Annotated in this window: 112 protein-coding genes, 2 rRNA genes and 2 pseudogenes (1 of these 116 running past the window's edge); 57 read left to right on the top strand and 59 right to left on the bottom strand. The window is 58.8% G+C overall.

Going from position 1 to position 114,647, the window contains the following annotated elements:
- Positions 1-210: the 3' end of a hybrid sensor histidine kinase/response regulator gene (locus NMAG_RS18030; protein ID WP_004214207.1), read on the top strand. Its footprint begins 1,602 nt before the window's first position; the window shows 210 of its 1,812 coding nt (coding positions 1,603-1,812); its start codon lies beyond the left edge, outside the window; the stop codon is at positions 208-210.
- Positions 211-414: 204 nt separating this feature from the next.
- On the opposite strand, the gene rrf is transcribed toward NMAG_RS18030, so the two are convergent.
- From rrf to NMAG_RS18015, 3 genes are all read right to left on the bottom strand, one after another.
- Positions 415-536 (bottom strand): 5S ribosomal RNA (rrf, locus tag NMAG_RS18025).
- A 131-nt stretch (positions 537-667) separates the two neighbouring features.
- A 23S ribosomal RNA gene (locus NMAG_RS18020) occupies positions 668-3,586 on the bottom strand.
- A gap of 437 nt (positions 3,587-4,023) precedes the next feature.
- Positions 4,024-4,338: a hypothetical protein gene (locus tag NMAG_RS18015; protein ID WP_004267014.1), complete on the bottom strand. Its 315-nt coding sequence runs from the start codon at positions 4,336-4,338 to the stop codon at positions 4,024-4,026.
- Between the two features lie 118 nt (positions 4,339-4,456).
- Here NMAG_RS18015 and NMAG_RS18010 point away from each other — a divergent pair, with 118 nt between their 5' ends.
- The 3 genes from NMAG_RS18010 to NMAG_RS18000 all read left to right on the top strand — a co-directional run bounded on the left by NMAG_RS18010 (position 4,457) and on the right by NMAG_RS18000 (position 6,735).
- Entirely contained in the window at positions 4,457-5,428 is a 972-nt protein-coding gene (locus NMAG_RS18010; protein ID WP_004267013.1) for a deoxyhypusine synthase, read from the top strand.
- A gap of 69 nt (positions 5,429-5,497) precedes the next feature.
- Entirely contained in the window at positions 5,498-5,947 is a 450-nt protein-coding gene (locus tag NMAG_RS18005; RefSeq protein WP_004267012.1) for a pyridoxamine 5'-phosphate oxidase family protein, read from the top strand.
- Positions 5,948-6,087: 140 nt separating this feature from the next.
- A complete protein-coding gene (locus NMAG_RS18000; protein WP_004267011.1) occupies positions 6,088-6,735 on the top strand; it encodes a helix-turn-helix domain-containing protein in 648 nt (215 codons plus the stop codon).
- A gap of 346 nt (positions 6,736-7,081) precedes the next feature.
- Here NMAG_RS18000 and NMAG_RS17995 read toward each other — a convergent pair whose 3' ends face one another.
- The 3 genes from NMAG_RS17995 to NMAG_RS17985 form a co-directional block, all read right to left on the bottom strand.
- Positions 7,082-7,819, bottom strand: a complete 738-nt coding sequence (locus NMAG_RS17995) for a class I SAM-dependent methyltransferase (protein WP_004267010.1) — start codon at positions 7,817-7,819, stop codon at positions 7,082-7,084.
- A 174-nt stretch (positions 7,820-7,993) separates the two neighbouring features.
- Positions 7,994-8,410: a universal stress protein gene (locus NMAG_RS17990; RefSeq protein WP_004267009.1), complete on the bottom strand. Its 417-nt coding sequence runs from the start codon at positions 8,408-8,410 to the stop codon at positions 7,994-7,996.
- 54 nt (positions 8,411-8,464) lie between these two features.
- Positions 8,465-8,920: a universal stress protein gene (locus tag NMAG_RS17985; protein ID WP_004267008.1), complete on the bottom strand. Its 456-nt coding sequence runs from the start codon at positions 8,918-8,920 to the stop codon at positions 8,465-8,467.
- A 251-nt stretch (positions 8,921-9,171) separates the two neighbouring features.
- On the opposite strand from NMAG_RS17985, the gene NMAG_RS17980 reads away from it, so the two are divergent.
- Positions 9,172-9,630, top strand: a complete 459-nt coding sequence (locus NMAG_RS17980) for a universal stress protein (protein WP_004267007.1) — start codon at positions 9,172-9,174, stop codon at positions 9,628-9,630.
- Between the two features lie 121 nt (positions 9,631-9,751).
- Here NMAG_RS17980 and NMAG_RS17975 read toward each other — a convergent pair whose 3' ends face one another.
- Positions 9,752-10,201: a hypothetical protein gene (locus NMAG_RS17975; RefSeq protein WP_004267006.1), complete on the bottom strand. Its 450-nt coding sequence runs from the start codon at positions 10,199-10,201 to the stop codon at positions 9,752-9,754.
- A 144-nt stretch (positions 10,202-10,345) separates the two neighbouring features.
- Between NMAG_RS17975 and NMAG_RS17970 the strand changes: the two genes are divergently transcribed.
- The 5 genes from NMAG_RS17970 (at position 10,346) to NMAG_RS17950 (ending at position 14,641) form a co-directional block, all read left to right on the top strand.
- A complete protein-coding gene (locus tag NMAG_RS17970) occupies positions 10,346-11,227 on the top strand; it encodes a universal stress protein (RefSeq protein ID WP_004267005.1) in 882 nt (293 codons plus the stop codon).
- Positions 11,228-11,359: 132 nt separating this feature from the next.
- Positions 11,360-11,803 (top strand): thioredoxin, encoded by a 444-nt coding sequence (trxA, locus tag NMAG_RS17965; RefSeq protein WP_004267004.1) that lies wholly within the window; start codon positions 11,360-11,362, stop codon positions 11,801-11,803.
- A gap of 374 nt (positions 11,804-12,177) precedes the next feature.
- Positions 12,178-12,423: a sulfurtransferase TusA family protein gene (locus NMAG_RS17960; RefSeq protein ID WP_004267003.1), complete on the top strand. Its 246-nt coding sequence runs from the start codon at positions 12,178-12,180 to the stop codon at positions 12,421-12,423.
- Between the two features lies 1 nt (position 12,424).
- On the top strand, positions 12,425-13,057 hold the full coding sequence (locus NMAG_RS17955) for a DsrE/DsrF/DrsH-like family protein (protein ID WP_012996891.1): 633 nt from the start codon (positions 12,425-12,427) through the stop codon (positions 13,055-13,057).
- Positions 13,058-13,285: 228 nt separating this feature from the next.
- On the top strand, positions 13,286-14,641 hold the full coding sequence (locus NMAG_RS17950; protein WP_004267001.1) for an FAD-dependent oxidoreductase: 1,356 nt from the start codon (positions 13,286-13,288) through the stop codon (positions 14,639-14,641).
- 18 nt (positions 14,642-14,659) lie between these two features.
- Here the strand turns inward: NMAG_RS17950 and NMAG_RS17945 are convergent, their stop codons facing one another.
- The 6 genes from NMAG_RS17945 to NMAG_RS22245 all read right to left on the bottom strand — a co-directional run bounded on the left by NMAG_RS17945 (position 14,660) and on the right by NMAG_RS22245 (position 20,017).
- The gene (locus NMAG_RS17945) at positions 14,660-15,145 is read right to left on the bottom strand and encodes a cupredoxin domain-containing protein (protein ID WP_004267000.1); all 486 of its coding nucleotides are present in this window, start codon (positions 15,143-15,145) and stop codon (positions 14,660-14,662) included.
- An 83-nt stretch (positions 15,146-15,228) separates the two neighbouring features.
- On the bottom strand, positions 15,229-15,480 hold the full coding sequence (locus tag NMAG_RS17940) for a hypothetical protein (RefSeq protein ID WP_004266999.1): 252 nt from the start codon (positions 15,478-15,480) through the stop codon (positions 15,229-15,231).
- A gap of 173 nt (positions 15,481-15,653) precedes the next feature.
- A complete protein-coding gene (locus NMAG_RS17935; RefSeq protein ID WP_004266998.1) occupies positions 15,654-16,772 on the bottom strand; it encodes an aminotransferase class V-fold PLP-dependent enzyme in 1,119 nt (372 codons plus the stop codon).
- A 127-nt stretch (positions 16,773-16,899) separates the two neighbouring features.
- On the bottom strand, positions 16,900-18,753 hold the full coding sequence (locus NMAG_RS17930; RefSeq protein WP_004266997.1) for a cation:proton antiporter domain-containing protein: 1,854 nt from the start codon (positions 18,751-18,753) through the stop codon (positions 16,900-16,902).
- A 73-nt stretch (positions 18,754-18,826) separates the two neighbouring features.
- Entirely contained in the window at positions 18,827-19,867 is a 1,041-nt protein-coding gene (locus NMAG_RS17925; RefSeq protein ID WP_004266996.1) for a sulfite exporter TauE/SafE family protein, read from the bottom strand.
- Positions 19,868-19,870: 3 nt separating this feature from the next.
- Positions 19,871-20,017, bottom strand: coding sequence for a DUF7512 family protein (locus tag NMAG_RS22245; RefSeq protein ID WP_004266995.1), 147 nt, complete (start codon positions 20,015-20,017; stop codon positions 19,871-19,873).
- Positions 20,018-20,441: 424 nt separating this feature from the next.
- Here NMAG_RS22245 and NMAG_RS17920 point away from each other — a divergent pair, with 424 nt between their 5' ends.
- Positions 20,442-21,278, top strand: a complete 837-nt coding sequence (locus tag NMAG_RS17920) for a universal stress protein (RefSeq protein ID WP_004266994.1) — start codon at positions 20,442-20,444, stop codon at positions 21,276-21,278.
- Between the two features lie 200 nt (positions 21,279-21,478).
- Here the strand turns inward: NMAG_RS17920 and NMAG_RS17915 are convergent, their stop codons facing one another.
- Positions 21,479-22,207: a DsbA family protein gene (locus tag NMAG_RS17915; protein WP_004266993.1), complete on the bottom strand. Its 729-nt coding sequence runs from the start codon at positions 22,205-22,207 to the stop codon at positions 21,479-21,481.
- Between the two features lie 320 nt (positions 22,208-22,527).
- Here NMAG_RS17915 and NMAG_RS17910 point away from each other — a divergent pair, with 320 nt between their 5' ends.
- The 3 genes from NMAG_RS17910 to NMAG_RS17900 all read left to right on the top strand — a co-directional run bounded on the left by NMAG_RS17910 (position 22,528) and on the right by NMAG_RS17900 (position 24,209).
- Entirely contained in the window at positions 22,528-23,022 is a 495-nt protein-coding gene (locus NMAG_RS17910) for a hypothetical protein (RefSeq protein WP_148221945.1), read from the top strand.
- Entirely contained in the window at positions 23,019-23,630 is a 612-nt protein-coding gene (locus NMAG_RS17905) for a hypothetical protein (protein WP_004266991.1), read from the top strand. The genes NMAG_RS17910 and NMAG_RS17905 overlap by 4 nt, the downstream gene beginning before the upstream one ends.
- Positions 23,631-23,777: 147 nt before the next feature.
- Positions 23,778-24,209 (top strand): thioredoxin family protein, encoded by a 432-nt coding sequence (locus tag NMAG_RS17900; RefSeq protein ID WP_004266990.1) that lies wholly within the window; start codon positions 23,778-23,780, stop codon positions 24,207-24,209.
- Between the two features lie 167 nt (positions 24,210-24,376).
- Here NMAG_RS17900 and NMAG_RS17895 read toward each other — a convergent pair whose 3' ends face one another.
- Positions 24,377-24,598 carry a hypothetical protein gene (locus NMAG_RS17895; protein WP_012996888.1) on the bottom strand — a complete coding sequence of 74 codons (222 nt, stop codon included), beginning with the start codon at positions 24,596-24,598 and terminating at the stop codon, positions 24,377-24,379.
- A 245-nt stretch (positions 24,599-24,843) separates the two neighbouring features.
- On the opposite strand from NMAG_RS17895, the gene NMAG_RS17890 reads away from it, so the two are divergent.
- The 5 genes from NMAG_RS17890 (at position 24,844) to NMAG_RS17870 (ending at position 27,515) form a co-directional block, all read left to right on the top strand.
- Positions 24,844-25,203: an ArsR/SmtB family transcription factor gene (locus tag NMAG_RS17890; RefSeq protein WP_049916044.1), complete on the top strand. Its 360-nt coding sequence runs from the start codon at positions 24,844-24,846 to the stop codon at positions 25,201-25,203.
- Positions 25,203-25,469 carry a DUF7521 family protein gene (locus NMAG_RS17885; protein ID WP_004266987.1) on the top strand — a complete coding sequence of 89 codons (267 nt, stop codon included), beginning with the start codon at positions 25,203-25,205 and terminating at the stop codon, positions 25,467-25,469. The genes NMAG_RS17890 and NMAG_RS17885 overlap by 1 nt, the downstream gene beginning before the upstream one ends.
- Positions 25,470-25,569: 100 nt before the next feature.
- The gene (locus tag NMAG_RS17880; RefSeq protein WP_004266986.1) at positions 25,570-26,277 is read left to right on the top strand and encodes an SCO family protein; all 708 of its coding nucleotides are present in this window, start codon (positions 25,570-25,572) and stop codon (positions 26,275-26,277) included.
- Complete coding sequence (locus NMAG_RS17875) at positions 26,278-26,853, top strand: TlpA family protein disulfide reductase (protein WP_004266985.1); 576 nt, start codon at positions 26,278-26,280, stop codon at positions 26,851-26,853.
- Positions 26,850-27,515, top strand: a complete 666-nt coding sequence (locus tag NMAG_RS17870; RefSeq protein WP_004266984.1) for a cytochrome c biogenesis protein CcdA — start codon at positions 26,850-26,852, stop codon at positions 27,513-27,515. Before NMAG_RS17875 ends, NMAG_RS17870 begins: the two co-directional genes overlap by 4 nt.
- A gap of 50 nt (positions 27,516-27,565) precedes the next feature.
- On the opposite strand, the gene NMAG_RS17865 is transcribed toward NMAG_RS17870, so the two are convergent.
- The 5 genes from NMAG_RS17865 to NMAG_RS17845 form a co-directional block, all read right to left on the bottom strand.
- Positions 27,566-28,120: a class I SAM-dependent methyltransferase gene (locus tag NMAG_RS17865; protein WP_004266983.1), complete on the bottom strand. Its 555-nt coding sequence runs from the start codon at positions 28,118-28,120 to the stop codon at positions 27,566-27,568.
- A gap of 282 nt (positions 28,121-28,402) precedes the next feature.
- Positions 28,403-30,430: a heavy metal translocating P-type ATPase gene (locus NMAG_RS17860; RefSeq protein ID WP_004266982.1), complete on the bottom strand. Its 2,028-nt coding sequence runs from the start codon at positions 30,428-30,430 to the stop codon at positions 28,403-28,405.
- A gap of 538 nt (positions 30,431-30,968) precedes the next feature.
- A complete protein-coding gene (locus NMAG_RS17855; RefSeq protein ID WP_012996885.1) occupies positions 30,969-31,430 on the bottom strand; it encodes a YeeE/YedE family protein in 462 nt (153 codons plus the stop codon).
- Position 31,431: 1 nt separating this feature from the next.
- Positions 31,432-31,989: a YeeE/YedE family protein gene (locus tag NMAG_RS17850; RefSeq protein ID WP_004266980.1), complete on the bottom strand. Its 558-nt coding sequence runs from the start codon at positions 31,987-31,989 to the stop codon at positions 31,432-31,434.
- A 20-nt stretch (positions 31,990-32,009) separates the two neighbouring features.
- Positions 32,010-33,203 carry an MBL fold metallo-hydrolase gene (locus NMAG_RS17845; RefSeq protein ID WP_004266979.1) on the bottom strand — a complete coding sequence of 398 codons (1,194 nt, stop codon included), beginning with the start codon at positions 33,201-33,203 and terminating at the stop codon, positions 32,010-32,012.
- Between the two features lie 245 nt (positions 33,204-33,448).
- On the opposite strand from NMAG_RS17845, the gene NMAG_RS17840 reads away from it, so the two are divergent.
- From NMAG_RS17840 to NMAG_RS17830, 3 genes are all read left to right on the top strand, one after another.
- Positions 33,449-33,694 (top strand): sulfurtransferase TusA family protein, encoded by a 246-nt coding sequence (locus NMAG_RS17840; RefSeq protein WP_004266978.1) that lies wholly within the window; start codon positions 33,449-33,451, stop codon positions 33,692-33,694.
- 1 nt (position 33,695) lies between these two features.
- Positions 33,696-34,289 (top strand): DsrE/DsrF/DrsH-like family protein, encoded by a 594-nt coding sequence (locus NMAG_RS17835; RefSeq protein WP_012996884.1) that lies wholly within the window; start codon positions 33,696-33,698, stop codon positions 34,287-34,289.
- A 205-nt stretch (positions 34,290-34,494) separates the two neighbouring features.
- On the top strand, positions 34,495-34,734 hold the full coding sequence (locus tag NMAG_RS17830; protein ID WP_004266976.1) for a HalOD1 output domain-containing protein: 240 nt from the start codon (positions 34,495-34,497) through the stop codon (positions 34,732-34,734).
- Between the two features lie 191 nt (positions 34,735-34,925).
- Here the strand turns inward: NMAG_RS17830 and NMAG_RS17825 are convergent, their stop codons facing one another.
- Positions 34,926-35,843: a VOC family protein gene (locus NMAG_RS17825; protein ID WP_004266975.1), complete on the bottom strand. Its 918-nt coding sequence runs from the start codon at positions 35,841-35,843 to the stop codon at positions 34,926-34,928.
- Positions 35,844-36,216: 373 nt separating this feature from the next.
- Between NMAG_RS17825 and NMAG_RS17820 the strand changes: the two genes are divergently transcribed.
- Positions 36,217-36,633, top strand: a complete 417-nt coding sequence (locus NMAG_RS17820) for a CBS domain-containing protein (protein WP_004266974.1) — start codon at positions 36,217-36,219, stop codon at positions 36,631-36,633.
- Positions 36,634-36,777: 144 nt separating this feature from the next.
- Here the strand turns inward: NMAG_RS17820 and NMAG_RS22785 are convergent.
- The 4 genes and pseudogenes from NMAG_RS22785 to NMAG_RS17800 all read right to left on the bottom strand — a co-directional run.
- A pseudogene (locus tag NMAG_RS22785) lies at positions 36,778-36,986 on the bottom strand (ATP-binding cassette domain-containing protein); the annotation flags it as partial.
- A 393-nt stretch (positions 36,987-37,379) separates the two neighbouring features.
- Positions 37,380-37,631 (bottom strand): hypothetical protein, encoded by a 252-nt coding sequence (locus NMAG_RS17815; RefSeq protein WP_004266973.1) that lies wholly within the window; start codon positions 37,629-37,631, stop codon positions 37,380-37,382.
- A 476-nt stretch (positions 37,632-38,107) separates the two neighbouring features.
- Positions 38,108-39,079 carry a hypothetical protein gene (locus NMAG_RS17805; RefSeq protein ID WP_004266972.1) on the bottom strand — a complete coding sequence of 324 codons (972 nt, stop codon included), beginning with the start codon at positions 39,077-39,079 and terminating at the stop codon, positions 38,108-38,110.
- A gap of 200 nt (positions 39,080-39,279) precedes the next feature.
- Positions 39,280-40,002 (bottom strand): zinc ribbon domain-containing protein, encoded by a 723-nt coding sequence (locus NMAG_RS17800; RefSeq protein WP_049916041.1) that lies wholly within the window; start codon positions 40,000-40,002, stop codon positions 39,280-39,282.
- 333 nt (positions 40,003-40,335) lie between these two features.
- Here NMAG_RS17800 and NMAG_RS17795 point away from each other — a divergent pair, with 333 nt between their 5' ends.
- The 3 genes from NMAG_RS17795 (at position 40,336) to NMAG_RS21780 (ending at position 42,149) form a co-directional block, all read left to right on the top strand.
- Positions 40,336-40,605: an IclR family transcriptional regulator gene (locus tag NMAG_RS17795; protein ID WP_191219388.1), complete on the top strand. Its 270-nt coding sequence runs from the start codon at positions 40,336-40,338 to the stop codon at positions 40,603-40,605.
- A gap of 735 nt (positions 40,606-41,340) precedes the next feature.
- Positions 41,341-41,802, top strand: coding sequence for a winged helix-turn-helix domain-containing protein (locus NMAG_RS21145; protein WP_004266967.1), 462 nt, complete (start codon positions 41,341-41,343; stop codon positions 41,800-41,802).
- A complete protein-coding gene (locus NMAG_RS21780; RefSeq protein ID WP_148221940.1) occupies positions 41,799-42,149 on the top strand; it encodes a hypothetical protein in 351 nt (116 codons plus the stop codon). Before NMAG_RS21145 ends, NMAG_RS21780 begins: the two co-directional genes overlap by 4 nt.
- A 666-nt stretch (positions 42,150-42,815) precedes the next feature.
- Here the strand turns inward: NMAG_RS21780 and NMAG_RS22505 are convergent.
- The gene (locus NMAG_RS22505; protein WP_237076854.1) at positions 42,816-43,295 is read right to left on the bottom strand and encodes a hypothetical protein; all 480 of its coding nucleotides are present in this window, start codon (positions 43,293-43,295) and stop codon (positions 42,816-42,818) included.
- Positions 43,296-44,376: 1,081 nt separating this feature from the next.
- On the opposite strand from NMAG_RS22505, the gene NMAG_RS17780 reads away from it, so the two are divergent.
- The 4 genes from NMAG_RS17780 (at position 44,377) to NMAG_RS17765 (ending at position 48,832) form a co-directional block, all read left to right on the top strand.
- Positions 44,377-44,886, top strand: a complete 510-nt coding sequence (locus NMAG_RS17780) for a winged helix-turn-helix domain-containing protein (protein WP_004266965.1) — start codon at positions 44,377-44,379, stop codon at positions 44,884-44,886.
- Positions 44,887-45,360 carry a hypothetical protein gene (locus NMAG_RS17775; RefSeq protein WP_004266964.1) on the top strand — a complete coding sequence of 158 codons (474 nt, stop codon included), beginning with the start codon at positions 44,887-44,889 and terminating at the stop codon, positions 45,358-45,360.
- Positions 45,361-47,074: 1,714 nt separating this feature from the next.
- Complete coding sequence (locus tag NMAG_RS17770) at positions 47,075-47,950, top strand: universal stress protein (protein WP_004266963.1); 876 nt, start codon at positions 47,075-47,077, stop codon at positions 47,948-47,950.
- A gap of 234 nt (positions 47,951-48,184) precedes the next feature.
- Positions 48,185-48,832: a dienelactone hydrolase family protein gene (locus NMAG_RS17765; RefSeq protein ID WP_012996879.1), complete on the top strand. Its 648-nt coding sequence runs from the start codon at positions 48,185-48,187 to the stop codon at positions 48,830-48,832.
- A gap of 224 nt (positions 48,833-49,056) precedes the next feature.
- Here NMAG_RS17765 and NMAG_RS17760 read toward each other — a convergent pair whose 3' ends face one another.
- Positions 49,057-49,464 carry a response regulator gene (locus NMAG_RS17760; RefSeq protein WP_004266961.1) on the bottom strand — a complete coding sequence of 136 codons (408 nt, stop codon included), beginning with the start codon at positions 49,462-49,464 and terminating at the stop codon, positions 49,057-49,059.
- Between the two features lie 200 nt (positions 49,465-49,664).
- Here NMAG_RS17760 and NMAG_RS17755 point away from each other — a divergent pair, with 200 nt between their 5' ends.
- On the top strand, positions 49,665-50,318 hold the full coding sequence (locus tag NMAG_RS17755) for a ribonuclease HI family protein (RefSeq protein WP_004266960.1): 654 nt from the start codon (positions 49,665-49,667) through the stop codon (positions 50,316-50,318).
- Between the two features lie 72 nt (positions 50,319-50,390).
- On the opposite strand, the gene NMAG_RS17750 is transcribed toward NMAG_RS17755, so the two are convergent.
- Together NMAG_RS17750 and NMAG_RS17745 are read right to left on the bottom strand one after the other, a co-directional pair.
- Entirely contained in the window at positions 50,391-51,893 is a 1,503-nt protein-coding gene (locus NMAG_RS17750; protein WP_004266959.1) for an MATE family efflux transporter, read from the bottom strand.
- On the bottom strand, positions 51,893-52,207 hold the full coding sequence (locus NMAG_RS17745; protein WP_004266958.1) for a hypothetical protein: 315 nt from the start codon (positions 52,205-52,207) through the stop codon (positions 51,893-51,895). Before NMAG_RS17745 ends, NMAG_RS17750 begins: the two co-directional genes overlap by 1 nt.
- Before the next feature lie 266 nt (positions 52,208-52,473).
- Between NMAG_RS17745 and NMAG_RS17740 the strand changes: the two are divergent.
- Positions 52,474-53,900: pseudogene (locus tag NMAG_RS17740) on the top strand (M28 family peptidase).
- Positions 53,901-54,120: 220 nt separating this feature from the next.
- Entirely contained in the window at positions 54,121-55,542 is a 1,422-nt protein-coding gene (locus NMAG_RS17735; protein ID WP_012996878.1) for an MATE family efflux transporter, read from the top strand.
- 603 nt (positions 55,543-56,145) lie between these two features.
- Here NMAG_RS17735 and trkA read toward each other — a convergent pair.
- Positions 56,146-57,480 carry a Trk system potassium transporter TrkA gene (trkA, locus tag NMAG_RS17730; RefSeq protein WP_004266955.1) on the bottom strand — a complete coding sequence of 445 codons (1,335 nt, stop codon included), beginning with the start codon at positions 57,478-57,480 and terminating at the stop codon, positions 56,146-56,148.
- Positions 57,481-57,688: 208 nt separating this feature from the next.
- Here trkA and NMAG_RS17725 point away from each other — a divergent pair, with 208 nt between their 5' ends.
- On the top strand, positions 57,689-58,210 hold the full coding sequence (locus tag NMAG_RS17725; RefSeq protein ID WP_004266954.1) for an Rrf2 family transcriptional regulator: 522 nt from the start codon (positions 57,689-57,691) through the stop codon (positions 58,208-58,210).
- 63 nt (positions 58,211-58,273) lie between these two features.
- On the opposite strand, the gene gdhB is transcribed toward NMAG_RS17725, so the two are convergent.
- Both gdhB and NMAG_RS22235 read right to left on the bottom strand, forming a co-directional pair.
- A complete protein-coding gene (gdhB, locus tag NMAG_RS17720) occupies positions 58,274-59,554 on the bottom strand; it encodes a glutamate dehydrogenase GdhB (RefSeq protein WP_004266953.1) in 1,281 nt (426 codons plus the stop codon).
- 691 nt (positions 59,555-60,245) lie between these two features.
- Positions 60,246-60,419 (bottom strand): DUF5786 family protein, encoded by a 174-nt coding sequence (locus NMAG_RS22235; protein WP_012996876.1) that lies wholly within the window; start codon positions 60,417-60,419, stop codon positions 60,246-60,248.
- 1,026 nt (positions 60,420-61,445) lie between these two features.
- On the opposite strand from NMAG_RS22235, the gene NMAG_RS17715 reads away from it, so the two are divergent.
- Complete coding sequence (locus NMAG_RS17715; protein ID WP_004266950.1) at positions 61,446-62,249, top strand: IclR family transcriptional regulator; 804 nt, start codon at positions 61,446-61,448, stop codon at positions 62,247-62,249.
- Between the two features lie 63 nt (positions 62,250-62,312).
- Here the strand turns inward: NMAG_RS17715 and NMAG_RS17710 are convergent, their stop codons facing one another.
- A complete protein-coding gene (locus NMAG_RS17710; protein ID WP_004266949.1) occupies positions 62,313-62,594 on the bottom strand; it encodes a hypothetical protein in 282 nt (93 codons plus the stop codon).
- A gap of 825 nt (positions 62,595-63,419) precedes the next feature.
- Here NMAG_RS17710 and NMAG_RS17705 point away from each other — a divergent pair.
- Together NMAG_RS17705 and NMAG_RS17700 are read left to right on the top strand one after the other, a co-directional pair.
- Positions 63,420-65,285: a S9 family peptidase gene (locus tag NMAG_RS17705; RefSeq protein ID WP_004266948.1), complete on the top strand. Its 1,866-nt coding sequence runs from the start codon at positions 63,420-63,422 to the stop codon at positions 65,283-65,285.
- 129 nt (positions 65,286-65,414) lie between these two features.
- Complete coding sequence (locus NMAG_RS17700; protein ID WP_004266947.1) at positions 65,415-65,768, top strand: hypothetical protein; 354 nt, start codon at positions 65,415-65,417, stop codon at positions 65,766-65,768.
- Positions 65,769-65,824: 56 nt separating this feature from the next.
- On the opposite strand, the gene NMAG_RS17695 is transcribed toward NMAG_RS17700, so the two are convergent.
- From NMAG_RS17695 to lysA, 5 genes are all read right to left on the bottom strand, one after another.
- Entirely contained in the window at positions 65,825-67,423 is a 1,599-nt protein-coding gene (locus NMAG_RS17695) for an N-acyl-D-amino-acid deacylase family protein (protein WP_004213484.1), read from the bottom strand.
- A 224-nt stretch (positions 67,424-67,647) separates the two neighbouring features.
- Complete coding sequence (locus NMAG_RS17690; RefSeq protein WP_004213483.1) at positions 67,648-68,772, bottom strand: serine hydrolase domain-containing protein; 1,125 nt, start codon at positions 68,770-68,772, stop codon at positions 67,648-67,650.
- A complete protein-coding gene (locus NMAG_RS17685; protein ID WP_004213482.1) occupies positions 68,769-69,851 on the bottom strand; it encodes a dipeptide epimerase in 1,083 nt (360 codons plus the stop codon). Before NMAG_RS17685 ends, NMAG_RS17690 begins: the two co-directional genes overlap by 4 nt.
- Positions 69,848-71,005, bottom strand: a complete 1,158-nt coding sequence (locus NMAG_RS17680; RefSeq protein ID WP_004213480.1) for a C40 family peptidase — start codon at positions 71,003-71,005, stop codon at positions 69,848-69,850. The genes NMAG_RS17685 and NMAG_RS17680 overlap by 4 nt, the downstream gene beginning before the upstream one ends.
- On the bottom strand, positions 71,005-72,297 hold the full coding sequence (lysA, locus tag NMAG_RS17675) for a diaminopimelate decarboxylase (RefSeq protein ID WP_004213479.1): 1,293 nt from the start codon (positions 72,295-72,297) through the stop codon (positions 71,005-71,007). Before lysA ends, NMAG_RS17680 begins: the two co-directional genes overlap by 1 nt.
- A gap of 157 nt (positions 72,298-72,454) precedes the next feature.
- Here lysA and NMAG_RS17670 point away from each other — a divergent pair, with 157 nt between their 5' ends.
- Positions 72,455-73,165 carry a helix-turn-helix domain-containing protein gene (locus NMAG_RS17670; RefSeq protein ID WP_012996871.1) on the top strand — a complete coding sequence of 237 codons (711 nt, stop codon included), beginning with the start codon at positions 72,455-72,457 and terminating at the stop codon, positions 73,163-73,165.
- 149 nt (positions 73,166-73,314) lie between these two features.
- Here the strand turns inward: NMAG_RS17670 and NMAG_RS17665 are convergent, their stop codons facing one another.
- From NMAG_RS17665 to NMAG_RS17630, 8 genes are all read right to left on the bottom strand, one after another.
- Entirely contained in the window at positions 73,315-73,713 is a 399-nt protein-coding gene (locus NMAG_RS17665) for a hypothetical protein (RefSeq protein WP_004213476.1), read from the bottom strand.
- A 628-nt stretch (positions 73,714-74,341) separates the two neighbouring features.
- Positions 74,342-75,715, bottom strand: coding sequence for a D-alanyl-D-alanine carboxypeptidase/D-alanyl-D-alanine endopeptidase (gene dacB / locus NMAG_RS17660; protein ID WP_004213474.1), 1,374 nt, complete (start codon positions 75,713-75,715; stop codon positions 74,342-74,344).
- Positions 75,705-77,390, bottom strand: a complete 1,686-nt coding sequence (locus NMAG_RS17655; protein WP_004213473.1) for an ABC transporter ATP-binding protein — start codon at positions 77,388-77,390, stop codon at positions 75,705-75,707. The genes dacB and NMAG_RS17655 overlap by 11 nt, the downstream gene beginning before the upstream one ends.
- Before the next feature lie 84 nt (positions 77,391-77,474).
- Positions 77,475-78,524, bottom strand: coding sequence for an ABC transporter ATP-binding protein (locus NMAG_RS17650; RefSeq protein ID WP_004213471.1), 1,050 nt, complete (start codon positions 78,522-78,524; stop codon positions 77,475-77,477).
- Complete coding sequence (locus NMAG_RS17645; protein ID WP_004213470.1) at positions 78,521-79,600, bottom strand: ABC transporter permease; 1,080 nt, start codon at positions 79,598-79,600, stop codon at positions 78,521-78,523. Before NMAG_RS17645 ends, NMAG_RS17650 begins: the two co-directional genes overlap by 4 nt.
- A 129-nt stretch (positions 79,601-79,729) precedes the next feature.
- Positions 79,730-80,680 carry an ABC transporter permease gene (locus NMAG_RS17640; RefSeq protein WP_004213468.1) on the bottom strand — a complete coding sequence of 317 codons (951 nt, stop codon included), beginning with the start codon at positions 80,678-80,680 and terminating at the stop codon, positions 79,730-79,732.
- A 42-nt stretch (positions 80,681-80,722) separates the two neighbouring features.
- Positions 80,723-82,393 (bottom strand): ABC transporter substrate-binding protein, encoded by a 1,671-nt coding sequence (locus tag NMAG_RS17635; RefSeq protein ID WP_012996870.1) that lies wholly within the window; start codon positions 82,391-82,393, stop codon positions 80,723-80,725.
- A gap of 221 nt (positions 82,394-82,614) precedes the next feature.
- Positions 82,615-84,285 (bottom strand): ABC transporter substrate-binding protein, encoded by a 1,671-nt coding sequence (locus tag NMAG_RS17630; protein WP_004213464.1) that lies wholly within the window; start codon positions 84,283-84,285, stop codon positions 82,615-82,617.
- A 136-nt stretch (positions 84,286-84,421) separates the two neighbouring features.
- Between NMAG_RS17630 and NMAG_RS17625 the strand changes: the two genes are divergently transcribed.
- Positions 84,422-85,567, top strand: coding sequence for a M42 family metallopeptidase (locus NMAG_RS17625; protein WP_004213463.1), 1,146 nt, complete (start codon positions 84,422-84,424; stop codon positions 85,565-85,567).
- Between the two features lie 27 nt (positions 85,568-85,594).
- Here the strand turns inward: NMAG_RS17625 and NMAG_RS17620 are convergent, their stop codons facing one another.
- The 3 genes from NMAG_RS17620 to NMAG_RS17610 all read right to left on the bottom strand — a co-directional run bounded on the left by NMAG_RS17620 (position 85,595) and on the right by NMAG_RS17610 (position 87,241).
- The gene (locus NMAG_RS17620) at positions 85,595-86,065 is read right to left on the bottom strand and encodes a nucleoside deaminase (RefSeq protein WP_004213461.1); all 471 of its coding nucleotides are present in this window, start codon (positions 86,063-86,065) and stop codon (positions 85,595-85,597) included.
- Positions 86,066-86,195: 130 nt separating this feature from the next.
- Entirely contained in the window at positions 86,196-86,630 is a 435-nt protein-coding gene (locus tag NMAG_RS17615) for a VOC family protein (RefSeq protein ID WP_004213459.1), read from the bottom strand.
- 185 nt (positions 86,631-86,815) lie between these two features.
- Positions 86,816-87,241, bottom strand: a complete 426-nt coding sequence (locus NMAG_RS17610) for a universal stress protein (protein WP_004213458.1) — start codon at positions 87,239-87,241, stop codon at positions 86,816-86,818.
- A 181-nt stretch (positions 87,242-87,422) separates the two neighbouring features.
- Between NMAG_RS17610 and NMAG_RS17605 the strand changes: the two genes are divergently transcribed.
- Complete coding sequence (locus NMAG_RS17605; protein WP_148221939.1) at positions 87,423-88,055, top strand: hypothetical protein; 633 nt, start codon at positions 87,423-87,425, stop codon at positions 88,053-88,055.
- Between the two features lie 16 nt (positions 88,056-88,071).
- Here the strand turns inward: NMAG_RS17605 and NMAG_RS17600 are convergent, their stop codons facing one another.
- Both NMAG_RS17600 and trxA (NMAG_RS17595) read right to left on the bottom strand, forming a co-directional pair.
- Entirely contained in the window at positions 88,072-89,145 is a 1,074-nt protein-coding gene (locus NMAG_RS17600; RefSeq protein WP_004266946.1) for an NAD(P)/FAD-dependent oxidoreductase, read from the bottom strand.
- Entirely contained in the window at positions 89,142-89,501 is a 360-nt protein-coding gene (gene trxA, locus NMAG_RS17595) for a thioredoxin (protein WP_004266945.1), read from the bottom strand. The genes NMAG_RS17600 and trxA (NMAG_RS17595) overlap by 4 nt, the downstream gene beginning before the upstream one ends.
- A gap of 205 nt (positions 89,502-89,706) precedes the next feature.
- Here trxA (NMAG_RS17595) and NMAG_RS17590 point away from each other — a divergent pair, with 205 nt between their 5' ends.
- From NMAG_RS17590 to NMAG_RS21125, 5 genes are all read left to right on the top strand, one after another.
- Positions 89,707-90,342, top strand: coding sequence for a vitamin K epoxide reductase family protein (locus tag NMAG_RS17590; RefSeq protein ID WP_012996867.1), 636 nt, complete (start codon positions 89,707-89,709; stop codon positions 90,340-90,342).
- Between the two features lie 225 nt (positions 90,343-90,567).
- Entirely contained in the window at positions 90,568-92,298 is a 1,731-nt protein-coding gene (locus NMAG_RS17585) for a methyl-accepting chemotaxis protein (protein WP_004266943.1), read from the top strand.
- A gap of 287 nt (positions 92,299-92,585) precedes the next feature.
- Positions 92,586-93,443: a pirin family protein gene (locus NMAG_RS17580; protein WP_004266942.1), complete on the top strand. Its 858-nt coding sequence runs from the start codon at positions 92,586-92,588 to the stop codon at positions 93,441-93,443.
- A gap of 385 nt (positions 93,444-93,828) precedes the next feature.
- Positions 93,829-95,118 carry an MFS transporter gene (locus NMAG_RS17575; RefSeq protein ID WP_191219387.1) on the top strand — a complete coding sequence of 430 codons (1,290 nt, stop codon included), beginning with the start codon at positions 93,829-93,831 and terminating at the stop codon, positions 95,116-95,118.
- Positions 95,119-95,307: 189 nt separating this feature from the next.
- Positions 95,308-95,460, top strand: coding sequence for a zinc-ribbon domain-containing protein (locus NMAG_RS21125; protein ID WP_012996866.1), 153 nt, complete (start codon positions 95,308-95,310; stop codon positions 95,458-95,460).
- A 249-nt stretch (positions 95,461-95,709) separates the two neighbouring features.
- Here the strand turns inward: NMAG_RS21125 and NMAG_RS17570 are convergent, their stop codons facing one another.
- A complete protein-coding gene (locus tag NMAG_RS17570) occupies positions 95,710-96,954 on the bottom strand; it encodes a S8 family peptidase (RefSeq protein ID WP_012996865.1) in 1,245 nt (414 codons plus the stop codon).
- A gap of 407 nt (positions 96,955-97,361) precedes the next feature.
- Between NMAG_RS17570 and NMAG_RS17560 the strand changes: the two genes are divergently transcribed.
- The 4 genes from NMAG_RS17560 (at position 97,362) to NMAG_RS17545 (ending at position 101,578) form a co-directional block, all read left to right on the top strand.
- The gene (locus NMAG_RS17560; protein ID WP_004266937.1) at positions 97,362-97,763 is read left to right on the top strand and encodes a helix-turn-helix domain-containing protein; all 402 of its coding nucleotides are present in this window, start codon (positions 97,362-97,364) and stop codon (positions 97,761-97,763) included.
- A gap of 235 nt (positions 97,764-97,998) precedes the next feature.
- Positions 97,999-99,123: an MBL fold metallo-hydrolase gene (locus NMAG_RS17555; RefSeq protein ID WP_004266936.1), complete on the top strand. Its 1,125-nt coding sequence runs from the start codon at positions 97,999-98,001 to the stop codon at positions 99,121-99,123.
- A 330-nt stretch (positions 99,124-99,453) separates the two neighbouring features.
- Positions 99,454-101,064 (top strand): dihydrolipoyl dehydrogenase, encoded by a 1,611-nt coding sequence (locus NMAG_RS17550; protein WP_004266935.1) that lies wholly within the window; start codon positions 99,454-99,456, stop codon positions 101,062-101,064.
- A 73-nt stretch (positions 101,065-101,137) separates the two neighbouring features.
- Positions 101,138-101,578, top strand: a complete 441-nt coding sequence (locus NMAG_RS17545) for a universal stress protein (RefSeq protein ID WP_004266934.1) — start codon at positions 101,138-101,140, stop codon at positions 101,576-101,578.
- Between the two features lie 45 nt (positions 101,579-101,623).
- Here NMAG_RS17545 and NMAG_RS17540 read toward each other — a convergent pair whose 3' ends face one another.
- The 3 genes from NMAG_RS17540 to NMAG_RS17530 all read right to left on the bottom strand — a co-directional run bounded on the left by NMAG_RS17540 (position 101,624) and on the right by NMAG_RS17530 (position 103,811).
- The gene (locus NMAG_RS17540) at positions 101,624-102,109 is read right to left on the bottom strand and encodes a hypothetical protein (RefSeq protein ID WP_148221938.1); all 486 of its coding nucleotides are present in this window, start codon (positions 102,107-102,109) and stop codon (positions 101,624-101,626) included.
- 510 nt (positions 102,110-102,619) lie between these two features.
- Positions 102,620-103,066 (bottom strand): DUF4145 domain-containing protein, encoded by a 447-nt coding sequence (locus NMAG_RS20670; protein ID WP_160165652.1) that lies wholly within the window; start codon positions 103,064-103,066, stop codon positions 102,620-102,622.
- Positions 103,067-103,544: 478 nt separating this feature from the next.
- On the bottom strand, positions 103,545-103,811 hold the full coding sequence (locus tag NMAG_RS17530; protein WP_004266931.1) for a hypothetical protein: 267 nt from the start codon (positions 103,809-103,811) through the stop codon (positions 103,545-103,547).
- 228 nt (positions 103,812-104,039) lie between these two features.
- On the opposite strand from NMAG_RS17530, the gene NMAG_RS17525 reads away from it, so the two are divergent.
- From NMAG_RS17525 to NMAG_RS17500, 6 genes are all read left to right on the top strand, one after another.
- Entirely contained in the window at positions 104,040-104,267 is a 228-nt protein-coding gene (locus NMAG_RS17525; protein ID WP_012996860.1) for a hypothetical protein, read from the top strand.
- Entirely contained in the window at positions 104,260-105,012 is a 753-nt protein-coding gene (locus NMAG_RS17520) for a zinc ribbon domain-containing protein (RefSeq protein WP_004266930.1), read from the top strand. Before NMAG_RS17525 ends, NMAG_RS17520 begins: the two co-directional genes overlap by 8 nt.
- 287 nt (positions 105,013-105,299) lie before the next feature.
- Positions 105,300-106,277 (top strand): hypothetical protein, encoded by a 978-nt coding sequence (locus NMAG_RS17515; protein ID WP_004266929.1) that lies wholly within the window; start codon positions 105,300-105,302, stop codon positions 106,275-106,277.
- A 682-nt stretch (positions 106,278-106,959) separates the two neighbouring features.
- Positions 106,960-107,235 (top strand): hypothetical protein, encoded by a 276-nt coding sequence (locus NMAG_RS17510; RefSeq protein ID WP_004266928.1) that lies wholly within the window; start codon positions 106,960-106,962, stop codon positions 107,233-107,235.
- A gap of 555 nt (positions 107,236-107,790) precedes the next feature.
- Positions 107,791-108,039 carry a hypothetical protein gene (locus NMAG_RS17505; protein WP_004266927.1) on the top strand — a complete coding sequence of 83 codons (249 nt, stop codon included), beginning with the start codon at positions 107,791-107,793 and terminating at the stop codon, positions 108,037-108,039.
- Positions 108,040-108,144: 105 nt separating this feature from the next.
- On the top strand, positions 108,145-108,777 hold the full coding sequence (locus NMAG_RS17500; protein ID WP_004266926.1) for a phosphoribosyltransferase: 633 nt from the start codon (positions 108,145-108,147) through the stop codon (positions 108,775-108,777).
- A gap of 28 nt (positions 108,778-108,805) precedes the next feature.
- Here the strand turns inward: NMAG_RS17500 and NMAG_RS17495 are convergent, their stop codons facing one another.
- From NMAG_RS17495 to NMAG_RS17485, 3 genes are all read right to left on the bottom strand, one after another.
- Positions 108,806-109,711, bottom strand: a complete 906-nt coding sequence (locus tag NMAG_RS17495; protein ID WP_004266925.1) for a formyltransferase family protein — start codon at positions 109,709-109,711, stop codon at positions 108,806-108,808.
- Positions 109,712-110,008: 297 nt separating this feature from the next.
- Complete coding sequence (locus NMAG_RS17490; protein ID WP_004266924.1) at positions 110,009-110,539, bottom strand: universal stress protein; 531 nt, start codon at positions 110,537-110,539, stop codon at positions 110,009-110,011.
- 224 nt (positions 110,540-110,763) lie between these two features.
- Positions 110,764-111,045: a PadR family transcriptional regulator gene (locus NMAG_RS17485; protein WP_004266923.1), complete on the bottom strand. Its 282-nt coding sequence runs from the start codon at positions 111,043-111,045 to the stop codon at positions 110,764-110,766.
- A gap of 297 nt (positions 111,046-111,342) precedes the next feature.
- Between NMAG_RS17485 and NMAG_RS17480 the strand changes: the two genes are divergently transcribed.
- Both NMAG_RS17480 and NMAG_RS17475 read left to right on the top strand, forming a co-directional pair.
- Positions 111,343-111,702 carry a hypothetical protein gene (locus tag NMAG_RS17480; protein ID WP_012996857.1) on the top strand — a complete coding sequence of 120 codons (360 nt, stop codon included), beginning with the start codon at positions 111,343-111,345 and terminating at the stop codon, positions 111,700-111,702.
- A gap of 170 nt (positions 111,703-111,872) precedes the next feature.
- Positions 111,873-112,118 carry a DUF7127 family protein gene (locus tag NMAG_RS17475; RefSeq protein ID WP_004266921.1) on the top strand — a complete coding sequence of 82 codons (246 nt, stop codon included), beginning with the start codon at positions 111,873-111,875 and terminating at the stop codon, positions 112,116-112,118.
- A 737-nt stretch (positions 112,119-112,855) separates the two neighbouring features.
- On the opposite strand, the gene NMAG_RS17470 is transcribed toward NMAG_RS17475, so the two are convergent.
- Entirely contained in the window at positions 112,856-114,082 is a 1,227-nt protein-coding gene (locus NMAG_RS17470) for a Cdc6/Cdc18 family protein (RefSeq protein ID WP_004266920.1), read from the bottom strand.
- Positions 114,083-114,647 lie beyond the last annotated feature (565 nt).

Raw genomic sequence — 114,647 nt, 5'->3', positions numbered from 1 at the left:
GACAATGGCCCCGGCATTCCAACGCACGAACGAACAGCGGTCCTCGACGGCACCGTTTCGGCGACAACCCACAGCAGTGGCCTTGGCCTCTGGCTCATCAAATGGGGCATCGACAGACTCGGTGGCACCTTCACCATCGAACAGTGTGACGACCCAGGATGCGGTACTCGAGTACGGATTCGATTGCGAACGGAACTCGAACAGGAGTGACTACTCCCAGTACTGAAGTCGTGGGCTTTCTCCTCGAAGCTGTGTAAGCAGGAGGGAACAGTGACGTCGATCCCAATTGTACGAAGATCGGTTTTCTTCAAGCAACAGCGGTACTAGTAGTGTTGGCAATAACGACTTCACGTCCAGAAATGCAAAACGCCCCGCAGAGTTGGCACTCTGCAGGGCGTAAGTATGGAGTATGAGTAGGGGCGGCGAATCGGCTCTCCCAGAGGGTCTCCCACTCCAGTACTCACCAATACGCAGGCAGGCTTATCTTCCGTGTTCGGGATGGGTACGGGAGGAACCCCGCCGCGATGGCCGCCTTAACGCTGATCCACGGAATCGAACCGTGACTATCTGACACCAGTCTCAGTGGTCTCTTCAGACCGTGTTGTACGTGTAGTCCAGTTTGCGTCCGGACCCGTTCTCGCGTCACGGATCCAATGCGATATGTATGAATGTGTGGCTTGGCCGATTAGTGCTCGCGGGCTCAACGCCTCGTTGCCTTGGCGCGTACACCCCGAGTCTATCGATCTCGTCTTCTACGAGTGGCCTCGGTGGCTCCTCTTTTCCAGGTGGGTTTCGAGCTTAGATGCGTTCAGCTCTTACCCCGTGGTGCGTGGCTGCCCGGCACGTGCTCTTTCGAACAGCCGGTACACCAGTGGCACCCATTCGTAGTTCCTCTCGTACTATACGAACGTTCCCGTCAGGAACCATAACACCCCCAATAGATAGCAGCCGACCTGTCTCACGACGGTCTAAACCCAGCTCACGACCTCCTTTAATAGGCGAACAACCTCACCCTTGCCCGCTTCTGCACGGGCAGGATGGAGGGAACCGACATCGAGGTAGCAAGCCACCCGGTCGATATGTGCTCTTGCGGGTGACGACTCTGTTATCCCTAAGGTAGCTTTTTTGTCAGCAATTGGCCGCATCAAGCAGCCTAATTGGTTCGCTAGACCACGCTTTCGCGTCAGCGTCCGTCGTTGTGCCGGACACTGTCAGACTTCCGTATGCTCTTGCGCTCTTTCCCGCGTCTCCGACGCGGGTGAGGAAATCTTGGGGCGCGCCCGATATCTTTTCAGGCGCGTACCGCCCCAGTCAAACTGCCCGGCTACCAGTGTCCTCCGCCAGGAGTGAGAGTCGCAGTCACCATCGGGTAGTATTTCAATGCTGGCTCGGTGGCCCGCTAGCGCGGGTACCTGTGTAATGCCTCCTACCTATGCTGCACAATGGCGACCACGTCTCAGTGACAGCCTGCAGTAAAGCTCTATAGGGTCTTCGCTTCCCCTTGGGGGTCTCCAGACTCCGCACTGGAACGTACAGTTCACCGGGCCCAACGTTGGGACAGTGGCGCTCTCGTTGATCCATTCATGCAAGCCGCTACTGAAGCGGCAAGGTACTACGCTACCTTAAGAGGGTCATAGTTACCCCCGCCGTTAACGGGTCCTTCGTCCCCTTGTAAGGGGTGTTCAGATACCCGCACTGGGCAGGATTCAGTGACCGTACGAGTCCTTGCGGATTTGCGGTCACCTATGTTGTTACTAGACAGTCGGAGCGCCCGAGTCACTGCGACCTGCCTCTTTCCGAGGCAGGCATCCCTTATTGCGAACGTACGGGACTAACTTGCCGAATTCCCTAACGTCGGTTGCTCCCGACAGACCTTGGCTTTCGCCGCCATGAGTACCTGTGTCGGATCTCGGTACGGACAGTATGCTCGTCTTTTCACGGGCTCTGGGTTGACCCAGCTTACGTTATCCAGCCATTCGATCGCTTCGTGCCATTACGGCTTCCACGCTCTTCGACTGTTCAACTGGGCGAAGGCCCAGCCTGGGTGGCCCCAAAGCGTCAACTTTTATTGCATACCGGCATAGGAATATTAACCTATTTCCCTGTTGTCAGCTTCGACTTACGGGCTGACTTAGGACCGGCTAACCCTCAGCTGATCAGCATTGCTGAGGAACCCTTACTCGTTCGGCCGTCGGGGGTCTAACCCGACTAACGCTGCTACTATGACCAGGATTTTCGTTACTGAACGGTCCACACGAATTCTCATCCGTGCTTCCACCCGAACAGAACGCCAACCTACGCGATTACCCTGTCAGGGGTACGGCTCGGTCTCGGTGGTGGATTTGAGCCCCGATCATTTTGGGCGCCTCAAACCTCGGCCGGTAAGCTGTTACGCTTTTCTTAGAGGGTAGCTGCTTCTAAGCTCACCTCCCGGCTGTCTAGGGCTTGAGACCACCTTCGATCGCACTTAATCCACACTTTGGGACCTTAACCCAGCTCTGGGTTGTCTCCCTTACGGTACACAGGCTTACCCCGTGCACCGGACTCCCTGCGTCGAACGACGTTCATAGGTTCGGAGTTGGACAGGGGGGCGCACTCCTCTCGGAGTGCGGTCCCCCAATCCGTCGCTCTACCCCATGAACTATCTCGGCAGAGGTGATGCTTCGACATCTTTCGGTTGGAACCAGCTGTTTCTGGATTCGATGGGCCTTTCACCCCTAGACGTAGGTCACGTGAGGGTATTGTAGGACACCAACACTAACAGGCCTCCACGTGCCTTTCGGCACGCTTCACCTTGCCCACGTCTAGATCATCCAGTTTCGGGTCGTGCCCGATTGACTCCCCGCGCTTGAACACGGCGGCCCTCGTCGTAAGACTGCGGCCATGTCGGTTTCCCTACGCCTTCCTCGATTCTCGAGTTAGACTCGTCAATCAGGCACACTCCCTGGTTCGTTTTTCAAAACGTACGACAGAACATCGGCTTCCGTCGATTCCTACTAGAGACTCGCGTCTCGGTCGTTACTCGACGGACCTTGTATGCTCTGTCGCTCTATCGCCAACTGATTTCACGCCCTATTGCACCTCCCTTTGTGGGGTGCTTTTCAGCGTTCGTTCACACTACTTGTTCGCTATCGGTCTTGAGGAGTGTTTAGTCTTCCCAGTCGATGCCTGGGATATTCACGAGGGATATCCAACCCCCGATACTCTGGAGCTGACTCGTCTCTTACTCGTCGACAGTACGGGACTGTCACCCTGTCTCGTGCTCTGTTCCAAGAGACTTCGTGTCGAGTTTCGGAGAGTGATCGTCAGTCCGAACACCACATTGCCCGAAGGCTTCGGTTTGGACTGTATCGCGTTCCTTCGCCAGTACTAACGACATCACGTTACGTTTTCTTTTCCTGCCGATACTGAGATGTTTCAGTTCTCGGCGTTCCCCATTGCGCGAAGCAATTGCGGTGGGGATTCCCATTCGGAAATCCTCAGTTCTTTCCCTCCGTGCGGGTCCCTGAGGCTTATCGCAGCTTGGCACGTCCGTCTTCAGCTCTCAAGCCGAGCGATCCACCAGCTGGCACAGTAGCCACGTTCATCGGATCGGCGCTACATAGAATGTAGCATATCGTGACCCGGGAACGGGTCCAGTGGACGCCTGGACTACACGTACACACGGTCTCATCTGCACGCCGGTAGACGGCCGGCCTGCATTGACCCTTCCCACTCACGCTTACGCGGAGTGGTGCATCAGTTCTTTGTTGGGATCAGATCGTTGTGCCGTCCACTACTTAAGCACACGGATTCAGTCCATCCGAGTGATGCGGTCACAGACACCGAGAGTGGAGAGTGGTGACAGAAACACCAGTCATCCCAAACCATCTCTTTGTTCCCGAAAGCACCAGCAGCAATATCGCTGCAAACGTGTCAGCCACAAGGAGAGGTCAACACTCCCGTTCAACACCCGTACAACAGACTGTGTTCGCTGAAGGCTTCGAAAGAACGGTGCTGCCGAGAACCAGGAGAGGCAGCCACCTACGTCGATCGAAGATTGTTGAGTCTGTACCGCGTCGTTGCGTGCGGTCTGCGGACAACGAGTTCGTAACCGGTATCGTTCTGTTCGAGTTCGCCGGAGAGATTTCCGGGATTGCCAGGATTAAGCGAGGCAGGTGGGCTCTCGAGTGTGAAGCCCAGAAGACTCGTGCTACCTCGGACCCGGTCCGGGGTCCGTGCTTTCGCGTGGATCAGTTCGCCGTTTTGCTTGATGTCGATTTCACCCGTCAGCTCCCAGGTATCGCCGCTGTACTGAACGCGCTCGCCCTCGAGTGCTGGGAGATGCTGTTCGACCATATGCAAGGCACACGTGCGGGCCGTGTATAGTCGTTTGCCGTGAGGGTGCACTACCCGAAGCCGAAACCCGCGAACGGAAGCCGCGTGATTCAAACCGGCCAAGCCCATCTGTGGGAATATGGCCGACGATTCACGCGATCACGTGGTTCCCGGGAGCGAGGACGAGTTGACAAGCGCAGACGTACGCGGGTACGACTTCCGTGGCGAGTTCGACTTCGGGGAGTTACTCGAGACGTACGCAACGACCGGCTTCCAGGCGACACAGCTCGCCGAAGCGATCGACATTGCCGAGAAGATGCAGGAGAACGACGCGACGGTCTATCTCACGTTCACCTCGAACATTATTTCCTCAGGGCTGCGAGAAGTCGTCGCCGCGCTCGTCCGGAAAGGGTATGTCGACGTGATCATTACGACGTCCGGCTCGCTCACCGAGGACGTGATCAAGACGGAGAAACCGTTCAAGATGGGAGAGTGGGACGCAGACGAAGCGGAGTTGCGCGAACGCGGAATCAACCGACTCGGGAATATCTACGTTCCTTCCGATCGGTACGTCTGGCTCGAGGAGTACCTCTATGATTTCTTCGACGACTTCTTCGCGGAGGAGAAGGTTCGGACGCCGACGGCGTTCGCCCGTGAACTCGGGGAGACGCTCGACGATGAGGATTCGGTGCTGAAGCAAGCAGCGGATAACGACGTTCCCGTCTACTGTCCAGCGCTTACGGACGCTGAAGTCGGGAACTTCCTCTACTACTATCGGCAGGGATACGATTCCGACGTCGGCATCGAAATCCTCGACGACTACGACTCACTGATCGAGGACGGGTTACTGGCAGACGAAACCGGGCTTATTGCAGTCGGCGGTGGCGTTCCGAAACACCACGCAATTATGACGAACCTCTTCCGTGGCGGTGCCGACCACGCGATCTACATCTCGACTGGAATGGAAGGAGACGGCTCGCTCTCCGGTGCGCCGCCGAACGAAGCCGTCTCCTGGGGCAAGATCAAGGACGACGAAGAGACGAACCACACGCTCATCGAGGCCGAGGCGACGCTCGTCTTCCCGTTGCTGGTCGCCGCTGCGTTCAACTAGCAACGAAACGCGACCGGTTTTAAAGACTGGCTGACGAGTATTTTCTTACTGGAGCGCATAGCCTGTGCTATGCAAGGACTTCGGTGGCTCCAACTGAGCAACGACGAGCGAGACGAATTCCTCGGAAGTGGCGGCACGGGCGTCCTTTCGTTCGCGACCGAGAAAAACGAACCGCCAGTGTCGATTCCGGTCTCGTACGGCTACAATGAGGACGAATCCGTCCTCTACTTTCAGCTGTCGTTCACGCCCGGAGGCAGGAAACACGACCTGATCGACCGACACGTCTCGTTCGTCGTGCACGACGAAACGCCGGACGGGTGGCACAGCGTCGTTGCAACGGGCCAGTTAGCCGAACTCAGTGATAAACCGTACGAGTCATCGATCGTGCAAGGAATGTGGGCGATCGATCTCCCACGGGTAGATATCTTCGAGCAACCGCGTGAGGACGTAACGTTCGAGAGCTACTATCTCGACCCGGATCGGGTTTCGGGCCGGAAGGAAGTAGCCACAGAATCATAAGGAAACCCTGTAACGAACGCGTTTCGGGATTAGCGGACACTCACGTCGGAGCCGAAGACGGGAACCGGTTCCAACGGCGTTGCTCGCGAGGAGTATCGGGAATTTATAACTGGTCTCCGCGTGTGATCGTCCAATGAACAATGAAATCCGTGCGCGTCTCGCTGGGTCACAATGGGGAGACAGCACCACCGATCCTCGAGAAGATTGCCACATCACCAGACATCAATCGTGAGGTGATCCTCGGCGGGCAAACAACCGATGGCATCGAAACGCTCACCTCGTTCGTCGACGGTGACCCCGACGCCTACGACTCAATTCTTGACTCGCTCGACACAGTACTCGAGTACGATATCACACAGACGAGCGATGGCTTCTTTCTCTATCTGCGCCGGGAACTCGAGGCCGAGGGGTTGTCGTTGCTCGGTGCGCTTTCACGAGAGACTGTCGTTATCGTGCCACCGATCGAGATCCGATCAGATCGCACGATTCGGATGACCATCGTCGGGCACCCATCGGATCTTACGGGGGTGATAGACGAACTTGCGGACGGTGTGAGTGTCGACGTTCTGTGGGCGAGCAATCGCGTGACGACGGCTGGTCCAGCCGTGTCCGGTCGGCAGGTGGAGGCGTTGCAGGTTGCCCGGGAGCTGGGTTTCTACGAAATTCCGCGGCAGAACGGCATCGAAGCGGTTGCTGACGAACTCGGCTGTGCGGTTTCGACAGCTTCAGAGTTGTTGCGTCGCGGGGAGGCGAACGCGGTCGAACAGGTGCTTGAGAGTGTTCAGTGACGGTGTGACAGAATAGTCGAACAGCCACCAGTGACGGTGTGACAGAATAGTCGAACAGCCACCAGTGACGGTGTGACAGAATAGTCGAACAGCCACCAGTGACGGTGTGACAGAATAGTCGAACAGCCACCAGTGACGGTGTGACAGAGTAATCGAACAGCCACCAGTGACGGTGTGACAGAGTCGTTGATGGGTCTCCAGCGACGGGGGAGCAGAGTGAACGATCAAAAATGCCAGCGCCCGCACGGATGGAGTGGTCGCTCGGTCACAGGAGGGGTCTGCACATACATTCGCAGTTCGACCTATTCCGTCTGATTGCCACCATCACTGGCCCATCACTGGCCCATCACCGGTCAATATCCGACTGACTGCAGCAGCCTCCGAATCGGTCGGAGCCGTTCGACTTTCGACAGTCCATCGCGTACGCGGTGGTCCCGAACACCGTCTCCGCGAGTTCACACTCGTCGAACACGTGGTGGAGCGATTCGGTAACGTCGTTTTCAGGATTCCAGTTCGCGTACCAGCGGAAGACCCGCCAAATAATCGGGTTCAGGAGCCGAAGTGGACCGCTCGGCGCCGGTCGGACATCGACGACGGCGAGTCGTCCTCCGGGGGCAAGCAGCCGATAGATGTTCTCGATTGTGCTGTGAGCATCCGGCATCACGCCTAACGAAAGCGTCGCGATTACGGCGTCGAACTGCTCGTCGAAGTCGACAGTCGTCGCGTCTGCCTGCCGGACCTCGACGTTCTCCCAGCCGTACTGGTCGACGCGGTCGGTGGCGTTTTCGACCATCGCCGGGCTGTAGTCGACGGCGACGAGTTGCCCTTCAGAGCCGATTTGCGAACGGCTGTACGCGAAGTTCACGCCGGGCCCACACCCAACGTCGAGGACGTGGTCACCGTCCTGGAGATCCAACCGGTCGATTGCCCGTTCCCGTATTGGTTCGAAATCTTTCTCACTGAGTCCGTACCAGTCGCTCCACCGATCCCACACCCGCTGACTGCGTTCGAGGTGGTCCGTATAACCCTGTCCTCGGTCGCTCGACGCGGCGGTGTTCGCGTTCCTCGACGCGGCGGTGTTCACGTTCCGCTGAGTCGAGCGTCCTCTGCGTTTGCATCCATACTCCTCCCTCACCGATAAGACGCGAGTAACTGCTGGCGGAATGTATCGCCTATTTATATACTAATAGCTGGCAGGTCGGTCACGCTGTGACCATAGCGAGTCACCGGAGAGTTGGTTCGAACGTCTGCTCGGCGGTTACCGCACGACCGTTACCGGACACGGCGCTCGACGAACCACCTGTTCGGCAACGCTTCCGAGGAGAACACGCGACGGTCCGGTTCGGCCGTGACTCCCAATGACGATGTGGTCGGCGTCCTCCTCGGCCGCGGTCGAGACGATTTCACGGGCCGGGAAGCCAATTATCGACTCCGTGTGGACGTCACAGTCGTGCGCTGCTGCCAGTTCACTCGCCCGCTCGAACAGGTCCGCGGCCGCTTCCTGCTGGGACTCGAGTATCGCCTCGTATGCGTACAGTGCTTCGTCACCGTACATGCCGGTTCTGGGATTGATGACGTGCAAGAGCGTCACGGTGCCATCTGCGTAGGTTTCGGCGGCGTGTTCGACAGCTTTCATTGCTGGGTCGGAGTCGTCAATCGGAACGAGAACGTGCATATAACCGACTCGACGATAACGAACGATAAAAAGGTACGTTCAGCGGTGTGTCGCTCAGGACTCGTCCTCGACCGGTGTTTTGACGATGGTCACCGGTCGCTCGGCGTGCGTCGCCACGCGTTCTGCAACACTGCCAAGGAGTTGGCGATACTCCCCCGAACGGTTCTTGGAACCGACGACCGTGAGATCGATGTCCGCGTCGTCGATGTAGGTGAGGATTTCCTCGTGGGGAACGCCGTGTCGGATCTCCGTCGTCGTCTCGACGTCGGCGGTGGCGGCCGCGCCAGCGACCTCCTCGAGTGCATCCTCGCCGGCCTGTTCGAGCGCCGACTCGAGACCTTCGAATTCGTGGACGTACTCATCACCTGGGTAGGAACTGTACGCGTCGGCGTCGACGACGTACAGGATGTGCAGTTCTGCGTCGTATCGCTGGGCGGCATCGATTGCGTGTGCGATTGCGCGGTCGACGCCGGCACTCATGTCCGTCGGAAGCAACAGGCGGTCGTACATGTGGATCGTAGGTAGAAACACGGTCACGAGGCCAAAAGTCGTTGTGGGTATTCCCAGATTGGTGCAATGTGACTTCTCCGGTGTCGGACCGCTGTACGAGATGGAATCTGTGAGGAGAGAACTGTCTCAGGCAGTGAAGCGCAGTCAACGCAGTACCGGGAAGGGACAGCACAGCACCGGGAAGAGGAATCGGAAGACGGCACGTTCGCGCCAACACCCGTGTTTATCCCACTCTATCGAGAAGAAAGCGTATGTACGATCAGCTACTCGTTCCGACAGACGGCAGCGACTTCGCAACCGATGCCGCCGAAACCGCTTTCGACCTCGCAGAAACGCTCGACTGCCCCGTCGCCATCATCTGCGTCGTCGAACTCGGACCGCTCGGCTCCGTTCGCTTCCCCGGCGAGGACTCGAGTGCAGCCGAAACGCTCACCGGCCGCGCCGAGTCGTTCGTCACCGAACTCGAGTCGAGTGCGACCGAGCGCGGGATCGAGACGACGGCGGAGGTTCGAACGGGGACGCCAGTACACGAGATACTCGAGTACGCAGGCGAAATCGACGCCGATCTCATCGTCATGGGGTCGAGAGGGCGCGGTGGGATCGGTCGGATGATGCTTGGGAGTGTTACGGATGGTGTAACTCGACACAGTCCGACGGACGTACTCGTCGTTGGCGATGGGCAAGTCGGGCAGGTCGACTTCGACGAATAGAGTAACAACTGAAACGGTTTATACACTGATCGCCGAGCAGTCTGGCGATCAGGTGTGTACTGACTTTCAGTGGCTACTATAGGTTGTTTTTGGCTGGCGTTTCAGGCCAGAAACGCCGAATCTACGGTTTCTGATCGGTTCGGACAGCGTCGCTATCAGCCGCCATGATCGCGTTCGACCGGCGGCCCAGTCCCCAGCCGAACAGCGCCAGCCCCAGGAAGATGCCGACTGCCTGGAGCACGTGTGCTTCAGGGACTTGCTCAGGGGTGAACCCCCACGCATCGAGGCCGAGACTGAGCAAGAGCAACAGGAGGAACGTTGCCAGTCCAATGTCCGCGGCGCGCATATTTGGGAGTTGTTCTGGAGACGTAAAGAGCCGACCAATCCCGTAGAACACGATCGTATACGGGACCCATCCCAGAACGAGATACAGAATTGCACGCGATTCATTCCCTGTGAGCGCCGCCTGTGGGACGAGCCCAAGATAGACGAGCGCAGCAACGATCGCACACCCACCGAGAACGAGATACGTCAGGACGGAGCCGGATTTCGTGTTCGTACTCGAATCCATCGACGACTGCGTAGAGTATGCCAACTGTGTTCAATGTACCGTTCATCTGTGGCTGGCCTGTCGGTCGTCCTGAATTCACAAACCGAACGACGCCGGCAAGGACACGGTGGGAGATGATAGCGATGGAACGCAAACGGTCACGACATGGGAGCCAATACGACGACAACTGAGGAGACGTTACTCGTTCCGGTGGCGAACGAAGAAACGGCAACGCGACTGATGGACACCGCAACTGACATCGCTACCGAGCGGTCGTTGCGGATTCTCGTTATCTACGTCGTCGCCGTGCCGGACCAGTTACCGCTCGATGCCGGTGACCGCCTGCTGGAGGACGATGACGAACAGATGCTCGCAGACGCAGCAGCGACCGCGGCCGAACACGATATTCCAGTCGACCAGCGGGTACGATTCGCACGGAGCGTCACGAGTGGGATTCTCGGCGCAATCGAGAAAGAACCCGTCGAACTGACGCTGCTGGGCTGGCGCGGACGGCCGCCGCGACAGAACGTCATTCTGGGGAGCTACATCGATACCGTCCTCCGAAAGGCAACCTGTGACGTCCTCGTCAAGCGAATTCAGACGCCACAGCCGACTGTCGACTCGATTCTGATGCCCGTCGCTGGCGGACCACACGACGGGCTGGCACTCGAGATGGCAGCCGCGATTGCCAGCAAGCACGATGCAACTGTTCACCTGCTACACGTTCGGGCAGAAACCGAACCGGAACGAAGCGAGACGGCCGCGCGTGAACTGCTGCGTGACGCCGCACGCGAGTTCGAGAGCGGGACCGATCTCCATCGTACCGTCGTCGTCGACGACCACGTCGCTGGCGCGATCACGGACCGAACCGTAGACCACGACATCACGTTGCTTGGCGTCTCTCGTGGCGGAGTTATTCAACGAGCAGTGCTTGGAACGATTTCCGAGGCAGTTGGCCGCCACGCGAGTGGGACTGTATTCCTCGCGAAACGATACGATCCGGTGCCGTCTCGCCTCCAGCGACTAATTCGGAGGCCGTTTCGCTAGTGCCGTAGGTGGCTGAGCACGGACAGCGCCAGCGACTAGTGGATCGAGTGGGACTCCAGCGATCAGCACACCAGTATTGTTCGCCTCACGCAATCCTTATGATTGCGGACGCCGTAGCGACAGCCATACTCCATGAGTGACTCACTGGACGACGAGCGGGAACGGATCCGCGAGCAGAAAAAACGAGAACTCCAGCAGCGACTCGAGAACGGCGGCGAACTGCGTGCAGACGAATCGGCATCTGGAGAGCCAGCGACACCAACAGAACCGATCGCGATCGAGGGCGAAGCCCACCTCACTGACGTCGTCGACACTCACGATGTCGTACTGGTCGACTGCTATGCCGACTGGTGTGGCCCCTGCCAGATGATAGAGCCGACGATCGAAGCACTGGCCGCCGAGACGGACGCAGCAGTTGCGAAGGTCGATGTCGATCAGCACCAGCAACTCGCCCAGCAGCTCGGTGCACGAGGTGTCCCAACACTCATCCTCTACGCCGACGGTGAACCAGTCGAACGCATGGTTGGCGCACAGGATCGTGCGACACTCGAGTCCCTGATCTCCCAGCACGGGTGAATTCTCTCCGTGCTACCGGTCGAAGCGTTCCTCGAATGCTTGTGAACGGCTGATCTGAAATCGATCAAATCGGTATATTCGAGAGGTATCACGGGTTACAGCCGATGTGCGGCAGTTAGATGTTCACGTGTTCACGGTGTCCAACGCAGAGTACTGTCCCACAGCGCTCAGCATCCGAGCAAAATTTTACAGATAGTACAATACAATCTCGTCGGTCGACAGTGAATAATAGAGTGGATCCTGTATAGACACATGCAGGAGGCAGCCACCAGTCCCCTGAGAGGCGGTAGTTTGGATACTGTGCAATGACCAATATCCTTTTATGGGCAGAGATTATATTGTGTGGTAGCTCCAATACAGAGCAGAAACAGACTATGAGTTCGGAATACGACACCACGGAGACGCTCGACGTGAAAGGACAGTCCTGCCCAATACCGATCGTCAAGACGAAACAGGCGATCGACGACCTGAGTGCTGGCGAGGTGCTCGAAGTCATCTCGACCGACTCGGGCAGCATGAGCGATATTCAGGGCTGGGCAGACGGCACCGACGGCGTCGAGTTGCTCGATCAGCAGGAAGGTGACGAGCTCTACACGCACTTCGTGAAGAAAACGGCGTAATATGAGTAGCGATACCCCCACAGCAACGGACGGCACAGCCGAGACCGAGGCAGCGACCGGTTCCGACACCGACAGCGCACCCGGCGACGGCTCACCGAGCGACGCCGAACTCCTCGCTCGGATCGACGAACTCGAGTCGAAAGTCGCCACGCTGGAGACCGAAGTCAACGAGGACCAGAAGAAGATGACAATCGTCGCCACCCAGGGGAGCTTCGATATGGCGTACCCGCCGCTAATCCTCGCGAGTACGGCTGCGGCCTTCGGCTGGGAAGTCATCGTCTTCCACACCTTCTGGGGACTCGATATCCTCCACGAGGAGAACTCCAGAGACCTGAAGCTGAGCGCCGTCGGCAATCCAAACATGCCGATGCCGAACGCGCTTGCCGCCCTCCCAGGAATGGACGCGATGGCAACGCGCATGATGCAAAAGAAGATCGACGAGAACGGCACGGCGACGATCGAGGAACTCATCGACCTCTCACTCGAGAGCGGCGTCGATCTGCAGGCCTGCCAGATGACGATCGAGTTGATGGACTACGACGAAGACGACTTCTACGACGGCGTTACGACGGGAGTCGGTGCAGCAACCGCCATCCAGCATATGGCCGAGTCGGACGTTCAACTGTTAGTCTAGCTCGTATTCGAACGCACCACTGGACCGGACCCGGTGTCTGATGGGCCGGACGGCAGACGGTTTGTGCCACTCCCACAGCAACTCTCCCACAGCAGACTCGCTCGCAACGAGCAAGTGGACAGGGTGGACTCGAGTACGACCCGTGTACGAAACAGCCCCTGCTGAATGTGTTCCCAGTGTTGGGCAACCCGCGGAATTCTTTATACGGACGATGGCATACTGTGAGCTATGACCGACCCATTCGTCGTGATCGGTGGAGACGCAGCCGGAATGAGTGCCGCAAGTAAGGCGAAACGCGACGATCCGTCACGAGAAGTGATCGTCTTCGAAAAAGGGTCGTGGGTATCCTATGCAGCCTGTGGAATGCCGTACTACGTGAAGGGGTCTGTCGACGAACTCGATGATCTCGTCGCGATGACACCGGAAACGTTCCGTGAGGAGCGCGACATCGATCTTCGGACCGGCCACGAAGTCGTTTCGATCAATCGTGGCGAGCAGACAGTCACCGTCGCCACGGGCGACGAGCAGTTCGAACAGCCGTACGGCGACCTCCTGATCGGGACTGGTGCACAGGCCATCGTTCCACCATTCGACGGCTTCGACCGCGATGGCGTGTTCACGCTCCGCGGTATGGACGAGGCTGATGCGATCGAACGGTACGTCGATACGCAGGAGCCGGCAACTGCCGCCATCGTCGGCGGCGGCTACGTCGGCATCGAGATGGCCGAAGCGCTCACCGAGCACGGAATCGACGTTACCATCTTCGAGATGTTGCCTCGAACGCTCCAGCCTTTCGGCGAGGAGGCCGCTCGGATCGTCGAGGGCCACCTCCGTGACCAGGGCGTCGACCTCCAGCTCGAGACGGCAGTGCAGGGATTCTCGGGTGGCGAGGCCGTCGACGCAGTCGAAGTCGAAGGGGACGAAGACCCCGTCCCGGCGGATATCGTGATCGTCGGTGTCGGCGTCGCACCGAACGTCGAACTCGCCGAGGACGCGGGAATCGAACTCGGCCCGACGGGAGCCATCGCGACCGACGAATTCGGTCGGACCAATGACGAGTCGGTCTACGCTGCGGGCGACTGTGCCGAAGCAACGAACGTCGTGACCGGCGAACCGGATCACGTTCCGCTAGCGCTTACGGCAAATCGGGCGGGACGAGCGATTGGTGCAACCGTTGCAGGAGAGCCAGCCCAGATCGGTAAAACGGCCGGCACAGCAATCGTCAAGGCCTTCGAACTGGGAGCGGCCAGGACGGGCGTCCTCGATGCGGAACGGGCACGTGAAGCCGGCTTCGATCCGGTGTCGGTGACGATCGATGCGCCGACGCGACCACACTACTATCCGGGTGCGACAGAACTCACAGTGACGCTCGTCGCAGACCGCGAGAGCGAACGAGTGCTCGGTGCGAGCATCGTCGGCCGCAAGGGGACGAAACGAATCGATACGGTTGCGACCGCGCTCCACGCCTCGCTAACGGTCACTGAACTGCAGAATCTCGATCTGGCGTACGCACCACCGTTCAGCCCGGTCTGGGACCCGGTCCTGACAGCGGCGAAGGTGCTTTCCGGAAAGCTCGAGGGATAGCGGACAGGATCGAGGGCGTCAGGCGGACTCTACCTCGATGTCACCGACTTGCGTCGATTCGTGATAGTCACAGATGTAGACGTCCATATCTTCGGAGGCAACGACTCCCTCGAGCACCGTTTCTTCACCTTCTTCGGTGACGTCCTCGGACTGGTAGTCGTCGATAATCTCGTCGTCTCCGTCCCTGATTTCGAGGTTATGCGTCACTCCGTCGGCGTTTATCCATCGGAAGTCGTACTCCTCACCCTCGATGAGGGTGAGTGTCGGGTTGTCTTCGTCCTCGATTATATCTGGTTCGACGCCAGTCCAGGCTTCGACTCGCCCCTCGAAAACGAACTCGTCGATATCTTCCCAGTCCTCGACTCCGTTCTCATCGTCGACATCGTTCTCGTCATCGACGTCGTTCTCATCATTATCATCTGCACAGCCAGCAAGGATTGCAACACCAGACGCGAGAGACAACCGCAGTGCCGTACGGCGTGAAACGTGATCTGAATCGAGCATCAGGTACACTCACAACCATCGACACAATAAACACCATTCACTGGATTCGTGACGGTCACTAATTCAGAGAAGAGGCTCTGTGCTCACGACATATACGCAGTGACGGCTAGCACGAACAGAATGCCATGCCAGACGATTGCTGCAGCCGCGACTTTCGGATCCGTCGCCGGCAGCGGCGGATTTCGGAACATGGCGTCGTAGATGAACGGTGTCGCCAGGAGTGCGCCGAGAAGCACACCCGTATTACTATCGATCGCGGTGGCGAGACTGAGGAGCACTCCCCCCAGAAGACTCCCCGCGATTCCCACGAGTATTTTGTCGTAGTAGTCGAGCATGTTCCCTTCTGTACTAGTACGAGCGCAACAACTGAATAGCACACCCCTCGTTCCAACCAGTTGGGATCAGAATCCACGAGAAACAGAAACTGGAGACTATCAGGGAACGATCCGTATCGCTCGTGTGGAATACGCAATCTACAACAGTGCAGGAGCGTGTCTCGAACTGATTCCTACCACTCGTCTTGCAACGCGTCCAGCAGTGCATCAACTTCGGTGGGTGTATTTACTGCGTGTACAGAGGCACGAATGGCGTTCGGTGACGGAAGCTCACGAAGCACGAACCCACCATTTCGGAGTCGATCGATCGTCTCAGCCGGTGTGTCGACGTTGATCGTTACAAGCCCGGACTCGGGCTCGCGTGGGCTGAGTAATCGATCATCGGGGATTCCCGACGCGAGTCGGGCCGCGAGTTCCTGTATCCGCTGTTCGATTCGCCCGAGCCCGATTTCGGAGCACGTGTGAAGCGCTTCCCGGAGTGCGACATGTGGCGCAGGGTTCGCAGAGCCCACTTCGAATCGGCGTGCGCCCGCTGCAAACACCGGTGACGCTGCGGTCGGGGTTTCGACGCTGCGGTAGCCGACCGTTCGGGGTTTGAGGTCACTGGCGACATCGTGGTCGACGTACAGGAATCCACTCCCCCAGAGACCGAGCAGCCACTTGTGGCCGGCAGCAGCGACAATGTCTGCACCCCAGTCAGCGACGCTCATCGGCGTCTGACCCGGTACCTGAACGGCATCAACGAGCGTCAGTGTGCCAGCATCGTGGGCGATTTCGACGAGCTCCGAGACCGGGAATCGCGTCCCGTGCGTCCAGGTGATAGCGCTGAAGGTGACGAGTCTGGCATCAGCAACTGCATCAGTGAAGGCATCCCGATCGATGTATCCCTCGCTCGTCTCGATGGTGCGGACGTCGACACCCTCGTTCTCGAGACGCTGCCAGGGAAGAATACCGGCCGGATGCTCGAGATCAGTACGCACGACAACGTCGCCGGGTTGCCAGTCGATCGCACCGGCGATGGCGTTGATTCCGGCCGTCGTACTTTCAGTGAGCGCAATCTCGTCCGGTTTCGCATCGATAAACGAGGCGACAGCATCCCGCGTTTGCTCGAACTCGTCGAATGCGGTCTCGTAGGGATCAGCCACAGCAGGCGCGTCGTACTCGTGGTCGCGAAGAAAATCCGTGCCAGCGTCGACCACGTACTTCGGGCTCGGACCGTGCGCACCGTAATTCAAATACGTCGTTTCCTGGAGTGCAGGGATGTCAGCACGAAGTTCTGCCGGTGTTAGCATCGAACCAGCTCCGTTTTCGGTAGCCTCATTGCCAGACGAAGGTGCTGCAGTAGTAATAATCTTGTGAGCAGTACACAATATTGAGAAAGGGGCGAATACACAACTCCTGTTTACTCACCAGGAGGACTCAATCGTGAGGATGGAACCGCTTGATTGCTCGTTCGACGGCGTCCGTCTGACCGATAAACGTCACGCGATCGCCATCCCGCAGTTCGTGATCACCCGTCGGCACTTCGGTTGTGCCGTCCTGGTGCGTAAGCAACCCGACGATGACTCCCTCGGGGATCTCTGCATTGAGCGTGGCGATCGTTTTGCCGACCAGTTCCGTCGCCGTCACCTCGATCTCCTGAACGTCACCCGTTCGACCGAGTTCGTTCATCCACGCCGACAGCGATGGACGTTCGAGGACGTTCTCGAGTGACCACGCGGTCGCCATCGAGAGATCGATCGCGTGGACCCCGAGTGATTCGAAGGCATCGACGTTATCCGGCTGGTTGACCCGTGAGGCAACCGTTTCGACGTCGAAGGTTGTCTTCGCAAGCTGGCAGACGAGCAGGTTGACATCGTCGTCGGGCGTGGTCGCGATGACAGATTTCGCATCGTCTGCGCCCGCTTGCTCGAGGATAGCAGCGTCAGTGCCGTTACCCTCCATCGCGCGAATGCCACGCTTTCGAGCTGTCTCGACCGCAGCAGGGTCGTTGTCGATCAGCAGTACGTTTTCTCCGTCCTGTTCGAGTCGTTCCGCGAGCGAGAGGCCGACTCGGCCTCCGCCGACGAGTATTGTGCGCATTGGTGATACGTCGAGGTAGTTCGCGATCTGCCGTGCGAGGCCGGCCTGAAGGACGACCGTCGCGAAGATGATGAGAAAGACGGTCCCTGCGAGCAACTGGGCTTCCTGCGGTCGGCCGAGTGCCTGCAACTCGACGGCAAACAGCGTCGCAACGCTCGCCGGGATAATCCCGCGCGGACCGACGGCACTGAGGAAGAGCCGTTCGTTGTGGGTGAACCGCGCGTTGGTCGTCGAGAGATAGATGACGGCCGGCCGGAGCACCAGCGTGATCGCGACGACGATGGCGAGACCGGCCAGTCCAAGGGCGCGGATATCCGCGAAGTCGATCAACGCCGCCAGTGCAATGAAGATAAACGAGAGGACGACGACCGAGAGGTCGTCTAGAAAGTCGATCACGTCCTCGTGGTAGGGCAGGTCCACGTTACCGAGCGCGAACCCTGCCATCGCGGCAGCAGCGATGCCCGTCTCGCTGGCAAGCGTTTCGGCGCCGGCGTAGGCGACGATGATGCCGGCGAGAACGATCAGTCGGGCGTGGAGCGGCGCTGCACACGGCCGGGACCCCCCACGGTCGAGGAGGAACCAGACGACAGCTGCAACGAGCGCCCCGAACGAGAGCCCGATGACCAGTCGCATCGCGAAGTCACCGACGAGTGCGGCCGGTGTTCCGTTGCCTGCGATGAGGACCTCGAAGACGACGACGACCAGAATCGCCGCGGTGATATCGTTGATTACACCTTCTCCTTCGAGGACGCTGGCGACGTGATCGCGGACGGTGACGACCTGAAGGATTGGGCCGATTACCGTCGGGCCGGTCGCGATCAGCAGTGCGCCAACCAGCAGTCCGACCTCGAGGCTCGTCTCGAGGAAGACGACGACAGCGGCGGCGGTTCCAAGCCAGGTGATCACCGCGCCGACGGTGGTGAGGCGAAGCAGTGCCGTCGGACTTTCCCGGAGCTTCTCGAGATGGAGGTGATACCCGCCTTCGAAGAGAATGATCGCAACGCTGACGCCGACTATCGCCGAGAGGCCACCACCGAAGGTGTCCTCGGAGACGATGCCAAGAACCTCTGGACCGATCACAATCCCCGCGAAGATCAGAAAGAGGACACTCGGGATCCGCAGCCGGTCGGCAAGAACGCGGGAGGCGACCCCGAGCGCCAGAATGAGCGCGACGATTGCGATGAGAGTCACAACTGATCAGCGGTGAGCGAGGTGAACACGGACCCGTCCACTCTGGCTCCACACAGGTGATTCGTCAACGCCATCAATCATCACCGTTTGGGGTGGCGTGCGTGTTCGATTCGTTCGTCTCGAACGCCTGAACGACCTTGTAGAGGATCATCAGTGCGACGAAAAACGACGAGCCGACGAGCAGGAGAACGCTCACCAGGTCGAGTGCGCCCGTTCCGAGCCAGTTCGCAAGCTCCGAAAGCGCGATCCCACCGCTGGCGAGAACCATCATGATACCGAAGTATATGATGACGTCGTCCTCTTCGACCATCGTCGTCGCGGCCGATCCGATCCGTGCGCCAAGGGCACTACCGACAAGCAACAGCGAGACGACCGTCAGATCGACGCTGCCCGACATACCGTAGGTGAACGTCCCGAACGCACCCGAGAACAGCCCGGCGAACAGGCTAGTCCCGACGGCTGCAGTCAGTGGTGTGCCAATCAGGTAGTAGATCGCAGGCATGCGGATGAAGCCGCCACCGACGCCGATTAACCCCGAGACGAGACCGACGCTCCCGCCGGCACCGGTGATCGTCCACACCGAGGCTCGACCGCCGGAGGTGAGGTTGATCATTGGGGGGATGGTGTACGACTGAATCTTCTGGCCGATGGCCGGAATCTCCTCGTCACTAACGCTGTCTTCGTCGCTGTCCTCCGCTGCATCGTCCTCATCGTCGAGATTAGCGGCCCGGCGAAGGAACAGCGCGCCGATTCCCGCCAGCAGGACGACGTACGCGACGCCCGTGACGAGATTCGCGATACCCAACGCTTCGAGGCCGAATACGAGTCGGCTACCGAGTTCGATCCCGATCGAGAGGACGACGAACAGGATCGCACCGAGTTTGTAGTCGACCTGCCCGACGTCGTAGTGTTTGAGGACGGCGATCACTGAGGTCCCGAAGTAAAACGCCAGGCCGCTGCCGATAGCAACCGAGGCGGGATAGTCGAGGATCAACAGCGTTGGCGTGATCAGGAAGGAACCGCCCATCCCGAAGAAGCCAAACAGGACGCCGACCATAAAGCCGAAGCTCACGAACAGCACCAGCAAGGTCAGGCTAAGTCCCAGTATCTCCATCGATTAGGCGTCCGTGATTGTTTCGATCAGTGGCATTGCAACTCGCTCGAGGACGCCGTAGCCGACGTAGAGGGCAACGGCCTGGACGAGGATGACGCCCACGAGGAGCGTCGCCTGTACCGGTGCGGGGAAGGGGACAGACTCGATCATACGTCTCGACCTCCGTCCGGGGTTGGTAGTGTGCGGCTCATGGATTTCTACTCATTACCCTCTAGTCCGAGGTTGCGTATAATGCTTTTGGGAACAGAGCACAATATTACTGCCGAGTATGTAACGGCTATCCAACGAGAATATCTGTATACGTTATGGGGATATACAGTCGCGATTTCAGCCGCTGTCGCACTGCAGAAGCGCGTCGGCCGCGCCGCATCAGAACTTCACAGGGAAACAATATGGTTTCGGTGACAGATCGGTGGAGCCGACCCCAGGTGCAAGTGCTCGTGGCAGTACTACCGTTCTGGGAGACACACGGGGTGACACAGAAGATTTCGATGCGAATGCGCTACGTTCGGCCGAACGCCACCGATATTGGGCAACCCAAACAATATTATGCTATCGGAACGTACGGGTAGTAATGAAAGCGGTACTCGCCACAGACCTCTCAGCCGCCAGTGAGGCAACCATCGAGAACGAGACCTGTCTCGAGTGTCTCGGCCGAATCGGTATCGAGGAAATGCATCTGGTGACGGTAATCCCGTCGAACGTCCACGCGGGCATGCCCGGTATCGACTTCGAAAAGCGACGCCGAAAGGCGATCAAAAATTACGAACGCGTCATCGAACGCGCCGGCTTCGACGTCGAGACGCACGTCGTCCGTGGAACGCCCCACCGTCGAATTCGGGGCATCGGCGAAACGATCGGTGCAAGTCTCACGGTCGTCGGCTCGCGCGGGAAGAGTCCACTCGAGAACCGTGTCATCGGCTCGACGGCACGCAACCTCTCACGAACGACCGAGACACCCCTACTCGTCAACCGAATCGAACGCGAGGCCGACGACCCGTCCGTCGTCAGACAGCACCTCTTCCAGCGGATGCTGTATGCGACGGACTTCTCCGAGAACGCCGAGCGCGCGTTCGAGGCGTTCTCGTACCTGCGTCACGCGACTCAGGAGACCACTCTCGTCCACGTCGAGACGCCCAAGGATCCGGGACTGTCGGCGGACAACGATCCCGAAACGCAGCTGGCAGAACTGGCTGACCAACTCGAGAAGTGGGGTATCGAAACCCAAATCGAGGTTCGACAGGGCGACCCAGCCGACGAGATCCTCGCCGTAGAGGAGGCCGTCGATCCGACGACGATTCTCGTCGGGTCGCGGGGTCACAGTCGACTGCGCAGGCTGCTTCTCGGCAGCGTCTCCGAAGAGTTGGTCGCGCAGGCGAACGGCAACGTGATGCTCGTACCCCCGTCCTGATCGCACAGCATTCGTTTGACCAGCGCTCGTCGTCGCCGTCGTCACTCATCGACAATTTCGACGAGACCAGCCGCTGTGACTCGTGCTACTCGAGTGGGACGCGTCGATAGTGTCGGGTCGCGCTTCGTCGTGGACGAACAACAGCCGTTGTGTTGTGCGGTGTTGGAATCGGGCAGTTTGGATTTCAGACGGTTCGGATTTCAGGCAGTTCGGATCTGTTCGATCGCATCGTCGAACCGCTCGTTCGGTTGCGCGCCGACGAGTGTGCCGGCAGCCTCGGTTTCCGGATCGAAAACGACGAACGTTGGCGTGCTGTGGATGCCGAACGACTGTGCCTGCGCTGCATCAGCCTCGACCGCGTCTTCGATCCGCGATCGATCCTGTTCGAGACACGTCGCAAGCGCGTCAGCATCGACAGCAGGAACGGACTCGGTAATTTCGAGCAGATTGTCAGTCCCGGCCCAGCCCGAATTGCGTTCGTCCTGCGCGTCGAAGACCGCGGCGTGCCAGTCCCAGTAGCTGTCCGGGTCGGACTCGCGAATCTGTTCCCAGACGCACCGGGAGGCGACCGCGGCGGTCATCGAATCGGAGCCGAAAAGCGGGAGCATAATGAAGACGATGCGAACGTCGCCGGAGTCGGTATAGTCGGCGACGAGGTCAGGAAGCGTCTCCCGTTCGAACTGTTCGCAATACGGGCACTGGAAGTCCGTCCAGTAGTAGATTTCGAGCGGTGCAGCAGGTGATCCCATGGTCGGCTTTCCCGCAAGATCGACACCGAGCGCCGACGTGTCCTCACTTGCGTGAAGTGTCGGTGAGAGATCGTGGGTGGCATCAGTTCTCGACTGGAAAAGATAGTAGGTACTTCCACCGCCGAGGGCGAGAACGGACCCGGCAAGAACGGCACGGCGAGACGGCGTGTTGAGGGGCATCGAGTGGACTCAGCCAGACGTTTTCAGCCCCACCCCGTAATCGATCCGTCGTTTTGCTGAGTCAGCAAAACGGAGACGGGATTTTGATGGTGACTTACATCGATGCAGTTGTTTGTGTTCATGTTCGTCTTTGCGTTCGTGTGCATGTTCGTGTGCGTGTTCGTGTGCGTGTCCATGTACTCGAGTCCAACCGAGAACAGTTGCTGGCCGACTGTCAGTGCGTCCGCGACGCGCAGCGACGGGGTGACGGGGGCGTGACCAGTGCTGACGGTATCGCCAACACCATCACCGAATTCAATCGAAATCTGGCAGCTGCGGTGATGTATCCGTTCGAAACGTGGCGTGGGACGGCCGGATTCGTCATCGTCACGGGGGTCACTTACGCCGTCCTCGTACTGAGTACGATGCCCGAGTTCACGATACAGATGCTCGGTGACGGGCTCCACTGGTTCGATTACGTGCTCGTCTCGCTGACGGAATCGGTGTACATGACCGACGGCGTGGCCGGACTTGCACTCGTCGTCCTCTATGCCCTCCTCACCGGCGTCGCCGTCGTCAACGCCGTTTCCCAGCTCCAAATCGTCGGACTGGCGGGGGTGACGAACCTGTCCGGTGTCCTCCCGGGACTGCTCGCATCCGGGTGTGCAAGCTGTGGTGCGGGGCTGCTCGCGTTCCTCGGGTTCGCTGGCGGACTGACGCTGTTGCCGTTCGACGGGACGCTCCTCCAGCTGGGCGGTCTTACACTGCTGCTGTTTTTCCTCGGGCGGGCAGGCCACCCCGAACAGTGTGTGCTTCCAACGGAGGGGACACGATGAACGAATACGGTTTAGACGGGTTCGTCCAAACGCTCCGTTCGGACCGCCGTGCAGCCGTCTGGGGCGTTGTGTCAGCAGCCGGTGTCTTCATCCTGTTTGGGCTCGTCACCGGTCTCATTCCGAATCCCATCTACGTCCGAATGGTCCCGCGGACAGGCTTCGATTATCTGTTTCTCACGCTGACTGCGCTTCTGGCAGGGGTGTACGTCACGCAGCGACTGGCGACCGAGGGTGCGAGTGAACGCAACGATGAGAGGAGCCGCGAGGAAGAGGCAAGCCGTGAAGACGATCACAATCACGATCACGATCACGATCACGATCATGACCACGACCACGACCACGGTCACAGCCACGTCAAAGACCACGACAGCAACGGCGACACCGCAGACACCGATCGGCTTGCGTTCGGCGGCCTGATCGGCGGATTCCTGGCGGTCGGGTGTCCGATCTGCAACGCTGTCCTGCTGGCGCTGTTCAGTTCGTCCGCACTGATGACGTACTTCGATCCGCTGCGCCCCCTCCTCGGCGCCGTCTCGGTGGCACTGCTGGCTGGACTCGTCTACGTTCGCCATCAGCGCACGTGTCCAACGTGCGTCTCGCAGGCGTGAGCAACGGCCAGCACGACTGATTCGGGCCTTCCAATCGAAACCCGCCGTCGGCCCGTTCTGTATCCGAGACCGTGCGCTCAGGCGTTGAACCAGTTCCATTGTGTATTTTGCGCAATACTCAAATGTGTGCGGCGTGTACCGCTCATAATGAACGACAACGCACGAGCAACGCAGGGTGCCGAAACGGACGAAAACGAGAACAGAAACGGAAACGGGAATGGGAACGAGAACGAAAACGAAGACAGAAACACCCCAGAAACACCGATCAAACTGGACGACGTGGCCGACTACGACGACCTGCTCGACCGTCACGAACTCGTACTACTCGAGTTCGTCACGTCGGGATGTGGGATCTGTGCATCGATGGAGCCAGTGCTCGGAGCGGTCGCACGCAGTGCGCCGGGCGCGGTAGCGACCGTGAACGCGGGCTATGTTCCGGACCTCGCTGACGAATTCGGTGTTCGGCGTGTTCCGACGCTCGTCGTTCTGAAAGACGGTGACGAAGTCGCGCGGCTGGACGACGGGTTCCAGAGTGCCGAAACGGTTGTCGAGGTGCTCGAGACTCACGCAGCAGCGTGAATCGCTTTTGTGTTCGCTTTCGTTTTCGTTTTCACTGTTGCTGTTGCCGTTGCCGTTGCCGTCGCCGTCGCTGACGTTGAAGAGCGGCCAGTTTACCGCCGTACTTTCTCGATGACGAGGTCCTCGAGCGTGAGGACGTCGAGCCCCATGCCGTAGCAGTGCAGTTGCTACCGCTCGCAACTCGAACAGCCGGTTCGCCAGCGGACGACGACGCTAACGAGCGCGAGTGTCAGCACGGTAACGATGATCTGTCCGAGACCAGCACCCAATCCGGCCGCCGCACCGCCACCCGCCAGGGAAACCGCCCCGGGTGCAAAGACAAGACAGCAGAGGCTCGCTGCACCAGCGAGACCAAACAACGACCGCCGTGATGCCGTCTCCGAATCCATGCCCGACACGTACGCGAACTGGACCAATAGGCGTTCCGGAAGGACGGACGAGCAACTCCGCAATCGAGAACTCACTGGGTCAGTTCCCGAGCGTCGCCTGACCGAGATAGTGGTAAAACAGCGCGCTCTAGCCGACAAAGAGGAGTGCGATCACTGCTGAGAGCGAGTGGCGACAAGATGCTACCGGCGATTTGCTGAACCTGCAAATCGTGGCCTATTTCGCGGTGAACGACGGAATAGATGGCGTGTCACACGGAGGGACCACAGAGTCGGCAGACATCTTCCAGATTCTCGCAGACGAATACGCACGGCGGATTCTGCTCGCCGCAGATAACGGGCCGAAGACCGCGAAAACGCTCAGTGAGGAGTGTGACGCCTCACTGACGACGATCTACCGCCGAGTCTCGACGCTGCAAGAACACGACCTCATCGAAGAACGTCACACCGTCGACTCGGATGGCTCACACCGAAGCGAGTTCGAGACGGCACTCGAGGAACTCCACGTCGACATCACTGACGGGCAACTCTCGCTGACGATCGAAACGCGCGACGAGCTCGCAGACAACTTCACGTCGCTGTGGAGCGATCTCCGGGGTGGTGAGTAATGGAAGCGTCGTTTCTGGTTGCCAAACTCATCACGCTCGTCTTGAGCCTCGTGGTCGCGTACCTCGCGTATCACGGCTACCGCCGGAGTGGACAGAAGCCGATGCTATACGTCTCCGGCGGATTCGTCTTTATCGGCGTCGGTGCGATCTGTGAGGGGCTCATCTACCAGGTGTTCGGGACGACGATCGCGTCCGCAGCGCTCGTGCAGGGAATCATCGTCTCGAGTGGGATGGTGCTCGTCCTCCTGTCGCTGTGGAACCACTGAACCGGCCGTCAATCGATTGTTTCCAGTCCGTTCAGAGTCATATTTTCTGCCGTAGGGAATCGCCGCACAGGGTTTACGGCCTAAATCGAAATACCGAGGTATGAACCGGCGTGTGTGCCTCCGATCGATCGCCGCCTCGAGTGTTGTGACTACTGCAGGCTGTCTCGAGTCACTCTCGCAGGAGAACGACGAACAGCGCGAACGACCGCACGCCGAGGGCGTCACGCTCGGACCGCCGGAAATAGACCTGCGTGAGGCATCGCATCCGAGCTACGGTGAGGCGATGCCGACGGTCGAGTTTCGTGATCCGCTGGCCGACGAGCCCATCTCGACCGCCCAGTTCGAGGGTGACCGAACCGTCCTGCTGACGTTCTTTTATACCTCGTGTCCAGACGGCGCGTGTCCCGCGCTCCTCCTTCGGTTACGGCGAGCACAGGAAGTCACAGCCGAACAGGGGTATTGCGACGACGCCGCGTTTCTCGCGATGACGTTCGACCCAGAGCGTGATACCGAGGACGTGTTACGAACGCATGCGGGCGAACAGGGCGTCGACCTCGAGGCGGGTAACTGGCACTTCCTCCGCCCGGACCGCTACGAGGAGGCAGAAGAGAGTCTTACCGAGCAGTTTGGACTGCCACTCGAGGAACGGGATGCCGAGGAGTACGAACACCTGGAGTACATGTTCCCGCACTTCAACTACATCTTTCTCGTCAACGAGCGAGGGCGCATCGAGCGGGTGTATCCGGACGGAGCAACCGTCGAGCCGTCGCAAGTGGTCGGGGATTTCGAAACGGTGGTGTCGGCGTAGATGCGACGCCGAGACGTCATCGCAGGCGTCGCCAGTCTGGGTGTCGTTGGTGGCGGCGGATTGGTCGCTGTTCGTGGACTGCCGTCGGTCGACAGCGACGGGGCGACGCACTCGGAGGGATCGGACGCAGAACCGGCCGATCCCATCACGATCGAGACGGTTGCAGCACCGGGCAGTGAGGCCGGCGAGGCCACCATTCCAGCGGACGACCGGGTGACGTTCGTCGATTTCTTCGGGACGTGGTGTCCACCGTGTATCGAACAGATGCCCGCGCTAGCCGACACCCACGACCGAATCGGAGAGGACGTGCTGTTTCTCTCGGTCACGAACGAGGCAGTTGGGTCATCCATCACCGAGGCTGAACTGGTCGCGTGGTGGGACAACCACGACGGTGACTGGCTGCTCGGCCTCGATCCCGCGGCCGAACTGACCGCACGGTATTTCGCCGGCGGGTATCCCTCCGCCGTCACAATCGATACGGACGGTCACGCCCAGTGGTCCGATTCGGGTGTCAAGACCGCGGATGAACTCGCGGCAGGGATCGAACGGGCACTCGAGACGGAGCGGGACGCGTGACCGAACTGTCGTTGCTGTCGTCGGTCGCCTTCGCACTTACCGCCGGCGTCGCGACCTTCTTCAGTCCCTGTGCGTACCCGCTGTTACCGGGCTACGTCGGGTTCTATGTCAGTCGGGCCGATGGAAACAATGCATCACTCGGCGGGTCAACGATGCGGGGAATCGTTGCCGGAGTTGGTGTGCTGGGAACACTGACCGCTCTCCTTGGCGTGACGTTCTGGCTCGGACACTCGACAGTGTCGCGCCTGACGATCTTCGAGTCGCTCGTCGGGGCACTGCTGATTGGATTCGGCCTCCTCGTCCTCGCCGATCGTGCACCGTCGCTATCGATCCCGCTTCCGAAACGTCGATCCGGCGTACTTGGGTTCGGTATCTTCGGCGCGGGCTACGCGCTCGCAGGGGCAGGGTGTGCCGCCCCCGTCTTCCTCGCCGTCGTCGCCCGTGCACTGTCGCTCCCGGCCGACGCAGCGGCCGTCGTTCTGGTGACGTATGTCGGGAGTGTGGCCCCCCTGATGCTCGCGATAACGGTTGCGACCGGGGTGGGACTACTGACGAGTGCGGGTCGGTTCGCGGCATACTCGGGTCACCTGAAAAAACTCGCTGGCGCAGTCATGGTCGTCGCCGGAATCGGCCAGCTCTATCTGGCGCTCGTCGTCTACTGATCGAACGATACTGTTCGTTCGTCGCTCGTATCACTGTGACTGGAGGGGGGTTAGCGACGCACGACGACCGCCAGCGTCTCCGGACGGTCGTGAACGCGCTCGAGCGAAAACCCGGCGTCCTCGAGTTGACCGACGACCTCGTCAGGACTGAATCGTTCGTCCATCGACGGGCCATCATCGCCGGTACCGGCGCCAGACCAGTCGACGGTGACGAGCCGGCCGCCTGGGCGGATCACGCGGGCGAGTTCCGCCATCGTCTCGTCCGTCGCGTACTCGTGGTGTGTCATCGTCGAGAACGCACCGTCCAGTTCGTCGTCCTCGAATGGCAACGAGTCGACCCCGGCCGTGACCAGCGTGACGTTCGGTGCGAGTCCTTCCGTGCGGTGATACTCGTGCATCTCCTCTTGCAGGTCGACCGCGTACACTGTGTCGACGAACGGCGCGACATCCCGCGAGTAAAAACCCGTTCCAGATCCCAGATCCGCGACGACGTCGTCGGCGTCCGGCGCGAGCATCTCGAGTAGCTCTTCGCGCGAACAGAAGCGGTACCGTGACGGGTCCTCGAGTTTATCAGCGCGCTCGACGGGGAACGTGTGGAATCCCATGACGACACTTTTGGGCGGGAGTCACAAGAGTGTACGCTTTCGTGATTTCGCGTGTGGTCGTTGGCTCTTACGGAGAGTCAAGGAGAAAGCCGCGCCCTGCAGGGCGGGAAGGATGTCAACTGCTGTGTGCCGGTGACAGAAATTGGAGACTGGAAGGACCACCCACTCGGACAGCACAGCAAAACCCGGGACAGCACACCACATCACATCACATCACACCACACCACACCACACCACACCACATCACACCACACCACATCACATCACACCACACTACCCGTGTCAGTCGTCGAACCGCAGCAGTCGCAGCCCGATCAGGCTGACGAGGACAGTCGACCCCTCGTGGCCGACGACCGCGACCGGGAGCGGAATTCCAGCGGTGAGGATCGCAATCACCATGATCCCGATCGCACCGAACGCGATAGCGAAGTTGATATACAGCGTTCGGCGCGTCTCCTTGCTGAGCGCGAACGCGTAGGGGAGTCGATCGAGTTTGTCCGACATGAGGACGATGTCGGCCGTCTCGAGTGCCACGTCGGTCCCGACACCACCCATGCCGACGCTGATGTCTGCCGTCGCGAGCGCGGGGGCGTCGTTCACGCCGTCGCCGACCATCGCGACGGCCTCGTGGCGCTCCTGGAGTTCCTCCACGTGCTCGACTTTCTCCTCGGGGAGTAACTCCGCGTACACCTCGTCGATGCCGAGTTCGTCGGCGATGTACTGGGCGACCCGTTCGTTGTCGCCAGTCAGCATGACGATCTGTTCGACGCCGCGCTCGCGGAGTTGCTCGATCATCTCAGCCGCATCGGACCGGATCGTATCGGTGAAACCGAGCCACCCAAGGACGGACAGGCCCTCGTCAGCCTCGCTGACGACGAGGACGCTCGTCTTCCCGTTGTCCTCGAGTTCCCGCACGGCGTCGAGCCCACTCTCGCGGCCGTCGATCGGTCGATCTGCGAGAACCGTCTCGACATATCGCGGGTTTCCGATGTGAATCGTCCGGCCCTCGACGGTCGCGTTGACCCCCTTGCCGACGACCGCCTCGAAGTCGCTCACGTCGGGCACGTCGAGCGACCGCTCCTCGGCGGCCTCGACCGTCGCCTCGGCGAGATGGTGTTCCGACCGGGACTGGACGGCCGCCGCAAGCGAGAGCAACTGGTCGTCGTTCAGGGAGTTGTTCTCGAGTGCGCTGTCTGCGAGCAGGTTGCTGTCGACCGCGCCACCGTCGGTGGACACGACGTTCTCACGAGCGTAGACGTCGGTCAGTCGTGTGTTGCCCTCGGTCAGCGTCCCCGTCTTGTCGAACGCGATCGCGTCGACGTCGCCGGCGGTTTCGATGTGTTCGCCGCCTTTGAACAGGACACCCTGCCGGCCGCCGGCGGAGATCGCCGAGAGCACTGCCGCCGGTGTCGAGATGATGACCGCACAGGGGGAGGCAGCGACCATGAGCGTCATGGCGCGGTAGAACGTCGGCTCGAACGAGTGATTCAGGAGTGAGAGGGGGAGCACGATCGCAATCGCCGTCATCGCGAAGACACCGAGCACGTAGGGCTGCTCGAAGCGGTCGATGAGTTGTTGCGTCGGCGCGCGCTTTTCCTGTGCCTGCTCGACCATGGTGATAAGGCGAGAGATTGCAGACTCCTCGGACTCGTGGGTCACGCGCACTTCGAGACTGCCCGTCTCGTTGATCGTCCCGCTGAACACCTCGTCGCCGGGTTCTTTCGCCACGGGAACCGACTCACCAGTGAGCGACGACTGGTCGACCGTGCTCTCGCCCGACTCGACGACACCGTCGAGTGGCAGCCGTTCACCGGGACGAACGACGAACACGTCGCCGACAGCGACATCGTCGATCGGCGTCGTCGATTCCTCACCGTCGCGGAGCACCTGTGCCGATTCCGGACGCATCTCGACCAGTGACTTGATCGCGGTTCGCGACCGGCCAATCGCATAGTCCTCGAGTACACCTGACAACGAGAACAGGAAGAGCAACATTGCGCCCTCGAACGGCGCACCGATATAGAGCGCACCGAGCGCGGCGATGATCATGAGCAGATCGATCTCCACGGCGGGCTCTCGCAGTGCCGCAATGCTCTCTTTGAGCCCGTACCAGCCGCCGAAGACGTAGGCAACTCCGTAACAGCCCCAGACAAACCACGGTGGCGCACCGAACCAGCTCCCGAGAAGTCCGCCGATCATCCCGAAAAACGTGAGGACGACGAACACCGCCTGTCGGCGAAGCTCCAGCCGTTCCGTCAGCGCCACAGATCGTCCCGCGACGTCCGAGACGGAACTGGAGAGGCTGCCCATACGGGCTCTTATATTTAGCCCAGAATAAGCGTTTATGCCAGTACCATCAAGCGGCAATTCCGTCGTCCATGATGTCGATTCTCGAGTCCCGATTCTCGAGTCCAACTCACGATACCGAGATCAGGTCAGACAGCCCTCAGACAGCCCTCAAACAGTACCCGCCAGTTCGAGTCAGACTCCGACAAGACCTGCTATAGTAGCCACTGCAAGTCACTGCACACCTGCTCGCCAGCCTGCTCCGCGATCAGTGTGTGACTAGTTGCAGGTGTTACTATAGAGTCCGTATACGCTAGAAAGTTCGAGAATTGAACGTCTGGTCGTGAGTGGACGCGTACAGAGGGCAAGGAACACACTCTGTGCCCGGACTCGAGTCCGTCTCGGTGAGCAGGGGCCACCACTGCAGAATCAGTCCATTGCTGCGATACGATACCAGAAACAGGCTCGAGAGCGCGGCGAGCGCGAACAGCAGTATCGGTGTGGGTTCCATCAGTAGTGTTGGAGTATGGTGTCCGAACCGTAGTGAGCGGATAAAAGCGGGTTAGTCAGCGCCAGTCGCCGTAGCCGAGGACGCTGCGCGTTGACTGCGCCAGACACCCTGGAGGTACGCGCCGACGAACATGCCGGCGAGTGCCCACAGGATCGTGACGTTTCCGACGCCGAGGCTGGCGTAGGCTGCACCGGGACAGATTCCCGACAGGCCCCAGCCGACGCCGAAGATTGCGCCGCCGATCAGGACGTTGCGATCGAACGACTTCAGCCGTCGGCCGTAGGTGTCGCCCGTCAGCGGTGCGCGGTCGAATAGTCGGGGCACCAGCGCGAACGCAATGCCGGTGACGACCGCTGCACCACCCATGACGAACAGCAGCCCGAAGTCCTCGAACTGCAGGAAGTTCAGGACGACTTCCGGGCGGGCCATGTGGCTAAAGCCGAGACCGAAGCCGAAGATCAGACCGCCGACGAAGATCAGCGGCATGAACAGGGGGTGTCTTTGCTGACTCATACTATGGTGTCACCCCCAGTGCCATCACGACCTGGGCTGTCCCGATCGCGACGATCAGGAACGTGATCACGCCGACGATCGACGTCTTCGATGCCGAGCCGACGCCACAGACGCCGTGTCCCGACGTACAGCCCTTGCCGATCCGAGTGCCGATCCCGACGAGGATCCCCCCGAGGAACAGCCGCCACGGCTGAACGTCAGTCAGCCAGAGCGTAATCCCACCGAGGTCGTACAGTTGGCCGGTCGTCCCCGATTCGTAGAGCCCGCTCGAAACCAGTCCCGACTGGAACGTCAGCGCGTAGACGAACGCGCCGGCAACGATCCCGAGGGTGAAGACGACGCGCCAGTCACGGGAACTGACGTACTGCTGGAACCGCGACTGGTCCGAAACGTACGACAGCGTCGACTCGAGAAACGTACTCGCACCGGCTGGAATCCCGGTCCCGAGGTAGATAACGACGGCACCAAGCCCGACGAGTAGTCCGCCGATGGCGTACCGGCTGATACCAGCGGGAAACAGCGACTCATACAGCGCGGGTGCGAAGAGTTCAGTTGCCATTCGACTGGTAGATGAGGGAGTTAGTCACCAGCCAGCGACTCCTGGCTGGCGGCGCAGTTGTTCGGACCAAGCTCGAGTTCGAACGCTTCCTCGTCGTCAGCAGCCTGCTGGCCGAGGTTCGTCGCGATGATGTCCTCGTAGTTGGCCGGACGCGGCGGCATGTCCGAGAGGATCAACTCGACGAAGTCGGCTTCGTCCATCGTCAGGGCAGCCATGTCCGACTCGAGTTGGCCGATCGGTGCGGTGTAGGTGTCGTCGTCGGCGGGCACGGCCGAGTCGCTAAAGTGGGCACCGCCGATCAGGGTGTCGTCTGGGAGCGAGAGTACGCGCTCCTGCAGGGATTCGTAGAGCTGTTTCGCAGCGTCTTCAGCGCCCTCGTCACCCTCTTCCAGGTCGGGGCGGGCGACGCTCTCGATGAACAGCCCGTCGCCGGTCGCGAGCAGTTCGCCGTCGATCAGGTACGACGTCATCCCGGACGTGTGGCCGGGCGTGTAGACGGTCTCGATGGTGGCGTCACCGACCTGGAACTCGTCGCCGTCGTCGGCCACCGTTACATCGTCGGCGTAAGTGACGCCGCGGTCGACTGCGGCCGAAGGGATGACGCCTTCGACGCCGTCCTCGGCGAGGGTTCGAACACCCGAGATGTGGTCCGCGTGAATGTGCGTGTCGATCGCGTATTTCAGGTCGACGCCGAGTTCGTCGGCGTCCGCGAGATAGCGGTCAGTGAACGCACGCAGTGGGTCGATGACGGCTGCCTCGTCGCCATCGTGGACGAAGTACCCGAGGCAACCCGAAGACGGGCGCTGGTACTGAAGGAGCGAGCCCGCGCCGTCGTAGTCCTCGACCTCGACGGCCTCGTAGATGCGCGCCCAGCCGTTCATCCCATCTTCGAGGTGGTTCACGTCGTAGCCATGTTCTTTGAGCGAGCCGGCGACGAACTCGCTGGCGCCGCCTTTCGCACAGAGGACCGTGACTTCTTGGTCGTCCGGAATCTGTGCGAGAATATCGTCGTCGAGCTCCTCGTCGAGGAAGTTGAAGTACGGGACGTTGATCGACTCGACGTTCTCGTCGTCAATCTTCCACTCGTCGTAATCTGACTCCATTCGAGCATCGAGGAGCGTAACGTCCTCGTTCGCGTCGATACGCGCTTTCAGCTCGGCCGGCGCCACAGATTCGATTTCGACATCCGGGGTTGGAAAGTCCATGTCGTCCATGTTGTACACTACCCAGTACTGGCTACGACCACTTAAGGGTTTGTATGGTATTTCCCTATTTGTACAATACAGATTGGACAGTTTGTAGGCGATATACAGCGATATAGGTTTGTTTACGCGTACTAGGAGATGTTTTAGGAACGTCCGCCGAGCATTGGGTGTTCGCATACAGTGCAATAATCGACATTCTTTTATTGGTCGCCCCAATATTGTATGATAGCTCCAATACAGAGCAGACATAAACTATGAGTTCAGAATACGATATCGCGGAGACGCTCGACGTGAAAGGACAGTCCTGCCCAATGCCGATCGTCAAGACGAAACAGGCGATCGACGACCTGAGTGCGGGCGAGGTGCTCGAAGTCGTCTCGACCGACTCGGGCAGCATGAGTGACCTCCAGGGCTGGGCCGACGGCACCGATGGGGTCGACCTCCTCGAGCAGGTCGAAGACGACGATCTCTACACCCACTACGTCGAGAAGACGGACTAACATGAGCACGGATACACACACGACGTCGGCCGACGACAGCGAGGGTGCACCCGAGTTCGACGCCGCCGAACTACAGGCACTCCGCGAGCGCGTCGACGAACTCGAGGAGTCGGTTGCCGACCTGGACGACGATGGAAACCAGAAGATGACGATCATCGCCACCCAGGGGAGTTTCGACATGGCGTACCCGCCGCTGATCCTCGCGAGTACGGCTGCGGCCTTCGGCTGGGACGTCGTCGTCTTCCACACCTTCTGGGGGCTCGACATCCTCCACGAGGAGAACTCGACGGATCTCAAACTGAGCGCCGTCGGCAATCCAAACATGCCGATGCCGAACGCGCTTGCCGCCCTCCCAGGAATGGACGCGATGGCCACGCGCATGATGCAAAAGAAGATCGACGAGAACGGCACGGCGACGATCGAGGAACTCATCGACCTCTCACTCGAGAGCGGCGTCGATCTGCAGGCCTGCCAGATGACCATCGAGTTGATGGACTACGACGAAGACGACTTCTACGACGGCGTTACGACGGGAGTCGGTGCGGCGACCGCCATCCAGCATATGGCCGAGTCGGATATCCAACTGCTGGTCTAGGGGTCTAAGTCTGGTAGCGCATCGAGTACGGTCGCCGGAGCCGATCGATTGCCGAGCACACGCCCGTACACCTACCGGACATACCCCAGATACCGAGCAGACAGCCACCGAATACACCCCCACACCACCGTACACACAGAATACAATCCCGCACACGCCCGCCGTACACACTCGCCGAACACGCCCACCGAACACAACCCACACAATGTCACACCAAACTCTCGCAAGCGAACAGGTAAGTCACCGCGTCGTCGAAACAGTTGCCGAAGCAGATGGGATCGACCCAACGGAGGTCAAACCACCCCTCTACAACGTCGTTGATCCCACTGCACTGAATCGCCTGTTCGACGATCTATCCACACACTCGCGTCACGGCCACGTCTCGTTTCCATACCGGGACTACACAGTGACCGTCCACTCGAGTGGGCGCGTCGAACTCGAGTAGCAGTCCAACGGTTCTCCTGAGTGAACAGTACCGTAGTACAGACTGGTAGCGCCGGCAGCAGGCAACCGAGGGATTCAGGTAGTAAGGACGATTGCAGTGACCGTTACCAGTGATCCACGTAGCGAGCGCGCGTAGAGTGTGTTCGGTAGTGAAAGACGAGTGAGACTCGAGGGTGTGGCGACGAACCCGGTTCAGGAGGCGACTCGGAATCGGATTTCGATGCCGTCGGGGTCTGTCACGGCGATGCCATCATCGAGTTCTGTGAGCGTGGCCGTAGCCGTGGGCGTGGACGTAGACGTACCCTGGCGCTGTGACACGCGATCGGAAACCGTCTCGAGTGTCCGCTCGTCTGGAACGAGGACCTCGAACCAGCGCAGTCCACGCTCGGAACGGGAGTGAGGTTCCGTTCGGTTGTTCCAGGTGTTTGCGCCGAGATGGTGGTGATAGCCACCGGCGGAAACGAACGTGGCGTCCGGAACCGTGGTCTGGCGCGTGAATCCGAGCGTGTCGACGTAGGAGTCCGCAAACGTCTCCAGTGACGTGACTTCGAGGTGGACGTGACCGAGGTCCGTTCCCTTGGGGACCGAATCGGCACCCGGTGCCGCCGCTTCGAGCGGACCGAGGTCGAGCGGGCGGGTGGTCATCTGAACCACACCATCAGCGGCTCTCGGCCACTCCTCGCGCGGAAAGTCCCGATAGATTTCGATCCCGTTACCCTCCGGGTCGGTCAGGTAGAGCGCTTCACTAACGCCGTGGTCGGATGCGCCTGTAAGTTGCCAGTTCGTTCGAATCCGTTCTACTGCATCGCCAAGTGCGGCGCGTGAGGGGACCCTGAAGGCGGTATGGAAGAGGCCGGCGTTCGCCCGCCCGCGTTCGGATGCGGACTCGTCCTGTTCGAGAACGAGCAGTGGCGTCTCCTCGACGCCGAGAACCGCGGAGTCAGCCGTCTGGTCGAGGACTGTGAGACCGACGACCGCCTGGTAGAACGAAGCCAGTTCCGGCAGATCGGAACCCTGGAGTGCGATGCGGCCGAGGCTGGTCGTTTTGGGGAGTGTGTACGAGTTCGGGTTTGTGTTCGAGTTCGAGTTCGAATTCAAATGTGAGGTCATGGAAAGTGGATTGGAAGTGGGTAACGGATTGGGACTGCAACTGAATCGGAACTGTAGCCACGTGACGGAATCGACACTCCGGGGCACCACGAGAAATGTCGGCCAGCGTACGCCACTACAGGCACCCATCGCGCAGACAGCAATCCGGTATCCGGTATCCGGTATCCGGTATGCACTCATTCGTTCCATCCCCACAAATACGTCCGGTAACAGCTGTGTAACCGGAACATTCGGCACAAGATCTGCTCGCACGGAACGGAACAGTTGCCAGCGAACGCCACAAACACACCGACCGCCTTCACGGCAACAACAGTTAGGAACCGACCAGTCGAAGCCCTGTCCAACACACATGTGCGCACGTGTTGGAGATATTATGACGACCGATGTCGTCGCAGTCGAGCGAACGACGACACTCGAGTCCGTCGCGCGCCAGATGCTCGGGCGGGAGATCGGCAGTGTCGTCGTCACCAGCGAGCAGACGCCGTACGGGATCGTTACGGAGTCAGACGTCGTCTCGGCAGTGTATCACTCGGGACGGCCGATAGACGAGATTCCGACGGGTCGTGTTGCGAGTCACCCGCTCGTGACGATCGAACCGGGCCAGTCGACCCGGTTGGCCGTCAAACGACTGCAAGATGAGCGGATCAAGAAACTCGTCGTTGTCGACGACCTCGAGGTGAAAGGGATCATCACGACGCAGGATCTGATCGACCACTACGGGAATCTGACGGCCGAGTTGAAGTCGATTCGAGAGCAGCGACAGCGTGAGCCGTCGTGGCCACGGCGGTAGCGTTGACGGTAAGTCGAGGAAGTCGAGGAAGTCGGGGAAGTCGGGGAAGTCGAGGAAGTCGAGGAAGACGAGGAACAAAAGCGGCATCGAGAGCGAGTCGATCTCGAGACGACGTTCCATGCCGCCGGAGTAGTGCTCGACGAGTTCGTCACGGATATCGTGACCGTTGACTGTCGCCGTTCCCGCGGTCGGGCGCAAGAGGGTGAGAGCATTGTGATCAGCGTCGACTTTCCCGCGCCGTTGGGACCGGGGAGGCCAAAGAGGTCCCCTGAGTCGACCGTGACGGACAACTCGTTGACGGCGATGACGTCGCCGAACTCCTTCGTCAGCCCGTCGACAGCGATTGCGGTCATCGTCAGTACCACCAGAGAGCGGTCAGGTCAAAGTGTGTATTGCTCACCATTGCGTCTCGGTTGCGGGTTCGGTGCGACACAAGCAACAGATTCGGCAGATTGCAACAAAACTATATTGACCGAACGGTTAGTCGACGGTGCTGGATGCCCCAGCCGACCCCACCGCGACAGAGACTTGCCCGGTCGATGTCGTTCTGGGGTCTGCAGATCGGACGCCACCCAGGATTTCCACGACCTGGTGCGTACTGATCGATCACCTCACCGCTCCGTTCTCTCTCCCTCTCCACCACCCCTCTGGAACCCCAGCGAGCAGCCGGAGTTGCAGTAGAAACGTCCTGAGTAGGGTCGGGAGCGGACGAAAACGGCTGGATGGGAGCCACACGATCACTGGCGTCAGTCGACGAGGTCCTTCACGCCGTTCGCAATATCGTTGAGAAGGTAGACCACAGACAGTCCGATGCCGAGCCAGAGCCACGTCGCTGCTGTACCGAGACTATTCGTTACCTCGACCGCAGCCCAGACCCCGACGAACGTCGAACCGGCGAGCAGACCGAAGATGACGAGAGCGTTCTTTACCGGTGGGTTCGACAGCAATACGGTTCGTTCTCGTTCCCGTCCCTGTCCCCGATCTCGTTGCGCAGCCATACCTGACACACGCTGTCGCTGTACTGTATATCTGCTGAATTCCATGGGTCGGTTAGAAGGAAGTAACTCTCCGCTGTACCGACAGAGTTCAACAAGAGCGCGTTACAACACAGCAGTTCCCGGAGACACCTGACGTCTTCAGTGGCCGCTCTCGAACCGTCGCTCGGTGCGGACCGTCGACGACCGATCGAGTGACAGACTCACGAGTAGCCGGACGCACTGACAGCCGCATCGCGCTGGATTCCTGTCCCGTCTGGAGAGTCGAATCCCTTCTCAGGGTAGCGTGTGCCTGCCGCCGACAGTCTCAGCCATCGACGCCACGTGTCACCGGGCCGTACCGGTCGTCACAGACGCGTGTCACCGGGCAATTCCGATCGTCACAGCCACGCGTCACCGGGCCGTACCGGTCGTCACAGCCACGTGCTATTGGGCTCTCTCGATCGTTGCGGCCACGTGTCATCGCGGCATCCCAATCGTCACAGCCGTTCACCTGGAATCGCCGCATCCGCCGGCAGCAGAACGCGACGCTCGGTGTACTCGAGTCCGTTCTTTCGCTGGCTGGTGCGCCTGATCGCCAGCCGATTCCGCGAGAGATCGAGGAGTGCGTCGATCGTTCGCGAGACGAGTTTTTTCGCGTATGTGTCGCTGATCCCCGATTCCTGTCTGCGGATCCAGTGTTTCATGTCGCTCGCCGTGACGTACTCGCGGACGTTCTTGCACCCCTGTTTCCACGGGTTATCGCCGACGCTCGGATCAGTGCGAGCCTTCCAGAGGTGCGCCGCGAGTCGGACGGGGAGGGCAGACGTCGTCGCACGACGCATCTCGTCGTCCATCCTCGCGAGTTGCTGCACCGGGAGCAGATCGCCGTGGGCAACGGCGACGTCGCCACCGCGCTCGAGTGGGTCATCGCTCTCAGGCAGGCGGACGTACTGCGCGCCGTCGTCCTTGGTGATCCGCTCGAGGCGACCATCGGTGACGTCGATTGTACTGGGATCGACGTGGGATTCGAGCAGGTGGGCACCCTTCTCGAGTTCGCGCGCCTGGAGTTCGCTGACGCGCGCTTTGTTCGCCGCGAGTTTCTTTTCGTGGGCGTCCAGTCGTGCCTCGATCGCCTCGTTGGGGGCTCGCGTCTCCTCGAGTTCGGTCACGCGGCTCTCGAGGCGTTCGTTTTCCGCCCGGGTGCGGTCGAGTTCCTGCTCGAGGTGCTCGATCCGGGCAGTTTTCTGTTCGAGGGTGGACTCGAGTGTCTCGAGTCGATTTCGGAGGGACTCGAGTTCGGTGGCGAGTGAGTGGGTGGTCGGTTCGTCTGGGGTGGTGTTGGTGTCGGTGCTGGTGTTGGTGCAGGTGGCGGTTTTTGCGTCTGTGTCAGTGCCGGTGACGGTGCTGGTATTGGTGTCGGTACCGGTGTCTGTGTCAGTGGCGGTCGCGTGCTCGGAGTTGGTGCTCATCGTGATCGTGGATGTATCGTGGGGTGTGTCGGTGGGCAGTTGGAAGGCGAGACAGCGGGCGTGCCGTGGGAGACCGTGGGGCCGCTGGCCTCGACGGCGCAGCGCGAACGATAACCGATCTACGTGTACGCGATTTGGGCGTGAGTCGTGGCAGTGGCCCAGTTCGATCGTCGGCACTCGGTGACGGTGGGGCAGGCGTTCTACTGTGGTGAACCACCGTCGGGGACGGGCGCTGGAGCAGTGTCTGTGGCTGCCGTGTCTGAGTTCGACGGCTGGTAGGCACAGCGCTGGCCGGGATAGTACCGCTGTGCGAGGACCTTCGCGGCGTTGTGATCCGCGGAGACGACGCCGACGGCACAGTCAGGATTCGTGCAGCGAAACGAGGGACTCTGGGCGCGCTCGCCGATGACGCCGCAGGCGTGACACTCCTGCGAGGAGTAGGACACCGGCACGGTCGTCACCTCGATGGCGTACACGGCGGCGACGGCTCGGAGTCGGAGCTGCGCCGCCGGGAGGAGCCACGCCGTCCCGCGGTGGGCGTTGGGATCGGTCAGCCACGCCCAGAGATCGGGCTCGAAGTGGCTGTTCTCGGTGACCAGCACGGGCCGGTCGTACGCGCTCGCGTAGTCGCAGATGGTTCGCGCGGCGTCGTCGAGACGCTCGAGAAGCGCGGTGCGGCGTTGCTCGACGTACGCGGTGATCGTCTCGCGGTCGTACTCGCTACCGAGCAGGTGGGCGACCTGTGCGCGGAGCTCGTCCAGGCGGGTGCAAAGGTCGTCGCCGCAGATTGCGTAGGCTCCCTTCCAGTCCGGCATCGTGGCCGGGCAGGCGGTGTAGAGGTTGTACTCACCGAGGTCGACGCCGATCGCGGTCGCGGTCGCAGTGCGGTCGGCGGCAGTCACCTCGGGGGCGACCCTAGGCATGACGATCACCCGCTGGCGAGGGGCTGGAATGAGGTGGGTACTCGAGTGATGCGTCTGGTCGGTCGGGACCTTCAAGGCCCCGTGGATGCTTGTCGGACATGGCTTCCGTACCGTGATTACGGGAGCCGCTGCGGGCCGGTGTCACTACCACCGACTCGCATTTTGCCGCACTTCCCAACGAATAGTTGGACGTACGGAATCTCCCGTTAGACAATCATTCTAGACTCCATTGTAATAAATGTAGCTACGATATCGTAATAGATAGATTCCGATATAGCAACCAAATTCTGGTATTTCGATGGATGTAAGCACTGGTTCTGCGAGTTCGAACTAATGAGAAAGCCCGGAGGTTGGATGCAGAATCCGACTGACGACAGAGTGTTAGAGATTCTCGACACCGGGTTACTGCTTGGTCCAACTGCAATTGCGAAGAACATCGACAAACATCGCGTTACAGTGAGTGACCGACTGAGAGAACTCCAGAGGTATGGACTCGTAGCGTGCCCTGAAGAAGGGTATTACGAGATCACTGAGCAAGGGAAAAAGTATCTGGAAGGTGAACTCGACGCCGACGAGTTAGAAGAGTCAACGAGCGGAGGTTGATTCTAGGCCAATTCGTGTTGTCCAATTTTGAAGGGTTACTGTTCTGGTTGCCGGTATAGTTGATGTGATCGGCTGAATCTGCTGTGGTGGTTCTCAGAGGCAAATAGTCGCTCGTGAACACAGAGTGTTCATATTAAAGGAACCGGTCATAAAACAACCCTATATCAGAAGCAACGCCGGCTAAAATCGTCAATCTCAATGAGTATACAGCACTGTTCAAAATATGCACACAGCAGCTCGGTGTTCGTGTGCATGTTCGGGAAACTGATTTTGCCGACGTGTAACCCCTGGGAGTAAAGAAGCACGAGAGATTCAAATATAAATATTAACATCAGAACTTAATCATAATAGGGCATCTGATCCTTTATTTCATCAATATAGTTGTCCGCTTCGGTTGTACTACTCACCGATATTCGATTGTTTGATTTATTGTACCTCAGTGGACAATCACTATTTGTATCCATATTGAGTATCGCTTTCTCTATTTGGTTTTCTCCAATATCCCCGTCATAAATCTCATAAATTTCCTGGATATCAACCGAGTAGGGGTTATAATATCGCGTCCGCAGATATGCTATAACCTCAAATTTAAACACAGCTTCGTGCTCTTGCTTACTCAAATCCACTATCCATCCAATCTCGTGCAAGGGTCATATTTTTTAGCCCCACATCAATGCAACACTCTGTGCTATTCACGCAACAGCTTTATTGCTCTGGTGACGTAGTGTCTCCAATATGGAGTACAAAGAATCACCTGCTGATCGGGGAGTTGGTGATCGGGATTCTCCCTTTGTGAGTTTATTCTCAAGAGAGGGGAGAGCAAAGATATTGGATGTTTTCCTTCAAAGACCATATTCAGATTTGACGGTTTCGCAGGTGAGCGACCAGGCCGATATCTCCCGGAGTACATTCCACCGGAACATTGAAGAGCTAATTGAGATAGACGTTATCAAAAAAACTGAAGCTCCGACTCAGGGTGATGTCTATAGTTTGAACAACAATTCGGAAATTTCCAAATTACTTGGAAAGCTCAGGGTTGAACTAGTTAAACATTCACAGAGCTTTATAAATAAAGAGTTGAGGTACTTACCAGACCCGGAGATAGAAAACCTATTAGATGAGGCACCTCCTGAAGATGATTCGGACAATGTGAATAGTGCTGCATATGCCCCCACAAATACAGAAGTCACACCATGATAAAAGAAGACCCAGACCACAAGTCTGCTGGTGTTTCACAAATGGTTATTTTCACAGATAATTCGACTGATGAGACTGTGGCTACTTTTGACGATACAGAAGGTATACATATCCCAGAAGTTGGATCTCGAATTACTCTGAGACATATTGTTGATGAAAAACCTGATGAAGAGGGATATGATACGCGTTCAATGAATATGTATGAAGTAGAAAAAGTTGGAAGTGATTATTCTCTTCTTCAATTCAGGGACGAAGAAGGAGAATGGGTCGATAAAACATTTAATTATGTTCATGTTTTTGTTGAGGAGGTTGGTGAAAATATTGACTTAGACACCAATGAAAGATAAAAACATCTGGGGAAATGTCATGCAGTTGTATTCTATTTCACAAACATATTCTTCTAAATTAGCATGTGTGCGAAGTTGCGTTTCAATTGGAACTACAGAGGATAAACAGTTAAATGTGAACCTTTAGCCTTAACCGCTACAGTTTGAGTTGAAAGAAACCATCAGTCCGCATAATTGTCCTTCTTGTCCCTATTTCAGTAGGTGTAGAATCATCTTCACGAGATAGACAGACACCTTCTCTTGGTTAGACGACTGTGTCAAGGCCAATCTACTATTTCATGTGCTTCAACTCGAGAATTTCGTGCGGAGGCGGGGCGGGGCAGTGTAATTTTTCGGCCTTGTCCCCCTTGGGGACAGTACGGAGGCGGAGCGGTTGATTTGGACATTTGGCCTTAGCCACAATCTTCGTCCCAAAAGTGAGCATCGCTGCGATCCTCGAGTTGGTGGACCTCGATCGGGGTGAGTCCGTGTCGATTTGCGATCTGGTTTGCTAGGTCACGCGCATGATTTTCCGTTGGTGTATCCTCGTGGTCTCAAGCAATTTCGATTAATGCGGACACGATCTGTAGGTCATCTTGAGGGTGACGCATCACAGTGATTGACCTCGTTCTGATTATCTACACGTGCGGAGGAGAGACAGAGGGTGTGATGTCGTTTTCAAATTCATCACCTTTGGATGATAGGGGTGGCAGCGTCTGCGAAATCAACCAGCCACGCAGCGAACCTCGATAAGGGACCGGCTAAATCCTCACGATCTAATGCATCTTGACGTGCTCTGTCGAGATTTCTGCTACACTCGTGATGGCATTCGTGAATACGTTGCTCCTGTTCGAGCGTTAGCGGGGCTAAACCTTGATAATCATCACCCAACGCCACCCGACGTAGGGCATTGTTACTGTTTTTATCGGGAAACCGACCATAGAGGTCCCTGAATTCTCGATGTAGAAAGTCTCTCTCTGACATACCTTCTTCGTCCGGGCTTATTGCCCCGAGCCGGAGAGCACTTAGATCCGAAAGTCGTTCGTATGAATACCGCTCTCTGAGGGTGTCCAGTCTTTTGTCCAAGAACTCCTCGTTGTTAGACGGATCCGGAGTGTCGGGAAAGGGAAGATTGGATGTGTTTGTTTCTTCGTTATCCGAGTTCATGATGCTTAGTTGTCTAGAATGGCGAATAAATGCTTCGGGGACAGGTATACAGGTGCGGCTCTGTCCCCTTGGGGACACGTCGAGGTCGTCGTCCTGCGTTCGGTTGGCAATTGTCTCAAACAACTCCGGCGTGGCGTCTGTGCTCCCCGAAGCCTGTTCATGAGATGCAAATAATTGCAGAACATCCAAACGTCGAAACTCCGCTTCGATTTCCCGGTTCCGGAGGAGCGAATCTTCCGGTACCAGGCGATGTAGGACCCCCGACACCATCTTGCGAACACTCCTTTTCAGAGGTTCACACAGACCCACGGTAGTCCAACCACGGATACCCCCACCACACAAAGCCACAACTAAACTCAAGTCAACCCAGCGAAACACAACCCACTGCAGGAACGTACTCAACGAATCCCAGACATATCCCCACGTCTCAGTTCGGTATTCGAAGAGTCAGTCACGGTCGAGCCCATCCAACAATATCGTGCAGAGACTGTCAGAACGAGAGTGAACTGCTGGTTCGAAGGCTATATGGGTGGTGGAGAACCGTTTCCGACAGATCGCTCAGTGAATGCTGTTGTGAGATATGCAGAGCGACAGGGGTACGACGAGCTGGCAGCGAAGCTCGCTGAGATTTAGGAAATAGGTGCAGTTCCTGCGCCCACGTCCGTCGGCAACGCCCATTGGTTTGCACCGCCGGGCTTGCGGGCCATGGTCACACAGGCTCCACGCAGCACCTCTGCGCTCGTCTTATTCTATGAGGGGCGGGCGTATATAACTAGCCTTTCGAACGAGGAACGTGTTTAGTTACGGCTGAAGGGTAACGCGGAGTGGTTTTAGTTGGTCTATGCGGAAATCACCCTCTCAGTGCTTGTAGCGACTTGTTTGCCAATGGCTTCAGCTACGTTGATCCAGTTCCCATCAAGGGCGTGCATCCTCCAGTATGGGACCGGTGCCGAGGATGAGTCCGTTGAAGAGAGGGTGCAAACGCCCCCGACACTGAGTTCCCAGACCACTCCGCTACTCACCAGCTCAATATGCTGGTCCACGGGTTAATATATCTCCGCAGTGTAGGAGTAGACGACCGATGAGCAACGTAAACGAGGAAGCAGAAGCTGACTGGAAGGAGGAAACAACCACCTTTCAGCGAATAAAATCCGTCGTGAGTCGGGCGTACGACGGACAGACTGCGGGGGAGATCGCAGAGCGGGCGCTCGTTGCTGAAAACACGGCTCGAACCCACCTCGAGGACCTTGCCGAAGATGGGTTCGTTGAAACAGCGACTGACCCAACGACGAAAGCAACGCTGTACGCTCGATCGTGGGCCTCGCTTACGTTCGAGCAGGCCACTGATATCCTCGAGAACACAGATTCGGACACGCTACTCACGAGAGTACAAGAAATGCAGGCTGAGATCGAGGCGTACCGACGGGAGACCGGTCTCGACGATCCAACGGACATCGCCTGGGCCGAGACCGACGCTGATGAGGAGACGATCCAGCAATGGAAAACCACTCGTCGGAATCTAAGCTTCGCAAAGGTCGCCCTTGCGCTGGATCAGGCAGAAGACAACGTCCGAAAAACCGTGACGACATAGATGGCATCGCTCGACGATACTGATGAGTCCCACAGCCTCAGAGGAGTGATCGATCGGAAATCCCTGCTCGACGTTCGCGACATCGCCGAGACGCAGGAACCGCTGGCGACAGCTGAACTCGACGACTATATCGATCCCGGTGAACTCACGATCATCCTCGACGACGGGATTGGTGACCACACAACTGGTCGATTCGACGTGCGATGGTCGACTGAAGACGACTACAACATCCACTACTCGGATCCGTCCCACGACTTCCGATGGGACGTCCACCTCCACAGCTACACCGAGCCCAACGATGACGGCCACCATCATCCACCACCGTGTGCATCGAACGATGATGACGACGTAGAAGACACCTGTATCGAAGTACGAGACGTCGAAACAGTCTCCAGGGCAGTACTCAAGGCCTGGAGGCACGCCTACGAGAACGACTCGTTGGACGTCATAAACGGGCTCGAGAATCCCCCGTAACTGTCCGTCGTAGTAGAATGCTTCTGAGAGAGCCTCTCGAGCGAGCGCAAGAGGGTTCGCAGTCTTTGGGACCGTACAAATCAGGTTCCATCGCGTCACACTCTGCTATACCGGGAGAACACAACACTACACTGCACTACACTAGACCACACTACAACCCCCGTCCACACAGCTCCCCAGCAATCCAACCACAGATACCCCCACCCGCAGAGCCCTTCGCAACGGCGCGCTATGTCGTGTTCGTCACGAGGTCAACGTCGCCGGCCTCTCGACCGGAAGCCACGGCCCAGTCCACGCCTTGTTTAACGAAGCAGATAGAGTCGTTGTACACCGCCCGCACTCCGAACGTGGCGTCACGGAGCAGACCCTCGTTGTCACTTCGATGCTGAGTTGGAAGTCCAGCGCCGTGACGAGAGTCTGCGCGTCACTCAGTCACTCGAGTTAGCTGTGAGACGTTCGGTTGCCGCTTGATATTCAGAAACGTCTTCAGGAGCAATCCGTTCGATAGACCAGATCAGTGACTCTCCGTCAGGATGGACGTGTCCATGTAGTCCGATATAATTGCTTTCCTCGGTTGCTTCACCAACCGTAGAGAACTGTTCATTGACTCCGCTGAGTTCTCCGGTTACTTCGAAATACGCTGCTTCCTCCTCCCAAATAGGAGGGATATACGCTTGGTACGGAGGGTGTGATGTCTCGTTCACATCTTGTCCGTGTTGGTTCGACTCTAGCCGTATCGTTTCGGCTACTGGTTCTGACTCGGCAGCACGAATGGTCACTGTTACATCGGCACTTCCCTCGTGCATATTCAGTACTGACACATATACTAATCCCACATCTTCGGAAGTGAGGGCCGAGGTACACCCAGCAGTACTTGAGACAAGTCCAGCAGCCGCCGTCCCGAGGAATTTCCTTCGACTTAAATTCATTCGATTAGATATTATATTCGACCCAAACAACAATAATATTGTGAAGATGTCCGAACGGCTACCAGTAATCCAATCACGGACACCACACAGAACCGCAACCAAACCCACCACCCAGTGAAACACAACCCACTGCAGAAACGGACTCGAGTACCCCCACACCTACTCCACACCTACCCCACACCTACCCCACACCTACCCCACACCTACTCCACCCCTCCCCCGAAGCGTGGGACTCGAGTACCCGCCAGCAAAGGGCTCGAAAACCAATGAGCGTCGACGCCACGGGGTCGCCGTTACCGGCCGCGTGACACAGCGGACAATCGCCAGCGCAGGTGGAAAACGAGACAGACCCCCGAAGAACGCAGCCCGGAGTCTGAGAGGTGCCGACAAAGTGGATTCAGGGTTCGCCTGACCGCCGTCGGTCGCCAGTTGTGGTTTGCACTCGAGTGCCAGTGAGCGCTCCTGGGTTCGACGAACGAGTCGCCGGTCGCCGACGCGAGCTGACACGGGTCGATCGGGTACCGCATACGGTCTGCTGTCAGTCATTGTCGGCGTACCTGGGCCCGTCTTCCGGGTGCAGTACCCATGACATCGTTCCGGATCAGTGCCACAGATCGCGTGTTGGTCGGTGTCTCACTCCCACTCCCACCCCCACCCACACCCCGGCCCGCCGCTTCGACCGGTGACGGAAGAAGAGCGGCGACGGAAGAAGACCAGCGACAGAAGAAGACCGGCGAGGCCCGTGGTCGTTTCATATGCTTCGCTGGTGTAGGAGTGGTGGCACAATGTACTCCACCATCCTCCTCCCGGTAAACGGGAGCGGCGGGTCCGACGAACTGGTGAATCGCACGCTGAACTTCGCACAGAGGGTTGGAGCCAGCGTCCACGTCCTTCACGTCGTGGCTGCACAACCCGGACCCGATACCCTCAGCAGTGACCAGCACGAACAGCTCCACCAGCCGCTCGAACAGCGAGGACGGGACGCTATCGCACGAATTCACGACCACGCTACTGCTCTCGATATCGAGACTACTCGAGTCGTTCGTGAGGGAGTGCCCCATCAGGTCATCCTCGACTATGCGGCCGAGCACGGTGTTGAGCTGATCGTCATGGGACGTCACGGTCGGACCGGGGTCGAACAGGTCGGACTCGGAAGCACGACCGAACGCGTGGTCGCGCTCGCCGACGCGCCGGTCGTAGCTGTCCCAGTGACCGACGAGGCTGCTGCCGACGTCGACGAGGTCGACTACGATCGCGTCGTAATCGCCACGGACGGGAGCGATGCCGCTGAGCGCGCCGCGGAACGGGGTCTCGAAATCGCGGAAACGTACGACGCGGATGTCTCCGTCTCCTACGTTATCGACACGGCGACGTACGACCTCAAGGACGCGCCGCGGAGCATCATCGGTCTATTGCGGGAAGGTGGCCAGAATGCAGTAGAGGTGGTCGCTACTGACGGACGTGACCGCGGGCTGTCAGTGAACACCGACGTTCGCCGAGGGATCCCTCACGAGGAAATCACCACGTACGCCGACGGGGTCGGTGGCGATCTCGTCGTCCTGGGAACCAGAGGAGTGGGCGGAGCGACGGGCGACTTGCTCGGAAGTACGACGGCGCGTGTCCTTCGGCGGACAGCGTCTCCGATTCTGACGGTTGGATAGGAGCACCTGCCAGCCGAAACTAGCAGCGGTGTCGATGTCCCTCCGCTCGCTCCGAACCGCGCTCGTCGTGCGACCAGGTGTGTAGTGACGTGTAGTGACGTGCAGTGACTACTATAGATGACGTTTGCAACACGTCCCCTACAGTCCCTTCACAGGGTCTGATCGGACAGAGACATATCAATCAATGTACGATCCCCCTCCAGACTCAATAGCGTGGTCGTCGGACAATCACTGATGGGTACACCGACAAACGCAACTGTCACCGTCACCGTCGACGACGTTGCACTCGAGGGAGAGTTGATCGTGCCCGACGGTGCAACCGGCCTCGTCCTGTTCGCCCACGGCAGTGGGAGCAGCAGACACAGTCCACGGAACAACTTCGTCGCCGAACGCCTCCGTACACGCGGCGTCGGGACGCTATTGTTCGACCTGCTCACCGAAACCGAAGACCAGACGTACGACACGCGATTCGATATCGGGCTGTTAACCGATCGTCTCGTTGGCGCCACACACTGGGTTCGGGACCGCGAAGATACCGCCGACTTGCAACTCGGCTACTTCGGGTCCAGTACTGGCTCCGCGGCGGCGCTTCGAGCCGCGGCACGTCCCGAAACCGATGTCGAAGCCGTCGTCTCGCGCGGCGGTCGCGTCGACCTGGCAGAACCTGTCCTCGACGACGTGACGGCAGCGACGCTCTTCATCGTCGGTGGAAACGACCATCCCGTCCTCGAGTGGAACGAGGAAGCGTTCGACCTGCTGGCAGGAGAGAAATCACTCGAGATCGTCGACGGCGCGTCGCACCTCTTCGAAGAACCGGGTGCACTCGAGACGGTCGCCGATCATGCAGGAGAGTGGTTTGCTGAGAAGCTGTCACAACAGTGACCCGCCCGTGGACCCCTTCTGAGTGTCACGGAAGAGCTGTCAGTAGAGAGTGAACTCGAGACTCAGGGGCCGTACAGATGACGGTGACAGATCGGTGCGGTAATGCGTTCACGCTTCCGTCGACGCAGACAGCGGCGCAGGAGATCGCTTCCGATTGAAGTCACCGGATTGAGAGCGACGGTCATAGAGGCGAACTCATATGCACATCCTGCCCCGGGAACGTTTCAGTCGAAGATTACTGTCCGCACGCGGGCCAGAAACTCGTCGGGGTCAGCAGGTTTGGTGATGAAATCCTCTTCGTTGATCGCGCCCGGTTCGAGAGCAGTGTGCTCTGCCCGTGCGCTGGTGATGACAACGACGCGAATGTGGGCGAGGTCAGGATCGCTTCGGATCTCATCGAGAACCTGGCCGCCATCGACTTTGGGTAAGTTCAAATCGAGGAGAACGACGTCGGGACGAGGGGCATCGCTGAACTCGTTACGTCGGTGTAGAAAGTCGAGTGCTTCCCTCCCATTTCGCGTGATATAGAGAGAGTTGACAGGTTCCTGAAGTGCCTCCTCAATGAGGCGAACATCGCCAGGGTTGTCCTCAACGAGGAGTATAGTGGGGTCAGTTTCAGCCCGTTCACCCATATTGTCACTGCTTTGAGCCCCATCCCGAAAAGGATACTTGCGAGGTATACGGACATTCTTCAGTCCAATTATCCTGCTTGACCACCGAGAACCGGTATGCAGTGGTGCGACCAGCCACCGAAATCGTCCGGGAACAAGGGTGCAAGGCAAAGCCGTGAGGTGCAAAGGTCCTGGAGTCAAAGCCGTGAGGTGCAAATAGCGTGACCGACGAACCACTCTCGAACGAACATCTCTCGCCGCTCGCCACGCTCGTCGACGACGTACTTGCGGGCGTCGGCTACGAAATGGCGGCCGCCACTGACGCCATCGACGACGCCGTCCCCGGCTACGGCGGTCTATTTGACCCCGCGACCACGCCGACCGAGTTGCGGGAAGCACTCGAGAACCTGCGAGAGTCAGGCCTCACCCGGCCACCGATCTCGGAGCCGACGAGCAGCACATTCGTCCTCTACGTCGACGGCAGCTCGCGCGGCAACCCTGGCCCCGCAGGAGCGGGCGCTGTCATCATGGACGGCGGGGAGGAGCAACTCGCTCCCCTTGGCCGGCCTGTCGGCTCCCGAACGGGGAACAACACCGCCGAATACGCCGCCCTTCAGCTCGGGCTCTCCGAACTGTTGGCTCGCTACGAACCGGACAGGCTGGAAGTGCGCATCGATTCGATGACTGTCATCCGAGACATCTGGGGTGGCGAGGAACCCACAGAGCCGGGCGTCGAGCCGTACAGTGAGGCCGTTACAGCAGCACTGTCGACCATCCCGGAACACCAGTACACGCATCTGGCCGACAGCGACCCGAATCCCGCCGATGCGCTGGCGACAGTGGGCGCTGACATCGCGGCCTTCGGACCAGGGTAGAACGAGTGCTCGACCATCGGTTTCCCGGTAGGGTCCTGTACGGGGAGAACCGTCACAGGTCACAACGAACGATCAGTCATTGTCAGTCGATGCGACGTTCGACTCGAGTCCCTCGGGTGACGGGCTACTCTCAGTCAGGTTACCGTCGCGCCAGGTGTCGCGCTTGAACCAGAGATACGCGACGACCCCACCGACGATATTCGAGATTGGGAAAGCGATCCAGAGGCCCATTACGTCGAGTGGACCCGAGGCGAGCCAGGCGACCGGGAGCCGAACGAAACCAAGCGTCACGAGAGAGATGATGGCCGCGATCATCGTGTGACCGGCACCGCGGAAACCACCGGTGTAGGCCCGCATGACGCCGATGAATCCGAAGGAAAGCCCAGTCACACGGAGGAAGGTCGTGGTGTGGTCGACGACTGCCGGGTCGGGTGAAAAGATGCCGGCGATCGGTCTCGCGGCGAGCATAATGAGTCCGCCGCCCACCGTGAGGAGCACCAGCATGGCACGTGCACCGAAGTGATTTGTCTCGGCGGCGCGATCGAGTTCTTCGGCCCCAATATTCTGGCCGGTCATCGTCTCGATCCCCTGCGAGACGGCGAGTGCCGGCAAGAAGATCACCGAAAAGATTCGCGTCCCGATGCCATACGCCCCGCTGACTGCGTTCGGGAAGGTCGCGACGACGACGAGAAGTGCAGTGATAGAGAGCGATCGGGCTGCCCCCTCGACGGAGGCCGGTAGTCCAATGTCGAGGATGGTTCGGCCGAACTCGAGGTCCGGAACCATCTCCGAGAGGCGAATCTGTACGCCGTGATTGCCACGGAACAGGATGGCGAGCCCGATCACCAGCGCGACTGCCCGCGAGAACACCGTTGCCACCGCGGCACCGCCGATCCCCCAGCCGGTGTACCCTGTTGCGTCGAGTGCCGCAGCTTCCAGTCCACCGAGGCCGAGAAAGCCGAACAACGGATTCGCGTCGAAACCGAAGATAAGGATCGGGTCGATGACGATGTTAAGAACCACCGATCCGGCCATAACGTACATCGGCGTCACCGTATCGCCGTAGCCGCGCATGAGCGCCATAAAGACCGCGAAGCCAAAGACGGCGAACAGGCCGATAGCGTAGATGCGCATGTATTCGACGACCAGCGGCGCGACAGTTTCGTTCACGCCGAGGAGTACAGTGATGTCGTCGACGAAGGCGTACCCCAGAACGCCCAGCACAATAGAGATGATGAACGCGTAAGCCATCGTCTGCGAGGCGGCGTATGCGGCACGCTTCTCGTTGCCAGCCCCAGTATGCTGGGCGACGAGGACGCTCCCCGCAACAGAGACGCCCAGGGCAAGAGAAATCATCAGGAAAACGATCGGGAATGCAAACGTAATCGCAGACAGCGCCTCGGTGCTGTGGCGGCCAAGCCAAAAGGTATCGGCCAGGTTGTACAACACCTGAAAGAGATTCTGGATAATGATCGGCAGCGAGAGGTAAAATAGCGGCCAGCTGATACCACCTGACGTGAGATCTAGCGACTCAGGACCCTTAAACAGCGAGTCGACAGACTCCCTGATCCCCATCAGGTGGTCACCTCTGATGCGTTCTCGCCGACAAGGGAAGTGACGACGAACGTGCATGCAGCCCCGCAAGTGCAGCCAATCTGATGAGAACCAGCAACCTGCCGTGTGTGGGCACCCTTACTCGCCGTCGTCGAGAGGTCGACTGTCAGATCGGGATTGGCGTGATCGTCGAACTCACCCACATCGACACCGTCAACGATCGTCTTGCGCAGCGCCGGTTCGTCCACAATCCCTTGCATCGTCAGGTCCACGTAGCCGTATTCGCAGAGAGCGCGATAGGTCGCTTCAAGAAGTGCTCGTTCCGAATCGTCCATTCGAGTACGAGTGCTTACTAACCAGTCAGTCAAAAGTATTAGGAAGCCGGACGATTGCAACGGCTGTGCAGACGACGACAGACGAGTAGCCAGTCAGAAGTCGACTACACACGAGTTGACGCGTACAAATCCGTTCTCCTGTCAGTATAGAGAGAGCAGAATAGCCAGTTCGGCTAGCACAGCTTCAGTACACTGGCCCGAACCGACATCCATGTGAGAGTTCCGCATTCCACAGCTTCTTTTGACAGCCCCACGGCCACCCATTCATGACAAAACTCCCGAACGAGGTCGTCGGCGACGCGTACACGAGCACCTTCCACCGGGACGTGCTGGAGGATCTGGTCGACATCGGAAACCGAATGGCCGGACAGCAGGGCGAACGGGACGGTGCAGAACGTCCGTGACGCCTTCGAAACGATCGGCCTTCGCAACGTCCACCTGGACGAGTTCCCGATCGATGGCTGGTGGCGCGGCCCCGCCACGCTGTCGACGAGCGGCGCACACGAGGACACGTTCGAGGCCGACTATCAGGTACTCGGGCTTCCGGGAACGCCGAGCGATACTGTCGAGGCCGAACTCGTCGACGTCGGCTACGGGCGTCCGGAAGACTTCGAGGACGCCGACCTCGAAGGGAAGGTCGCAATGGCCTCGAGCGAGACGCCAAGCGATTACGGCCGCAGGCTCCACCGGATGGAGAAATACGTCAGCGCGGTCGACGGCGGTGCAGTCGGCTTCGTCTTCCGCAACCACGTCGAAGGCTGTTTGCCGGCAACCGGTGAAATCGGCTACGACAACCGCCCTGGACCCATACCTGCCGTCGGCGTCTCGAAAGAAGTCGGCCAGCGGCTGTTGCGCCATGCAACGGCGAAATCGCTGCACGTCGAACTCGACGTCGAGGCCCGAAACGAACAAACTGACTCGGTGAACGTCGTCGGCGAGGCCGGGCCGGACACCGACGAGGTTGTGATGGTTACCTCACACGTCGACGCCCACGACATCTCGGAGGGTGCCAACGACAACGGCGCAGGAACTGCCCTGGTCTGTGAGATTGCGCGATTGCTCACGCAGGTCGAAGACGAACTCGAGACCCGCGTCCGATTCGGACCGTTTGGTTCGGAAGAGATCGGACTACAGGGCGCCTACCACTCTGCAGCGACACACGACCTCTCGACCGTCAAGTGCGTCATTAACATCGACGGCGCTGGAAACTCCCGGAACCTCCGGGTCAACGCCAACGAGTTCAACGCGCTGGAAGCCCTGTTCGAGGAAATCGCAGACGAGTTCGACGTGCCGCTATCGACGAGCGACACCATCAGTCCGCACGGCGACCAGTGGGCGTTCGTCCAGGAGGGCGTGCCGGCGTCGATGACATCCTCAACATCCGATTCGAACGGCCGCGGCTGGGGACACACGCACGCCGACACGCTGGATAAGCTATAGTAGCCACTGCAAGTCACTGCACACCTGATCGCCAACCTGCTCGGCGAGCAGTGTGTAACTAGTTGCAGTTGTTACTATAGACGTCCGCGACCTCCGAGAGCTGTCGGTGCTTACCGCCGCAGCGGTCGTTACCGCCGCAGAGAATGACCGCGAGTTCCCACAGCGTACTCGAGACGAAACGAAAGCGATGATCGACGAGGGCTACGTGCAGGAACTGAAGATTGGCGGCCGGTGGCCGTACGACAGCGAGTAGGAGCGGTAGTCACTGATGGTCGATGACCGAGAGACAGCGGTCGGTGTCGTGGTGACCAGTATCGGGTCGGAGTGAGACAGGTCGCAACGACAGCGACCAAATCAGTCCGATCTCCACCCACTATTCGAGGTCCTGAGCGTACCTGCACCCGAAATCCACGTGATCCGGGTCACTTTTCCGACAACTCAATATTTAATCCCTGGAGGTTGGAAGTGGATCTGTGTTTATCGTTCTGCTATCGCTGGCTGAACGCCGATTCTGGCGCGTCTGGCGGCGCGTGTTTAGCCTCTCGTGGCCGGTGATGGCCGAACAGGTGCTGCGGACGCTGATGCGGACGACGGACCTGATCGTCGCGGGCTTTTTCTCCCCCGCCGCGGTCGCAGCCGTCGGACTCGCGGATATCTACGCGCGATTTCCTCTTCGATTCGGGATCGGGATCGGCGATGGTGCGATCGCCCTCTCGAGTCAAGACACGAGCGCGGATGCGACGACGAACCGAGATCAGGCGGTCTCGCAGGCAGTGCTGATCGGTCTCCTCGGCGGGATCCCGTTCATTCTGTTCGGACTCTTGTTCAACGAGTACGCAATCGCCGTGCTCGGGGCGCTCACCGAGGAAAGCGCGATGGAAGCCGTGATCAGCTACGGGAGCACCTACCTCATGATTATCATGATCTCGGCCCCGGCGATTCACACCAACTTCATCGCCGCCCGGTCGATCCAGGGGACCGGCGACACCAAGACGCCAATGTACGTCAACGGCGCCGTCAACGCACTGAACATCGTCCTCACCGTCAGCCTCGCCTTCGGTCTCGGCCCACTGCCGGAGCTGACCGTCATCGGGATTGCCGTCGCAACCGCCATCGCCGACACGCTCGGTGCGCTGACCTTCCTCGCAATACTCTGGTCGCCACTCAGTGAGATTCAGTTCGTCGCCCCGCGCGAACTCGTCATCACGAAGCAGTTGGTACTCATCAGCTGGCCGCGGATCGCCGAGGGCGTCACGGAGATGATCGCCGAGTTCCCGTTCAACGCGATCCTGCTCGCGTTCGGCACGGAGGTCAACGCGGCCTACCACATCGGACGACGAATGTACCAGCAGGTCGCCTCGCCGCTGGCGCGGGGCTACGGCGTCGCGGCGAACATCATGGTAGGCCAGTCGCTCGGGCGCAACGAGGGATCCAACGCCTACTACAACGGGATCGCTGCAACGTCACTGAGTGTGCTCACCATCGGTGGCCTCTGTGGCCTGTTGTTCTTCTTTGCAGAGCAGTTCGTCCTCGTGTTCACGCGAGAACCGGAGACGATCAGCTACGCGACCGGCTTCGCGCAGGCGTACGCGATCGCCGCGCTGTTGATCGCAGCGTACCTCACGCTCGCGGGCTCTCTGAGAGGGGGGAACGAAACGGTCGTTCCGTTCGTCTCCCGCGTCATCGGGACGTTTGTGTTTCTGCTCGGGTTCACCTACGTGTTCGGCGTCGTCCTCGGGTATGGCGTCGTCGCGGCGTATGTCGCCGTTGTCCTCGACTTCGCGTTTCGAGTCAGTTACCTCAGCGCCGTCTTCTATCGCCGCCGGTGGATCGAACGGGGCACCTCGATGATGCGAGAACGGGGGAGTCTCAACGAGCAGCCAGCCGAGGACTGACCAGCCCCTATCGAATGAGAACACGGGGGCGTTCACCTGACAGACACTATCTCGAATGTGAGTGCGACCTGTTGCGTCGCTTCTGGGGAGGAAGCACGACCCCCGAATAATAACCAGACAATCACTTTCAAAGAAAAGCTGTCTTGGTCATATCGTGAAATACAGAAGTCTCGAAGTTCGTCTTTCTGTCACAGCGTTCGACGACAGGATAACGGTCAACCGGTTCAGTTCTAGATTGAGTAGCCCAGGAACATTATCTCGACGATGCGATGGTTCTCGCCGAGAGGGATCAACGCAGAAGGCCGTGAACAGGAGTTTTAACTTCTGCAATCAATTACGGTTGAGAGGTAGTGTGGGTACACCAGTCTCGAATTAGTAAACGGTATATCCTCAATATGCGGAACAGTCACTTCCAAAGCTTGTAGGGACAACCGGTCAAGTGGTAGAGCACATTTGAATGATTCAGGCATCACTGCAATACCTAACGCCTATAATAATCACTTAGGTGAGATGTATGGCAAGACACTAAACTAGACCACATCCCAAACAGGATGGTCCAATTTGACAATGAATGCCAGCGTGCCTACTGACCGGGCAAGGGACTCAAATAACCGGCACAACAGTATCGAGCACCGAAGAATCGACGAACATAACCAGATGATCAGTCGGTTCAATAACTGTCGACCCCCTCGGTGTCACGAATTCACCGCTGCGGGAGATAGCACCGATAATGACACCATCAGGAAGTTCGCTCATTGCCGCCTCGATCTCTCTGTTTGTAAATATGCTATCATCCGTCACTTTGATCTCGAAAACTTCAGCACGGTCATGTTCGAGCGTAACAATCTTTTCAGTATGGTTTTCGCGTGTGAACTTGACAATCTCCTCAGCAGTCTCTTCTCGAGGGTTAACCGTGATATCAACACCAACCGTCTCGAATAATTCGGAGTACTGGAAGGACTCAACGATCGCTACTGTTTTGTCGACTCCAATATGCCGGCCCAGTAACGACATGAGCAGGTTCCGTTCGTCAGTTTCGAAGGCTGAAATGAGTATGTCGGCCTCACCAATATGCTCTCGGGAAAGGAACTCACGATCAGTCGCATCGTGTTCTAAGACAGTGGTCCCTGGTAATTGTTCGGAAGCGTATCGTGCACGAGCAGTATTGCGTTCGAGGAGGCGTGGATGATAGCCGTGCTCTTCAAACGCTTTTGCCGTCTGGATACCAATCTCGCTAGCACCAGCAATCACAACCTCATCGGCAGCGTCGTTCACGTGCGTTGCTACTTGGTTCGCAAACTTCCTCACAGGTTCCGGACGGCCAACAACGACGACACGATCAGATGGTTCTAACACTGTATCTCCCGTTGCAAGTTCGATTCGATCCTCACAAAAGACTGCGATGAAGGTTAACGAATCGTATCGATCTGCCTCGGTAATAGTCTGGTGAGCGATGGGACTGTCTGGTTCAATTTCGAACACGGCCATGCGAATACGCCCACCAACAAAGGAATCGACGTTTTGGGCCGCTGGAAAACCGGAAATTCGAAAGACGGTCTGGGCAGTGAGATGGTCGGAGCAGATCATGAAATCAATCCCGAACGAGTCGTTTGCCCCCTCCCACGTTTCGAGTAAGGAGCGTCGTCTGACGCGGGCAATCGTGAACGCGTTAGATCGAGATTTGGCAGCGGTACAGATAACAATGTTTGATTCGTCAGTATCAGTACAGGCGACTACTAGATCCGCCTGCTCAATACCAGCTTTCCGTAGCGTACTGATCTCTGTTCCGTCCCCCTGAATTGCGAGGACATCATAGGCATATGTAATCTCATCTATACTCTGACTGTCGCGGTCGACGACAACAACATCGTGTGAATCCTCGAGGGTTGCACTAATCGTTCGACCGACTTCGCCAGCCCCGACAACAACTACACGCATTGGGGAATCACCCGGGACATCCTCAGCAATCCGTAGCTGCCATCACCTGATATGCCTTCCTCTTCCCCTTTCGTTTTACCGTGAAAGAAGTGATTTGTTCAAACCGAGTTGGGCATTACATACCGTCCGACCCGAAGAAACCACAGATCACAACCGGAGGTGTTCTTCGTTCGGCGAGTTTAAATGGACAAACGTCGAAATAGAGACTATGGCAGCAATTGAGCTAACGAGTAGTCAAAAGAAGATTCTTCGTGCAGTGATCGATCTTCACATGGAGCAACAAACGACAGTGAAGGGCGATGACATTGCTGCGGAGGTGGGGTTGAAAGCCGGAACGATCCGGAATAAAATGCAGAGTCTCAAAGCACTACAGCTCGTGGACGGAGTTCCTGGTCCAAAGGGAGGATACAGGCCAACTGCAGCAGCATACACAGCGCTCGAAGTTCAACAGATAGACGATCCAGCCATTGTCCCAGTCAGATACGATGGCCGAATGATGAACAACGTAGTCGTAGAGGAAATTTCACTTTCGAGCGTACACCACCCTGATCGCTGTCGAGCAGTGATACACATGCAGGAACAGATAGATACGCTCTCCGAGGGGGATTCACTTACTGTTGGTCCAACCCCACTCTCGAGATTGACCGTAAAAGGGACAATAGAACGAAAAGATAGCGTCTCTAATAGTATCACCCTCCAGATTGAACGGATGCAAACCACGGACTTGTGAAATACGGTGAGTGCGGCTGCCTGCGACGTTCCGTGGGTGGCTTGCGGCGTTAGTGGGGATCCGTTAGGGCCACAGTCCACGTGACTCGTGTGCCTCAGCAATACGCGAGAGGGCAACAATATACGCAGCATCTCGCCACGAGACGTCTCGACTCTCATACTCAACACACACCGCGTTCCAGGCACCGATCATTTCGGCCTCGAGTTCCTCCTGGACCGTTTCAAGAGTCCAGGAGCGTCGGTTGATATCCTGGAGCCATTCGAAGTAGCTCACAGTCACCCCACCGGCATTAGCGAGAATATCTGGAACGACCGGGATGCCCCGTTCGTTGAGGATAGTATCGCCAGTTGATGTCGTCGGACCGTTTGCCCCCTCTACTACGATATCTGCGCCGATCGAATCAGCGTTAGCCTCGGTGATGACATTGCCGACTGCTGCTGGAATAAAAATGTCCACATCAAGTTCGAAGAGTTCATCGTTCGACAGTACTGTGTCTGCGTGTTCTGTAACCGCATTCGGTTCCTCATCATACGAGGGAACAGCGTGCGTATCGATTCCTGTCGGATCGTACATTGCGCCCTCCACGTCGCTAACGGCAACGATTGTTGCACCCCACTCATCGAGGAGTCGTGCAGCGTGTGCGCCAACGCTCCCGTATCCCTGGACGGCAATCGTCGTTTCCGAAAGCGGACGGTCGTAATAGTCACAGACTGCACGCGTAATTATTGCGACGCTTCGACCAGGTGCTTCAGTACGGCCTTTGCTCCCGCCAACGACAGGCGGCTTTCCAGTGACCACACCTGGTACTGTCTCTCCTTCCTGCATCGAATACGCATCCATCAACCATGCCATCGTCTGTGGATCAGTTCCCATATCTGGAGCTGGGATGTCGCGATTTGGCCCCAGAACATCCCGAAGCTCTTGCGTAAATCGCCGGGTGAGACGCTCTTTCTCGGCAGTACTCAGATCAGTGGGATCGACCGCAATACCACCCTTGGCACCACCAAAAGGAAGATCCATGACTGCGCACTTCCAGGTCATCCACATCCCAAGCCCCACACACTCGTTTCTCGTCACCGCAGGGTGATATCTGATCCCACCCTTATACGGACCCTTGACACTGTCGTGTTGCGCCCGATAGCCCGTGAATACACTCACAGACCCATCATCGCGCTCGATCGGCACCGTGACTTCGTGAACCTGTTTAGGGTGTTCGAGTCGAGTAACGATACTCGGATCGATGTCGAGGTGCTCTGCGACTCGCCGAAGTTGTCTTCGGGCAGTCTCGAGAGCCGATTCTGGTTCAGCCGTTTCCTCGGTCGTAGCCTGGTTGCTAGTAGACATTCTCTCTTCAAGAGCGTCGCTTTTCGAAGGACGCCCTGGAGGGGGTAAAAGGTGTATAAGCATATACATAGTGATTAAAGAGCGATACCAGACCGCGTCCAGTGGACTAACACAGTTCTAGACGAATTCTTCACCGCTAGTTCCGACTACAACGAGAGACACAGTGAGCGCACGAAACCGCGAGATCAGGTGGACTCGACTTGGAGTGGGTACTACAGAACAACTGAAACTGTTTGTAACCAGTCGCACTATCCGCAGTTCTCAGTCACCGTGTGGCTCCGAGTTGTGCTTTCCTCGTGCAACCGGTGCGTACTGACGTTCAGTGGCAACTAGAGAGTCGAAGAACACATCAGCGGAGCGCAGTTCGGTGTGAGCGGTACATAGGTCTACACCGCGTTGCTTGTATAGAGTAGCATAAGAACGCCTACCGCGATGACGATTGTAAGCCAAGCGAAGAATACAATCGCTGCTTGTTTGCCTGTAATCTGGTCACCGTTGAGGAACTCACTCAGTCCCATACACGACCGTAATAACTGGATCAGCATAAGTCGTTTGACCAAAGCTTTAGAGCCGAAGCACATAAATAGAGAAGCCAACAGCCCTGGATTATTGGGGCCCTGTCTGAATAACGAACGGAAACAGCGAGTGCAAAATCAGAGGCTACAGAGTGTCGAGGCTCATGTGTGGTGAACTATCCTTCCTTGATCTCTTTGAGTTCCTCGAGTAAGGTAGCGGTCGACTCAACCTCTTCAAAGGTCACCGTTCCATGATATTCGTCGGGTTGATCGTCAGGACTGGATTGAGTCTCTGTGGGCGTTTGTTCACGGCGTTCGTACTCACTCTGGTCATAGTTTCCCATTCCCATGTGAGACTGAACAGACGGGTTGGATAGTAATCAAGATATCGCCCACACTGGGACTGTGTTGAGGCCGGTTGAGAGAGGTTTTCTATATAAAAATCCAGCATAATCAGATAGAGTGTGCCATCATATCAGTTATTTCACTACAGATCGTTGCAGAAGTGCAGAAGCAAGAACCGGAGATAGAGGAAGTGAGCGGGCTGGGTGAACACATCATTTACAGCAGTACATATGTAATACACCAGAGCCAGATTCGTATTTATTGTCCAATATAGATCCTACTATGCTGGACTTTTATATAAGAGGGCAGAGAGTGGTCGCCAGACAAATGTGGGAGTGGGGACTTGTGAGAGGAGAACAGCGCATGGGAAGTATAGTAACAACTGCAACTATTTACACACTGATCGCCGAGCAGGCTGGCGATCAGGTGTGTATTGACTTGCAGTGGCTACTATAGCTCACGAAACACTCCCACGTACCTCAGTGTCGGTTCGGGAGAGACCAGACGGTCCGTACAGGCATCGAGTTACTTCCTACCGACAGAAATGTATAGTCAGACTGACCGAACTGTTTATGAAATACTATCCACATCATTATGATCCACCCGCTCAAAGATATCTAGAGACGCATCAGTGTGTGCTCGATAGAACCGTTCGATCAGTATGAGCGAAGTACCTCCCCAATTACAGACGTTCGATATTGCAGAAACAGACAGCATAGTACGAGAGTATTTACAAGCCGAATGCCTGAACCATCCCACAAGAGGACCCTATATAAAAACGCGTGTGTTGTACGAGGGCGTCGAAGCTGAGATCGATGATCGATTCTCCATAGAGCTATTCGGGTTATTCTGTGAAAGTCGATCCTACTTAGAGAAGTGGTCACGAGGGTACAACGGGTCCTATCGATACCGGATTCTACAAGAACAGCTCCGCTAAGCATGAGCTGTATACAGATCCACAGCGAAAGTCGCGAGGTACTTAAGAGTCCGAGTGAGATGAATCTTTATACCTTCCAGACAGTAGAGAGCCTATGACCAAACAGACAGCAAAAACCACGGAGCGGTCACTAGCTATCATCAATACAATACAGGAACTGGGAGGGGCAACGCTCGATGAATTGGTCGACGAAGTAGATATTTCGAGGAGTACAATTCATCTCCACCTCCGGACCCTTCTCGACAAAGGGTATCTCACGAAGGAAGGAGCAGTGTATCAGATCGGGCTCCGGTTCCTCAACCATGGAGAGTACGCGCGCTCCCAAAAGAGAGCGTACACACTGGCAAAACAGACCGTGACAGAACTCTCAGATCAGATCGACGAGGAAGTCGAATTCGTCGTCGAGAACAATGGTCGTGGCATTCTCGTTCACGAATCATTTCATCCGGATAGCCACATCCCATCGAAGGAGCGACATCTCTCTACTGCGCCGAGTGCTGCCGGGATCTATTACGATCTCCATTGCGTTGCGACTGGAAAAGCGATCCTCGCCGAATTGCCAGCTGAACGCGTTGAAACGATACTGGACAACTGGGGCCTTCCCAGGCAAACAGCAAACACGATTACGGAACGAGCTGTCCTTTCACAGGAACTCGAACAAATTCGTGAGCGAGGTATCGCATTCGCCGATGAGGAGTACGTAGACGGACTCAGAGAGGTCGGCCGGCCTGTCAAAGAACCCGATGGAAACGTTCTCGGCGCAATCGCCATCATCGGCCCGAAGTACCGATTCACGGATAACCGATACACCGACGAACTACCAGACATTTTGACGCAGTATGTCGATGAACTCGAGACCGAAATTGAAAGCACGTATGTTGACGAGTTGAGCCGCTAGGCTCCGCTCACAACGAACAGCAACGGGATTCGGGAACGGTCATGGCGTCGAAAGCAACGGTGATTACGATTCGACTGTAGAAACCTCGGTAACAGTTCCAACCATCGTCCACTCCGATTCGTCTACATCTTTTCGTCCAACCAGGATTGATTCAGTATCGTCGCTCGAGACGAATCGGTAGTCCGCGTCATCATCCTCTCGAGTACCTTCAGCTTGAAACGCTTGCTGGAAAAACTCGGCTCCGGTGAGCTGGAAAATGGCCGTTGTTCCATCACTGAGTGTCAGTTCGACAGGGGCTGGACTGGTTTGATGGAGTTGTTTCGCAATCGGATTGAGATCTGCCATACTGGCGTCTTGGTCGTTGCAAGATATAAGGCGTGATGGTTTCCCAGATCCGTTCACGGCTGCAGTCACGGACGTCCTCACTGGAAATTGATCGGCGGAAACGACGGAGTTCGAAGGCTCAGCATCACATTGAACGATGGCCTGCGTTTCGTGTTCTGCCGGTACGACTCCGGCCCCGGACAACGGTTTCGAGAGCGTGCGGAAATCCAGATGTCGATATGCAGCATGTTGAGAACCGAAAGCTCACAATCATCCGAAAATCTCCGGTTTCACAGACACCGTTCGTGCCTCGGTTGGCACCCAACCCGCACTCGAGACCTCGAATCGTTCTTCCGACCGTCGACTCTCCGCACATTGATTGGCAATCGACTAACCAGTATTAGTAGTAGCACCGATATTATCTAATTTGCTATCACTAAATGAAATCTATATATTGTGTGGTTGTCGATGGTTTACTGTCAACCCAAGATAATTTGTCCATCATATATAACAGAAACGTGTAGCCACGATACCGAAGATTCAGCAGTTGTATGACGGGTATTGATCACCCAGACCGATTCTTTCGGCAACCGCCGGTCCGTCCGGAACAGATCCTCGCTATTGTGCAGTTCGACGATATTCTGTCGAATCTGCGCCAGTGAGCCGAGGATAGGGTCATCGGGAGCGTCATGACTTCTGGTTCGAGTTACTAATAGCAGCTTCCTTATGTCTTTTAGAATGTCCCAGTTAGACATACAATCGCTGAATGCGTAGTGAACGCATCAGATTCGAGTCGAATGTTCCGGGACCCATACGTTCAAACAAACGGCGTGACTGCATCAGATCATGACACGTGATGTCGGGCGCTACTTGAACGCTCGCGGAACAAGAGGAGCGACGGTCGCACCGGACGGTCGCCTGGCGTTTCGCGCGGACACGACGGGAACGATGCAGGTCTGGACACTCGGCGAGCCGGGCGGTTGGCCGACCCAGCAGACGTTCTACGACGAGCGCGTTTCGTTCGTCGACTGGTCACCGAGCGGCGACGTGATCGCGTTCGGTAAGGACACCGGCGCCGACGAGCACGATCAGTTGTACCGACTCAGTCCCGACGACCGGACGATCGTCCAACTGACGGACAGACCAGATGCGATCCACCAGTGGGGCGCCTGGAGCCCCGATGGAGACCGAGTCGCGTTCACCGCCAACCGTCGTACCACCGCTGATTTCGACGTGTACGTAATGGCTGTCGATACCGGCGAGGGCGGGACCGATCACGAGGGTGGAGCCGACGGGAGCGAACCGACACGCGTCTGTGAGGGCGACGGTCGCATCAGCGTCGTCGGCTGGAGTCCGTCCGGTGACCGACTCCTTCTCAGAAACGCCCACGCCAGTTCGGACATCGACCTCTCCGTCGTCGAGGTCGACAGTGGCGAACGTCGACACGTCACCCCACACGAGGACCCTGCTCGATACAGCCACCCCACCTTCGGACCGGACGGCGAAGCAATCTACTGTGTGAGCGATACCTTCGGCGACACGACGGAACTGATCCGCATCGACCTTGCAACGCTCGAGGCGGAACCAGTCACCGTCGACGATCAGGAATCTGATGACTGGAGTGTCGACGAGTTCGGCCTCGACGCTGCGACCGGTCGGCTCGCATACGCGCGAAACGTCGACGGCTACTCCGAGCTCTTCGTCGGTCAGCTTCGGACACCGACCGAGGCAGACACCGTCTCAGTCGGGGTCCCAGACGGTGTCGTCTCTGGGCTGACGATCGGCCCTGCAGGAAACCGAGCGGCAATGACCGTCTCGTCGACCAACCTGAACTACTCGATCTACACCGTCGAACTGGACACGATCGATGACACTGCTACACCGGAGTCGGAACGCTGGACGATACCCTCCTCCGGTGGTATCCCCCTCGAACAGTACCACGAACCCGATCTGATCCGATACGAGACGTTCGACGACAGGGAGATTCCGGCGTTCTTCACCCTTCCCGACGACTACGAGGAGGGAGAGACGCCAGTGATCGTAGACATTCACGGCGGCCCACACTCTCAGCGGCGTCCCTCGTGGCGGAACCGGCCGATCCGCCAGTACTTCCTCGATGCAGGATACGCCCTTTTCGAACCGAACGTCCGTGGCTCCTCGGGCTACGGGAGCGAGTACGCCGCGCTCGACGACGTCGAGAAACGGATGGATTCCGTTCGAGATATTGCGGAAGGCGTCGAGTGGCTCCGCGACCGGCCGGAGATCGACGCCGACTCGATCGTCTGCTACGGCCGCTCTTACGGCGGCTTCATGGTGCTTGCGTGTATCACCGAGTATCCCGACATCTGGGCGGCCGCCGTCGATTTCGTCGGTATCTCGAACTGGGTGACGTTCCTCGAGAACACCGGAGACTACCGCCGACCCCACCGCGAGGCAGAGTACGGCTCACTCGATGCTGATCGCGAGTTCCTCGAGTCGATCAGTCCAATCCACACGGTCGATCAGATTGCGTGCCCGCTGTTCGTCCAGCATGGCGCGAACGATCCGCGCGTGCCGGTCGATGAGGCACGCCAGATCGCTGACGCCGTCGAAGAGCAGGGCGTTCCGGTCGAAACGTGTATCTTCGAGGACGAAGGTCACCACACGACCAAGCTCGAGAACCGTATCGAACAGTTCGAGCGAATCGATGCGTTCCTCGATGAACACGTGTAAAATGTCGGAAATGACCGTTGGGAGACCGATAATATGAGGACAGCTGGGTCGGATAGGACAGTAGCAGAAGTTCGGCTCCACTCGAGCACAGCCCCCAAACTTTTGCGCCAGCTTCCAGAACGACTCGGTATGACTGGTGGGCTGGAGCCAACAGAAGAGTACGACGGATCGATAACGGTCCGGCTTCTGGACGATACAGCCGGAACGAAAGAGCACAGTTGTCGCTCGTACGAGGACGCGATTGCAGTCGTCAAAGCAAATCAGCACGACGTGACGGTCGCAAAAATCGTGGCTCGAGACGGAAGTGTCGTCTTCACGTCCGCCGACATGGACATCGGCGACTGGGAGAGCATCTGGCGACAGGAAAAGCGCCGCCAGTCCGTTCACGTCGAGGAGTACGACTGTCCCTACGACAGTATCTCCTGTTTTGCTGACGACCTGTGTGTGCAGTGCAAAATCGACAGGGTGCAAGATCAATACTGACGACCGCTCCGCCGAATAACTGCCCACTGCTGGACGTCAAAGAAACGACGAAGCGCTCACCGAAGCGCGACACCGGGACGCGCATCCGTATGCTCGCCATCCCGCACGACGAACTCACCGTTGACGAGCACGTGCGGAATGCCGTCTGGATAGACGGCCGGATCGACGAACGACCCACCCTGGCTCACCGTATCGGGGTCGAACACCGTAATATCCGCCCACATACCTCGTTTCAGCACGCCGCGGTCCTCGAGTCCGAGTCTGGCTGCGGGCTGGCCGGTCATCTTGTAGACGGCCGTCTCGAGTGAGATAACTGACTCCTCGCGAACGTAGTGGCCGAGCACCCGCGGGAACGTGCCGTAACTTCGCGGGTGCGGAACGCCGTCGCCGAGCGGCCCCGCCGGGCGCAGCGAGTTGCCGTCGCTGCCGATCATCGTGAGGTCGTGGGCCATAACCTCCTCGACATCCTGCTCGCTCATGCTGAAGTGGATGTGTCGGGGCCGACAGCGGTCCTCGATCAGCAGGTCGACGACAATCTGGGCAGGCGTCCGAGATTCGTCCGCCCGCTCCGCGAGTTCGCCGACGGTCTTCCCCTGGACGTGTTCGAGTTCGGGTGTCCGGACGTTCGTGATGAGAATATCGTCCCAGGAATCGGTGTTCGACTCGAGTGCCTCCCGAATCTCGGCCTGCGTCTCTGTGTCGGTCAACCGTTCGAGCGTCGCCTCGGTCCCGCCCTCGCGAGCCCAGGTCGGCAGCCGGGCGACCAGACTGGTCGAAGAGGCGGTGTAGGGGTACTGCTCGCACTGGATTTCGACGCCGTCCTCGCGGGCGCGTTCCATCCGGCGGAGGGTGTATCGGACCTTGCCCCAGTTGTCCCGGCCGACGGCCTTGTGGTGGGAAACCTGTACCGGAACGCCAGCACGGTCGCCGATCTCGATGGCCTCCTCGAGTGCCGCGAAAATATCGTCGCCCTCGCTTCGCATGTGGGTGGCGTACAGTTTGTCGTGCTCGGCGACGACAGAGGCCAGTTCGACGAGTTCCTCGGTCTCGGCGAACGCGCCGGGGGTGTAGATGAGGCCCGTCGAGAGACCGACAGCGCCGTCCGAGAGCGCCTCGTCGAGGAGCGCTTTCATCTCCTCGAGTTCGTCGGCGGTCGGCTCGCGGTCCTCGTAGCCGAGCACGGGAATTCGGACGTTTTCGTGGCCGACGAGCGAGCCGACGTTGAGCGAGACGCCGCCGGCCTCGGGGTCGTCGAGGTGGTTGAGGTACTCGCCCATCGTTTCCCACTGGCTCGTGTCGACGACGTCGCCGACGCCGCGGTAGGCAAATCCTTCGTCGACGTCCTCCGCAGCGAGTCCGTGTCGCGGCGCGGCGCTCGTCCCGCAGTTGCCGACAATCTCGAGAGTGACGCCCTGACGGACCTTGCTGTGGGCCGCTCGGTTCGCGGGGAGCGTGTAATCGGAGTGCGTGTGGATGTCGATAAAGCCTGGTGCAACGACGTGTCCCTCTGCGTCGAGTTCGGTAGCCCCGGTGCCAGAAACAGTGCCAATTGCAGCGATTCGGCCGTCCCGAATGGCGATATCGCCGTCGAACCACGGAGAACCAGTACCATCGACGAGTCGGCCGTTCCGGAGGACTGTGTCAAAATCTGTCATGGTCGACGGATTCCCGTCCGAGAGCTAAAAACCCAACCCTTGGTAGCTAGGCTATAGTAGCCACTGCAAGTCACTGCACGCCTGATCGCCAGATGACTCGGCGAGCAGTGTGTAACTAGGTGCAGTTGTTACTATAGGACGGTCGGTGCGTGGGGTCAAGCGAATGGGGGAGACAACGAAAACGACGACTATGTTGAACACAGCGACAAGGAGGTCGGACGGTGTCAGCCAAACAGCGACGCAGCAACGATCGCGTGGTAGCGCTGTCGGAACCGGTACAGTTGCACCTGCTCGTAGACGGCGTTCGTGAGGAGGCAGGCGAAACGTCCACGGTCGATGTCGACCCACAGCGAGGTGCCCGTAAAGCCGGTGTGACCGATCGTTCGCTCGGACCACTGGGGCGCCGGAATGTGGTCCGTCCCGACGCGCCAGCCGTAGCCCTGCGATGCGGTCTCCGTTCCACTCCGCCGAACCGGGAGACAGTCGATGGTCGCAGGCGAGACGAGCCGAGGCGGCGCTGCCGACGCCGAATCAGAATCTGAATCGCTGAGCAGTGTCTGCGCGAACTGTGCAACGTCATGAGCCGTCGCAAACAGCCCGGCGTTGCCGCTCTCGCCGCCCATCACGTTCCCAATCGGGTCGTGGATCTCGTTGCGACACTCGCCGCGGCCGTACTCGTGATCGTACGTCGCAACGACGGTTGACTCGAGTTCAGACTCCGAATCGCCTGTCTCGTACGGACCGAGGGACGAATCACGCATGCCGGCGGGGCCGAACACGTGCTCGTCGGCGAGCGTCGCGAGGTCGGTTCCGGCCACCTGGCGAAGAGCGGCCGCGAGGTAGACGTAGTTCAGACAGCTGTAGACGAAGCCGTCACCGAGTCGGCGATCGAACAGGTTCTGGTCGGCGAGCCCCGCCAGTACGTCGTCGACACTGTCCCACTCGGGCGAGAAGGCGTACGGCTGTAGGCCGGACGTGTGCGTCAGGAGCCGCCACAGCGGAATTTCGCCGCGCCGGTGGCGCTCGAGTGCAGGCAGGTGGTCGCCGAGTTCGTCGGTCAGGGTCACCTCCCCCCGTTCGAGGAGTCGAAACAGTACCGTCGTGGTGACGATTGGCTTCGTGAGCGAGGCGCAGTCGAACGGCGTCTCGAGGCCAACCGTGCGCTCGTCGGTTGGCGACGGCTGTCCGACGGCGACCGTAACCGGTAGTTCGTCGACGCCACCGGCGACGGCAACTGCCGCCGTGTAGTACTCGCGCTCCAGGCCCTCCTCGAGTAGCGACTGGACTCGCTCGGTGGCGATAGCGGTGTCCGAGGAAGCAGGCCCAGTGCCACCGCTGGCAAACGTCATCGCTCGACGGGCGACTCGGGCACAGCATCCGGCTCGGGAACGATTCCGTGGCCGGGTCCGGTGAGTTCGTGCGTCGGTCCGGATGGGAGGTCCGCGAGCCCGCGCTCGAACGAGTGGTTGCCGTCGAGGTCGACGTACGAGAAGTCACCCAGTCCGGCGACCAAGTGGGCGCTGGCGTGGAGGCCGAGCGCGCTCTCTAGCATACAGCCGACCATCACGTCGAGATTCGCGCCGCGTGCGATTTCGGCGATGGCAGCACCGTCGGTCAGCCCCGACTTGCCCGCCTTGATGTTGATCACGTCGGCGGCACCCTCCGAAACGACCCGGTGTGCATCCGCAGGTGTGAAGACCGTCTCGTCGGCCGCGACCGGCGTTCGAACGGCCTCAGTAACGCGCTTGAGGCCAGTAACGTCGTCTCGGTGAACGGGCTGTTCGAGCAGGCCGACATCGAGCCCGCGGTCGGCAGCCCGGTCGGCAAACCGAATCGCCTCCTTCGGTGTCCAGCCCTGATTCGCGTCGACCTTGAGCCCCGCATCGGGGGCCGCACGTCGGACGGCCGCAACGCGCTCTAGGTCAGACTCCACATCGCTGCCGACTTTGACCTTGAACTCGTCGAATCCCTGCTCTTTGGCAGCCTCTGTCTCTGCCGCCGCGGTTTCCGGATCGACAATCGCGACCGTGATATCGGTCCGAACCGGCTCCGGCTTCCCGCCGAAGCACTCCGCCAGCGCAATCCCTCGCTCGCGACAATAGGCGTCGTACAGCGCCGTCTCGAGTGCAAAGCGCGAGGAGACCGCCCCGGGAAGCGCCGCGTCGAGTTCCAGTGCGAGTTCGCGCCGGTCGCGAAGGTCGCGTCCCTCGAGTACCGCCGCGCCAGCGGTCGCCCCAGCGATGGCGCTGTCGATCGTCTCGCCCGTGATGGGCGCGAGCGGTGCGCCTTCGCCCCAGCCGACGACGCCGGAGTCGGTCTCGAGTTCGACGAGCACGTTCGTCGCGCGGTGTTTCGTCCCGAGCGAGATTTCGAACGAGTCGATCAGGGGGAACTCGACTCGATAGACGTCGACGCGGTCGACGATCATCGGTCAACCTCCATCGAGTCAGCGTCGGTCGGCAGGAGTCGCTTCGTGGCCGTCATCGACTCGTCGAGCGATTCGACATACTGCTCGTCGTCGGGGTCGAGGCTGTTGATCGTCACCGCATCGTCGCTGCCGTAGGCGTGGATGTAGTCGTCGCCGCCGAGGCTGATCGCGACGTGGCCGGGGAAAAAGAGCAGATCCCCGGGTTCGAGTTCGTCGCGGTCGACGGCCTTTCCGAGCGTGGACTGCTGGTCTGCGTCGCGCGGAACGAGCACGCCAATAGCCGCATAGGCGATGCGAACGAGGCCAGAGCAGTCGATCCCGTCGCTGGTCATCCCGCCCCACTCGTAGGGCGTCTCGAGGAACTGTCTCGCGATGGAGACGACCTCGTCGCCGGTTCCAAGTCCGGCCGTCTCGCGGATGGCGTCGGCGTGGAGTCGCGCTGTGGCACCGGTTCGGAAGGAAACGACGAGTTCGGCTTGGGTGGCCGTCTCGGAGCCGGTCCCGCTGGACTCGGCGTCGGTTCCGTCCGACTCGATTCGGCACTCGACACCCGCGGGAACGGTGTCGAGACCGACGGTGCTGTCAGGATCACGGTCTTCGTCCTCGAACGCGTCAGCCGGCGCAGTTGCGACAGCAGCATCTGGTTCCCACTCGTCGGTGACGTCGAGTTCGCAGAGCGCCTCCTCGTCGACCCAGCCGAGGTAGCCGTCGGCGGTCCGAACGCGACACCAGCCGTCGCGGCCATCGTAGGCCGTCAGGGCTTCTCCGTACAGTGCCTTCGTGACCTGCTCAGCGTCCTCCTCAGGGTCGCCCCTGACGGAGACCACGCGACGACGAGTGGTGCGTGGCACAGCCAGAGACTCGAGTACGGTCAGCTCGTCGCGAACTGTGGTGGCGTCTGTGGTGGCGTCTGTGGTGGCGTTAGCGGCGGCGTCCGAGCCATCGTCAGACTGCGCGGAAACGGCCTCCTGCACAGCATTGCGAACACCGGTTCGAACCCGCTCGGTGCTTACCGCCCCTTCGAGAACGACGGTATCGTCGGAGACGACTGCATCGACAGCGGCGACGGCAGCCCGCTCGTCAGGAGCGTACTGCGTCGTTGCCTGCTGGACAGCGAGCGACGCAGCCGTCTCGAGTGCGGCGTCCGTGCTCATCAGTCAGCCTCCGTCGTTACGTCGTCGAGCGCCAGGTCCTCGGGCTGCTGTGCGTTGCCGATGATTTCCTCGACCGATTCTGGCTGACGGATCGTCTCGACATCACCGTTCGAGCGCAGGAGAACGATCGGCGGCTTCGGCTGAGCGTTCGTGTGCGATGCGCTGCCGAGCGAATACGCGCCGATGCGGTCGATCGCGATGGTATCGCCGCGCTCGAGTGGCGGCAGCGAGACGTCCTCGGCAAGCACGTCACCCGAGTAGCAAAGTGGTCCGGCGAGGTGATAGGATTCGGTTGGCTCTGCCTCCGAAAGTGCGTAAATCGGGTACGGCCAGTACGACGACACTGTGTTCGTCCCGGCGTCGAGCACGGCGAACGTCGCGTACGGCGTCTCCTTGACGACGCCGACACGGGCGAGCAGCGTCCCGGCGTTGCCGACGAGTCGCCGGCCCGGTTCGAGAAAGAGCGTTGGGAGCGACATGTCTGTCGCAGAGAGCGAGTCTTTGACGTTCGTCGCGATTGTCTCGATGATCGTTTCGGGAGCAGGCACATCGTCGTCGTACGGTACCGGGAGCCCGCCGCCAAGATCAAGCACATCGATCTCGACGCCGAGTTCGTCGCGAATATCGACGGCGAACGCGCACATATCTCGCGCTGCGACGCCGTATGGCTCGGCACTTTGTATTTGGCTGCCGATGTGGAGTTGAATGCCCGCAAGGTCGATTTCCTCGGCGGCCACCGCCTTTTCGGTGACTGCCATCGCGCGACCCGAATCGATGTCCAGCCCGAACTTCGTCTCGAGTGTCGCCGTCGCGACCTCGGGGTGGGTGGGGACCTCCATCGACGGGTTACAGCGAATTAGCACGCGCGGGCGAACGTCGGTTTTTCGCGCGGCCGCCACGAGCCGTTCGAGTTCGGTTGCGTTATCGACGAGGAAGTGTCCAACGCCGGTTTCGAGGGCGCGCTCGATGTCCTCGGGACGGCGGTTCATCCCGGTCAACAGCAGGTCGTCGGCATCGTAGCCGGCCGTCTGTGCCGCCGCGAGTTCACCGCGGGCGTACACTTCGGCGTGACAGCCCTCGTCGCGGAGAATCGAGAGGATAGCGGGATTGTAGTTAGCCTTGACGGCAAAGTGGATGGTCGAGTCGGGGTAGTGCTCGTCAAGCGCGCTTCGAAGCGTTCGGTAGTTGTCCCGGATGTCGTCCTCGTAGAAGACGTATACCGGGCTGTCGTGCGGTGCACACAGCGCCGCTTCGTGTTCGAGCAAGCGTTCTCGCCGGTGGGTGAGATCCATTGGTACTACGTGACGCATCAGTTCGTGAAAGCACCCTCCCTCGCATGCTAGGGAACCCGACTGTTCGACGGGGAAGAGCATCCGTCAGATGCACAGTTCTATATATGATGACTGTGAATGACATCCAATATCAGGGTACGTGAGTATCTGATCGTCCATGAAAAAGCGACTCGACCTCCAACTGTGGCATGAAGGGTGCTGGATGCTGTCGTTGACGCGAACGTATCCGGATACGACGCTCGTCGTGACCGACATCTGCTCCGATGGAACCGACATTCTGGCAACAGTCGTCGTCAGTGGCGACGGCGACCTCGATCTCGACGCAATCGCGGACGAGGCAGCAGCCGCCCCTGCCGTCCGCTCGACCGACCGCCTCGACGGCGGGATCCAATCGCTTCGGATCCACACCAGATACAAGATGGAGTCGTCGATTTACGATGCGATCATCAACTCGTCGTTGACACCGATCGGCGATATCCGCATCCAGGACAACGCAGAGTACTGGACCCTGCTCGTCGACGGCGGTGCGATCAGCTCCGCAATTTCGACGCTCGAGACGGACGCAGATGTCGATATCCTTCGCGTGACTGACTACGAGCCGAACGCCTCGGCCAACCACACCGTCATCGACGAGATTAGAGACGACCTCTCCGCCCGGCAGACGGAGTATCTCCTCTCTGCACTCGAGGAGGGTTACTACGGCTGGCCGCGAGACATCGCCGCGAAGGATCTCGCCGAAAAGCACGGTGTCTCCGGACCGACTGCACTCGAACATCTTCGAAAGGGCGAGTCGGTCGTTCTCGAGCGCATTCTCGAAGAGGTTAGGGATCGCGAACGGAGCGAGACGGCGCAGTTACGCTCGTCGTAAGCACCACTCGAGAGACGCGGCCGCTGGCATCACGTGGTGTCGTGAACGCGACGCGAGTGAATTGACGCGATAGGTTTCAAGGGTCAGACGGCTGAGAGGGACTAGGGACCAGGCCCCAGACGACATAGACGCGATCTGTCCATCACCAGTTACGAATCGGTCGAGCAAAACCCAGATATCGGCGCAGCTCTGATTGTAGAGGGTGTTATTCGAAATTTGAGATCGATACAGTGCTGCTCCTCCTGGGAACCATTAGAAACGCGATCTTCGTACTCTTTCGAGGTGAATACCTCTGGTTCGTCGTGGATTGAAGTCGTAACTGTGACACTGTACTCGGCACGGGATTCCATCCACTGTTCACTAATTTCGAACCCCTCCATGGTAGACGGGTCGGAAATCGTGTGGTTTTCGTCATAAACCTCACTGCCATCCCGCTCAGCAGTAACTCCGACATCGATCGGTTCGTATCCTTCTACAGAGGGGTGAGCGTAGATGTGGATGTTGTTTAGTTCGATATCCGAGTTTCCATCTTCTTCGCTGGGACTCAACGCATTGCAGCCAGCTAAACCACAAGCTACGGGGACGGCCGTGAGTTTAATGAGTTTTCTTCTATTAATGAGTTATAGTTATAGTACATAGTAAAAATACCTACTGAAATGATAGTGGTCGAATAGGTAAACACATATTTTTATTATTTTACTAATAATGGTCTGGTTTGATATCCAGTGAAGTTGCTGAATCGGGGCTTGCGCGAGTGGATTCGTTAAATCGGGACTACAAGAAACAGTAACTCCTAGCAGGTACGAGGGTTCTCGAAGAACCGAGAGTCGCCGAATAGGTTTACAGCCGAACCGGCAACCTGCAAACGGGTTCGTCCGTCGTCTGGTTCCACGTGCGAGCGTGAACCGTAGCGGCTTCTCGTCGTTCTTCACTCCTGGTATTCGATTCGAATCCAGCAGACGTTCGCTTCCCAGTGTCGACGCGAATCGAAGACCACATTCAGGAAGCCCACGAGAGAAGCCACACCACTACCCTGTTACTGCTGTACTGTCGGACAAAACGGTTCACACGCCGATTGCACTCGAGTTGCCGTCGCAACCAACGACAAACATCGAGACGCGATCAGGTATTCACGATATTTGTCCGACAGTATGAACGTCGTGTCGAAACGATGTCTCACTCGAGTGCAGCCGCCTCGATAATCGACTCGACCAGGTCGTCGATACGATCTGTTGCGGTCGCCTCGTGCTCGCCCGTGAGATTCGAGAGGAGACACGAGAAGACAATCTCGGGCTCGTTCTCCCGATTCTCGACGTAGCCCGAGAGCGTTCGAACCCCCGTGAGCGTGCCGGTCTTCGCTCTGACTGGGAGCGGCGCATCCTCGAGTCGGTTGCTGACAGTGCCCTCGACGCCAGCCAGCGGGAGCGACCGGCGGTACCGATCGCCCCAGGGCTGGTCGAGGCTCCACTCGAGTACGGCGGCGATACCCGAGGCCGACAGGAGATTATATCGCGAGAGGCCAGAGCCGTCTCGGAGATGGGCGGCGTCAGCACCGCGGGCCTCCAGAAAGTCATTGACGTGGGTTTCCCAGGCGTTCCAGGAGCCCTCACCGTCGAGTTCGAGCGCGACCGTTCGCGCGAGTTGCTCGGCGACGAAGTTGTCCGAGGTGACGAGCATAGTGCGAACCTGTGCGGAAAGCGGCGAGGACTCGACGGCCGCACAGGGTGGGCCATCGGTGTCGACCGGGTCGTGTTCGATCCGGGTCCAGCCGTCGATTGTGACGCCGGTGGACTCGAGTGCTTGCCGGAGCAGCGAGCCGGCGTGCATCATCGGATCGTCGACGGGGCTCGCCTCGACGGTCGTCTCGCCGGGTGGGATCTGCCCCTCGACGCGGATGACCTCGGAGGCGCGTTTCTTGTACACCTCGAGCTGTTCGGTCGGTCCCGTCGTGACATCCGATTCGATCCGGACGATCTCTGAGGTCGGCGAGGCGTCGACGGTCACCGAGCCGTTGCGGTGGCTGACGGTGATATCGACCGTGTTCCGTTCGAGCGCGAGTGGCGTACTCTTCGCGCCGTACTCGAACTGGCCGTCGTCCCAGGTCCAGCCGGGTCCGAGCGACTGGCGGTCGAACGCGGAGGCATCGATGACGAGTTCGCCGGCGACGGTGTCGATGCCAGCATCTGCGATGTCCTCGGCGAGTGCCAGCAGATCTCCCTGCGAGAGATCCGCCGCGCCGTATCCCGTCAAGACGAGGTCACCGAGGAGGTGGCCCTCCTGTATCGGACCGTCTGCGTGCAGCGTCGTTTCGAACCGGTAAGCCGGCCCGAGTTCGTCGAACGCCCGTGCTGCCGTGACGAGTTTCGTGTTCGAGGCCGGCAACAGTGGGATGTTCGGGTTCGCCGCCACGATCGGCTCGCCGGTCCGCAAATCGGCGGCGTAGACGCTCGCGCTTATCCGGTCGAGGTTCGGAAACACCGACTCGACCAGCGACTCGGACTGGGATTCGGACGGGGCCTGTTCGGTCGGTCGCTGTTCGTTACGGCTCACGGATGCCTCCCTGGTCAGTTACTTCGAGATGACACGCCGTCAACCGTTCGGTTCCGCCAGCGCTTTCACTACCGGTTCTGGCGGCAGGGTCGAGCGCCGGCGTTACAGACTGACAGACCGATTCGTGAGCCTCGAGACGCTCTCTGGCAGCCGTCCAGTCGCCCGCGAGTGCGCGTTCGACGGCCTGGCGCGCGTCCGACCTTGCGGCGGGTGGAATCGCACCGCCATCGCCGGCGGCGTCGGTAGCGGTGTCAGCAGACGCACTCGCGTCGATATCCCCGAGATAGGTCTCGACAATCGCGTCCGGATCGCTCCCCTCGAGTTCCTTCTCACGGACAGCCTCGAGGAGTTCGTCGTACGCCTCGTACCCCTCGGTGCTGAAGCCGTCCGGCAGGATGAACGACGGACAACGCGTGTGGAACCGACAGCCCCGCGGCGGATCGGAAGCACTCGGCACGTTCCCCTGAATCACCGATTCGATCCCCGGCTGATCGGGGTCAGGGTTCGGCACGGCGCTCAACAGCGCCCTGGCGTAGGGATGGTACTGCTCGGTGAACAGCTCCTCCGTCGGTGCCATTTCGACGAACTCTCCCAGATACATTACGGCCACGCGGTCGGCAACGTACCGAACGACGCTCAGGTCGTGGGAAATCAGGAGGTACGTTAGCCCGTACTCCTCCTGCAAGTCGTCCATCAGGTTGAGGATCTGGGCCTGCACACTCACGTCGAGTCCGCTAACCGGCTCGTCCGCCACGACGAGATCCGGATTGATCGACAGCGCCCGCGCGAGGTTGATCCGCTGACGTTGCCCCCCGGAGAACTCGTGGGGATGGCGGTCGTAGTACTCGCGTTTGAGGCCGACCTGCTCGAGTAACTCGAGTGCGCGCTCGCGCCGAAGGTCGGCTTTGGAGGCGGAGACGGAAACGTCGACGTCGATCGTTCGCTGGGTGTCGTCGACGGTGACGGTAGCGTCGAACCCCCAGGGGAGTTCGACGGCGACGTCGTCGGCCGTTTGGATCGCTTGGTCGTCGGGACCGCCGTCGGGGCGGACCGTCAGCAAGACCGTTGCGACGCCGTCGACCGGATCGAGGACGAGGTCTGCATCGCCGTCGACCGTGGCGTCGACCGTATAGTCACCGAGGCGCTCCGTTCGAACCTCGGCGTCGGCACGGACCGACGGCTCGGACCGTGGCCAGTCGGTTCCCTCGAGTGGGTCTTCGATAATGTGGCCGACCTTTCGGCGCGGGTTCAGACTCGACTGGGGATCCTGGAACACCATCTGCGTTCGCTTGCGGAACTCGCCTTCGGGAATCTCGTTCGTCGGTTGCCCGTCGAAGGTGATGTCGCCCGCAGTTGGCTCCTCGAGGCCGAGAATGGTGCGTGCAAGCGTCGACTTCCCGCAGCCGGATTCGCCGACGATGCCGAGCGTCTCGCCGGGGCGTAGTTCGAAGTCAACGCCGTCGACGGCTTTCACGCTCGACTGGTCGTAGCGGAACGGGAACGTTCCCGAGTCCGGATCGAATCGGATCGACGAGAACAGCCCCGAGTTCACCGGGAAGTGTTTCTGAAGATCGGAGACCTCGAGCAACGGCTCCTGATTGGACCCGCTAGCCCGGTCGTTGGCACGGTTCGTCCTACTGGTTCCCCCATCGTCGGTTCGATCGATCGTACTCATAGCGCACCTCGGTTGTGGTCAGTTTGCAGTTGTGTCTCGGTCGCAGCGCCAGCGTTAGTCTCAGTCCTGGTCTCGGTCTCGGTCTCAATCATCTGTCGATTCCTCCACGACGGCCGGCCCGCTGGTTGTCGACTCGTGTAACGCCGGCTCCTCGCGTTCGACACCCTCATCGTATCGGAGGCAGGCGGCCGTATGCGTCTCGTCGTCGCTGACATCGTACAGCGGCGGAGTCAACTGCGAGCACTCGCCGAACTCGACCGAACATCGTGTTCGGAACCGGCAGCCGGAGGGTGGCGACACTGCACTCGGCATGGTTCCGCCGATCGGATTGAGTTCGTCGAGCGTCTCGTCCGGCGTGACGACCGAGTTGATCAGCGACTGGGTGTAGGGGTGTTTCGGGTTTCGGTACAGTTCCTCGTACGGAGCGGATTCGACCACTCGGCCGAGATACATGACGGCTACACGGTCACAGACCTCTCTGACGACGCCGAGGTCGTGCGTGACGTACACCATGCTCGTCTCGTACTTCTCTTTGATATCCTCGAACAGTTCGAGGATTCCTGCCTGAATGGTCACGTCGAGCGCTGTCGTTGGCTCGTCGGCAATGATCAGTTGTGGGTCACAGGCGAGCGCCATCGCGATCATCGCTCGCTGTTGCATCCCGCCGGAGTACTGGTGTGGATACTCGTCGATCCGCTGTTCCGGATCCGGGATGCCGACGTCGTCGAGGAGTTCGATCGCTCGCTCGCGTGCCTCTTTCGGCGACCGGTCTGTGTTCTCGACGATGACTTCCTCGATCTGCTCACCGACGGTGAAGACGGGGTTGAGCGCGGACATCGCGTCCTGGAAGATGATCGAGATTTCGTTGCCGCGAATGTCTCGTCTGAGTTCCTGCTCGCTGAGGTCGGTCAGCTCCTGGCCGTCGTACTTGATGCTCCCGTTGACGATCCGACCAGGTTCTCGGATCAGCCCCATGAGACTCTTGACGGCGACGCTCTTTCCAGCGCCACTCTCGCCGACGAGTCCCAGCGATTCACCGGTTTCGACCTCGAAGCTCACACCGTCGACCGCGCGCACGACGCCATCGGACGTGAAGAAGTACGTCTGCAGGTCTTCGACCTCGAGGAGGCTCATGAACGATCACCTCGCTCCGTCGTCGATGATTCCGTGCCATGGTGCTCGAGACCACCGTCGGTTGCCGCTTGCTGGCGGTCACCCTCGTTCGGTGAGAGCTCGCCGTGGCCATCGTCCTCGAGGATCGAGTCGACATCGAAATCCTCGTAGCCGACGTCTTCGACGGTCGTTTTCGGATCCATTACGTCTCGCAATCCGTCGCCGAGCATGTTGAATCCCATAACTGTGAGGAAGATCATGATGCCGGGGAACAGCGCGACCCACCACGCGACGAGCAGCGCCGTCCGGCCGTCCGCGAGCATTCGGCCCCAGTCAGGCGTCGGCGGTTGCACACCGAAGCCGAGGAACGAGAGCGCCGCTGCGCCGATGATGACGGTCCCCATCGACAGCGTCGCCTGCACCACGACCGGTGCGAGGCCGTTGGGAACGATCTCGCGGAAGAGGATCGTTCGTCGCGGCAGCCCTGCGAGTTTGGCCGCCTCGACGTACTGGCGGTCTCGCAAGGAGAGTACTTCGGAGCGCATCACCCGGGCGTACGCCGGAATGCCGACGATCCCGTAGGCGATGAAGAGGTTGTAGATACTTGGACCGAAGATCGCCATGAAGATCATCGCGAGGACGAGGCCCGGAATCGCGTACAGGACCTCGACGGTTCGCATGAGGCCGTCGTCGACGTAGCCGCCGAAGTACGCCGAGATCGCGCCGATGATGACGCCGCCGACGAAGCTGATGCCGACCGCGAGGATGCCGATCGTCAGCGCCGTTCGACTGCCATAGATGATCCGCGCGAACACGTCGCGACCGTAGCGGTCGGTTCCAAACGGATGCTCTCGCGACGGTTCGGAGTAGCGCATACTCTGATCCATCGCGTGCGGATCGGCGTGGAGCCACGTGATGATCGTGCGGTTGAACAGGAAGCTGTCGATCGCGCTGAAGATCGCCATCGCAACGAGGAGGCCGACGATGAGGAGCCCAGCGACCGACGTTGGGCTGTGCCTGAGCTTCGCGAGCGTTCCAAGCACACGGCCGTTGGTGGAGAGTTCTGCGTCGCCGACACGGTTCTCTTCGCCGCTCATTGGTCATCCCTCCACGGCGTTAGTGTCGGTATCGGCGTCAGTGTCAGTATCGGTGTCAGTGCCGGTGCCGGTGCTACTGCTGTGTCTGGTGTCGCAACCGACGATGCCGTCGGTGGGTTCTGTGCTACGTCAATCATACTTGATCCGTGGGTCGATGTACGCGTACGCGATGTCGGTGAGCACGACGCCGATCAGGAACAACGTCGAGAAGAACAACGTCACTCCGACGGCGACGGAGTAGTCCTGATCGATGAGCGAGTCGAAGAACAGCCGTCCCAGTCCGGGGATAGCGAAAATCTCTTCGACGATGACGCTCCCGCCGAGTAACGTCGAGACCTGGAGCCCAACGATCGTCACCAGGGGTAACAACGCGTTGCGGAACGAGTGTCGTATCAGTACCTTCCGCTCGGGAATCCCGTAGGCACGTGCCGTCTCGATGTAGTCCGCCCGAAGCTCCTCGATCATACTCGAGCGCGTCATCCGCATGAGCAGCGCCGTCTGGGCTGTCGCAAGGGTGATGACGGGCATGATGAGCAGCGTCAGCGACTCCACCGGATCGATAAACGGCGAGGTATACCCTGACGCCGGTAACAACTCGAGATGGTACGTCACCACGTAGATCAGCATCAGTGCCAGCCAGAAGTTTGGCGTGGAGATGCCGGCGAGTCCGGCGAAGCGGGAAGCGTGGTCACCGGCTTCGTTGTGGCGTGCCGCGCCGTAGATGCCGAGACCGATCGCCATCGGAAGCGCAACGAGGTAGGAAAGCCCCATCACGACGAGCGTCGGCTCCATTCGCTCCCAGATGAGATCCGACACTGGGCGGTTGTAGACGAACGACTGACCGAGGTCTCCCTGCCCGAGGCGGACGAGGTAATCGAAGTACTGTTCGTGAAGCGGCCTGTCGAAGCCGTAGCTTGCGATCAGATCGTCCGCCAGCTCCTGGCCCGGTTCGGTACCGAGATAGAGGCGAACGGGATCACCCGGCAGCGCGTGCATCATGACGAACATCAGCGTCACGATACCGAACAGGACCGGGATGATCTGAACGAAGCGTCGAAGGGCGTATCTAAGCAGTCCCATCTGTATACGAAATGATTGCCATCAGTGAATGTGGCTGGCCAGCTAGTCGTCGATCCGCGCCTCTTGCCACTGGTTGAACGCTTCCTGCTCGCCGAACGGGCTCGGCTCGTAATCCTGTACGTCCGTGTGGACGCCAGTCGCGCTCTCGGCGGAGTACACACCGAGAACCGGATAGAGCGGCATGAGGAGGTCGACAGCTTCGACGTAGTACTCGTAGCGTTCGTCTCGGTCCGTCGTCTGCCGCGCTGCACGAACGATCTCGTCGAGCCGCTCGAGATCCTCGAGCGTCTCCTCGTCGCCACGCTCACGAGCGCCCTCGTAAAGGTAGCCGATCGAGGAGTGGCCGACGACATCGTCGCTCATACCACCATCGTCGTTCGCGGTGTCACGGAACATGTGGTAGTAGTAGCCGTCCGGGTCGTCGTTGCCACCCCAGCCGTACGTGGTGATGTCGAAGTCACCGGTATCGAGCGAATCCAGCCACTCACCGTCTGAAATCTCGCTTACCGTGGCGTTGATTCCAACTTCCTCGAACTCGTTCTGGAGCACGGTCGCCCGTCCAGTCGTCGCTTCGCCCGACTGCGAGGTAATCTCGACGTCAAAGTCGGTGCCAAGACCGGCCTCCTCGAAGAGTTCAACTGCGCGGTCGTGGTCCTGCTCGGGATAGTACTGCTCCTCCCACTCGTCTGCAGGGAAGTCCCAGGCGTCGATGACACCCTGTGGCATGTGTCCCCAGTTCCGGCTGCCGAGTTCGCCGACCGCACCGACCAACAGCTCGTCGTAATCGACGAGATACTGCAGTGCCTCACGCGCTCGCACATCCTCGAACGGCCCGTCCAGACAGTTCACGAGGAACCCCTGGAAGTCGAAGTTGTCGAGCTGATAGACGTCGATATTGTCGTCTTCTTGTGCCTCGTCGAGCAACGCCTCCGTCACACCGGACTGGTGAATGTCACCGGTTGAAAGTTCGACATACCCGACCTCCGTCTCCGGAATGACTCGGTACTCGAGTCCATCTAGCGCTGGCTCACCGAGGAAGTAGTCTTCGTTGGCCGTGAGTTCGACGCTGGCCGACGGATCGTGGTTCGCGAGTTCGAACGGTCCGCTGCCGATTGGGTTCTGACCGAACTCCTCCTGACCCATCTCCTCTGCGACATCCATCGGCACAATCGCGGCGTTCATGCCGGCGAGTGTTCGCTCCATCAGTGCAGACTGGTACTCGAGATGAAGCGTGACTTCGAACTCGCCGGTTGCCTCGGCTTCGTCGAGGAACTCGACGTTCGAGAGGTTGGGCGAGTCGTTGTCCGGGTCACGGACCCAGTTGAGCGAGTACGCCACGTCCTCTGCGGTTAGTTGGTCGCCGTTGTGGAAGGTGACGTCATCACGGATATCTGCAACGAACGTCGTTTCGTCGACCTCCTCGAGTTCGCCATCGGCGAGGTGTGGAACGGTGCCACTGCCGTCGGGCTCCATCATGAGGAGTGAGTCGAACAGGTAGTGTGCAGCCGTGCTGTACCACGCCATCTGATTCATTCGCGGATCGAACGTCTCGACCTCGTCAGAGGTCGCGATCCGGAACGTCCCACTCCCGTCTCCTGGCTCGTCTGGGTCGCTGCCAACGCACCCCGCGAAGAGCCCCGCTGCGCCGATAGCAGCCGTCGATTTGATGAATCGGCGTCGATCGATGTCGGATGTTGTGTCTTCCTTGGACATTGAGAACACTACCCTAGTGTACTCCAGACAAGTCACATCAGGGGAAAATAATCCGTCCCTAGCATCATAGGTGGCCGCCGTCACCGACTGTCGGGGCCCAAAGAGCGAGAGTCATTTCGTCGACACAGGACCGGGATGTGGTGAACGAAGTGTCGACGGGCGTCTCTACGGAGCCCCAACTGTATACGAGACCATTCCGATCAGTGACGGGAGCTTGCCAGCTAGTCGTCGATCCGCGCCTCTTGCCACTGGTTGAACGCCTCCTGCTCGCCGAACGGACTCGGCTCGTAGTCCTGTACGTCCGTGTGGACGCCAGTTATACCCTCGGCGGAGTAGACGCCGATGACCGGATGCAGTGGCATGAGGAGGTCGACTGCCTCGACGTAGTACTCGTAGCGTTCGTCTCGATCCGTCGTCTCTCGCGCTGCACGAACGAGTTCGTCCAGTCGTTCGAGCTCGTCGAGTAATTCGTCGTCGCCGCGATCTCGAGCGCCCTCGTAGAGGTAGCCGATCGACGAATGGCCGACGACATCGTCGCTCATGCCACCGTCGTCGTTTGCGAGGTCACGGAACATCCGGTAGTAGTAGCCATCCGGGTCGTCGCCGCCGCCCCAGCCATAGGTGTTGATGTCGTAGTCCCCGGTATCGAGTGCATCCAGCCATTCGCCGTCTGAGACCTCTCTGACCGATGCATCGATTCCGACTTCCTGGAACTCGTGCTGTAAGACAGTGGATCGTCCCGTCGTCGACTCGCCAGACATGGTCACAATGTCAACTTCAAAGTCGGTGCCGAGTCCAGCCTCCTCGAACAGTTCGACGGCACGGTCGTGGTCTTGCTCCGGGTAGTACTGTTCTCGCCACTCGTCGGCTGGGAAATCCCATGCTTCGGCGACACCCGGGGGCATGTGGGCAACACTTCGACTACCGAGGTCACCGACCGCACCAGTCAGCAGTTCGTCATAGTCGACGAGATACTGAACGGCTTCGCGAGCCCTGGTGTCCACGAACGGGCCTTCCAGACAATTGATGATGAACCCCTGGAAGTTGAAATCACTGATCTGGTACGTGTTGACGTTGTCGTTCGATTCAGCTTCGTCGACGAGGGCTTCCGTCACACTCGACTGGTGAATAGTACCGTCCGCCAGTTCGACGAACCCAACCTCTGCCTCTGGAATGATCCGGTACTCGACCCCGCCGAGGGTGGGTTCGCCGAGGAAGTAGTCGTCGTTGGCCGTGAGTTCGACGCTGGCCGACGGATCGTGGTTCGCGAGTTCGAACGGCCCACTGCCGATTGGGTTCTGAGCGAACTCCTCCTGTCCCATCTCCTCGGCGGCATCCATTGGAACGATCGCGGCGTTCATCGAGGATAACTCCCGTTCCATCAGCGCGAACTGGAAGTCGAGGTGGAGTGTGACCTCGAACTCACCAGTCGCCTCGGCTTCGTCGATGAACTCGACGTTCGAGAGGTTGGGCGAGTCGTTGTCCGGGTCACGGACCCAGTTGAGCGAGTACGCCACGTCCTCCGCGGTCAGCTGGTCACCGTTGTGGAAGGTGACGTCATCGCGGATGTCGACGACGAACGTCGTTTCGTCGACCTCCTCGAGTTCGCCGTCGGCAAGGTGTGGGACCGCGCCACTGCCGTCCGGTTCCAACATGAAAAGCGAGTCGAACAGGTAGTGTGCAGCCGTACTGTACCACACCATCTGATTCATTCGCGGATCGAACGTCTCGACCTCGTCTGGTGTCGCGATCCGGAACGTCCCACCCCCATCACCGGTTTCATCTGGATCGGTTCCAACGCACCCGGCAAAGAGCCCTGCTGCGCCGATAGCAGCCGTCGATTTGATGAATCGGCGTCGATCGATGTCGGATGTCGTGTCTTCATTGAACATTGAGAACACTACCCTAGTGTGCTCCTAGCACGTTACACCAGGGTGAAAATAATCCGCCCCTAGCATCATAGGCGGTCAGCGTCACCGACTGCCGGGGCCCCAAGAGCTATGTCCGTTTCGCCGACACAGGACCGTCATGGCGCTCAAACGGACGGAACTCGACCGACTCGTCGCTGCTCGCGGCGGTCCCGGTGGCGAGTATCACGTCGCCCGTGTTTTCGAGGAATTGATCGAGCCGTACGTCGACGAGGTGTCGTGGGATTCGATGGGAAACGTCGTCGCGACGAGTTACGGTGAGGACGACTCCAGTGCTGACGATACCGACGATAGCGGTTCGAACGGGACCGACACTGGTACCGGCATCGACAACGACACAGACACCAAAGACGTCCTCCTCGCCGCCCACACTGACGAACTCGCGTTTCTGATCGACGATATCACTGAGGACGGCCTCTGCTCGTTCTCGATGCTTGGCGGCCACTACCGGGGCTATCTCCCCGGGCAACACGTGCTCGTCGGCCCCGACAAGGTTCCCGGCGTCGTCGGGACGAAGCCGCGACACTTCATGGACGGCGACGAGAAAGGCAGTCTCCCTGAAACCCTGCACATCGACCTCGGTGCCCGAAGTCAGGAGGAAGTGGCCGAACTAAACGTCGAACCCGGCGACCACGCAACCTGGGACCGCGAACTAACCGACCTCGCAAACGGCCGACTCGCGGGCCGAGCGCTCGACGACCGCATCGCACTCGCAATCCTCGTCGCCGTCGCCCGCGAGACCGACTCGGATCGAACCGTCCACTACGCCGCCACCGTCCAGGAAGAAGTCGGCCTCCGCGGTGCCCGTGCTGCAGTTCACGAGGTGGATCCTGACATCGCCATCGCACTCGAGATCTTCCCGAGCGACGACTACCCGATCGACGGCGACCGATCGAGTACCGTCGAACTCGGCGCTGGTCCGGTAGTGGAGTTCGGCGACGGCACCTCCGAGTACCTCTTCGGTGGCGTCCTCGTCGATCGACAGACACTCGAGTGGCTCACAGCCGCCGGGTCGTCGGCCGACGTGACCCTCCAGCACGACGTCATGATCGGGGGCACGACCGACGCGACGGAGTTCCAGAGTGCCGGCCGGGCGCGCCACGCTGGCGCGATTGCTGTCCCCTGTCGGTACACGCACTCACCTGTCGAGACGATCGACCTCGACGACGCCGAGGAGACGGTCGATGTGCTCGTCGCTGCGCTGGAATCGCCGTTCCCGGGCCGGACTGACGTGCGCGGGCGTTAGTCACCAAAACAAAAGTGGGGAATCTCGTCAGTCTCGAGTTGCTGCCCAGTCGAACGTCTCGTGGAGGTGTCTTCCATCCTCGTTCAGAACCGGCCCGACGACATCGGTAACACCTTTCAGTATGGTCGCCGCGCGAACTGCTGGACTGTCCCCGGTGAACTCCCCGATCTCGTCCCCACCGACGCTATAGACGATTCGATCGAGGCCTGCACTGACCAGTCCGCCGGCGCACATCGGGCACGGTTCTGTACTGGTGTACATCACGAGTTCAGCCCGCCCCGCTGGGTCGAACCCCCGGACTGCACGGTAGGCGAGGTGGAGTTCCGGATGCCGCCGAATGTCGTCTTCGGTCACCACGCGATTCGAGGCCGAGTCGACGACCGTGTTGTCGCGAACGAGCACGCTCCCGAACGGTCGATCGCCGCGAGCGACGGCCTCCCGTGCGAGGTCGAACGCTCTGTGCATGTGTTCTTCGTGGTCGAACGCCGCTGGATCCATACGCGACGCACGGCGTGGTGTCGAATAAGCGCTTGGACGATCGAACGCCGGATAAGCGCCACAATCGGGTGTGTGAAGCTATAGTAACAACTGCAACTAGTTACACACTGATCGCCGAGCAGGCTGGCGATCAGGTGTGCAGTGACTTGCAGTGGCTACTATAGTCGAGGTACTCGATCAGTTCGATGCGGATCCCTCCCGGCGCAACAAAGAACGCGATTCGTGAATCGTCATACACTGCTGGCTCCATGACGATCTCGACATCGTCGTCGGACAGCGTCGCGATGGCGTCCTCGATACCGTCCGTGACGACGTAGCCGAAGTGCAAGAATCCGAGCGGCTGTTCTTCCACGATGCCGGCCGCTTCGTAGGGAGCCTGATCGAACAGATACACGCGCTTGTCGGCAATCTCGAGGACAACTGCGTCGACAGCGAACGCGTCATCCGACTCCGCTGCTCGACGGCGGTCGACGATGGCTGCATCCAGGTACTCCCGGTAGAACGCTGCGGCTGTCTCCGGGTCCTCGACTTTGATTGCAACGTGGTAGAACGACTCGAGTTCCATGGCACCACCTGTCCGAGCAGCGGGATGAATGTTATTTCAGGGAGTTGTCTCGTCAAGCCAACGTGCGGAAACAGGTGCGTCGAAACAGAGCAAGCCCGGAGAAGGCTGGACGAAGGGATGAAAGAAGGGAAGGACAATGAGGAGAGAGGTGGTGCGGTTCCCCGACAGCAAGTATCGGACACCGGTCACCGGACGACGACGACCGGCGTCGGAGACCGCCGAACGACCTTCTCCGCAACGCTGCCGAGCAGCACCCGAGAGACGCCCTCGCGGCCATGGCTTCCGATGACGATCGTGTCGTACTCACCATCCGACGCCTGGCCGACGATCACGTGCTCGGGTTCGCCGACGATCAGTTCAGTCTCGAGATCCCGATCCTGGTCCGCTGCCATCGCCTCCGCGTCGTCAAGTAGCTCATGACCGCGTTCTTTGGCCTTCTCCGCGTTCGGAATTCTGTCTTCGGCTTCTTCGAACGCTCCCCAATAACCTCGCGGCGCCGGAACCACGTACAGCGCGGTGAGGTCGGCGTCGGGGAACGTCTCGAGTGCGTACTCGAGTGCCTTCTCCGAGGGTGTCGAACCGTCGTATGGGAGGAGAATCTGCTCACTCATACGGGAGTGTATGTGCCGGAGCACCATAGATGGTGAGTGCGTCTCCCACACATTGAGAGTCGATTAGCGACGGATCCGACCTTCGTGCTCATTTCGAACCGCGACCGCGTGGTGTGAGATGGTGACGGTAGGGGGGAAGAGGGAGAGTGGAGAGAGGAGAGTGGAGAGAGGAGAGTGGAGAGTGGAGAGAGGAGAGACGAGAGACGAGGAGAGACGAGAGACGAGGAGAGACGAGGAGAGACGAGAGACGAGGAGAGACGAGGAGAGACGAGAGACGAGGAGAGACGAGGAGAGACGAGAGACGAGGAGAGACGAGGAGAGACGAGAGACGAGGAGAGACGAGGAGAGACGAGAGACGAGGAGAGACGAGGAGAGACGAGAGACGAGGAGAGACGAGGAGAGACGAGAGACGAGGAGAGACGAGGAGAGACGAGGAGAGACGAGAGACGAGGAGAGACGAGGAGAGACGAGAGACGAGGAGAGACGAGGAGAGACGAGAGACGAGGAGAGACGAGGAGAGACGAGAGACGAGGAGAGACGAGGAGAGACGAGAGACGAGGAGAGACGAGGAGAGACGAGAGACGAGGAGAGACGAGGAGAGACGAGAGACGAGGAGAGACGAGGAGAGACGAGAGACGAGGAGAGACGAGGAGAGACGAGGAGAGACGAGAGACGAGGAGAGACGAGGAGAGACGAGAGACGAGGAGAGACGAGGAGAGACGAGAGACGAGGAGAGACGAGAGACGAGGAGAGACGAGAGACGAGAGACGAGGAGAGACGAGAGACGAGGAGAGAGGGGAGAGAAATACAGTGAAAGAGGATCAGCAAGCTTAGTCGTTGGCTTCAACTTCGGCCTCAGCCTCGGCCTCGACTTCCACCACAGGTTGTGCCGCGGTCTCGGCTACATCGCGGGTTTCGAGCCACGCCTCGGCATCGAGCGCAGCCATGCTCCCGGTACCGGCGGCCGTAATCGCCTGTCGGTAGTCCGGATCCATCACGTCACCAGCACCGAAGACGCCCTCGACAGCGGTCTCGGTCGTCATTCCGGGTTCGGTTCGGATGTAGCCCGCGTCGTCGAGTTCGACGGGCGACTCCGCGAGGAAGTCCGTGTTCGGGACGTGGCCGACACCGTAGAAGATGCCGCCGACGTCGACGGTCTCGCGGTCGACTTCGTGGCTCGAGTCGAGTTTCGCCGTGGGGTGGCCGTCGGGGTGGTGGACCAGCGTCGCACCGGTGACACCGTTCTCCTGAGAGCCGTGAATCTCGAGCAGTTCGGTGTTCCAGCGGAACTCGATCGCGTCGTGGTCGCGGGCACGCTGGGCCATAATGTCCGACGCCCGAAGCTCGTCGCGGCGGTGGACGACCGTCACGCTGTCGGCGAACTTCGCGAGGAAGAGCGCCTCTTCCATCGCCGAATCGCCGCCGCCGATGACGAGGACGTCGTCGCCGCGGTGGAACGCACCGTCACAGGTTGCACACGTCGAGAGCCCGTAGCCCATCAGGTCGTCCTCGCCGTCAGCGCCGACCCAGCGGGCGCTCGCACCGGTCGCGACGATCAGGGCCCGCGTTCGCAGCGTCTCGCCGCTTGCCAACTCGAGTGCGAACGGCTGCTCGTCGAGCGTGGCGGTCTCGACGGTCCCGTGGGTGAACTCGGCACCGAAGCGGGTGGCTTGCTCTTTGCCGTTCTGGATGAGTTCCATGCCGCCGATCCCGTCGGGGAAGCCGAGGTAGTTCTCTACCTCGGTCGTCAGCGTCAGCTGTCCGCCGGGTTCGGGCCCCTCGAGGACGAGTGGTTCGAGGTCCGCGCGGGCGGTGTAGACGGCAGCCGAGAGGCCGGCGACACCGGAGCCGACGATCACGACGTCTCGAACGGTATCGTCAGTGACGGGCGTGTCCGTGCTCATTCGCTGTAGTTTTCGACGAGTGTCTGCAGTCGGTCAGCCGGCAGTGCGCCGGTGTGCTGTTCGACCTGCTCGCCGTCGGCGAAGAGGACCAGCGTCGGAACGCCGCGGACGCCGTACGCGCCGGCGAGTTGCTGGTGTTGATCGACGTCGACCTTCGCGATCGTTGCGTCCGTCGCCGACGCGAGGTCGTCGAGAACCGGTTCGAGCATCTTGCACGGACCACACCAGTCCGCGAAGAAGTCCACGAGGACGACATCGTGTTCGGTAACGACGTCATCGAGGTGGTCCTTACCGTCGATATAGAGCGGTTCAGTCGGAGATTGTGGCGTGGATCCGCTGTCGGTATCAGTTGTCATCATCGCATCTTATGGGACGGGAGTGTTTAAAGGTTTTGTGTGGATCGTACAATATGGTTCAGAGTGAAAGGAGCGAGTTCCATCACGAAAAGCGAGACTGGCACGCTTGTGCACACCAGTTCCGAGACGGAACCCCAGCAGCCGGTTTATAGAATTGGGGATAGTGCACAACACTTTTGTACTGACTCCGTCAATGCAGTATTGTATGTCAACAGAAATGGGGCAATCAATGGAGTTCGATTACGAGTGGGAGTACTCACCGCGTGTATCAGTACTATTCGGAGGTTTCACGCTTGTTGCAGTACTCGGTTGGTTCGTGACAGTCGCTCTCACGGCAATCCACTTGTTTGCAATTCCTGCAATACCGGCTGACACACCAGTGCAGGGAAGCATCGAAGTGATTACCAGTCAGTGGGCCTACGTCTTCGGGATCCCACTCGCGACCCTCGGTGGGTTCTACTACCTGACGACGATTGGACTCGCACTCTGGTGGTTCGACACTCGCCACCCCCTGCTCATCAAGATCCTGACGCCGATTACGGCAAGTGGCGTCGCGTTCTCGGCGTACTTCGTCTACCTGCAGCTGGGCGTTATCGGTGAGATCTGTCCGTTCTGTATGGTGTCCGCCGCAGCGACGGTCGTCCTGTTTGCACTCGAGTTGGTGATCCTCCGCCAGAGTACGACGCCATCGCTGTCCAACATGGGGAGCGACCTGGGCCGAGTGCTCGAGCAGACGAACTACGCGAGCGTCCTCGTTCCGGTTCTGATGGGTCTGGTCACGATCGGAGGACTGTTCATGGTGCCGGTGCTTCCGCTGCCGGATGTCGTTCCCTTCGTTTAAACGCCTCATTTGACGGTTTTGCGGCACCGGCGACGACTCACTTCTTGTCGCGGCAAACGCGTGGTCTCGAGCAGCGACGACACTCGTACTCGAATAGATCGACCGAATCGGGGAGTGCCCGGTCGTCTCGAGTCGGGACAGAAAATTCGAGGCGATAGTCTAGCGCTTCCAAGGCGCTGAGAGACCCCTTCTCCGTTTAAGTGCCACTCGTCGGATTGCATAGGCATGGCAACCGCTTCGAGCAGTGGGACCGACGCTGCTGGCAATGCAGACGTCCGGCACCACTACGAGTCGCTCCTCTGGAGCAGTATGGATCGGCTGGGGATTGCGGGGAGTACCGAACGGAAGATGATAGCAGCAGTTGTGTTGCAGTTTCTCTCGACAATTGCTGTGTTCGCACTCCCGCTCGTATTTCTCGGGCCCACCGAGGCGTTTACCGTCTTCCCGACAGCGCAAATTGTCCTCACTGCAGTCGTCTTCCTGTTAGCGAGTATTGCGTTCGTAAACACGATGCTCATCGCCAGGACGGATATTATCCACCCACTGCAGGAGATGCAAGGTGTCGCCGACGATATTGCGAGTGGCGACCTGCAGACACAGCCCACCGAAACCGACCAGAGCGATGAAGTGGGCAGCCTCCAGGACTCGATCGTCGACATGCACGACTACCTGACGACTGTCGCCGACCAGGCTGATGCGCTCGCACGCGAAGACTTCTCTGCGAACGTGCTCACGGCGGATGTCCCCGGCGAGTTCGGCGAGTCGCTCGAACGGATGCGAACCGGACTCGAGGCGCGCATTACTGAACTCGAGGAGCGTCGAGCAGAAATCGAACAACAGCGAGAGGACGTCGAACGGCGAAACGCCATGCTCGAAGCAGACGCCGAGCGATGTCGAGCGGTCCTCGAACAGTGTGCCAGGGGGGATTTCACCCACCGCGTGACGATCGAAAGCGACCACGATGCGATGGTCGAAATTGGCGACGGGTTGAACACCATGCTGGACGATGTCGCTGGAACGCTCGAGAACATCCAGGCGATGGCAGACGAGGTGGACCAGGTTGGGACGGAAGTGTCGACGAGCGTCTCCGAAATGGAACAAGCGAGTACGGAGGTCAGCCAGTCGGCAGACGAAATTTCGGCTGCAACGGACGAGCAGAACGACCGCTTCGAAGCGGTGCTTGCTGAGATGACTGATCTGTCGGCGACGATCGAGGAGATTGCCTCGACGGCAGACGGCGTCGCAGACCTGTCCGAACAGGCAGCGACGAACGCCCGGTCGGGACGCGAAACGGCGAGCGATGCAATCGAGGCACTCGATCGAATCGAACAGCAGACGAAGACGATTGGCGAACGGATCGAGACCCTGGACGAAGAACTCACCGAAGTCACAGAAATTGTGACGCTCATCGACGAGATTGCGGAGGAAACGAACCTGCTCGCAGTTAACGCGTCGATCGAAGCAGCACGCGCAAACGACGACGGAAAGCGATTCGCCGTCGTCGCCCAAGAGGTGAAGTCGCTGTCTGCCGAAACTGGAAACGCAACCGAGGAGGTCGACGAAATCGTCACTGACGTACAAAACTCGGCACAGGACGCCGTCCGCGAGATCCAGACGATGCAACAGGAAGTCGCCGACGGCGCAGAAACGATCGAGGAAAGCCTCGAAATCCTCGAAGACATCGCCGACAGCGTCCAGAACGCAAACGACGGTGTACAATCGATAAACAGCGCAACCGACGAACAGTCCCACACCAGCCAGCAGGTCGTCGCGATGGTCGACGACGCAACCGAGCAAAGCGAGCGAACGCTCAGAGAGACCAGCAGCGTTGCGGCAGCCGCTGAGGAGCAAACCGCGACGATTTCAGCAATCGCCGGCTCCGCCCGCTCGCTCTCCGACACTGCAGCCGAACTGAACGACCAGCTCGAGTCGTTCACGGTTGAGCGACGCAACTGAGCGACGCAACTAAGCGAGCAGTGTTGTGAGTGGAGAATCGTTCGTGTCGCGTGCAGAAACAGGGCCTGCACAGCAACAACCGGGACGAAAGCGATAGAAACGATTGCATCGGTGGTCTGTGAACACCGAGTGGGTATCCGAAGAGGGCTGCCGACAAGACGTGAACAGACGTGTGGCGGAGTCCAGGGGACTCGGGACTCGAGTACGGAGTACGGAGTACGGAGAGCGGAGGACGCGAGACAGCACTCGGCGTCAGGAGTATACGTCGCTCTTGCAAAGAGCGAGTAGTGACACTCGAGTCAACGGAACTCTACAAGGCCTCGCGAACGACCGTCTCGCAGGAGCAGGGGAACTTCCGCACACACTTTAACTTCCCCGGACGGAATCGGCCGTCCCACGAGGACCACGGCTACGGCCCGCTCGCGACGGTTGTCGAGTCGTACATGGATCCCGACACGCTGATTCCGATGCATCAGCACCGCAACGAGGAGATTATCTCGTGGATTCCTGACGGAGTGATGCGCCACGACGACCAGGAGGGGAACGAACTCGTCACCGACTCGGACCACCTGATGGTGATGGGAGCGGGGCAGTCGTTCTGGCACGAGGAGCGAACGCTCGCGGACGACCCACCGCTTCGGATGCTCCAGATTTTCGTGCGGCCGCACAGTCTCGAGTTGCCGGCGACGATTCAACACGAGCCGATTCCCGAACCGGTAGCCAACGAGTGGCGACATCTCTTCGAACCGGCTGACGGTGATGGGACTGCTGTTACCGACGAGATAGACACTGACGGGGCAAACGCCGACGGGACAGAGAACGATGAGACGGACACCGACCAGACGGCCACTCACGGGACGGACACTGGCGCACCACTCACCGTCCGCAACGACGTACACTTCTACGATAGCTATCTGGACGAAGACGCGAGCGTGGCGCTCCCCGCACGGCCTGGCTGGGATACGTACTTCTACGTCTTCGACGGCGCTGTCACCGTCGCAGACACGACGTTCGAGACAGCCGAGAGCGGACTCCTCGTCCACGAAACCGACGCCACGGTTACTGCACAGGAGGCGTCGCTGCTTGTCGCGTTCGTTATCAATCCCGATGCCCCGATCACGCGACAGGGAACGATCGGACGCTGAGAAGGCCAGATAGCGTCAGTTTCTGTACGCGCACGTCTATCGAAAAGAGCGGAGGCGTCGAACAGGGCAGTGACGTCAGTAGACACGCTCGGTCGCGATCTTGGCACCCTCGACGAGCGCCTCGAACTTCGCTCACGCGATTTTGGGGTCGGCCATCCTGACCCCCGCCTGCGTTCCGAACCCACAGTCCAGTGCGGCGACCAGCGGCGTTGAGTCGTCGACTGCGACAGGTCGTGACTGGAACGAGGTGAGAGAGCGAAAGGACAGGGAAGGACGGTACGGATTCGCGAAAGCGTTGCGTCCAAACGCACGAAAGCGGTAAGATGAGAAGCAAAACCAGCAACTATGGGTGGACAGCCGAATCGTTCAGTACGGACTGCTCTTGATGACGTTTCTCCTACTACTGAGACAGGAAGTTTCTGGACTCTGGGGCGGCGGAAAGGGAATTTCGCTCGTCGCGGTTGCCGTTGGCTGGGGATTGTTGAACGGAACGCGGATGATCTATCCCGTCATCATTCCCCATCTCGAAACGGCATACGGACTGAGTCTCGCAGTCTCCGGACTCCTGGTGACGGTGCTGTGGTTCTTTGCAGCGATTGGACAGCTCCCGGGTGGCATGCTTGCCGACCGGTACAGCGAGCGAAAACTCATGGCAGTCGGGGCGGCCATCGTCGCGCTTTCGCTCGGCATCATCGTTACCTCGTCGTCGGCACTCGTTCTGTTTGTCGCGACAGCTCTCTGGGGACTCGGCCACTCGCTGTACCCGATTGCGAGGATCACGTTCCTCTCGAATCTCTACCCAGGACGACTCGGAAGCGCCCTCGGTGTCACCATGGCAACGGGCGATATCGGGCAGACAGTCCTGCCACCGATTGCAACGCTGCTCGCCGCAGCCATCGCGTGGCAAGCGGGACTCGGATTCGTTGCACCGCTACTCCTCCTCGCCGGTCTCGCTGTCGTCGCCACCTCGTCCACGAAGTCAGCACGCTCGCGGCGATTGAAAGAAGAACAGGAAGCGGCCGAGACAGCTGCTCGATCCGATTCCGACGCTGCTTCTGACGGCGACTCGAGTACCCAGTCGCTCAGCGATCTCCTCAGTGTCTTTGCGGAGCTTCGACGGCCAGCGATGGGGCTTATGACGGGCATTCTGTTCCTCTATATGTTCATCTGGCAGTCGTTCACCGCGTTCTATCCGACCTACCTGACGAGGATCAAAGATCTGTCGCCAACGACAGCGAGCGTGTTGTTTGGCTTCTTCTTCGCAGTCGGCGTACTCGTCAAACCCGCAGCCGGTGCCGCGTACGACCGCATCGGCATGCGAATCGCGCTGATCAGTATCCTGACGCCAGCCGTGGCTGGATTCCTCCTGTTGCCGTTCGTCGATAGCGTCTGGCTGCTCGTTGTGATCACGGCATTGATCAGCACAATGCTTGGAACCGGGGCGGTCACCCAGTCGTATCTCGCAGACTCGTTCTCCAAAGAGATGCAGGGTTCCGGACTCGGCGTCGTCCGAACGGTATCCGCGTCGCTCGCCGCCACAGGGCCCGTGATCTTCGGCGTGATTGGCGACTACGGCTACTTCGATCAGGGCTATATTGCGCTCGCCGTGATCATGGCGGTGGTGATCGCACTGACGTTCTGGATGCCCGGAACGGCGACATCCGAGACACAATGAAATTACACGTCATCTTGACAGTAGTGATTGACTGAGAGTCATATTCCCCATTATAGCAACCGTATGATGTTTGCTCGCGTTGCGTAGCATATTGGCTTCTGAAAGCCGCTATGGCAGATTTTCAGTTTCACTCCACTTGGGTGGGATATATACCGATTACGCTGGTAGACGAAGGTACTACCCGCCCGCATGCTCTCTACATACCTTGGCCAATTGGTCTCTGCCGTTCGAGAAGAGGAGACACTCTACGAATGTCGACACTGCGGCGTCTCGATCGAAGACGACGTGACGACGTGTCCAACGTGTGGCTCGACGGAAGTTGCACAGTACGAACTCGAGTGAGTTTCGCGCGTGCTGGAGACGTAGATGTAGAAGTAGAAGTAGAAGACGGAGACATAGCGGACGTGTCTGGCAGGCAAGATCGTTCTGCGTGGCCACAGTGGCTGGACGGACGATCGATAGTCGACAGTCGGTGATTACAGGGCACTGTCAGTGGTCACTGGTCAACCAAAGAACGAAGAGAGGAGAGCAGATGGAAGAGGGAAGAGGGAAGAGGGAAAAAGAAACCCGTAATCGCTGCTCCAGCGCTGTCTACAGGTTGCTGACGGTGTTCAGCGCGTTGATTCGACCAGCGCCGAACTCGGGGCTGCTGCGTCCCGGAACGAGTTCCGCACCGTGTGCGATCGCGTTCTCGACCTGGTTCGCGTGTGCATCAGGCTCGAGTTCACGCACGAGTCCAACGAGTCCCGCAACCTGCGGGGCAGCCATCGACGTGCCGGCCTTCCAGCCGTAGGTCCCGTCTGGTTCGGTCGAGAAGACGAGATCGTCGGGGGTGACAGTTTCCTCGAGTGTCCCCCGGCCACCACCGGGTGCGCCGACCTCGATCTCACTCGTCCCGTAGTTCGAGTAGAACGAAAGGTTGTCCCCCGGACCGCTCGCCGAAACCGTCATCACTCCCTGGACGGTCCCCGGCAGATAGAACAGGCCACCCCGCTGAAGATCGGTCTCGGCATTGCCTGCAGAGACTGTCGACACCGTCCCACGACGGGCGACATCTTGCATCACCTTCTGGACGGCGACTCGAGTACCGTCGCTGTTGGCCTCGGGTGGGAACGGACCCGCACCGAGGCTGTAGTTCGCGACGTCTGCACCGATCTCGGCGGTGTAGTCGGCTGCGGCGAGGATGTCCGCGAAGGAGCTACTATCTGGACCGAGGACACGAACGGAGACGAGTTCGGCGTCAGGTGCGGTTCCGGTAATCCCTTCTGCACCGGTTGCGGCCGCGGTGCCAGCAACGTGGGTGCCGTGGTCGCCGGAGTCGCCGATGTGTTCATCTTTTTCGCCGCCGTCGACGAACGAGACGCTCAACTCCTCGTTAAAGTTCGCTTCCAGATCCGGATGCGTGCCGTCGACGCCGGTATCTGCGATGACGATTCGCGTCCCCTCACCGGTTGCGTAGTCGTGGGCTTCGAACGTATCCGTAATCTCCTTGTCCCACTGCTTCTCGGTGAATTCGGCGTCGTCGGTCGTCTGTGGCTCCACCTCTGAAATCGGCCCATCGTGTTCGACCTCGAAGTTCTCCGTGACCCCACTGACGCCCGAAACGGAGCGCAGGTCGTCCGCAGCGCCATCCTCGGCCGAGACGATGAAGACGGATCCGTTCGCGAGTTCTCGCCTGATCGTCGCGCCTGCGTTCTCGAGGCGCGTCCGCCCACCCCCGGTGACGACGTACGTCGACGACGACTGTGCGCTGCCAGTCCCGATCATCCCGAGCGTCAGGCCCGTTGCTGTGATTCCCCGTAGTACCCGCCGGCGTGTCTGTCGTTGGTGTGCCATACCAAGACAATTATTAGCTATCGTGTATTATAATATCCTATGGTTCTCTCAGATGCTGAGAGAAATGGCGAAAATCGTCTCAAATCGGTGAGGAAGAACCTGAACCGCGAGCAGGCCCCGCACACGAGTCAAGCGAGGTCTGACGTTCCGTCACGTAGTAGTTGCTCACCGATCTCGAGTGCTTCCAGAACGAGCCGGTGAGGGACAGAGCACTCACCGCATCTGGGTGAAACCGAAGCCAACCGCGAGACGTCCAGTGTGATCTGGACGAATGCGAATGTCAACGGGAACGCGAACACGAACGGCAACGTCAACGAGATCGTGATGGCGTCGATCCCGTCAAATCGAGATTGCACAATATTCACACAACCCTTATACGGGTACGAGTCGTAGAATTGGATACCAACATGCCTGAGTCACTATCTGAACAACTCCAACAGGATATGCAGTGTGAAGGGCTGCTCGAGTGTATTCACGGGCTAAAGCAACTAGACAAGGAGTGTTTCCGCGCGATGGTCCAGAGCGATGAACCGCTCACGATCGACGAGGTCGCAGAGCGCGTCGACCGCGAGCGATCGACAGCCTACCGCTCGATCCAGCGCCTGCTCCAGAGCGGCTTCATCCAGAAAGAGCAGATCAACTACGACCAGGGCGGCTACTACCACGTCTACTATCCGACCGACCCGAACCAGATCGCAAACGACATGCAGCGGATGTTGAACGACTGGTACGCCAAGATGGGGCAGCTCATCCAGGAGTTCGAAGACAAGTACAACGAAACGAGCGCCGACGTACCAGCCCAGAGCTAGCCGCAACCGAAACACCGACAGCCCCAGCCGCTACCCTGGATGGTCGTTCAAGTGTTTGACAACGAAGCGGATTTCTCTCTGTCGCGGATATCGACTGGAATACCCGGACGAAAGTTGCGTCGCTGCTGAACGGCGACGACAATGCTTGTTCCAATGGTATGAGAGTCATCACTGCAGACTGGTAGGATATCCGACCAGTATACTTAATAGCGGCCTCCGTTTTATATTGGGATGAATGAGCAATACCACCATCGATCCGATCGATGTCTCTCGGCGCCTCCAGCACGACGAGTCAGCGGACCTGTTCGTCCTCGACGTCAGGTCCGAATCGGAGTACGACGAGTGGCAGATCGGCGAAAGCATGAACATCCCGATCTACGACGAGTTACTCGAGTACGATTACTCGACACTCGAGTCACACATAGACGAGTTGCCGGCGGAGACTGAGATTGCAGTCATGTGTATCGCTGGCGTGACGTCGGCCCGTGCAGCAGAGTTCCTCCGGACGCATGGCTTCGACGCGAAGTCGGTCGCGGACGGGATGAACGGCTGGGGTCGCGTCCATCGTCAGTACGAGGTCGAGAGTGTCGACGGCGTTGTCCAGATCGTTCGCCCAGGGACGGGCTGTGTGTCGTATCTCGTTCACGATGACGGGGAAGCCGTCGTTGTCGATCCGAGCCAGTACATCGACGAGTATCTGCACGTCGCCGACGAGCGCGAGCTAGAGATTGTTGGCATTGCGGATACACACGCCCACGCCGACCACGTCTCGGGTGCGCGACAGCTCGCCGGCGAACTCGATGTCCCGTACTATCTCCACGAGGATGACGCGGGCGAACTCGGCAGAGTCACAGAGCTCGTGGATGGGGAGTCAATTGCCGTCGGTGGACGTGATCTGGACGTGATCTACACGCCGGGGCACACGCCAGGCAGTGTCTCCTTCGAGTTCGGCGACGCTCTGCTCAGCGGCGACACGCTGTTCCTCCGCAGCGTCGGCCGGCCGGACCTCGAGGACAGTGCAGAGGATGCCGTCCGAACGGCCGCGAGCCAGTTGTTCGACAGCTTAGAGCGCGTGACGGAACTCGACGACGAGCGAGTCGTGTTGCCCGGCCACTTCAGCGACGAGTCGATCAGGCCACTTGCGACCGACCTCGGTGAGTTGCAAGCGGAGACGACGAACGAACTCCTGAGTTACGTCGAAGCCGGCGACGAGGACGCGTTCGTCGAGACGATCGTCGACAGTCTGGCCGACGAACCGGCGAACTACAACGAGATCAAGCAGATCAACTGGGGCAAGGAACAGCCTGGCGGTGACGTCGAGGAACTCGAGCTCGGGCCGAACAACTGCGCTGCGAACTGATCGGGACTCGTCTCGAGGTATCCCGGCACCCCAGCATCTTGCACCACGGCAGTTCGACAGCCAGGTACTCGAGTGCCTGTGAGTGGGTCCTGCTGAACTCCCCTACGGTGACACGTTTGCGAGTTCGTACTGCATACAGGGCGCAAAAAGTTCGCTGAAAAAGGCGGACGGCTCGGCCCTCGGCCTCGCCGTCCGGGAACCGCGCTCGCTTCGCTCGCACGGAGACTGGCGATAAATCTATCCTCTATATTCAGCACGCGCTTCGTATCAGTGACCGAGGGTCTCAACAGACCCTGTGAGTTTGATTTGACTGGGCGGTGTCCAGGTCGTATGCGAACGGATACCGGAGCCGAAACTGAATCGGAAGCAGAGTCAACGTCGAGGTCGGAGGCAGCGTCGTCGGCAGAATCAGAACCACAGACGGTCGACTTTCTCGTCATCGGCTCCGGATCCGGTCTCGACGTCGCGAGCGTCGCAGCAAATCGCGGCCACTCGGTTGCCGTCGTCGAAAAGGGACCGCTCGGTGGCACCTGCCTCAATCGGGGCTGCATTCCTTCGAAGAAGCTCCTGTATCACGCCGACGTGATGACCACCATCGAGCGTGCCGACGAATTCGGCATCCATGCAGCCGTCACCGACGTCGAGTTCGCCGAAATCGTTCGCGACGTGAACGACGACGTTTCGGGGAGCGCCGACTCGATCGAGCACGGGATTCGATCCTCGAGTCAGCACACCCTTCTCGAGGGCGAGGGGCGCTTCGTCGACGACCGAACGGTGGAACTCGTCAGCGGCCCCGACAGTGGGGCGCGAGTTCGCGGGGAAACCGTCCTTATCGCAGCGGGGACGCGGCCAGCGATTCCGTCTCTCGAGGGAATCGACGACGTGGACTATCTGACCAGCACAGAAGCGTTGCAACTCGAGACGCCGCCGGACGACCTGGTCATCGTGGGTGGTGGCTACATCGCGGCCGAACTGGCACACTTCTTCGGGACGTTCGGGAGCGACGTCTCGATCATCGGCCGACGGCCGCAGTTGCTCCCCCAGGCAGACGAGGAGGTTGGCGCGTCGTTCACCGACCGGTACGCCGATCGGTTCGACGTGTATACGGGCTACGAGGCGGTCGGTGTCTCGCAGTCCGGAGAGGGGCAGTCCGGGGATGAGATAACTGTCAACGCGCGACCGTACCCGCCCGCGTGGGGCAATCCTGACGAGCGGGAGTCGCTCACGGTGAGCGGTGACACGCTTCTCGTCGCAGCGGGACGCCAGCCAAACACGGATACGCTGAATCTGGACGCGACAGGTGTCGAAACCGATGAGCGAGGGTTCGTCGCAACCGACGAGTACCTCCGGACGACGGCAGACGGGATCTGGGCGCTCGGGGATATCGTCGGCGAGTACCTGCTGAAACACAACGCGAACCACGAGGCGCGAACCGTCGCACGAAATCTGTTCGGAGACGAGTTGGAGCCGATCGACTACACGGCGATGCCGTTTGCGGTGTTCAGTTCCCCGGAAGTTGCCGGCGTCGGGTTGCGAGAACAGGACGTACGCGAGGCAGAACGGCCGTATGCAACAGCGACGTACCAGTACGAGGACACGGCGCGCGGACAGGCGATGCACGCCGAGGGGGTCGTCAAAGTCCTCATCGAGCCGAGCGGCGAGATTCTCGGCTGTCACATCGTCGGCCCCGATGCGCCGACGCTCATCGAGGAGGTCGTGGTCGCGATGACAGCAGGCACCGGAACAGTCTGGGACATTCGAGAGTCAGTGCACGTCCACCCCGCGCTGTCGGAGGTCGTCGATCGCGCGTTTTCCGGGCAGTTTGTTCGGCGAGGGCCTGATGGGGAGGGTCACCAACGCCAGCATGGACACGGCCACGATCACGGGCATGGGCACGACGAGGAACGCAACCACGACCATGACCACAACCACAGCCACTAACAACGCGATACAATACTCGCCAAACTAGCACCGAGCACGGAAATTGATATGCCAGGCGTCCATCAGCAACAGTATGTACACCCTCTTGCTCCCCGTCGACGAAACCGAAGCGCGAGTCCAGGCCCAACTCGACGCCATACTATCCCGCCCCGGCGTTCCAGACGAAATCGCCGTACACGTACTCTACGTCCGCAAGGAACTCGAGTTCGCCGACAGCGAGATCCAGATCGGCGAGATTAAATTCGACTACGAGGACGTCGACCAGTTGCCGGACACGGTTTCGACGGCACTCGAGTCACTTCGCGATGCAGGCGTCGACACGCGGGTCCATAGCGCGACTGGGAATCCGCCGCCGGCGATTCTGGACGTGGCGGAGCAGGTGGGGGCTGACGAGTTAGTGCTCGGATCGCGCAAGCAGTCGCCGGTCGGGAAGGTGATTTTCGGGAGTGTGACGCAGGCGGTGCTTCTGGATAGTGACCGGCCGGTGACGGTGGTTTCAGGGGTCGGGAACTGAATTGCTTACTCTGGGGACTCGTCTCCAAACAAGGTACCACCTGTCCTATTCAACTTCGTGTTGCATTACATAATCGCATTCCCATTCGTCGATAGGCCACGAAATCAGAGCCATTTGCTCATCACGGTCTGTGTTGTATACACCTACAGTACTGATCACTATTGACCCATATTCGGGCTGAACCTCGTCTGTGTAGTCATTAACATTAATATCTAGCCTTCCATCGAGTTCTGGCAAGACATGGCCAGTCGAAAGGTCATAAGCGAGGCGCTGGGGTTCGTCATCAGGTTCAGATAGCATTTCCAGACCGAAATAGGCTACAAGAATATTGACGAAGTCTGCTCGCCCGGTGTGGTCTTCAATAATAACTCGCGAGCAGTCCCATTTCGTAAATTCAATACCGTTCTCTTCTATAGTTCGTGGACGATCAAATTCCTCGTGGTGCTCATGCGCCTGCGCCACTGTAGTGCCTGCCGCAACACTACCTAGAGCCGCTAGAATTGCCCGTCGTGGTTTTGTTCCAAGTGGCATGTTACCACCAACCATGGGATAGTGCAAATAACCCTCAGTCCTATTTTTGAGTAGTCAAGTCAGCCTGAATATGACCTTTTGATCGCATATGCGCTGTTCGAATCTGCCCATAGTCTTGAGAAGGCTTGTGATAGCGAAGATTGAGAGGAGCACGCACGCGATCTGGCAGGCATAATTGCGACTCGGCATGGGCTCGCTCTTCTAGAGGTGCTCCGGGTACTCGAGTTGAGAAAAGGAATGCACTGTTAGGACGGAGACTGTAGCTATGGACAAAGTTCTAAACCAACCGTTCCGCCTCCGCACTGTCCCCAAGGGGACAGAGCCAAAAAATTACAGCGCCCCCGCCCACCTCCGCACAGCGGATCTCCAGTTGAAGCACATGAAACAGAGGTTAATCATTACTGGAAAGCCTGTAGAAACGGTACTGTCTAGTTGAGCAGTTCCTCGGCAGAAATTCGGCCGTCTAACGCTTGGTTTGGCCGATTGCGATTACAATAGTGTCTGAACCGGCTAATTATCTCGTTGTTCAATACCCTTTTTCTTATTTTCTGGTATATCTGAATAAGCTTCTTCAATCAGCTTTTCCCGAGTTATTGTAAGCTCGACAATGATATTCACGAGTTCAAATAATCGAAGAGCTACCTCCCGATCATCTGGATTATAGATCTCTCCTGCATGGACGTAGTCGTTTCCTGTTACACGCACCGAATCCAATGCCTGCTGGACACGTTCATCAATCTGTCCATCATCAACCAAGTCGCCAATATTTTGATATAAACTTTGACCCTCTTTGCCAGTGAGATCCTGTGTCAATTTCTCCATAGCAAGTCGAAGAAGGGCTGCTGCTGCCTTGGGAGAATCATCGACAATCTGTCTTGCTTCATTGAAATCCTGTTTGACGTCTTCCGGCATATCTTCACTTGGTTTTGGTGCCGAAGATGCAGAGGGGTATACCATTTGCTCACCCACCCAGAGAGTATAATCCTTACATTGGGTACAATATCCAATTTTTCCATCTAGTATGCGTGTTCGTCCAGCACCTCCCGACCCTTTCTGTGTAGAGAGATTGTCCCAAAGTTGTAAAGCATATATCCCACAGTGAGGACAGTGAAACCCGTCTTTATTCACTTCTGGCGCTATATGATCCTTCATGTGTACAACTTCTACTCTTTCAATAAAAACCCAGTGGGTGCGAATACTCTATCTACTTTCTACCGCTATCTTCCCCCAGAGGTTGCATGTCGACAAAATCGGTTTCCTGAATATGCACACGAACGCGGGCTAATCGTGTGCATAACTGAAACCAGTGCGCAAGGTCCTCAGAACAACCCTTCAGCCCACCTTTTGCACTAACTGTGCATTATATTGTTGTGTTAAAGGCTGGAAAAATAGAGGCTGTGTTCACCAGCCGGTAGCTACGTTCTGAAAAGAGATTCTACTCAGATTCTTCAACCGACTCGAGTTCACTTGCGTCGAGTTCTTCGTTGAGGTAGGCTTCCCCCTCCGCAGTAATTCCGTAGAGACCACGAGAGATTCGCTCGAGTAGTCCATACTTGGCAAGCACGGGACACCGGTTTCGAGCATGACCAGCACTTGGGCCACCGAGATCTTCGATTGCTGTGGGAGTCAAGTTCCCATACTCACGGATGAGTTCGAGAATTTTGTTGTCCGACGGAACCATCCACTCTGCTTCCTGGCGCATCTCATTCAAGAAATTGGAAGCAATAGACATACAACCACTGGTTGTTGGTGTGTTCTGACTACTAGCCTTCACCCAGTTGTATAAAGCAACCAGTCACTGACGACTCGTCAGTAAGATATATTAGCAGTCGAAGATAAGTGATTGTTGACCTGACCTTTCTGGGCCACAAAGGTCCAGCGTGCTGGAGACACGCCGGGGTCGGGTCATCCTCTGCACGAGGTTCCGACCATGCGAAATGAACGCTCGAGGGGCAATGAACATTGCCCACTAGACGATGGTATAGCTGGCCAGCAGACAGGCCACGAGAACAGCGCAGACGCACCCGCTACCCGCCGATCAGTAGAGTTCCCCGCAGCAACACCCACCCGCGACCCAGCCACCCACTACGACGCGATCCACGTCGCGGGCGACGACGCAACCCTCTTCGAGCCGACGGACGGTGGTCGCGATGCGTAGTGAGCCCACCGCGATCGGCGTCGATATCGGCGAACACAACCTCTACACCGCCTGTCCGGTGACGATGCCAGATTGGACCGGCGCGTACGTGATCAGCGGCGACGCTGTCTGTGCCCACCTCGACGAGCTCCGCGCACAGACCGCCGCCCACCTTGCCAGCGACACCGATCGAGACACCATCCGCTCGGCAGTCACACAGCACCACGCCGCGATCCGCGCCGAGATCGACGACGCCGCACGGACGATTTGCGAGTACGCAACCGCCTACGACGACCCCGTCCTGGTCACCGAGGATAGCAACCACGAACCCGACCTCTGGGCGTGGCTGACCGACCCCAACGCACACCGCGGGACTGCGTGGCTACTCCCGGCGGCCCACCGCCGGCTCCGCACCGTGGCCGCCGAGTACCGACTCGAGGTCGCGGCGGTCCCAGAGCCGTACTCCTCGCTGGAGTGTCACGCCTGCGGCGTCATCGGCGAGCGGGTGCGAAGCCAGACAGTCTGCTGTCCGAACCCGGACTGTTACGTCGGCGGCGTCTACGCCGATTGCAACGCTGCGAAGGTCCTCGCCCAGCGGTACTACCCCGGTCAGCGCTGTGCCTACCGCCCGACGCGTTCGGCTGCACCGGACCAACGACACACCGGGCCGGACGAACGGCACACTGGGCCGGCCGACCGACACGCTACACCCGATGGGCGACACGCGATGCTGGCTGACGGTGGCCGACACGAGCGCGATGGGTGATCGAAACCACAAAATCATCATAACCATCGCCACCGCGACCACTGCCGGACCAGCACCGACCAAACCCGCAGTGACACCGCCAAGCTGCAGTGGCACCCCAAACTGCAGTGGCACCGTCAAACCGCAGTGGCACCGCCAGTACCAACACTCCCCTGCAGACTCAACTACCCTTTTCGCCGACCGGTGTCCGCCCCAGTCGCACCGACCGATCACACCCAGGTCTCAGCGACACAGCACCGACCCACGACACACCACCGACCAACGACACATCCCACCCCACACCAGACATGAGTACACAATCCCAGCACCCCGACCCGAGCACACTGCAAGCACTGACTGCCGAACTCGAAACCCTGCGCGAGCGGGTGACCGCCCTCGAAAGTGAACTCGAGTACCGAGACACTCGACTCGAACAACTCGAGACTGCACTCGACCGAGCACAGACGACAAACGACCAGCTCCGCACTCGCATCGACAACCTCGAAGACGCACAGTCCCCGGTCGAAGCGCGACTGGACGCCTACGCAAAGAAACTCACCGCGAACAAAGAGCGCGTCACCGAACTCCAGGCCCGCGAACTCGAGAAGGGTGCCCATCTACTCGAAACACACGTCGACGAAACCGAGGTCGACGTCGCCGATGGCCGTCTCGAGCGCATCCGCAAAGACGACGGCAGGCGGTACTTCCGACTCCCCGAGAGCGATGACCCACTCGGGCGTGGCGGTAACGTCGCGCTCGCACACGGTGATCTCCTGCCGATTCAGCAACTTGCAACCATGGACGACGATATGCTCCATGCAACGGTCTCGTCCCTACCATCTCGACTTGCGGCGCGGCTCTGGAAAGCACGGACTGATCCAGGCGTTGGCGACAATCCCTGGGAGAACGGCTGTGCCGGCGTTCGCGAATACGTCACTGCAAGCGAGATGAAACACTGGATCCGCAGACAGGAGACAGGCATCAGCGAGAGCTACGCGAAGAAACTCGTCTCCAGAACGATCGACGCCTTGCTCGATCTCTCGAAGAATCGACTCGCAATCAAACGAACCCGCCAGCGCAAAAACGGACTCGAGTACACCGAGCGACGTGTACTTCTGATGGAGGATGCGGAGATTCCTGGTGAGGGGGGAGGGATGGAGAGAGGGAGTGAGGCAAAGACGGGGAGTAAGACAGACACAGGTGCGGATATTGACACGGATACTGATACTGACACTGATACTGACATGGATACTGACACTGACATCGATACAAAAACGACCGGATAGACCGGCCCGGTGACAGCTGCTGTCGACAGGTGAGACTGTCCCCGGGTTGCGTACGCCTCTGGGAAGGAGTTCACTCGTCACGGCTACCAGAAATCCCACACGATCGCGGATGGATGCGTGTCTCGGTACTTGCGAGGCTGTCATTCGATCGGTTGTCGTCGGTCCAAATCCACCGACGAACCGAGAGCAGTCACCGAGGACGGCAGGTGTCACCGGAGACTGGCAACTATCGTAATGCTGGTTGTGGTCTGGCTACGCGAGTGCGGAGTACAACCCGTGTATTCAGCACGCTGTTCGTGACGGCATCTGCGAAATTGACCGCCGCTTTGGGGGGAGCCTGTTCTGTCTTGCCCTGTCTCACCCTGTTCTTCCTCGCCCTGTCTCACCCTGTTCTTCCTCACCCTGTCTCACCCTGCTCTTCCTCACCCTGTCTCGCCCTGTCTTGTCCTGTTCTATCCCGAGTCATCACTGTCACAGCGGGAACTGGGTATCCTACTATAGTAACAACTGCAACTATTGACACACTGATCGCCGAGCAGGCTGGCGATCAGGTGTGCAGTGACTTGCAGTGGCTACTATACTCAGTGAGCAACGACTGAGGGTTCGCTTTGGTTCCGAAGCACCCACCGATCATGAGTTTCTGACCGGAACAAAGACAGTGCCCGTGTGTGTCATTGCACCTATGGCACAAACCGTCACTGAACTTCGAAATGAAATCAGGATAGCGGTCGATCGGTTTGAGCGTGAGCGGGCGGCAACGTTCACGAAAGAGGACCTCGCCGCAGTTTGTGATGCAGTGGGGTATGAAATCGAGACGACCGGGCGTCTGCCTCCAAAAGCAGAAATGAGGGCAGGGATTCTGTGGAAGATCGGTGCTGTAGAGCAGGCTCATCCGGAGAACGCACCGTCATCGTTCCGGAAAGACGAATTGAAAGCGATCCTGGCAGCGATTCAGTAGTACTGCAGCCCGGTGACTCAGTGGGTAATCCAGCGGCAAGGATAGTGGGCGAAAGATCACCGCTTCCGGCGTGAAACAAACGAGGTCGTCATGCACCAGTGGTATGTCATCATGCTGCATCGGTATATCGTCATACTGCAGTGGTATGCTACGTCTTCGACACCGATTTCAACAGATCCGCACGCTGCCATACTGACACGTATGAGTGGCTGTGCGACACTCTACGAGTTGGCGGCAACGTACCAGACCGGACCAATCCACACGCCAATTCCATCGGTTTGCTCCGCAGTTGCCGTCGGAAACAGCACGCACTCGGCTCGAGAACCAACGCTGGCTGACGCAAGTTTGTCGTAGATTAACAGCGACAGATTGGGAGCGACAGGCGCAGCGTCGCAACAAAAACGAGAAGCGAGTAACAACCACAACGACAGGAACCACCGAAATCGAACGGAGTCACTAGAAATCAGTGGCTACTATAGTCTCGGTGTTATTCATGCCTACTGCTTCCACCCTGTGAATGGTTTATACACCCCGCTGTGGTGCATCCGTGATACAATGCACGCACACGAGGAGATCCGCGACCGACTGACTGCGCTGCGTCGAACGAGAGAATCATGTGACTACTACGACCCCCGAACGAAGCTTATCGACGGGAAAATAGACGCACTCGAGTGGGTACTTGCAGAAACGGAGTCTGCGGAGTTAGCAGAGTCCGTAGAGCCAGCAGAGCCCGTAGAGTCAGCAGAGCCAGCAGCGAGTGAGAAAGATAATGACGCCGGTGGGGACGGTGAGGGGTGGTACTGAACGTGTCGAAGAGGAGCATTTCAGTATCACTGGCTGTTACTGACGCAAATAGTGATAGACACATACAACCAGTGTGAGCACGTAGACGATGGAAGAGGAAGAGGGATGTTTACCGATAGAACGGACGCTGGCGAGCAACTCGGAGCATATCTCGCGTCGGAAGGAGTCGAAGCAGACATCGTCCTCGGGATTCCACGCGGTGCGCTCCCGGTCGCACGGCCGGTCGCGGACAAACTGGGGGCGACACTCGATGTTGTCGTCGCATCGAAGATCGGTGCACCAGGTAACCCCGAACTGGCGCTTGGAGCCGTCGCTAGCGACGGAAGCCACTGGCTCAACGAGGAACTCGTCGAACAGCTACAGGTAGCAGACGAGTATCTCGAACGTGAACAGGCCCGCGAAGCGGAGGCTGCACACGAAAAAGCGGTCCAGTATCGGGACAATGGCGACTTTCCGGCAGTTTCAGGAAAGCAAGTGATCGTCGTCGACGACGGCGTCGCGACTGGGGCAACGGCGATTGCATGTCTCAGGCAGGTAGCTGACGCCGGAGCAGCACATGTCACGCTGGCGGTGCCGGTCGGGTCACCGCGATCACTGAACGAACTCGAGACGGACGAACCGGCTGTCGATGCAGTCATTGCCCTCGAACGGCCAGCTAATTTCAGGGCTGTCGGCCAGTATTACCAGGATTTCAGACAGGTGAGTGATAAGCGCGCACGGTCGTATCTCGACGAGTGACTGTCAGTCCCCAACGAGTGACTATCGGTCACCGCCGTGCCGGTATTACCCGTTTGACTGCGGGAAATCCCACACGAGTCGAGAGTTGTCGATGCAGACGACCGGCAACATTTTTCGCGAGGACTCGTCCAGCGAACGATGGACTGCGACGCATCGAGCGCGGATAGAACGCACCGAGCTGGTCGTCGGGGACGGTAGTTGGCTCGAACGACGGATCGCAGACGCGTTCGATGCCGTCGGGAAGCAACTGCAGTTGGAGTGTAACGAGTCTGTCAAAGACGTCCCAGAGGGTGTGACAGTCGCTGAGGTCGACCTCGTCGTACGCGATGATTTCACCGCCGTCGATCGACTCATTCAGGCGTTGAAGGGTTGCGCCAGCTGTCGATTGGCCATCGTGGAATATCGGCGGCGGCCCCATTCCGCGGTACGAGCGGATATCGGCCGGATGAAAGCTCAGAATACCGTGGTCGGTCGCAGTGAGGACGTCGCCCTTCAGGAGGCCGAACCCGAAAAGAACCAGCACGTCACACTGGTCAGCAAGTCGTGAGACAACATCGTCGGGAAATTCGTACCAGTTCCCGTCGCGATTGGGGTCACACTGGATGTGGTCTGCAGCGTCGAGTTGCTCGACCGAATCGACGGAGTGGCGATGCCAGAGTCGCTGTTCGTCACCCAATCGTCTCGCGAGTGCTCGTTCTGCGAGGACCAGCGCCCACACCTGTTCATCACGAAGGACGTCGACGAACCGCTGAACGTCTGCGGCCTCGAATCGAGAGTCGTTCCACGACTCTGCGGTGCACTCTTGGTTTTCGGCGTTCGTTACGACGAGCGAAATTTCCGCGTCAGTCTGTGTCTGGACCCGGTCGATAGCACGGACTTGCCACTCATAGAGGAACGGTTCTGCAAGGATACCGATTGTCGTCCGTTCGGCCATTAGTATCCGTGTTGCAGACGTATCGACACTTAGTTACCAATGGCATTCACGACAAAGCAGCGTCCAGAAGGCCAGAACTACGAGATAGCGCAGACAGACAACACCATCGGTGTACGGAGAGACTACTGGTCGATGTGAGACGGTCGTTCTGCCAGTGATGATACCCGGCAGACGCAACCGTTACTGGACACCCGCCACCGGAAACCCACTATCAGACAACCGTACCGTACTCAGCGCCGGACAACCACACCGCACTCAACACCAGACAACCACACCGCACTCAGCACCGGACAACCGTCACCGAACAATCGTCACCGGAACAGACGCACGCCGGGAGACAGTATTCGCAACACTCCCGAGAAGCAACTTCTCGACACGCGAACGGCCGTGGCTCCCAAGAACGATCGCATCGACTGCTTCGTCCCGTTCGTACTCGAGTATCGCTCGCGCCGGCTGGCCAAAGGCAACTGTCGTCTCAATCGACCGATCACGGTCCGCTGCAAGGGCGGTGGCTCGCTCGAATACAGCACCCGAATTGTCGTGCCACGCCGACGGATCGCCGCTGAACTCGAGTGGGGCGTCTGTCGGGACGGTTGCGACGTGAAGCACGGTAACGTCTGTGACAGGATGGTGGTCGAACGCGTAGGAGAGGACGTCTTCGAGCAGTGGTGTTGCATCGAGTGGAACGAGAACGTGGTCGGTATCCTGGCTACGGTTAGTAGCAGAACTGTGGTCGTGATCGTTGTTGTGGTCGTCGTTGTCGTGGTAGTCGTTGTTGTCGTGGTAGTCGTTGTTGTCGTGGTCGTGGTCGTGATCAGTGCCGTCCATAGAGAGACAATCACGCGCGAGCAGCATAAACCGGTCACCGGTCGGCGACTGCGCCAACAGCCACTAGACTGAGAAAACTAACTGGTGCTCAACGAACCAGACATCAGAAGTGAACGCGGCGTGAGTGGTTCAACTCTCGAAAAGGCTTCGAATGGAGAGAGGAGACAGTCTTCTACAGGAATCGCTTCCGATGGCGTACGCAAACACTGAGACCGGATTGCCGGTCAGACCAGGTCAGAAACGTACTGCTCCTCCCAGTCGCGCCGGTCTTCGAGTTCGCGACGGCCGCGGCGCGTAACGCTGTAGACGTTCGTTCGCCGGTCAGCCGTTCCCTTCTCGATGAGACCCTTGTCGACGAGCGTATCCAGGTTCGGGTAGAGTCGGCCGTGGTGGATTTCGCTCTCGTAGTAGTTCTCGAGTTCCTCTTTGATCGCGAGGCCGTGTGGTTCTTCGAGTCCTGCAGCGACGTACAGGAGGTCACGCTGGAAGCCGGTTAGGTCATACATACAATTCGGTATGGAACTAGATATAATAAATATAGTGGAAACAGAACGGCGAGAAATAGGATTTGTCCGTCGATGACCTGTCTCGGTCCAGTTCCAGGTTCGGTACAACGAGACCAATAGAAAAACTCCATACTTGCATGACAGTGGAAGGTAATACCCGATTGAAGATGGAGAAAGCAGTACTGGTTGTCGCAACTGGCGGGGAAGAAAAGCGCCAGTAGAGAGCGTGTGAAGAACTCACAGTAGCGTAGGCAAGGTCAATACGTAACTCCTGGCGGCCCCAATGTAGAGCTACAGATGAGAGTTGAAACAATCACTCGAATAAACTTCGATCCGCCAGAGTCACTCTCGTTGCGAGTCGCATTTCTTTCACTTTGGTTCATCGATATGGTCGCCGCAACGTTATTTTTCGTGGTTCCCTATGCAAACGAGCTGAACCCGGTGACAGTCCTGTTCTTCGAATTTCTTGGCTTACCAGGGGTTCCGCTTGCAGCAGGGCTGTACGCACTGCTCATTATGGGGATTGGGCACGTGCTCTCTCATCCGCGTGATATCCAGTTTATCGGTGCGATAGTTGCCTTCTATACGTTGTTCGTCATCAACAACGTACTCCTGCTGCTCTCGGGAGATCCACTCGTGTCGATCGTCGGACTGTAGTAAAACTGAGTTTCGAGCCGTATATTCGCAGTTTTGAATCGTGTGTTTCTCAGCTTCAAATCGTGTCTACCAGTATGCTGGGAGTGACGAATTGGCTGCGACCCACTATAACGTCCCCAGGTGGCACGTTCGTGCACGGTACTTACGGCTCCTGACCGCGAACAACGTCTATGGAAACACCACCAGAACTTGAGGCAGCAGCAGGTGAACAAGATGAGATTACGATCACGAACCGCCAGTACGACGATGAACAAGTCATTGCCGTCGACTTTGGGCAAGTGGCTGGCGAACCAACGCTCGACACTGTTGGTGAAACGGCAATCGTCGTTATCGACGGTACACAGTTCGAATTCGGGATTCCGACAGACGCGAACGAAGTGAAAATGAACGATGGCATCCTGACGATCAGAAGCTGATCGCAGACGAATGGAAACGGGTTCACCCGGCACCCATCTCGGGTTGATTCAAATGGGTCTGGTACGTCCAGGCTGAACGAGGACGCACAACACCCATCTCCTCATCGTTGGGTGAAGAGGTGTAGCCACGAGTACCTCACACTATGTTTCCGGTGAAACTGACACAGAAGTGTGAGTCCCTCATACTCATACGATCAACGTCGATATCGTGGTATCCAGGGTCAGTCTCGTGGTAACTACTCGGTTAAGCAGGTTCACCTGAACCGAGTCGCTCGCAATCAAAAGTCGAAAATAGGGCCGAGAATATCCCAGCCAACTATTACCGTTCGCTTTCACCGGAAATCAGGTGTGCGCCCAGGATATGAGTGGTGCTGTCAACACCCATACCAGACCGTGATCGTCAGGACACCAGATTTCCGGTGAAACGTCACCGATGTCTAGCAGTGCACACCAGGTTTCCGGTGAACAGTTACCCGCAGAACGGTATGAACCAAAACGATGGACAGACACCGGATTTCCGGTGGAACGTCTTGCTATCGTCTGCTACCGGCAACGAATCGAGCCCCCACACTGCTCACCGATTACCAGCCGTCAAGTCACAGTCGTCCGTGACTTGCACTGATCAGTATAGCTACTGGGAGAGTACCAGACAGTGATCGATCAGCCGAGATCAGCTGACCGTGCCAACCGGAACCAACTAACCGAACCAGTCGACGCCAGCCAACACCGTTCCGTCCCTACTCGACAGTATCTGCAAGCACATCTCGGACAACTTCTGGATCCTCGAGAAGCGTATGTTCGGTATAGCTTCCTTCCGCACTCCCGCCGCTGTGTCGGGACTGTTCGAGTATATCCAGAAACGCATGTTCTTTTAGCAGGTCACGAACGCGACGAAGCGACAGTGTATCGGCACCTTCCTGACGACAAATTTGCTCGTAGATATCGTAGATTCGCGTCGTTCGAAAGCCGTCGTTCTCGCCAGACGTATTGCTGTATGCACCGTCAGGACGGTGTTCGAGTGAGAGAACCGTCAGCGCCTGTAATACGTATCGAGAGTGGGGCGTCGAACCGCGGATAAGTTCACGGAACCGATCGACTTCCGCACGTTCGCGGGCCTGAACTACGAACTCCTCGCGAACGGTGGCTGCCCCTTCAGCCTGTGCAATTTCGCCGGCATACCGCAGAATGTCGATCGCTTTTCGGGCGTCACCGTGCTCTCGCGCTGCGAGTGCGGCCGCTCGTGGAATTACCGCGTCCTCGAGTACGCCGTCGCGGAACGCATCGTTACGCGCCGACATGATGTTATTCAGCTGGCTCGCGTTGTACGGCGGGAAGACGAACTCGCGCTCACAGAGGCTCGATTTGACCCGCTCGTCCATCCGGTCTTTGTACTTGATCTTGTTACTGATACCGATAACGCCGATCTTACAGTCGGTTACTTTCCCCGCTTCACCGGCGCGGGAGAGTTGCATCAAAATCGCGTCATCCTCGAGTTTGTCGATCTCGTCGAGAATGATGAGTGCGACGTCGTACTCCTTGTTGAGAATGCGCCAGAGACGCTTGTAGTACGTCGCCGTGCTAATTCCTTTGTCGGGAATGTAGATCTCAGTTTCGTCGGTGTTGACCGAGCTCGCAATGGTCTGGACGGCCTGTGTTTCGGTCGTGTCCTGTGCACAGTCAACGTAGGCGAAGACCGCACTGACGCCTTCCTCTTCGGCCGTATCGACGAGGCGTCTAGAAACGTACTTCGCACACAGCGATTTGCCAGTGCCAGTCTTCCCGTAGATGAGAACGTTGCTGGGACTCTGTCCGAAAATCGCGGGGTTGACGGCATTCGCGAGCTGGCCGATCTCTTCGTCCCGGCCGACGATCCGACCCTCATCGGGGAGGTGACTGATCTCGAGGAGTTCCTTGTTAACGAAGATCGGGTCCTCCCGAATGAAGAGGTCGTCGGACTCAGACATATACCTTAGACACCGTGTTTCCGGTGAATCATCTTGAACGTTTCGTCAACGATGCCACCAAGAATCACGCCAGTACACCGGAGGTTGCGTCAGTACTCCCTGGAACCACGTTAGTGTGTCTGGTAGCGTACAAGTCATCAAATCGGGTAGGAGACATGCCGTAGGAATGGGGTGGCACAGTAGTGAGATTCGGGATGGAGGGGCGAAGCGAAGGATGACGGATGAGGTTGAGTTGGCGCACACACACACCGGGTTTCCGGTGAAATGGGGAGAAATGGTGTGGTGGGTGCAGTAGAAACGGGGGTTGTGGAAGTCCAGGTGGGAGAAGGAAAGTTGGTCACGGGCGAGAGTTGGGCAGTAGTCACTGGCAAGAGCACCGTATAGGCAAGAGTGCCACATAGGCAAGAGTACCGCATAGAGTGGAAGATCAGGGTACAAAATAGCAAGAGAGTGACAGTGATAAGCAGGAACAGAATTCGAAAACAGATCAACCGAGATTCGTGTTACTTTAGAAGATCGCTGGGGTGCAGAAGTGGGGCGGGGAACTGATGTCGAACAATTCTTT

The sequence above is a fragment of the Natrialba magadii ATCC 43099 genome (genome assembly GCF_000025625.1).
GTDB classification, from domain to species: Archaea; Halobacteriota; Halobacteria; order Halobacteriales; family Natrialbaceae; genus Natrialba; species Natrialba magadii.
The sequence above is the reverse complement of the archived record's forward strand: the minus strand, read 5'-3'. Positions and strand labels throughout refer to the sequence as shown.

Coding starts and splice junctions, on each gene's coding strand:
- NMAG_RS18015 (WP_004267014.1), bottom strand. CDS start 4,338: ATGGTCGAACAGCATCTCCCAGCACTCGAGGGCGAGCGCGTTCAGTAC.
- NMAG_RS18010 (WP_004267013.1), top strand. CDS start 4,457: ATGGCCGACGATTCACGCGATCACGTGGTTCCCGGGAGCGAGGACGAG.
- NMAG_RS18005 (WP_004267012.1), top strand. CDS start 5,498: ATGCAAGGACTTCGGTGGCTCCAACTGAGCAACGACGAGCGAGACGAA.
- NMAG_RS18000 (WP_004267011.1), top strand. CDS start 6,088: ATGAAATCCGTGCGCGTCTCGCTGGGTCACAATGGGGAGACAGCACCA.
- NMAG_RS17990 (WP_004267009.1), bottom strand. CDS start 8,410: ATGCACGTTCTCGTTCCGATTGACGACTCCGACCCAGCAATGAAAGCT.
- NMAG_RS17985 (WP_004267008.1), bottom strand. CDS start 8,920: ATGTACGACCGCCTGTTGCTTCCGACGGACATGAGTGCCGGCGTCGAC.
- NMAG_RS17980 (WP_004267007.1), top strand. CDS start 9,172: ATGTACGATCAGCTACTCGTTCCGACAGACGGCAGCGACTTCGCAACC.
- NMAG_RS17975 (WP_004267006.1), bottom strand. CDS start 10,201: ATGGATTCGAGTACGAACACGAAATCCGGCTCCGTCCTGACGTATCTC.
- NMAG_RS17970 (WP_004267005.1), top strand. CDS start 10,346: ATGGGAGCCAATACGACGACAACTGAGGAGACGTTACTCGTTCCGGTG.
- trxA (WP_004267004.1), top strand. CDS start 11,360: ATGAGTGACTCACTGGACGACGAGCGGGAACGGATCCGCGAGCAGAAA.
- NMAG_RS17960 (WP_004267003.1), top strand. CDS start 12,178: ATGAGTTCGGAATACGACACCACGGAGACGCTCGACGTGAAAGGACAG.
- NMAG_RS17955 (WP_012996891.1), top strand. CDS start 12,425: ATGAGTAGCGATACCCCCACAGCAACGGACGGCACAGCCGAGACCGAG.
- NMAG_RS17950 (WP_004267001.1), top strand. CDS start 13,286: ATGACCGACCCATTCGTCGTGATCGGTGGAGACGCAGCCGGAATGAGT.
- NMAG_RS17945 (WP_004267000.1), bottom strand. CDS start 15,145: ATGCTCGATTCAGATCACGTTTCACGCCGTACGGCACTGCGGTTGTCT.
- NMAG_RS17940 (WP_004266999.1), bottom strand. CDS start 15,480: ATGCTCGACTACTACGACAAAATACTCGTGGGAATCGCGGGGAGTCTT.
- NMAG_RS17935 (WP_004266998.1), bottom strand. CDS start 16,772: ATGCTAACACCGGCAGAACTTCGTGCTGACATCCCTGCACTCCAGGAA.
- NMAG_RS17925 (WP_004266996.1), bottom strand. CDS start 19,867: ATGGAGATACTGGGACTTAGCCTGACCTTGCTGGTGCTGTTCGTGAGC.
- NMAG_RS22245 (WP_004266995.1), bottom strand. CDS start 20,017: ATGATCGAGTCTGTCCCCTTCCCCGCACCGGTACAGGCGACGCTCCTC.
- NMAG_RS17920 (WP_004266994.1), top strand. CDS start 20,442: ATGAAAGCGGTACTCGCCACAGACCTCTCAGCCGCCAGTGAGGCAACC.
- NMAG_RS17915 (WP_004266993.1), bottom strand. CDS start 22,207: ATGCCCCTCAACACGCCGTCTCGCCGTGCCGTTCTTGCCGGGTCCGTT.
- NMAG_RS17910 (WP_148221945.1), top strand. CDS start 22,528: ATGTATCCGTTCGAAACGTGGCGTGGGACGGCCGGATTCGTCATCGTC.
- NMAG_RS17905 (WP_004266991.1), top strand. CDS start 23,019: ATGAACGAATACGGTTTAGACGGGTTCGTCCAAACGCTCCGTTCGGAC.
- NMAG_RS17900 (WP_004266990.1), top strand. CDS start 23,778: ATGAACGACAACGCACGAGCAACGCAGGGTGCCGAAACGGACGAAAAC.
- NMAG_RS17895 (WP_012996888.1), bottom strand. CDS start 24,598: ATGGATTCGGAGACGGCATCACGGCGGTCGTTGTTTGGTCTCGCTGGT.
- NMAG_RS17885 (WP_004266987.1), top strand. CDS start 25,203: ATGGAAGCGTCGTTTCTGGTTGCCAAACTCATCACGCTCGTCTTGAGC.
- NMAG_RS17880 (WP_004266986.1), top strand. CDS start 25,570: ATGAACCGGCGTGTGTGCCTCCGATCGATCGCCGCCTCGAGTGTTGTG.
- NMAG_RS17875 (WP_004266985.1), top strand. CDS start 26,278: ATGCGACGCCGAGACGTCATCGCAGGCGTCGCCAGTCTGGGTGTCGTT.
- NMAG_RS17865 (WP_004266983.1), bottom strand. CDS start 28,120: ATGGGATTCCACACGTTCCCCGTCGAGCGCGCTGATAAACTCGAGGAC.
- NMAG_RS17860 (WP_004266982.1), bottom strand. CDS start 30,430: ATGGGCAGCCTCTCCAGTTCCGTCTCGGACGTCGCGGGACGATCTGTG.
- NMAG_RS17855 (WP_012996885.1), bottom strand. CDS start 31,430: ATGAGTCAGCAAAGACACCCCCTGTTCATGCCGCTGATCTTCGTCGGC.
- NMAG_RS17850 (WP_004266980.1), bottom strand. CDS start 31,989: ATGGCAACTGAACTCTTCGCACCCGCGCTGTATGAGTCGCTGTTTCCC.
- NMAG_RS17845 (WP_004266979.1), bottom strand. CDS start 33,203: ATGGACGACATGGACTTTCCAACCCCGGATGTCGAAATCGAATCTGTG.
- NMAG_RS17840 (WP_004266978.1), top strand. CDS start 33,449: ATGAGTTCAGAATACGATATCGCGGAGACGCTCGACGTGAAAGGACAG.
- NMAG_RS17835 (WP_012996884.1), top strand. CDS start 33,696: ATGAGCACGGATACACACACGACGTCGGCCGACGACAGCGAGGGTGCA.
- NMAG_RS17830 (WP_004266976.1), top strand. CDS start 34,495: ATGTCACACCAAACTCTCGCAAGCGAACAGGTAAGTCACCGCGTCGTC.
- NMAG_RS17825 (WP_004266975.1), bottom strand. CDS start 35,843: ATGACCTCACATTTGAATTCGAACTCGAACTCGAACACAAACCCGAAC.
- NMAG_RS17820 (WP_004266974.1), top strand. CDS start 36,217: ATGACGACCGATGTCGTCGCAGTCGAGCGAACGACGACACTCGAGTCC.
- NMAG_RS17815 (WP_004266973.1), bottom strand. CDS start 37,631: ATGGCTGCGCAACGAGATCGGGGACAGGGACGGGAACGAGAACGAACC.
- NMAG_RS17805 (WP_004266972.1), bottom strand. CDS start 39,079: ATGAGCACCAACTCCGAGCACGCGACCGCCACTGACACAGACACCGGT.
- NMAG_RS17800 (WP_049916041.1), bottom strand. CDS start 40,002: ATGCCTAGGGTCGCCCCCGAGGTGACTGCCGCCGACCGCACTGCGACC.
- NMAG_RS17795 (WP_191219388.1), top strand. CDS start 40,336: ATGAGAAAGCCCGGAGGTTGGATGCAGAATCCGACTGACGACAGAGTG.
- NMAG_RS21145 (WP_004266967.1), top strand. CDS start 41,341: ATGGAGTACAAAGAATCACCTGCTGATCGGGGAGTTGGTGATCGGGAT.
- NMAG_RS21780 (WP_148221940.1), top strand. CDS start 41,799: ATGATAAAAGAAGACCCAGACCACAAGTCTGCTGGTGTTTCACAAATG.
- NMAG_RS22505 (WP_237076854.1), bottom strand. CDS start 43,295: ATGAACTCGGATAACGAAGAAACAAACACATCCAATCTTCCCTTTCCC.
- NMAG_RS17780 (WP_004266965.1), top strand. CDS start 44,377: ATGAGCAACGTAAACGAGGAAGCAGAAGCTGACTGGAAGGAGGAAACA.
- NMAG_RS17775 (WP_004266964.1), top strand. CDS start 44,887: ATGGCATCGCTCGACGATACTGATGAGTCCCACAGCCTCAGAGGAGTG.
- NMAG_RS17770 (WP_004266963.1), top strand. CDS start 47,075: ATGTACTCCACCATCCTCCTCCCGGTAAACGGGAGCGGCGGGTCCGAC.
- NMAG_RS17765 (WP_012996879.1), top strand. CDS start 48,185: ATGGGTACACCGACAAACGCAACTGTCACCGTCACCGTCGACGACGTT.
- NMAG_RS17760 (WP_004266961.1), bottom strand. CDS start 49,464: ATGGGTGAACGGGCTGAAACTGACCCCACTATACTCCTCGTTGAGGAC.
- NMAG_RS17750 (WP_004266959.1), bottom strand. CDS start 51,893: ATGGGGATCAGGGAGTCTGTCGACTCGCTGTTTAAGGGTCCTGAGTCG.
- NMAG_RS17745 (WP_004266958.1), bottom strand. CDS start 52,207: ATGGACGATTCGGAACGAGCACTTCTTGAAGCGACCTATCGCGCTCTC.
- trkA (WP_004266955.1), bottom strand. CDS start 57,480: ATGCGTGTAGTTGTTGTCGGGGCTGGCGAAGTCGGTCGAACGATTAGT.
- NMAG_RS17725 (WP_004266954.1), top strand. CDS start 57,689: ATGGCAGCAATTGAGCTAACGAGTAGTCAAAAGAAGATTCTTCGTGCA.
- gdhB (WP_004266953.1), bottom strand. CDS start 59,554: ATGTCTACTAGCAACCAGGCTACGACCGAGGAAACGGCTGAACCAGAA.
- NMAG_RS22235 (WP_012996876.1), bottom strand. CDS start 60,419: ATGGGAATGGGAAACTATGACCAGAGTGAGTACGAACGCCGTGAACAA.
- NMAG_RS17715 (WP_004266950.1), top strand. CDS start 61,446: ATGACCAAACAGACAGCAAAAACCACGGAGCGGTCACTAGCTATCATC.
- NMAG_RS17710 (WP_004266949.1), bottom strand. CDS start 62,594: ATGGCAGATCTCAATCCGATTGCGAAACAACTCCATCAAACCAGTCCA.
- NMAG_RS17705 (WP_004266948.1), top strand. CDS start 63,420: ATGACACGTGATGTCGGGCGCTACTTGAACGCTCGCGGAACAAGAGGA.
- NMAG_RS17700 (WP_004266947.1), top strand. CDS start 65,415: ATGACTGGTGGGCTGGAGCCAACAGAAGAGTACGACGGATCGATAACG.
- NMAG_RS17695 (WP_004213484.1), bottom strand. CDS start 67,423: ATGACAGATTTTGACACAGTCCTCCGGAACGGCCGACTCGTCGATGGT.
- NMAG_RS17690 (WP_004213483.1), bottom strand. CDS start 68,772: ATGACGTTTGCCAGCGGTGGCACTGGGCCTGCTTCCTCGGACACCGCT.
- NMAG_RS17685 (WP_004213482.1), bottom strand. CDS start 69,851: ATGATCGTCGACCGCGTCGACGTCTATCGAGTCGAGTTCCCCCTGATC.
- NMAG_RS17680 (WP_004213480.1), bottom strand. CDS start 71,005: ATGAGCACGGACGCCGCACTCGAGACGGCTGCGTCGCTCGCTGTCCAG.
- lysA (WP_004213479.1), bottom strand. CDS start 72,297: ATGGATCTCACCCACCGGCGAGAACGCTTGCTCGAACACGAAGCGGCG.
- NMAG_RS17670 (WP_012996871.1), top strand. CDS start 72,455: ATGAAAAAGCGACTCGACCTCCAACTGTGGCATGAAGGGTGCTGGATG.
- NMAG_RS17655 (WP_004213473.1), bottom strand. CDS start 77,390: ATGAGTACGATCGATCGAACCGACGATGGGGGAACCAGTAGGACGAAC.
- NMAG_RS17650 (WP_004213471.1), bottom strand. CDS start 78,524: ATGAGCCTCCTCGAGGTCGAAGACCTGCAGACGTACTTCTTCACGTCC.
- NMAG_RS17645 (WP_004213470.1), bottom strand. CDS start 79,600: ATGAGCGGCGAAGAGAACCGTGTCGGCGACGCAGAACTCTCCACCAAC.
- NMAG_RS17640 (WP_004213468.1), bottom strand. CDS start 80,680: ATGGGACTGCTTAGATACGCCCTTCGACGCTTCGTTCAGATCATCCCG.
- NMAG_RS17635 (WP_012996870.1), bottom strand. CDS start 82,393: ATGTCCAAGGAAGACACAACATCCGACATCGATCGACGCCGATTCATC.
- NMAG_RS17630 (WP_004213464.1), bottom strand. CDS start 84,285: ATGTTCAATGAAGACACGACATCCGACATCGATCGACGCCGATTCATC.
- NMAG_RS17625 (WP_004213463.1), top strand. CDS start 84,422: ATGGCGCTCAAACGGACGGAACTCGACCGACTCGTCGCTGCTCGCGGC.
- NMAG_RS17620 (WP_004213461.1), bottom strand. CDS start 86,065: ATGGATCCAGCGGCGTTCGACCACGAAGAACACATGCACAGAGCGTTC.
- NMAG_RS17615 (WP_004213459.1), bottom strand. CDS start 86,630: ATGGAACTCGAGTCGTTCTACCACGTTGCAATCAAAGTCGAGGACCCG.
- NMAG_RS17610 (WP_004213458.1), bottom strand. CDS start 87,241: ATGAGTGAGCAGATTCTCCTCCCATACGACGGTTCGACACCCTCGGAG.
- NMAG_RS17600 (WP_004266946.1), bottom strand. CDS start 89,145: ATGAGCACGGACACGCCCGTCACTGACGATACCGTTCGAGACGTCGTG.
- trxA (WP_004266945.1), bottom strand. CDS start 89,501: ATGACAACTGATACCGACAGCGGATCCACGCCACAATCTCCGACTGAA.
- NMAG_RS17590 (WP_012996867.1), top strand. CDS start 89,707: ATGTCAACAGAAATGGGGCAATCAATGGAGTTCGATTACGAGTGGGAG.
- NMAG_RS17585 (WP_004266943.1), top strand. CDS start 90,568: ATGGCAACCGCTTCGAGCAGTGGGACCGACGCTGCTGGCAATGCAGAC.
- NMAG_RS17575 (WP_191219387.1), top strand. CDS start 93,829: ATGACGTTTCTCCTACTACTGAGACAGGAAGTTTCTGGACTCTGGGGC.
- NMAG_RS21125 (WP_012996866.1), top strand. CDS start 95,308: ATGCTCTCTACATACCTTGGCCAATTGGTCTCTGCCGTTCGAGAAGAG.
- NMAG_RS17570 (WP_012996865.1), bottom strand. CDS start 96,954: ATGGCACACCAACGACAGACACGCCGGCGGGTACTACGGGGAATCACA.
- NMAG_RS17560 (WP_004266937.1), top strand. CDS start 97,362: ATGCCTGAGTCACTATCTGAACAACTCCAACAGGATATGCAGTGTGAA.
- NMAG_RS17555 (WP_004266936.1), top strand. CDS start 97,999: ATGAGCAATACCACCATCGATCCGATCGATGTCTCTCGGCGCCTCCAG.
- NMAG_RS17550 (WP_004266935.1), top strand. CDS start 99,454: ATGCGAACGGATACCGGAGCCGAAACTGAATCGGAAGCAGAGTCAACG.
- NMAG_RS17545 (WP_004266934.1), top strand. CDS start 101,138: ATGTACACCCTCTTGCTCCCCGTCGACGAAACCGAAGCGCGAGTCCAG.
- NMAG_RS17540 (WP_148221938.1), bottom strand. CDS start 102,109: ATGCCACTTGGAACAAAACCACGACGGGCAATTCTAGCGGCTCTAGGT.
- NMAG_RS20670 (WP_160165652.1), bottom strand. CDS start 103,066: ATGGTATACCCCTCTGCATCTTCGGCACCAAAACCAAGTGAAGATATG.
- NMAG_RS17530 (WP_004266931.1), bottom strand. CDS start 103,811: ATGCGCCAGGAAGCAGAGTGGATGGTTCCGTCGGACAACAAAATTCTC.
- NMAG_RS17525 (WP_012996860.1), top strand. CDS start 104,040: ATGCGAAATGAACGCTCGAGGGGCAATGAACATTGCCCACTAGACGAT.
- NMAG_RS17520 (WP_004266930.1), top strand. CDS start 104,260: ATGCGTAGTGAGCCCACCGCGATCGGCGTCGATATCGGCGAACACAAC.
- NMAG_RS17515 (WP_004266929.1), top strand. CDS start 105,300: ATGAGTACACAATCCCAGCACCCCGACCCGAGCACACTGCAAGCACTG.
- NMAG_RS17510 (WP_004266928.1), top strand. CDS start 106,960: ATGGCACAAACCGTCACTGAACTTCGAAATGAAATCAGGATAGCGGTC.
- NMAG_RS17505 (WP_004266927.1), top strand. CDS start 107,791: ATGCACGCACACGAGGAGATCCGCGACCGACTGACTGCGCTGCGTCGA.
- NMAG_RS17500 (WP_004266926.1), top strand. CDS start 108,145: ATGTTTACCGATAGAACGGACGCTGGCGAGCAACTCGGAGCATATCTC.
- NMAG_RS17495 (WP_004266925.1), bottom strand. CDS start 109,711: ATGGCCGAACGGACGACAATCGGTATCCTTGCAGAACCGTTCCTCTAT.
- NMAG_RS17490 (WP_004266924.1), bottom strand. CDS start 110,539: ATGGACGGCACTGATCACGACCACGACCACGACAACAACGACTACCAC.
- NMAG_RS17485 (WP_004266923.1), bottom strand. CDS start 111,045: ATGTATGACCTAACCGGCTTCCAGCGTGACCTCCTGTACGTCGCTGCA.
- NMAG_RS17480 (WP_012996857.1), top strand. CDS start 111,343: ATGAGAGTTGAAACAATCACTCGAATAAACTTCGATCCGCCAGAGTCA.
- NMAG_RS17475 (WP_004266921.1), top strand. CDS start 111,873: ATGGAAACACCACCAGAACTTGAGGCAGCAGCAGGTGAACAAGATGAG.
- NMAG_RS17470 (WP_004266920.1), bottom strand. CDS start 114,082: ATGTCTGAGTCCGACGACCTCTTCATTCGGGAGGACCCGATCTTCGTT.